The organism is Micromonospora sp. NPDC048063 (genome assembly GCF_043202855.1).
Taxonomy (GTDB): Bacteria; Actinomycetota; Actinomycetes; order Mycobacteriales; family Micromonosporaceae; genus Micromonospora.
The window spans coordinates 56,279-170,883 of sequence record NZ_JBIDBG010000012.1; the positions used below are offsets into that span (position 1 = coordinate 56,279).

A 114,605-nucleotide genomic window follows, 5' to 3' on the forward strand; every position below is an offset into this window, starting at 1 on the left:
GAGCCGGGCGGGCACCCCGGCCAGCCGGTCGTACGCCTCGGCCTCCCGGCCGTCGCCGGTCAGCACCCGCGCCCCGACCTCGGCCGCCAGCGCCAGTTCGTACGTCACCGGCGGCGGCTCGTCCGGCTGCCCGGCCAGCGCCGCCGCCAACCCGTCCAGCACCCCGACGGTGCGCAGGGCCGCCGCCTCGTCACCCGACCAGAACTCCGCGTACGCCTGCCGGCGGCGGGCCCGGAGTTCGTCGAGCGGCAGGTCGGCCTGCCGGTACGCGGTCGCCGCCGCCGCGAACCGCCCCGCCGCCAGCGCGTCCCGGTCGGCGTCGTAGAGGATCCCGCCGGCCTCCTCCAGCACCTGCGCCCGGTGCGGGAGGTTGTCCGGTCCGTCCAGGTTCTCGGCGAGCTGCTCCAGCAGGGCGAGCGCCGGGTCGATCTCGCCCAGCCCCTCGTAGACGCCGGCCAGCAGGTGCCGGCACCGGTCCGCCTCGGCCTGCGCGCCGAGCCGGTCGAGCCCGAGCACCGCCTCCTCCGCGACCTCGGCCGCCTCGCCCAACCGGCCCGCGACCCGGTACGCGTTCGCCAGCTCCCAGCGCAGGAAGGCGTCCCCCTCCGCGCCCCGCTCGACGCAGAGGGTCACCGCCTCGGCGAAGTCGTCCACCGCGTCGGCGGCCCGGCCGGCGGCCATCAGCGCCCGGGCCCGGGTGACCCGCACCGGCAACCACGCCTCGGCCGGCGCCACCCGCAGCGCCTCGTCGCAGGCGGCGACCGCCTCGGCCGGATCGTCGGCCGTCCGGGCGTACGCCAGGCAGGCGGCGGTGACGACGTCGCCGAGACCGAGGTCCCGGCCGAGGTCACGGGCCCGGTGGGCGGCGGCCCGGGCGTCCGCCTCCCGGTCGAGCTGTTCGAGCACGTGGGCCCGGTGCAGTGCGATCCGGGCGGCCAGCCACGGGTCGCCGCCCGCCTCGGCCGGCACCCGGTCGAGGGCGTCGAGCGCCTCCGCCCAGCGCTCCCGGTGCATGAGCGCCAGCGCGACCCGGTCCAGCCCGGCGGCCCGCTGCCGGTCGTCGCCCCGCCGGTCCAGCACGTCGGCGGACGCCCGGACCAGCTCCAGCCCCTCGTCCGCGCTCTCGTCGGCCATGGCCAGCAGCACGCCGAGCCGGCCGGCGACGACCTGCGCCCGAACCTCGTCACCCAGCTCCCGGTAGGCCGCGATCGCCGCCCGGTGGGCCTCGACCGTGGCCGGCGCGTCCTCGTCGCCCAGCTCGGCGGCGCGCAACTCCAACCGGTGGGCCGCCGTCCCTGCCGGGAGTTCCCCGGCGTCGAACCGGTCGTCCCAGGCGGCCAGCGCGGCCCGGAACGCCTCGCGGTCGTGGCGGCGCAGCCGCTCCTCGGCGAAGTCGAGCAGCTCGTCGGCGCCGGCGTCGGCCGGCACCGGGACGCTGGCGGCGCCTGCGGCCCCCGGTGCCGGGGCGCGGTCGGCCGCGCCGGCCGGACCGGCCGGCGCCGTCCGGACGGGCCGACGGCGCAGGCTGGCCGAGAGCGGCAGGTGCGCACCCGTCGGCTCGGCGGCGAGCCGACGGGCCACCCACTCGGACTGGTACGAGGTGCCGTTGCGGGCGTCGAACCGGGCGGCCAGCGCGGTCGCGGTGGCGGTCAGCTCGGCGGCGAGCGCGGACGCCGTGATCTCCCCGGCCGGCCGGTCGCCGGCCGCCCGCCGGTAGACGGTCAGCTCGCCGGCCCGGCGCAGCGCGGCGGCACCGGCCGCGGCGAAGTGCATGGCGGCGGCCGGCGAGGGAGCCCGGTCCAGCCAGTCCAGGTGCCGCTCGACGATCTCCACCGCGCGGGCGTCGTTCCCGGTCAGCGTGCAGAACTCGACGTGGTTGCCGATGTCCCACAGGTCCGAGAGGTTGCCCCGCAGCCGGCGGTACGCCTCCCGGTGGGCGTCGCGCGCCTCCTCCCCGCGCTCCGTGCGCAGGTACGGCACCAGCAGCGCGGTGAGGATGGCCTGCGGCTGCTCGGTGCAGCTCAGCCGGCCGGCGAGGACCGGCTCCGCCAGCGCGACCGCCTCGGCGTGCCGGCCGGTGTCGGCGAGGTACTGCACCTGGGTCGTCGGGTCGCAGCCGGCGCAGTCGGACAGCTCGTCGCGGGGGGTGGTCTGCCAGAGCCGGTACCAGTGCGCGGCCGCGTCGGCGTCGCCCAGGTGGTCCGCCACCAGGAACCGGTGCTTGTGGACGGCCTGGAGGCTGTGGCCGCCTTCCCGGTAGCGGCGCTCCATGTCGTCGAGCACCGCGTAGGTGCGGTCCAGTGGCACCTCGGGGAACCGGAGCAGGCCGGTGACCATGTACTTGACGTGCCAGAGGAGCTGGTGCGCGTAGCGCGGGTGGTAGGGCTGCGGGTCGCGGTCGAACTCGGCCAGGCACCACGAGAAGGTGACGAAGGACTTGGCCGGCTCACCGCCGTAGACGTACGCGGTGGTGGCCTGCATCCGGGTCACGAAGGCCAGCTCCCGGTCGTCGCCGGCGTCCACCCGGCGCAGCAGCTGCTCGATGGCGGCGATCTGCCCCGCGCCGTACGGCATGTTGCCGACCTCGCGGAGCACCCGCCACAGGTCCTCGTCCTCGGTGCTCACAATCACTCCTGTCCCGGCACGGCCCGGCCGAGCAGGCCGAGGAAGGAACTGTTCAGCAGCGCGGCGTCGGCCGCGCGGATCGGATGGTGCCCGAGCAGCAGCGCCTGCCCGTAGAGCGCCTCCACGGCCAGCCCGGCCAGCTCCGGGTCGGTCAACGTGGTGACCCGGCGGACCAGCGGGTTGCGGTGGTTGAGCACCAGCTGTGGCCGGTCCGGCGGCGCGGAGGCGGCGAGCGCGTCGAGCACCCCGCCCCACAGCTCGTCGGCCCGGTCCCGGGTCGCCGCGAGCTGGTCGTTGAACGCCGCCGACCGGCTCACCAGGTAGAGCGCCGGCAGCGAGACCGGGTCGTACGCCCGGACCACCACCTCGCAGCCGAGCCGTTCCAGGGCCCGCTGGGCGCCGGTGAGGAACGGCCGCAGGGCCAGCTCGACCTGCGGGTCGAGGCTGTCGAAGCGGGTGGTCAGGTCGCTGGGCTCCAGCCGCTCGATCAGCACGGAACGGTCCACCGTGGGCAGCCGCTCGACCAGCTCCGTGTCGTAGGTGTATCCGGCGTTCACCACCGCCAGGTCCTGCGCGGCGGCGACGGCGGCGAGCTGGCGGAACTCGTCCAGGCTGGCCGCGTAGCGGACCACCCCGTGCCGCTGCCGGAACTCGGCCAGGGTGAGCGTGCCGACGTTGGTGTCCATCGGCCACCACTGGTCGACCAGGCGGAGCATCTCGTCGTCGTGCAGAGCGAGCGCCTTCACCCCGAGGTGGTGCACCTGGAGGAACTCGGCGAGCCGCCGCGGGTCGTGCTTGGCGAGCCGGACCAGCCACCCGCGCACCTGGTCGCCGAGGGCCTCCCGGGTCGCCGCGAGCAGGCCGTCCTCGTAGAGCGCCTCCCGGCTGGCCGTCGGCCGCAGCTCGCTGGCGTCCACCACGCAGTGCGCGAAGAAGGCCCAGTCCGGCAGCAGCCCGTCGGCGTGCTCGGTGAGGAGCATCCGCTTGAGGTAGACCTTGTGGCCGGCCCGGGACGCCGGGTTCACCGGGTTCGGCAGGATGAAGGCCGCCCCGGTCAGGCCGGCCTCCGGCACCGACAGCGGCAGCACGTCGAAGGGGTCGAAGCCGAGCGTCTCCCGGGCGTGGCGGACCAGCACAGCCCGGTCGACCGGCGCGCCCGGGGTGGCCGGCCAGGGCGGCGGGCCGGCGGTGGTCACCACGTCGCCGACCCGGACGGTGACCGGCAGCAGCGAGCCGAAGAGCCGGGCCAGGTCGACCACCGTCGGGGTGCCGAACCACTGGTCGGCGTCGCGGCGCGGCACCAGCGTCACCGTGGTGCCCGGCTCGGCCCGCCCGGCGCCGGGCGCGGCCAGCTCGACGGCGTACCGGCCGTCGGAGTGACCCGTCCAGTGCACCGTCGGGTGGTCGCCGTGCCGGGTGACCACCCGGATCTCGTCGGCCACCAGGAAGCAGGAGAGCAGGCCGATGCCGAACTGACCGAGGAACTCGTGCCGGGAGAAGCCCAGCTCGTCGCGCTTGGAGCTGCGGCCGATGGTGGCGAGCAGCTCGTGCACCTGCGCCTCGGTGAGGCCGATGCCGGTGTCGTGCACCCGCAGCGTGCCGTCGCCGGTCAGCTCCGGAGGCTCGACGCGCACCAGCGCGGGCGCGTCGGGGTCGGTCGCGCGGCGCGCGGTGATCGCGTCGACGGCGTTCTGCAGGAGCTCGCGGACGTACACCCGCGGGCTGCCGTAGAGGTGGTGACTGAGCAGGTCGACCACGCCACGGAGGTCGACCTGGAAGGTGTGGTCCACGCTGGAGTGCTCCCCGGATCCGATGCCGGCGCCCACCGTACCGATGATCACCGACACGCGCGTCCCCCTTTCCCGGCGACTTGACCCTCGACCCGGTCGACCCCCGAGGCTCGCCGTCATGACCGCATCCCCGCTCGGCCGTGACTACCGGCTGCTCTGGTCCGCCGCCGTGTCCTCGCGCCTCGGCGACGCCCTGCGTACGCCGGCACTGGCGCTGCTGGCCGCGACGCTGACCCGCGACCCCCGGGTGATCGCGGCGGTGACCGTGGCCGGGCAGCTTCCGCCGCTGCTGTTCGGCCTGCTCGGCGGCGTGTACGCGGACCGCTGGGACCGCCGCCGCACGATGGCGGCGGTGGACGGGCTGCGCGCCGCCGTGGTGGGCGGGCTGGCGGTCGCGGTCGCCCTCGACCGGGCCGGCGTCGCGGCGCTGGTGGCGGCGGCGTTCCTGCTCGCCGCGCTCGGCACCCTGTTCGACGCGGCAGCGTTCGCGATGCTGCCGTCGGTGGTGCCGCCGGCCGCCCTGTCCCACGCCAACGGCCGTCTCCAGGCCGGCACGGCGGTGGCCGGGGGCTTCCTCGGCGCCCCCGCCGCCGGCGTGCTCTTCGCCCTCGCCGCGCCCCTGCCGTTCGCCCTCGACGCCCTCACCTTCGCCGCCGCCGCCCTCCTCACCCTCGCCCTGAGCCACCCGCGATCTTGCACGTTGCGCCCCGACAAACCCGCCAATACGCCGCAAAACGAGGACCACAACTGCAAGATCGCGGAGAGCGGGCGGGGGCCGGGGCCTGGCGGGAGGAAGGGGGCGGTGTGGCGGGAGGTCTTCGAGGGTGTGCGGTGGGTGCGCGGGGATGTGATGCTGTGGCGGATCACCGTGCTGACCGCCGGGAGCAACCTGGCGATCAGCGGGTTGCTGGCGGTGCTGGTGCTCTACGCGCTCGACGTGCTGCGGGTGCCGCCCGCCGGGTACGGGCTGTTCGCCGCGGCGGCCGTCCTCGGCGGGCTTGCCGGAGGGCTGGGGGCGGGCAGGCTGGCCGCCCGACTCGGCACAGTGCCCGCGCTCCGCGCCGTGCTCGCCGCCCAGGCCGTCGCGCTGACCGGGCTCGCGCTGGCCCGGCACCCGCTGCCCGGCGGGCTGGCGCTGGCCGTCTTCGCGGCCGGCACCACGGTGTGGAACAGCCTCTGGGCCGCGTACGGGCAGGGCCACGTGCCGGCCCACCTGCTCGGCCGGGTGGGTTCCGCCCAGCGGATGGTCGGCCTGCTCACCGCACCGGTGGGGGCGGCGCTCGCCGGGCTGGGCGGTGCGGCGTACGGGGTCGGGCCCGTGGCGGCGGCGGTGGCCGGCGTCTTCGTGCTGGTCACCCTCGCGGCGTGGCGGGTGCTGCGACCGTCCGCCCCGGTGCCGCCCGCCGCCCCGCCCACCACCGCCGGGACAGCAGGCCGGCCAGGGCGGCCCCCGTCGCGTTGAGCAGCACGTCGTCGACCGAGGAGACCCGGCCGAGGTCGAGCGCGTACTGCAACGACTCGACCAGCACGGAGCCGGCCGAGCCGAGCAGGAACAGCCGCCCGACGCCGGCCAGCGCGGCCAGCCGTACCGGGGCGAAGAAGCCCAGGGCGGCGAAGACCAGCAGGTTGCCGACCACCTGGACCACGGCGGTCACCGGCGGCCCGGCCAGCAGGTCGACCAGGTCCCGCAGCGGCACCACGTCGACCTGGCGGGGCGCGGCGCGCGGGGTGAGGATCATCCACACCCAGGGCAGGGTGCCGGCCATCGCGCCCACCTCGGCGACGCTGCGCCGCCACGCCTCCCGCGCGGTCGCGGCGTCCCGCCGGCCGCGGGCGAGCACGGCGGTGGCCAGGACCAGCAGGGGCAGCCCGGCGAGCACGGCGAGCAGGACGTCGCCCCAGTCCCGCCACACCTGCGCCACCGGCGCAGCCTAGCCGGGCACCGCCTGGCGGTGGTGCGTCGCGATCCGGCGCTGGGACCGCCCAACCTTTTCCGGGGGCCCGTGCGTCTGCCAGGTGACGCCGCACGCGACGGCTGGCCGGAGGGGAGGGCGGATGGGACCGGCGACGACCGACGACGGGCGGGACGGCTACGTCACCTTCGTCGAGTGCCACCAGCACCGGCTGCTGCGCGCGGCCTACCTGGTCTGCGGCAACCGGCACCAGGCCGAGGACCTGCTCCAGGACGCGCTGCTCAAGCTCGCCCTGCGCTGGCCCACCGTGCGGCACGGCGACCCGGCCGCGTACGTGCGGGCCATCCTCTACCGCGACGCCGTCTCCTGGTGGCGGCGACGCCGACGGGAGTGGCTGAGCGCGTACCCGCCGGAACGGGCGACGCAGGAGGGCGACGGGGCGCTGCGGCTCGCGCTGCGCGACGCGCTCGACCACCTGCCGCCCCGGCAGCGGGCGGTGCTGGTGCTGCGCTACTTCGAGGACCTCACCGAGGCGGCCACCGCCGAGGCCCTCGGCGTCACCGTCGGCACCGTGAAGAGCCAGTGCCACGCGGCGCTGCGCCGGCTCCGCGAGGTCGCACCGGAACTGGGCCGCGACGACGGCCTGGCGAGCGGGATGGAGGTGACGTCGTGAAGGAAGAGGAACTGACCCGACTGCTGACCCTGGCCGCCGAGGACGTCCGGCCGGCACAGCCGGCGACGGCGGGCTGGGAACGTGCCCGCCGGGTCCGGCGCACCCGCCGCGCCGCCGGTGCCGCCGCGCTCGCGGTCGCGCTGCTCGCCGGCGGTACGACAATCGCACTGCGCCCCACCGACCCATCGCCACCGGCCACCAGCGCGACACCGAGCCCGACCCGGCACCCCGCGCCCGTGCAGACGCCGCCGGCCGAGCTGAGCTACCCCGGTGATCCGCTGGGCCGGCTCGGTGACCCGGTCGGCGCGACGCTCTCGGCCAAGCCGGTCCGCCGGGCGCTGGCGCTGCACCAGCCGGTCGACCCGCAGACCGGCACCGAGGGGCGGATCCGGGTGCTCGGCGACGACGGCATCGTCCGCGACCTCGACGTGGTCACCCCGGCCCGGACCCGCGACGCCGAGGGCAACGAGGCGGTGCCGCTGAAGGCCGGCAGCCTCTCCCGGGACGGGCGGACGGCCGCCTTCGCCCAGACCGACGAGGTGATCGTGGTCGACCTGACCACCGCGGCGGTCCGCCGGTTCCCGCTCAAGGGCTACCTGGAGCACGTCCTCTGGTCCGGCGACCGGCTGCTCGTCGGCGACGACGCGACGACGTACGAGGTGGACCCGCGCACGGGCACCGCCCGGAAGCTGCCGGTGTCGCCATGGAACGTCGTCACGCCCGACCCGGCCGCCCCCGACCTGCGCGACCCGGCCGACCCCGGTCGGGGCGACCGGCCGAACGTCCTGTTCGAGCTGGGCGGTACGCCGCTGAGCCTGACGCGGATCGAGTGGGGCGGCGGCGGCACGCACCGGGGCAGCCGCGCGGTCGACGTCCGCGCGCTGCCCCCCGGCAACCTGGTCGAGGATTTCTACGGGCGCGGCTGGCAGCGCGGCGACCTGGTGGCCCGGGCCGGCTGGATCACCACCGGCAACACGGGTTCGCTGGAGGGGGTCGCGGTGCTGGACGCCCGGACCGGGGTGGTGACCCACCTGCTCAACCTGGGCCGGGACGTCTGGAAGGGCTGCTGCGAGGTGCTCGGCTGGGACCGCGACGGCTCGGTGCTGCTCCGCCACAGCCCCGGCGGGCTACTGCGCTGGCGGCCGGACACCGTCGAGATCACCGGCGTGACGCGGAACCTGTACGGCGCGGTCTCCCTCGCCGCCGGCTGAGCCCCGCGGGACCGGCCGGCGCGTCAGCTCGGCAGGCCGCCGGGCTGGTCGCCCTTCACGACGGGGGCCCGGACCAGGTTGCCCCACTCGGTCCACGAGCCGTCGTAGTTGCGCACCTGCGGGTAGCCCAGCAGGTGCCGCAGCACGAACCAGGTGTGGCTCGACCGCTCGCCGATTCGGCAGTAGGCCACGATGTCGTCGTCCGGGGCGAGCCCGAGCTGGTCGGCGTAGATCGCCCGCAGCTCGTCGGGCGACTTGAACGTGCCGTCGTCGTTCGCGGCGGACTTCCACGGCTTGTTCACCGCGCCCGGGATGTGCCCGCCGCGCAGCGCGCCCTCCTGCGGATAGTCGGGCATGTGCAGCATCTCGCCGGTGTACTCGCCCGGCGACCGGACGTCGACCAGCGGGCGACCCGCCGCGACGTGCGCCATCACCTGCTCCCGGTACGCCCGCAGCGGCGCGTCGTTGCGCTGCGGCACCGGGTAGTCGGCGCGCGGCCGGGACGGCTTGTCGCGGGTCAGCTCCCGGCCCTCGGCGGCCCACTTCTGCCGCCCGCCGTCGAGCAGCCGCACGTCGGGGTGGCCGAAGAGCGAGAACACCCAGAGGGCGTACGCGGCCCACCAGTTGAAGTTGTCGCCGTAGAAGACGACCGTGTCGTCCCGGCCGATGCCCTTGGCGGCACACAGCTCGGCGAAGCTCCTCGCGTCGAGGTAGTCCCGGGTCACCTGGTCGTTCAGCTCGGTGTGCCAGTCCACCTTGACGGCGCCCGGGAGGTGGCCGGTGTCGTAGAGCAGCACGTCCTCGTCGCACTCGATGACGACGAGGCCCTCGTCGCCCAGGTGATCGGCCAGCCACTGGGTGGTGACGAGCCGCTGCGGGTCCGCGTACGACTGGAGTCGGGGATCGGGATCGCTCGGCACAGGCATGATCCCCAAGGTACGCCGGATCGCGGGCCGGCGGCCCGCCATCGGCAACCGGGTCGCCGGAGACGGGTGCGGGCAGCGATGCCGGGGGCGGCGGTCAGGCGCGGCGGTGGGCGATCCGACCGGCGACCACGGTCACCAGGCAGGCGCCGTCGGCGTCGAACACGGCCAGGTCCGCGCGACCGCCCGGCACCAGCTCCGGCGGCACGGCGGCGGCCAGCACCCGCAGGTCGCCCCGGTCCACGGCGGCCCGCAGCGCGGGATCGGCCACCTGTCGCGCCAGCACCGCGGTCACTCCCCGACGCAGCAGCGCGTGCACCCGCTCGCGCGGGGTGTCGGCGGCCGGCAGCGGGGCGTCGTGCAACAGCCCCGGCCCGAGCGTGCCCGGCCAGCAGCGGACCCGGGCCCCGGCGTACGTCCCGGTCAGCTCGGCCAGCGGCCCGACCGCGACGATCCGGTCGGCCCGGACCACGACGGCGGCCCCGGCGGTCGGCGGGGCGTCGGGAGCGGTCCGCAGCAGCGGCGCGGTGTGCAGGGTGAGCACGGCTCAGTCCGTGACCGGGCCGAGCGACGGCCGCTTCGCGGTCACCGTGTCGCCGGACGAGCGGCCGGTGAGCCGGCGCTTGATCCACGGCGCCAGGTGCTGCCCGGCCCAGCGCAGGTCGGCGGCCCGCGCGGCCAGCCAGGGCGTCGGCGCCGGGTGCGGCGGCACCATCAGCCACTCCTCGTCGCAGCCCACGCCGAGCGCGGTCAGCACCTGCCCGGCCACCCGCCGGTGCCCGGCCGCCGAGAGGTGCAGCCGGTCGGTGCTCCACAGCATCGGGTTCAGGTAGGCGTCGTCGGCGTACAGGTCGACCAGGATCGCGCCGTGCCGCTCGGCCGTCTCGCCGACGGCCCGGTTGAGCAGCTGCACCCGGGGCGCGACGAGCCGCTGACCGGGCAACCGGGCCATCACGTCGGCAAACCGGAAGAGGACCACGTCGGCGCCGCCGGAGCGCAGGTCCCGGACCACGTCGTCGAAGCGGGCCACCAGCGCGTCCGGGTCGAAGGTGCGGCGCAGCACGTCGTTGCCGCCAGCGGCGAAGCTGATCAGGTCGGGCTTCATCGCGAGCGCCGCCGGCACCTGCTCGGCCACCACGTTCGGGAAGAGCCGGCCCCGGATGGCCAGGTTCGCGTACCGGAAGTCGGGGCCGGCCTCGGCGGCGAGCCGGGTGGCCACGAGATCCGCCCAGCCCCGGTACGTGCCGTCCGGGTACGCGTCGTCCATGCCCTCGGTGAAGCTGTCTCCCACCGCCACGAAACTGCGCCAGCGCACCCGCGCCTCCCTCTGTCGCCCCGGTCGACGCCGGCCAGTCTGTCACCGGGCCGCCCGGCCCGTCACCGCGCCGACCGCCCGACGTGGCGGAGGTCCCACCGGACACGCCGGGGCCGTCGCGCCCCGTGTCGCGACGGCCCCGGCGATGGTGGGCGCCGGGTCCGACCGGCGCACGTGTCCGCGCCTCAGGCGCGGTGACCGATCGGGCGGCCCAGCGCCGCCGGCTCCGGGCGGCTGGTCACCTCGCCGGAGGCGCTCACCTCGTGGATCCGGGCGGGCTGGCCGTTCTCGTGCACCCGGATCACCATCGCGCCCCCCGCGCCGAGGAAGAGGGAGAGGTGGCCGCGGGTGGCCTCGACCGGCAGCGACGCGTTCCGGCCGGTGGCGGTGTCGACCAGCGTCCAGCCCGAGACGATCCGCGAGGGATCGGTGGCCTGCGGGCCGACGGCGACGTAGCGGCCGTCGTCGGAGACGCCGGTGACGGTGAAGCCGCCTTCCTCGGTCTCCGCGCCGTGCCGGACCGCACGGACCAGCCGGCCCCGGGCGTCCCGGACCACGATCCGGTCGTCCGCCCGGTACGCCTGGAAGTCGCCGTTCGCCGAGCGGACCGTGTCCCGGGCGAACTGCTCCGGCGTCTGCGCCGTGAAAGCGCCGGTCGCCAGGTCGAGCAGGCCCTTCGTGCCCGAGCCGACCAGGATCACCTTCATGGAGCCGGAGTCGCCGGCCCAGGCGGGGTGGTTGCCGAGGCAGTAGACCCGCTGCGGCAGGGTCTTCCGGTCGGAGCCGTCCAGGTTCGCCACGGTCAGCCGCCCCTCGCCCCGGTCGTTGCCGGTCACCCAGGCGACCCGCCGGCCGTCGGGCGACACCGAGACCGAGTTGCCCACGCAGTACCGCTCGTTCGGCACCTCCGCGTGCCGGGTCACCCTGCCGTCGCGCAGCGAGGTGACGTACTGGCTGCCGCCGTCACGGGTCAGGTAGTAGAGGGTGGCCGGGCCGCCCGCCGCGCCGCCGTTGCCGGTGGTCGACACGGTGGAGGAGCCGGCCGGCTGGGCCGCCGGGGCGACGGCCGGCGGGTCGGCCGGGGCGGCGGGGGCGGCGGGGGCGGCGACCGGCCCCGAGACCGGAGCGGAGCAGGCCGCGCCGCCGAGGAGGGCCAGGGCGGCCACCGAGAGGGCCACGGCCCGCCGGAGGGTCTGGGTGCTGCGGGCGGCGCGGGCGACGGCAACGGTCATGATTCTGTCCTCTGTGGATGGTGGTGCGCGGTGGTGACGCCATCCCAGACGTCACCTCGATCGGACGGGGTTGCCGGTCGCCGGAAGAAATTCCGCGAACTCTTTCGACGCGAAAGGCGGGCCACCCCGGGGAGGGGTGGCCCGCCTTCGACAGGGCAGATCCGGCTCAGTCGGCGACGCCCAGGATCTGCTGCGCCTTCAGGGACGTCGGCTCCGGCGTCTCGCTGATCTTCCGGCCGTCGCCGTCGAGCAGCACGAGCACGTTGCGGTCACCCGCGCCGACCCTGGCGACCAGCGTCCCGTCCGCCTGGAAGTACGCCTGGAGCAGCCTCCGGCCGCCGAGTTCCAGGTCGAGCTTCCTGCCGGTACGCGTGTCGAGCACCGCGTTGACGTCGAGTTCCCGCGCCACGTCGCCCGACTCCTCGCCCGGCCCCCGCAGGCGCAGCGCGATCCGGGAGCCGTCCGGGGAGAGGCTCGCGACGTCGAAGCAACTCCTGTCGGCGTTCCCGCCCAGGTTCGGGACGGACCGGCTCTTCCGCCCGTACTGGTCCGTCAGCGTCACCCGACCCGACGAGGCGTCGGGGAAGGCGAGCACCTTCCCGTCGGCGGACCAGAGCGGGTGGCAGCCCCGCAGGTCGCCGATCCGGGTGAACTTCCCGGTCGACAGCTCGACCACCCCGACCTCGGTGACCAGGCTCGGCTCGGCCGAGACGACCCGCAACACGGTGACTCGCTGCGAGTCGGGCGCCCACGCCGGCGTCCAGCAGTCCGGGTCGACGAGGTTGCCGCGGTAGGTCCGCGCGCCTGTGCCGTCGACGTCGGCGACGTGGAGGTACGAGGAGTCGTCGACCCAGGCCACCCGCTCGCCGTCCGGCGAGACGACCGCGTTGCTGATCGCCGCGTCGGTCGGAACGGAAAGAAGCCGGACGGGCTCGGAGCCCGGTCGGAACGACCAGAGGCGCACCGGGCCCGTGCCCTCCGCACTGCGCTGCGGGCCGTAGAAGACCCGCCCGATGGTCGCGGTCGGCCCCGCCGCCCCGGAGCTCACTGCGGCCTCCGGGGAGGCGGTGGTCGTCGGCGTCGCCTCGCTCGGGGTCGGGGTCGGGGTGAGGGTGGTCGAAGGGGTGGTGGCCGGCACGGGCGCGGGGCCGTCGTCGCGGGGCATCAGCGCGAACGCGGTGCCGGTGGCCGCGCCCAGCATCACCACTGCGGCGGCGGAGGTGGCGACGGCGCGCTGGACGCCGAGCCGACGGGAGGTACGCAGGGCCCGGTCGCGCAGGTCGACCGGGCTGACCTCGTCGGCGAGCGCGGCCAGGTCGAGCCGGAGGCGGTCGTCGTTCATCGGGCGCTTCCTTCCAGGACGTACAGCTCGGCGAGTTCCGGGGCGACGGTGCGCAGCTTGGCCAGGGCCTTGGAGGTCTGGCTCTTGACGGTGCCGACGGTGACGCCGAGCAGGTCGGCGGCCTCGGCCTCGGTGCGGTCCTCGAAGAACCGCAGGACCAGCACGGCGCGCTGCTTGGCGGAGAGCTTCTGCAACGCGGCCCGCAGGGTGAGCCGGAGCGTGGTCTGCTGGGCGTGGTCGGGGGCCGAGTCGCCTCCGCGCGGCTCGGGCATCTCGCCCGGCATCGACTCGGCGACCCGGCGGCGCCGCCACCAGGAGACCTGCAGGTGGTACATGGTCTTGCGGGTGTACGCCTCGGCGTTTCCGCTGTGGTGCAGCCGGTTCCACGAGCGGTGGGTCCGGGCCAGCGCCGACTGGACGAGGTCCTCGGCGAGGTGCTGGTCGCCGGTGAGCAGGTAGGCCGACCGCAGCAGCGCCGGGGTGCGGGTCCGGACGAACGAGTCGAACTCACTCAGGAGAGGGTCCACACGAGCCGATCCTTGGGGGTAGGTGGTGCAGGGTCGTGACGCCATCCCAGACGCCACCCCGATCCGACGGGGTTGCCGCCGGCCGCGAAAATCTTCCCCGCGCGCGACAAATCGGATCGCCGACCCGTTGGCGCCCGCCGTACGCTGCGCCAATGCTGCTACGCATGTCGGCCCTGCTGCTCCGGACCCTGCGCGAGGACCCGGCCGACGCGGAGGTGCCGAGCCACCGGCTCCTGCTGCGGGCCGGCTACATCCGTCGCGCCGCACCGGGCGGCTACACGTGGCTGCCGCTGGGCAAGCTGGTGCTGGACCGGGTCACCGAGGTGGTCCGGCAGGAGATGACGGCGATCGGCGACCAGGAGGTGCACTTCCCGGCGCTGCTGCCGGCCGAGCCGTACCGGACGAGCGGCCGGTGGACGGAGTACGGCGACGACATCTTCACCTTCGCCGACCGGCGCGGCGCCGAGCACCTGCTCGCGCCCACCCACGAGGAGTTGGCCGCGCTGCTGGTCAAGGACCTGTTCACCTCGTACCGGGACTTCCCGGTGACGATCTTCCAGATCCAGACGAAGTTCCGGGACGAGGCCCGGCCCCGGGCCGGCCTGCTGCGCGGGCGCGAGTTCCTGATGAAGGACGCCTACTCGTTCGACCTCGACGACGCGGGCCTGGCGGCGGCGTACGACCGGCACCGGGGCGCGTACCGGCGGATCTTCGACCGGCTCGGGCTGGAGCACACGATCGTGCGGGCGATGTCGGGGGCGATGGGCGGTTCGGCGTCGGAGGAGTTCCTGGCGGCGACGCCGGTCGGCGAGGACACCTTCGTCGGCTGCACCGCCTGCGACTACGCCGCGAACACCGAGGCGGTGACCACGCCCGCCCCGCCGGCCGGCGACCCGGACGCGCAGCCTGCGGCCCAGGTGCACGACACTCCCGAGACCCCGACCATCGCCAGCCTGGTCGAGTTGGCCAACGCCCGCCGGCTGGGCGGCCGGGACGACTGGACCGCCGCGGACACCCTGAAGAACGTGGTGCTCCGCCTGCGCCGGCCCGGCGCGGAGGAGGCCGAACTGCTGGTGGTGGGGCTGCCCGGCGACCGCGAGGTGGACCTGAAGCGGCTCGGCGCGACGGTCGCGCCGGCCACCGTGGACGTCTTCGACGGCTGGGACGCCCACCCTGAGCTGGTCCGCGGCTACATCGGCCCGCAGGTGATGGCGAAGCTCGGCATCCGCTACCTGGTCGACCCGCGGGTGGTGCCCGGCACCGCCTGGCTGACCGGCGCGAACGAGCCGGGCCGGCACGCCACCGGCGTGGTCTGCGGCCGGGACTTCGTCCCGGACGGCACGATCGAGGCGGCCGAGGTGCGGGTCGGCGACCCCTGCCCGGCCTGCCGCACCGGTGAGCTGACCATGCGGCGGGGCATCGAGATCGGGCACATCTTCCAGCTCGGCCGCCGCTACACCGACGTCTTCGCCGTCGACGTGCTCGGCCCGGCCGGCAAGCCGGTCCGGCCGACCATGGGCTGCTACGGCATCGGGGTGTCCCGGGCGGTGGCCGCGATCGCCGAGCAGCACCACGACGAGCGGGGGCTGGTCTGGCCGGCGACGGTCGCGCCGTGCGACGTACACCTGATCGCCGCCGGGAAGGGACCGCAGCTGGAGGCGGCGCTGGAGCTCGGCGGGCGGCTCGCCGCCGACGGCCTGCGGGTGCTGGTCGACGACCGGACGCACGTCTCGGCCGGGGTGAAGTTCACCGACGCCGAGCTGGTCGGCATCCCCCGCGCCGTCGTGGTCGGCCGCCGCCTCGCCGAGGGGTACGTCGAGCTGCGCGACCGGGCCTCCGGCGAGCGCGTCGAACTGCCGGTGGACGGACTGGCGGAGCGACTCGTCGCGGAGGTGCGCCGGGAGCGCGGCGACGTGTAGCGGGCGCGCCACGGGGTACCGCAGTCGGATCGGCCGGATGTTCTCTGGAGGCTCTCATGACCGGTTACCGGGTCAGCGACGTGATGACGAAGCAGGTCATCTACCTGCCCGCCGAGACCACCCTGGACGAGGCGGCCCGGGTGATGAAGGAGGCGGACATCGGCGACGTGGTGGTCACCGACGGTGCCACCCTCGCCGGCATGCTCACCGACCGGGACATCGTGGTGCGGGCGGTGGCGGAACGCAGCGATCCGGCCGCCACCACGATCGGCTCGATCGTCACCCGGGAGGTGGTGATGATCGAGCAGCACTCGACGGCGGCCGAGGCGGCGGCCCTGATGCGGGAGCGGGGCATCCGGCGGGTGCTGGTCTGCGACGCCGATCGCAAGCTGGTCGGCATCGTCTCCCTCGGCGACCTCGCGATGCAGCTCGACCCCCAATCGGCGCTGAGCGAGATCAGCGAGCAGGCCCCGACCGTCTGAGGTGCAAGGAAGGGCCCCTTCCTAACGCCTCCGGTAGAGGAAGGGGCCCTTCCTAACACCGGTAACCTCGGGAGCATGTCTTCCATGCCGGCCAGGCTGGCCGAGATCGTCGACGAGTTCGCCGCCGCGCCCCGCGACGTGGTGCTGGAGATGCTGCTGGAGTACGCCGACGTCGTCCCGCCGCTGCCCGCCGGCGCCACCGACCGGGAGGGCATGGAGCAGGTGCCGGAGTGCCAGACGGCGTTCTTCCTGCGCGCCCGGGTGACGCCGGAGAAGACGGTGGAGACCCTCTTCGACTGCCCGCCCGAGGCACCCACCACGCGGGCGTTCGCCGGCATCCTCGCCGAGGGGCTGGCCGGGGCGAGCCCGGACGAGGTGCTCGCCGTCCCCGACGACCTCTACCAGCGGATGGGGCTGGCGCAGGCGATCAGCCCGCTGCGGGTGCGCGGCGGCACGGCGATCCTGGCCCGGCTGAAGCGGCAGGTCCGGGAACAGATCGGCTGACCTGCGGGTTGTCAACCGGCATGGAGATCGAGATCTACGCCGACGTGGTCTGCCCCTGGTGCTACATCGGCAAGCGTCGGCTGGAGCAGGCCCTGGAGTCGTACGACGGCGAGGTGACCGTCCGCTACCGGCCGTACCAGCTCGACCCGTCGCCGGTGCCCGAGCCGCGCCCGCTGGTCGAGGCGATGGCCGCCAAGTTCGGCGGGCAGGACCGCGCCCGGCAGATGTTCGGGCACGTCACCGAGGTGGCTGCGGGCGCCGGGCTGAAGCTCGACTTCGACCGCGCGGTCGCGGCGAACACCTTCGACGCGCACCGGCTGGTCTCCTGGGCCACCGAACGCGGCCGTGCCGCCGAGACGGTCGACGCGCTCTACCGCGCCCACTTCACCGACGGGGTCGACGTCGGTTCCCGGGACGCGCTGGCCGCGCTCGCGGGCGAGGTCGGCCTGGACGCGGCGGAGGCGCGCCGCTTCCTCGACTCCGACGAGCGGGTGGCCGACGTCTCCGCCGAGCTGGCCGCCGCCCGCCAGATCGGGGTGACCAGCGTGCCGACCTTCGTTCTGGCCGGCAAGTACGCGGTCACCGGCGCCCAGGAACCGGAGACGCTGCTCGCCGCGCTGGCCGAGGTGGGGCGCCGCGAGTCCGCCGGCTGAACCGACGCGCCCGACCGGACGCCGATGTTTCACGTGCAACGGTATCGACGTCGGTCAGCGGCTAGGCCGGTCGGGCCAGGTCCTCCACCACGCGGGCGCCGGGCAGCGCGCCGAGCGCCGGCCCCGGCAGCGCGATCTTGCTGTGCCGTACGCCGGACCCGATGATCACGTGTGGCGTGGCGATCACCCGGGAGTCGACCAGGATCGGCCACTGCTCCGGCAGGCCGATCGGGGTGATGCCGCCGTACTCCATGCCGGTCAGCTCCACCGCGTCGGCCATCGGCGCGAAACTCGCCTTGCGGACGTCGAGCGCCCGGCGGGCCACCCCGTTCACGTCGGCGCGGGTGGTGGCGAGCACGACGCAGGCCGCGTAGCGGACGACCCCCTCGCGCTTGCCGGCCACCACCACGCAGTTCGCCGACACGTCCAACCCCACCTCGTACGCCGCGCAGAAGGCGGCGGTGTCGGCCAGCTCGGCGTCGATCGGCGCCACCAGCACGTCGTCGACGTCCACCGGAGCATCGGCGGGCCACTGCCCGATGGCGGCGGCGACCGGCGGGGCGAGCAGGTCGAGCCGGGTGCGGGCGGGTTCGGTCTTCAGCGTCCCCATCACGCCTGCGATCCTCGCACCGCTCCGCCCGGACCGCCCACCGGAGCCCGGCCCGTCCCGGGGACCGGTCACCCGTCCCGGGGACTACCCGCCCGGCAAGCGGTCACCGGGCGGTCGGACGTCGGTCAACTGCCGGTGAGGAAGCCGTTCTCGCGGAGCAGCGTCCGGTCCCGCGCGGCGGCCAACTCCTCCGCCCGCTCGGCCTGGATCCGGCGCACCTCCATCTCCTCCAGGGCGTGGCGGATGGCGAGTCGGATGACGCCGTACAGGAAGACGAACCCGGCGACGTAGAGGATGACGGTGGCGACCATGGCGAACATGGCGTCACGGTAGGCCGGACGTGAACGCGCGGGCCGTTCATCTTGCGCCGGTTCCCCCGTACGTGTCGGCCAGGTGGTCGGCCCAGGTCCGGGCACCCGTCGGGGTCGCCTCGGTGACCAGGCCGCCGGAGCGCAGGGCGCGGCCGACCCTCCCCGGGATCCGCACCGGCAGCAGCGGGCGGCGGGACCGCCGGGCGGCGTTCCAGGCCCGGACCGCCTCGTCGAAGCGGATCACCTCCGGCCCGCCGTACTCCTCGACGCCGTGCAGCGGACCGGCCGTGAGCCGCTGGACCAGCCGGCCCGCGACCTCGCCGGGGTCGACCGGCTGGGCGAGCACCGCCGGGTCGCCGATCACCGGGCCGAGCCGGCTCGCGCCGCGCAGCATGCCGTCGAGGAACTCGGGGAACTGGGTGGCCCGCAGCACCGACCAGGGCACCGGCCCGGCCGCCACGACCTGCTCGGCGGCGAGTTTGTGCCGGTAGTAGGGGATCGGGACCCGGTCCACCCCGACGATCGAGACGTAGCCGAGGTGCCGTACGCCCGCCCGACCGGCGGCGACGACCAGCCGGCGGGTGCCGAGCACGTCGACCCGGTGGGTCTGCCGCCCCCGGTTCGGCGACGAGGCCAGGTGCAGCACGGCGTCCACGCCGGCCACCGCCTCGGGCAGCCCTTCCCCGGTGGCCAGGTCGACCACCACCCACTCCGCCGACGGATCGGTACGCGGCCGCCGGCTCGTCGCCCGCACGCTCCAGCCCTCGTCGCGCAGCCGCGGCAGCACCACCCGCCCGAGCCGACCGCCCGCCCCGGTGACCAGCACCCGCATGGTTTCCTCCTTCTCCGGCGTCCCGCGCCCGCCGCGCGGCCACAGGGCTGACGGCGCCGCCCCGACGGGCGTGACGGGCTGTGCGCCGGCTCACCGGAGCAGGTCGGCCGCCGTCAGCAGCACGAAGAACCCGATCACGATCTCGCTGACCACCCAGGAGTGCTGCCGGGCCCAGTCCCGGATCCGGGGCAGCACCGTCGCGGCCCGGTGCCCGAGCAGCAGCAGCGCCAGCAGGGGCAGGGCCAGCAACGCGAGGGTCAGCAGGACGAACGGCAGCAGGTGCCACCAGGGCAGGTCGTGCCGGGCGGCGCTCGCCCCCACGGTGACCATCGTGAGGTCGTCCGACGGCATGGCCAGGAAGAGCAGCACGCCGAGCCGCAGCGCGTAGCCGGGGCCGGCCCGCTGGAGCCCGCCCATCCACTTCGGCGTGCCCGCGGTGTGCCGGCGCAGGAAGACGACCACCGCCAGGACGACCAGCAGCGCCAGCACCACCACGTCGATCCGGCTCTCGACCGCGCGGCGTCCGCCCCCACCGGCCCCGACGTTGACCTTCACGGCCCGGGTGACCAGCCAGCTCGCCGTCACCCCGCCCGAGACCACGAGCCCCGCGCCGGCCAGGTAGCCCAGCGAGGCGGCACGCGGCCGGTCGGCCGAGGCGAGGAAGACCGCCGCGACCAGCTGGGTCCCGGCGACCATCACCACGGCCATCGGCAGGATGGTCAGGAAGTTCATCGCCCGCCCATCCTCCCGGTCGCGCCGTCCGCCCCGGGTCGATTCGCACATCCCCGGTGCCGGCCGGGGGCGGACGGCGGCAAGCCCGGAGCCGGCCCACCGCGCATCCGGCGGGCACGGGGCCCGGCCGGCCGGATGCGCGGTCAGCAGGACGCGGTTCAGCCGGACGCGCGAACTCCGGACGCCCCGGGTGCCACCCGGCCGGCGAGCAGGACCCCCACCAGGGCCAGCCCGCTCGCCACCGCGAGCGTGCCGGCGTAGCTGCCCGGTCCCGGGGCCGCGCCGGCGGCGAGCACCGCGCCGGTGAGCGCCAGCACGGTCGCCGCGAAGAGCGAGTCGCCCAGTTGCAGGGACGAGCTGTTGCGGCCCTGCTCGCCGGGGGCGGACAGCTCCAGGGTGAGCACCGACAGCGAGGGGTAGAGCAGCCCCATGCCGAGCCCCGCGCCGGCCCAGCCGACCACTCCGACCCACACCGGCACCGCCGGCGCGACGGCGACCGCCACCACGGCGATGCCGGCCGTGATGCAGGCCAGCCCCGCTCTCGGCAGGGTGGCCCGGGAGCGCGGCGCGGGCATCCGCCCCTGCGCCCAGGAGCCCACCGACCAGGCGAGCGCGCCGGTGGTGAGGACCAGGCCGGCCGCCGTCGGCGACAGGCCACGCTCCCGGGAGAGCATCAGCGGGATCACCACCTCGGCGCCGACGAACGCCGCCGAGGCCAGCCCACGCAGCCCGATCACCGTCGGCAGGCCCCGGCCGGCCCGCAGGAACCCGGCCGGCAGCAGCCGCGGCGCGCAGACCAGCAGACCGACCAGCGCCAGGGCCACCAGGCCGACGGCGGTGGCACCGCGCTGCTGGCCCCCGATGTGCAGCAGTGCGGCGCTCACCCCCGCCCCGCAGGCCCAGCCGATCCGGGCCGCCGCGCCGGCCGGCGGTCCCGTCGTCGTCGTGGCCGCGCCGATCGCGCGCAGCCCGGGGTGGATCAGCAGCACCGCCGGCACCGCCACCGCCGGCACCGCCAGGAAGACCCACCGCCAGCCGAGGTGCTCCACGATCAGGCCGGCCAGCGCCGGCCCGACCAGCGACGGTACGACCCACGCGGCGGCGAACGCCGCGAAGATCCGCCGGTGCAGCGTCTCCGGGTACGCCTGCCCGACGATGACGTAGAGCGCCACCGAGAGCAGGCCGGAACCGAAGCCCTGCACGATCCGGCCGGCCACCAGGGCGCCCATGGCCGTGGCACTGCCGGCGACGACCAGCCCCACCACGAACCAGACGAGCCCGTGCCACATCGGCGCCCTGGGGCCCCGGGCGTCGCACCAGATGCCGGAGGCCACCATCGCGAGCACGCCGGCCGCGAACGGGCCCCCGAAGGCGATCCCGTAGAGGGCCAGCCCGTCGAGGCTGCGGGCGACGGTCGGCATCGCGGTGCCCACCGCGAGCGCCTCGAACGCGAGCAGCGAGACCAGCGCGACGCTGCCGACCGTCATCGCCCGCAGCCGGGGCGCGAAGAGGCCGGCCGCGGGCGGAACCAGGACGGTCGGCGCCGCCGTGGCGGTCATCGTCGGCCCGCCGGACGGGGCAACCGGAGCAGCCGGTGGCGGGCGCGGACCCGGGGGTCGGCCGGGCCCACCAACCCGGAGCGGAGAAGTTCGATCAGCATGGGGTCAGCCTCCGACCTCAACCCGCATTGAGGTCAAGGGTGACCCACCTCTCTCAGGCCGCCTCCAGCGCCTCCCCGAGCCCCTTCGCCAGCCCGGACAGGTGCTGGTCGGCCAGCAGGTGGCCGGCGGTGATCACCAGCGCCAGCGGCCACTCGATGACCTGGAGCGCGGCGAGCACCCCGAGGCCCGCGTAGTAGGCGAGCTTGTCCGGCGGCGGGACGGCGACCTCCCCCAGGCCCGGGATCTCCACCCGCCGGGTGAACGCCCGGATCGTCTCGTGCGCCCCGCTGAGCGGTCGCGTCAGTGTGCTCATCCCGGCCTCCCCGATGACGGTGACAGTGGATCCGGGATTCCACCGGCGCGGCCGTCCATGCACCGCCGGTGGGGAGAAACTTCCCCTGCTCGGAGGGCATAACGGACGGTCCGCCGGGAAGCCAGGGCGCCGGAGCGGAGGCGTGGGAGGCGAGATGGCGTACGGCGGGAGCAGCAGCAGCGGGGGGCCTGGCCGGCGCCTGTCCGGTCGTACGCCTCGATGACCTCGCTGGGCCGCGCCGCCGGCCGGCTCCTGCCGTCCGTCGCCGTGCCACAGGTCGTCGGCGAGGCGTCCCGGACCGTCGGCGCCGCCGCCACCCGGCTGGCCCGGGTGGCCGGGCTGACCAAGCGTCGGGTCTGGTCCCGGCCCGGGCGGCACCACATCGAGGTGCACGGCGTCTGTCAGGACGGCGGCGACACCCTCGCCCGGCAGGTCGAGGCGGCGCTGGAGCGGCTGCCGGGGGTGGAATGGGCCCGGGTCAACGCCCCGTCGGGCCGGGTGGTCGTGGCCGTCGGTACGCCGGAGCCGAGCCTGCGCGACCTCGTCGCGACCGTCGCCCGCGCGGAACGCACCTGCCCGCACGAACCGGACCCGGAGATCCCGCCGCCGCACCCTCCCGAGGAGGGGCCGCGCACGCCGCGCACCCTCGGCGGGCTGGCCTCCGACGCCCTCGGCCTGACCATCTCCGCCGCCACGAGGATCCTGCCGTTCACGCCGGTGCCCGGGGAGGTCGCCGGGCTGCTCGGCGCGGTCGACCTGCACCCGAGGCTGCACGCGCTGGCCGACCGGGGCCTGCGCGCCGATCCGCGCGCCGACCTGCTGTTCCCGCTGGCCGAGGCGGTCGTGCAGGGCCTGACCGGCGGCTGGGCCGGGATCGTGCTCGACGGCGCGCAGCGGGTGGTGCAGTGGGGTGAGGCGCGGGCCCAGCTCCGGGCCTGGGCGCAGGCGGAGCCACGGCTGACCGGGGACCCGGAGCGGGCCGTCGCCCGGACGCCGAAGGTCGAGCGTCCCCGCCCGAAGCCGGACGGCCCGGCCGAGAAGTACGTCGTCCGGATGCTCACCGCCGGCGCCGCCGCCGCGGCCGCCGCCGCGCCCGTGGTGGGCCGGAAGCGGGCCGCCGCGCTGGGGCTCTCCGCGCTGCCGAAGGCTCCCGGCAGCGGCCGCGAGGGCTACGCCGCGCAGCTCGGCCGGATCCTCGCCCGGCGCGGGGTGATCGCGATGGACCGCAGCGTGCTGCGCGAGCTCGACCGGATCGACACGCTGGTGCTGGACGCGGCGGTGCTCGGCTCCGACCGGGGCGTACTGGCGGACCTGGCGCCGCTGGACGGGGCGGACGTCGGACAGGTGGCGACCCGAGCGTTCACGCTGTTCGACCCGGCCGCACCGTGGGAGCTGCGGCGCGCCGACGGCTGGCGGCTCGGGCCGCTGGACGCGCTGGACGCCGAGGACCCGGGTGACACCGCCGACAGCCGCCGGCTGCGCGAGGGCGGCGGATCCCTGCTCGGCCTGGCCGACGGCGACACCCTCGCCGCCGTGCTGCGGGTCGACCCGGAGCCCGCGCCGGGCGTGGACGCCCTGCCCACCGCCGCCCGCCAGGCCGGCCTGCGGGTGGTCGTGGCCGGCGACGACGACCGGCGGTACGGCTTCGCCGACGCCCACCTGCCCGGCGGCGACCGGTTGGCCGAGTCGGTGCGGACGCTGCAGTTCGCCGGGGCGGTGGTGATGGTTGCCTCCGGCGACCGGGCCGCGCTCGGCGTCGCCGACTGCGGCCTGGGGATCTCCGCCCCGGAGGACCTGCCGCCCTGGGGTGCGCACCTGCTGGTCGGCACCGACCTGCGGGTGGTGGCGCTGCTGATCGAGGCGACCGGGGTGGCCCGCCGGATGACCCGGCAGAACCTCGGCCTGGCCCTGGCCGGGACGGGCCTCGGCGCGCTGGGGGCGTTCACCGCCGCACCCGAGCTGCTGCCCGGCCGCACCCTCGCCACCGTGAACGGCGCGGCCGCGCTGGCCTTCGCGCACGGCGTCGTACGGGCGCGCCGCCTGCCCGACCGGGCGGACACCCCGGCGCCGGCGGTCACCGCCTGGCACCTGATGCCGGCCTCGGCCGTCCTCGACCAGCTCGGCACCGCGCCGGGCGGGCTGGCCACGGCCGAGGCCGAGCGCCGCCGGAACGGCGGGACCGGGCAGCCCGCCGGGCCGACCGGGCTGCTGCGCGCCTTCGTCGACGAGCTGGCCAACCCGCTGACGCCGGTGCTCGCCGCCGGGGCGGTGCTCTCCGCCACCTTCGGCTCGCTGGTCGACGCCGCCCTGGTCGGCGGGGTGGTCGGCGGGTCCGCGCTGCTCGGCGCGGTGCACCAGCGCAACACCGAGCGGTCGCTTGCCGAGCTGCTGTCCCGCTCGGCGGTGACCGCCCGGGTGCGCCGGGACGGCGCGGAACGGGTACTGCCCGCCGAAGACCTGGTGCCGGGGGACGTCGTCCTCCTCGAATCGGGGGACGCCGTCCCGGCCGACTGCCGGGTGCTGGAGTCGGCCGGCCTGGAGACCGACGAGTCCTCGCTCACCGGCGAGTCGCTGCCGGTCGGCAAGACCGACCAGCCGGTCGTCGCCGCGGCGGTCGCCGACCGGCGGTCGATGCTCTACGAGGGCACCACCGTCGCCGCCGGCAACGGCACGGCGGTGGTGGTGGCGACGGGCGCGGACACCGAGGCCGGGCGGAGCCTGGCGATGGCCCGGCAGGCCCCTCCGGCGAGCGGCGTCGAGGCCCGGCTGGGCAGGCTGACCCGGGCGGCGATCCCGCTGGCCGCCAGCTCGGCGGTGGCGGTGGCCGGCGCGGGCCTGCTGCGGGGCGTGCCGCTGGCGGAGACCGCCGCGACCGCCGCGAACCTGGCCGTCGCCTCGGTGCCGGAGGGGCTGCCGTTCCTGGTCAGCGCCGCCCAGTTGGCCGCCGCGCGGCGGCTGGCGGAGCACGGCGCGCTGGTCCGCAACCCACGCACCATCGAGGCGCTCGGCCGGGTGGACGTGCTCTGCTTCGACAAGACCGGCACGCTCACCGAGGGGCAGCTGATGCTCGCCGGGGTCGGCGACGACAGCCGGTACGCCCCGGTCGACCGACTCGACGACGATCAGCACGCCACCCTCGCCACCGCCCTGCGGGCCACCCCGGCCGCCGCCGACCCGCACGAGCTGGCTCAGCAGACCGACCGCGCCGTCCGCTACGGCGCCCAGGCGGCGGGGGTCGTCGAGCAGACCGGCGCGGACGGGTGGGAGGCGGTCGGCGGCCTGCCGTTCGAGCCGTCCCGCGGCTACCACGCCACGGTGGGGCGCAGCGGGCGCCTGCTGCTGCTCAGCGTGAAGGGGGCGCCGGAGTCGGTGCTGCCCCGATGCTCCGCCTGGCGTACCCCGGGGGGACGCGACGAGCCGCTCGACGACGAGGGGCGCGCCGGGCTGCACGCGACGCTCGCCGACCGGGCCGGGGCGGGGCACCGGATCCTCGCCGTGGCGGAGTGCCGGGTCTCGTCGCCCGGCGTCACCGACGAGCAGGTGCGCGACCTGACCTTCCTCGGCTACCTGGCCCTCGCCGACGGGGTGCGGGAGAGCGCCGCCCCGGCCGTACGCCGGATCCGCCAGGCCGGCGTGCACACCATCATGATCACCGGAGACCACCCGGCGACCGCCGAGGCGATCGCGGCCACCATCAGCGACCACGACGAGCAGCGGGTGGTCACCGCGACGGAACTCGACCAGCTCGACGACGAGGCCCTCGCGGCCCGGCTGGCCGCCACGGACGTGGTGGCCCGGTGCACCCCCGCGCACAAGGTACGCATCATCCAGGCGTTGCAGAAGTGCGGGCGTACGGTCGCGATGACCGGGGACGGTGCCAACGACGCGCCGGCGATCCGGCTGGCCGACGTGGGCATCGCGCTCGGCCAGCGGGGCACCCCGGCGGCCCGGGCGGCCGCCGACCTGGTGGTCACCGACGACCGGTTGGAGACCATCATCGCCACCCTGGTCGAGGGCCGGGCGATGTGGTCCTCGGTACGCCACGCACTCAGCATCCTGGTCGGCGGCAACCTCGGCGAGATCGCGTTCAGCGTGCTCACCGCCGCCGCCACCGGCCGGTCGGCGCTCACCGGGCGGCAGCTCCTCCTGGTCAACCTGCTCACCGACCTCGCTCCGGCGCTGGCGATCGCGATCCGGCCCCCGGCCGCGGACCGCACCGACGGCCTGCTGCGGGAGGGGCCGGACACCTCCCTCGGCGAGACGATGACCCGGGAGATCGGGCTGCGCGCGGCCGCCACCACGCTGGGCGCCACCACCGGCTGGACGCTGGCCCGCTACACCGGGCGGCCCCGGCGGGCGGGCACGGTCGCGCTGGTGTCGCTGGTCGGCACCCAGCTCGGGCAGACCGTGCTGGCCGGCGGCACCAGCCCGGCCGTGCTCGCCTCCACCGCCGCGTCGCTCGGGGCGCTGGCGGTGGTCGTGCAGACGCCGGGGGTCAGCCAGTTCTTCGGCTGCACGCCGCTCGGCCCGGTCGGCTGGACCATCGCCACGGGCTCGGCGCTCGGCGCGACCTTCGCCAACGGCGCGCTCACCCGCCTGGTGGAACGCCTGCCGCAGTCCGGCCCGCACGGCGCGGAACGATCCGACGGCGGCGCGGAACGATCCGACGGCGATACGGGCGAATCCGACGGCGGCGCGGGCGAAGCGGCGTCGCAGCGGTGACCGCCGCTTGAGCCGTCGGCCCTTCCGTGTCGACGCTGTCGAGCTGCCCCCACAGACGGGGCAGGCCCGTCCGCCTCACGCCCGTCGGCGTCAGCCGTGGGCCTCACCGTGAGCTTCACCTGGGCCCGGCCGCCCGGCCCGTGGCCTTCACCTGGCCGCCACGCCCATCGGTCTCATGGATGGGGCAGCTCGACAGGACCCCGGCCGGGCCGGTCGGAGCCGTCCGGGCGCGTCGGGCAACAACCTGCAAGGGGCCGATCCCCCAGCGGCCGATCGCCGCCTCGCGGCCGGGGCCGGAGGGCGGCGACCGGTCGTGCCGTGCGGTCAACCGCGCTCGGAGATGGCCTCGATGAGGTCACCCACGGGGCGCTCGGGCAGGGAGCGGGCCACGTCGGCGACGGCCACGATGCCGACGAGTTCGTGCCCGTCGATCACCGGCAGCCGGCGCACCTGGTGCTGGCTCATGGTCCGCAGGATCTCGGTCGCGTCGTCGTCGGCGCCGATGGTCACCGCCTCGCCCTGGGCCAGCTCACCGGCGGTGACGCTGCCCGGGTCGCGGCCCTCGGCGAGCACCTTCACCACGATGTCGCGGTCGGTCAGCATCCCCTTGAGCCGGTTGTCGTCCCCGCAGATCGGCAGCGACCCCACGCCCAACTGGGCCATCTGCCTGGCGGCAGTCCTGAGGTCGTCCTGCGCACGGATGCAGGTCACGTCGTCCGTCATGATCTCGCGTGCGGTCGGCATTGGCATGACACCTCACTTCCGGGGGTTGTTGCCGTTTCTCCTACCCCCGCCGCCCCGGCCCATGCACCGGGCCGGGTGCGCGGGCCACTCGCCCGCGAGGCGTCGAGCCCCGCCCGCCCCCGGTCGGGCGTCAGTCCGCCGGCTGCCAGGTGGCGGCGGCGCGGCGCAGCCGGTCGTTGATCGCGCGGCCGACGCCGACCTCCGGAACCGGCTCGACCACGATCTCGCCGACCCCGGTGGCGTCCAGTTCGTGCAGCGCGTCGAACAGCCGCGCGGCGGCCTCGGTCAGGTCACCGGCGGCGGAGAGCACCTCGACCGCCGCCCAGTCGCCCGCCGCCGGCTCGCGGAAGGCCAGGAAGCCGCGCCGGACCCCGTCGGCCGCCGGCGGCTCCCCGCCCGACGCCAACCGCAACGGCGTACGCGGGGCGTAGTGCGCCGCCAGCGTGCCGGGCGCGACCGGCTGCCCCGAACTGCCTGGGCGTACGGTCACCGGGCCGATGGCCTCCTCCAGCGCCTCCAGCGGCAGCGCGCCGAGCCGCAGCACCACCGGCCGCTCGCCCCGGGCGTCCACGATGGTCGACTCGATCCCGCACCGCGTCGGCCCGCCGTCGAGCACCACGTCCACGGCCGCGCCCAGACCCCGCACCACGTGCTCGGCCCGGGTCGGGCTGAGCTGACCGAACCGGTTCGCGCTCGGCGCCGCCACCGGCACCCCGGCCTCGGCGATCAGCGCCCGCGCGTACGTGTTGTCCGGCACCCGGACCGCCATCGTCGCCAGCCCGGAGGTGACGATCGGCGGGATCGCCGCCGGCCGGTCCACGATCAGCGTGAGCGGCCCCGGCCAGAACTGCTCGGCCAGCGTCGCCACCGCCGGCGGCACCGCCCCGACCAGCTTCTCCAGCTCGGCCGCGTCGGCGAGGTGCGTGATCAGCGGGTCGAAGCTGGGCCGCGCCTTGGCCTCGAAGATCCGGGCGGCCGCACGGGGGTCCAGCGCGTTCGCGCCGAGCCCGTAGACGGTCTCGGTGGGAAAGGCCACCAGCCCGCCGGTACGCAGGACGGAGGCGGCCTCGGCGATGCCGCTGTCGGCCGCGAGCACGCGCGGGGATCCGGTCACGCTCCGACGCTAACGTGCCGGGCCGGGCGGAGCGCAGGCGGCCACCGATGTCACCGCGCTGTCCCACGGCGGCACGTGCCGGTGAGGGGCTCCGGCTCGTGGGCCGCGCGTCGCAACTCCGCACGTCTGCTTATCACGGCCGTGGGGCCCGTGGGGGAAGACCCCCAATCAGCCGGTACGCAGGGGTCGACCGTGGTTACCTGACGGCGGGTCGCGCCCCACTTTCACGAAGTGTTCATGGAAATACCACATCGGGGTGATTTTGTTGACAATAAGGACATTGGCCCGCCTGGGAGCAGCGACCATCCTGGCCGCCGCGATCGGCCTCGGACCGGCTGCACCAGCCTGGGCCGACACCACCATCAACATCGATCCAGCGGACGTCGGCACGACAGCGGCCGCGTTCGGCACTCAGAGATGCGATCCGAACCTCGGCGGCGGCCCCTTCCAGGGCGAGGACGTCTGGGTCTTCGCCCTGCCGTCTCCCAAGCAGCAGGGCACCTTCACCTCACTGACCATCGAGTTCGCCACGGAGGGTGGCCCCGTCACGGAGACCATCACGACCACGCCCGCCGGCGACCGGGCGATCGTCGGCGACAAGGCGTGGATCAGGACGCCCGCCGGCCTGTCCTCGACCGGGGAGTTGGTGAATCCGTTCGCGCTCACCAACGCGACGGCGGTGATCACGGGCACCGACGGCACCTTCGACCTGGCGCAGACCTGCCCGGCGACCGGCGGGACAGCCCGTCCGAGCCTGCCCGTGACCGACACGGGGATCTCCGGCCCGGCGCTCGGCAGGCTCGCCGCGATGGGCGGCAGCCTCATCGCTGCCGGGCTCGTACTGCTGCTGCTCATGCGGGTGCGTCGCCGCTACGAGACATGAGTTGAGCTTGGAACAGACCTGACCCGCGGGACCGGAACCAGGGGCATGGCCCACGACGCGATGTCGTGGGCCATGCCGCCGACGCATCCGCCTTGGGGTACGCCACCGGGCACCTCGGCGGGGGAGAGCCGTTCTCGCGATCAACGATCAGCCGGTCAGAACGCGAGCTTCTCGGCGGCTGTACCGAGCGATGGTCCGACATGCACCCGCTGCGCGGTGTCCGATCCCTCCGCGAGCTGTACCGTCTGTGTCACCTTGCCGGCCAGGTCGACAACCTTCAGGCTCGGCCGTTCGGTGAGGCCCCGATCGCCGTAGTCCTTCACGATCAGGTGCGTGCTGTCGTACCAGCCCACCACGGTTCCGGCGGTCGGTACGGAGAACTCCTGTCCGACGGTGCCGGTGGCAACGTCCACGATCTGGATCCGGTCGCTCACGAACCGGTTGTCCAGCGCGATCCGGCTGCCATCGGGTGAGAACCCGCTGCCCTCGTTGAGCGAGCCGCCGGTGACGCGGAGGGTACGGGTCGGCTTGCCGGAGAGGTCATAGAAGCCGATACCAGTCACCCGGCCCGGCTCGCTCTCGCTGTCGGAAACCGAGTGGGTCAGGGCAACCTCTGTTCCGTCGGGTGTCCAGACAAAGGCCGATCCGTTGGTGTTCTGCGTGCTGACGTCGGGCACCTCGACCTGGCGGGCGGCCAGCGTCGCGGCGTCGACGAGCAGGAAGCCAGCACCGGGGCCGTCTTTCGGCCGACTGGTGATCAGGATCTGCCGACCGTCCGGCGACCAGCTGGCACCCGAGGTGTAGCCGGCGCTGCCCGGCAACCACCGAACCTCCCCGCTCTCCCGGTTCAGCACCCCTCTCCTCGACGGATGCGCCAGGCTGTTGTCGCCCTCGTGCACCAGCACCTGGCTGCCGTCCGGGGATGGCACCACCTCGTTGAACGGGACCTTGTCGTACTCACCGGTGTCCGGGTCGAGCAACAGCGAATAGTCGTCCGCCGGCCCCGGATCTCCCGGGTTGTTGACCCCGCTGTACGCCGTCACGACGAACGGCTTGACGGCCGGTCCCGGGCCCATCCCGGCGGGCGACAGATCGTCGCCGGGGACGGTCAGGACGCCGATAGCCAGCGGCACAGCGGCCAGTGCCACGGCAAACGCGGCCACGCTGGCCACCACCAGGCGCGCGGTTCGCTGCCGGCCGGCCGTACGAATCGCGGCCTGAGCCAGGTCCGCCGGCGGGGGCGCGTCGGCGAGCTGGTCGAACGCTTCCCGAACGGCGTTCTCAAGCTGGGTGGTCACTGGTGAACCTCCTGCGCTAGACGATGGTCAAGTTCAGGGCAGAGTGAGCGGATCCGGTCGAGGGCGCGGGAAGCCTGGCTGCGTACCGTCGCCGGCTTGCAGCGCAGAATGTCGGCGATCTCCTCGTCGGGCAGGTCCTCGAGATATCGCAGCACGAGTACCGCCCGCTGCTTCGGCGCCAGGCGATCCAGGGACGCCCGCAACGCCAGGCTCAGGTCGACTCGGCCGGTGAGGTCCGTGTCGGCCAGGTCCGGAAGCTGATCGGTAGAGACTTCTCGGCCCCGCATCGGCCGACGCCACCAGCTCACCTGCTCCCGGTACAGCGCTCGACGCAGATACGCCTCGGGCTGACCATGGCGGACCTTCCCCCAGTGCCGGTACGCCTTGGCCAGCACCGTCTGCAACAGATCCTCGGCCTGCTGCCGATGACCGGTCAACGCCAGCGCGGTCCGGAACAGCGCATGCGACCGTGCTGCGACAAAGGCGGTGAAGTCCTGCCGCGTCTCAGGATCCATGAAAGCTCCCGCATCTCATGCTCTTAGAAACGCGAGATCAGCATGGCCTGCTGCTTCACCGCACCCGCAATCCTGGCCCGCTCCCTGACAGCACACGGTCGGCACGCGCCAGAGACCCCACCGTCCGTGGACCTCTTGCGAACTGTCCCCGCTACGCGGACGGGGACGGGGTTTCCGGTGGGCGGCCGGCCGCGTGTAGAGCGTCCGCGACGGCGACACCGAGCAGCACGACGGCAGCGGCGCTGGCGGCGAGCAGTGGCGGGCCGAAGACCAGCGGCGGAGCCAGCAGAGCAAGAGCGGCGATGCCGACGACCCGGCGCAGGGCGAGCCGGTTGAAGACGATCCGTTCCAGCCGAATGCGGCCCAACAGGAAGACCGCCGGCCCACCGAGGATGATCGCCAGCCAGGCCAACTGGGACCGCCCACCAGGATGCGCCAGCACGATTTCCGAGCCAGTCGCGGCGGCGACGATGCCGAGCACCATGAGCACATGGGCAGCGCCAGCCGTCCGGCCGGCAATCTCCCGGTTCGTCGACATCGCGACGGCCTCGGCCAGCACCTGGCCGGCGCGGTAGAAGTAGATCCGCCAGATCAGCACGGACGAGACGAATGTGATCACCAGGGCCGCCGTCGTCGCGAGCGTGGCGGGGTGGTTGGCGTAGGTGACGCCTATTGACACCACCGTCTCGCCGAGTGCGATCAGCAGCAGTTGCTGGTAGCGCTCGGGGAGGTGTCGGGTGCTGGCCATCCCCCAGCCGCTGATGGCTGGTCGGCGCAGGCCGGGTATCGGCCAGCTGAACTGCGCCACGACCAGGTCCACCGTGATGGCGATCAACCACAGGGCCACCCGGTGGTTCCCGTGCATCACCGCCCCGGAGAGCCAGATTGGGCCGGAGACGCTCGCCCAGATGGCCAGGCGGGTGTAGAGCGCCCGTACCTCCTCGTGCTCCCGCAACAGCGGCCGGAGCAGCAAGGGGCGTCCAACATGCAGCAACACGTACACGACGGCGAACGAGGCCCCGCGTGCCTCGAACTCGTACGGCAGGGACGTCGCCATGATCAGCAGGCCGAACGCGCTGGCCAGGACCAGCAGCTGGATCCAGCGGTTGCGGCAGTCGAACCGGCTCGTGATGTACGCGGTGGTCGTCCACAACCAGAGCAGCGGCAGGGCAAGAACTATCGTGTACGGCAACGACAGCCACTGCTGGCGCACGTTGTTCGAGAGAAGGTCCGGCACCATCCGACTGACGACCCCGAGCAGGGCGAAGACCAGCACCAGGTCGAAGAACAGTTCCAGGAAGTTGGCCTGCCGAGCGTCCTCCTCGCCACGCAGGATGTTCCCGGACTGCGCCGGCTCCGATGCCTGCCCCATCCGGCCATGATCGCCGAAGGATTGTCTTGCGCGCCGATTTCGGCCGCTTCATCACCCGGTCGACCTCACGGCGCAGCCGCGGGCCCTCGAAGCCTGGCCGACCGAATGCCTACTAACCCGGATGACGGCCGACACCTACGGGCACGTCCTGCCGGCGCGGCCTCGCCATCGACCGAGTCCTGAGCGAGGAGGGGACGGCGTGACCGCGTTGGCTGCACTCGGGACCGAGATCAACCAAGGAAAGTGCTGGTGGAGCCCAGGGGACTCGAACCCCTAACCCCTGCCTTGCAAAGGCAGTGCTCTGCCAGTTGAGCTAGGGCCCCGGGGCGGACGTGCCGCCGGTGCTGGCAGTGGTCGGTGCGGTCAGCGCAGGTCGGGCGCGGTGGTCGCCTCGTGCCAGAGGGCGCGCTCGTCGCTGGAAGCCTTGATCTTCTTGGCGACCACGGCAGCCACCCCGACGACGCCGGCCAGGATCAGAAGCTTCTTGAACATTGGGGCCTACCCCTCGCGCTCGACTGCCGTCGGACGAATGTGCGGTGGGGCTAGCTGGAATCGAACCAGCGACCTCAGAGTTATCAGCTCTGCGCTCTAACCGACTGAGCTATAGCCCCGCGTAGCGACGAGCAACATTAACCCATCCGCCCGCCCGGCCCCAAATCGGGGGCCGCCCGGACATCGGGTGTCGCCGTCGCCCCTGAACCTACCGGAGGCGCCGCGCCCGGCCCAGGCGATTTCGCCCGGCCACGCGGCACGACGCGCCCGGCGCCTGCTCCCCGACGCACGGAAGCCGGGGCTCCGCGCATCGGCGGTGCCCCGGCTACCCGAGGTGAATCAGTCGCGCTCGGCGAGGGTCAGCTCGATGCCCCCGACTAGGTCGGCGCAGACGTTGTAGACGAACGCCCCGAGCGTGGCGAGCGCCGTGAACAGCACGACGTTGACCAGGCCGATCAGCGCCGAGCTGAGGATCACGCCCTTGGCGGTGATCTGGAAGCCGCTGGTGCTCTGGCCGCCGCCCGCGCTGACCAGGTCGGTCAGGCTGTCGTTGACGCTGGTGAACACGCCCATCGCGTCGAGGGCCAGGTAGAGCACCGAGGTGGCCACCACCACGACGATGAAGAGCACCACCGAGACGGCGAAGGCGAACTTCATCACGGACCAGGGGTCGATCCGCTTGAGGTTCAGCCTGGCCCGGCGCGGTCCGCGCGACGCGGCCGAGCTGACCGACGTACGCGCTGCGCGTACCGCCTCGCCCACGCGCGCGGCCCCGACGGCGGCCGCGCCGCTGATGCCCGGCGGCAGGCCGCCGCCGTTGGCCGGTCGGCCGGCACCGGTCGGCCGGCCACCGTCCGGCTGCGGCTTGGCCGTGCCGGTGACACGGGGCTGGGTGCCGGTGGCAGTGCCCGTGACCCTCGGCTGTGTGCCGGTGGCGCCGGTCGGCTGGCCGGCGCCGACTGTGAGCGGCTGGGTCGTCGTCGGGTTGGCGGCGGTCGGCTTGGCGGCGGGGGCCGGCTTGTCGACCCCCACCGTCTCGGTCCTGTCCGCCGCGTCCGCGTCCTCGGAGGGCTTGTCCGGCGGCGGTGTCATGCCGGGGGCCCGGGTGAATTTCGGGGCAGGCGCATCGGCGGGGACAGTCGCCCGGCCCACGGCCGCGCGGCCGGTCGCTGGTGTGCCGCTCTTGGCGGCCTCCTCGTCGACCGGGTTGGCCGAGGTCCCCGTGTTCCCCGACTTCGCCTGTGTCTCCGTCATTCAACTAGTCCTGTTCGTCAGGCTCGTCGGCATTGCGAGCAATCGCCACGATAGTCACGCCGTCCGGAAGGTCCATCAGCTTGACCCCCATTGTGTTCCGATCACGCGTACGGCGTACAGGCTTCACCGGAGTCCGAATGACACCACCGTTGCTGGTGATCGCGAACAGCTCGTCGTCCGGGTCGATCACCACCGCGCCGACCAGACCACCACGGCGCTCCGTGATCTTCGCAGTCAGCACGCCCTTACCTCCCCGGCCCTGGACCGGGTATTCCTCGATCGGGGTACGTTTCGCGTAACCCCCGTTCGTGGCCACCAGGACGTCCAGCCCCTCGCGGACCACCTCCATGGCCAGCAGGACGTCGTCCTCGCTGAAGCGCATGCCGATCACGCCCGAGGTGGCCCGACCCATCGGGCGGAGCGCCTCGTCGCTCGCGTTGAACCGGATCGCCTGCGCGTTCTTGGAGACCAGCAGCAGGTCCTCCTCCGGGGCGACCAGCGCCGCCCCGACCAGCTCGTCCTCGTCGCGCAGGTTGATCGCGATGATGCCGCCGGACCGGGGGGAGTCGAACTCCTCGAGCCTCGTCTTCTTCACCAGGCCGTTCTTCGTGGCGAGCACCAGGTAGGGAGCCACCTGGTAGTTCGGGATCTCGATGATCTGCGCGATCTGCTCGTCGGCCTGGAACGCGAGCAGGTTCGCCACGTGCTGGCCCTTGGCCACCCTACTGGCCTCGGGCAGCTCGTACGCCTTGGCCCGGTAGACCCGACCCTTGTTGGTGAAGAACAGGATCCAGTCGTGGGTCGAGCAGACGAAGAAGTGGCTGACGATGTCGTCCTGCCGCAGCGTCGCCCCGCTGACGCCCTTGCCGCCGCGCCGCTGGGAGCGGTAGAGGTCGACCTTGGTCCGCTTGGCGTAGCCGGTGCGGGTGATGGTGACGACCACGTCCTCGCGGGCGATAAGGTCCTCCATCGAGACCTCGCCCTCGAACGGCACGATCTTCGTCCGCCGGTCGTCGCCCCACTTGGCGACGATCTCGCCGAGCTCCTCGGAGACGATCTTCCGCTGCCGCTCGGGCTTGGCGAGGATGTCCTTGAGGTCGGCGATCTCCAGCTCCAGCTTGGCCAGGTCGTCCAGGATCCGCTGGCGTTCCAGCGCGGCGAGCCGGCGCAGCTGCATGTCCAAGATCGCGGTCGCCTGGATCTCGTCGATCTCCAGCAGCCGGATCAGGCCCTGTCGGGCGTCCTCCACCGTGGGCGAGCGCCGGATCAGGGCGATCACCTCGTCGAGGGCGTCCAGCGCCTTGGACAGGCCGCGCAGGATGTGCGCCCGCTCCTCGGCCTTACGCAGCCGGAACGCCGTCCGCCGGCGGATCACGTCGATCTGGTGGTCGACGTAGTAGCGGATGAACTGGGCGAGGTTGAGCGTGCGCGGCACACCGTCGACCAGCGCCAGCATGTTGGCGCCGAAGGTCTCCTGGAGCTGGGTGTGCTTGTAGAGGTTGTTCAGCACCACCTTGGCGACGGCGTCGCGCTTGAGCACGAGCACGATCCGCATGCCCGTACGCCCGGAGGACTCGTCGCGGATGTCGGCGATGCCGGCGAGCTTGCCCTCCTTGATCAGCTCGGCGATCCGCTCGGCGAGGTTGTCCGGGTTGACCTGGTAGGGCAGCTCGCTGACCACCAGGCAGGGGCGGCCACGCTTGTCCTCCTCGACCTCCACCACGGCGCGCATCCGGATCGACCCGCGCCCGGTGCGGTAGGCGTCCTGGATCGCCTGGGTGCCGACGATCAGGCCGTGGGTGGGGAAGTCGGGGCCCTTGACGATGTCCAGCAGCGCGTCGAGGGTGGTGGCCTCGTCCTCGTCCGGGTGCTCCAGGCACCACTGCACCGCCGCGCCGATCTCACGCAGGTTGTGCGGCGGGATCTTGGTGGCCATGCCGACCGCGATGCCCTCGGAGCCGTTGACCAGCAGGTTGGGGATCCGCGACGGCAGGATGGTGGGCTCCTTGGCCCGGCCGTCGTAGTTGTCCTGCAGGTCGACGGTGTCCTCGTCGATGTCCCGCAGCATCTCCATCGCCAGCGGGTCGAGCTTGCACTCCGTGTACCGCATCGCGGCGGCCGGGTCGTTGCCGGGCGAGCCGAAGTTGCCGTTGCCGTCGACCAGCGGGTAGCGCAGCGACCAGGGCTGCGCCATCCGGACCAGGGCGTCGTAGATCGCCGAGTCGCCGTGCGGGTGGAACTGACCCATCACGTCGCCGACGACGCGGGAGCACTTCACGTAGCCGCGGTCCGGGCGGTAGCCGGAGTCGAACATGGCGTAGAGGATCTTGCGGTGGACCGGCTTGAGCCCGTCCCGGACGTCCGGCAACGCCCGCCCGACGATGACGCTCATCGCGTAGTCGAGGTAGGAGCGCTGCATCTCCACCTCGAGCCCGACCGGTTCGATGCGGTCGTGCGCGACGACGGCGCCGACCGTCTCGGGAACCTCGGGCTCGTTCGGTGTGGACTCGGGGATATCGGTCACTGTTAACCCTTATCAGACTCAGAGTCGTTTTCGTGCTGTGGATAACGGCTGTGGAAACCGGCCATGCTGTGGATAACTCTGTGGATCGCCGGGCCGCCCGGTGGATGACCGGTCGGCCCGGCGAGCCCCGTCAGATGTCCAGGAACCGGACGTCCTTGGCGTTGCGCTGGATGAACGAGCGGCGCGCCTCGACGTCCTCACCCATCAGCACGCTGAACAACTCGTCGGCGGTTGCCGCGTCGTCGAGCGTGACCTGACGCAGCGTACGCGTCGCCGGGTTCATCGTGGTCTCCCACAGCTCCGGGTAGTTCATCTCGCCGAGACCCTTGAACCGCTGGATGTCGTCCGGTTTCGCGTTCGGCTTCTTCTGCTGGCGCAGCGCGATCAGCCCGTCCCGCTCCCGGTCCGAGTACGCGTACTGCGCGTCGTCGCCCCGCTTGTTCCACTTGATCTTGTAGAGCGGCGGGGCGGCCAGGTAGACGTGCCCCAGCTCGACCAGCGGGCGCATGAAACGGAAGAGCAGGGTGAGCAGCAGCGTCTGGATGTGCTGGCCGTCGACGTCCGCGTCGGCCATCAGCACGATCTTGTGGTAGCGCAGCTTCTCGATGTCGAAGTCGTCGTGGATGCCGGTGCCCAGCGCGGTGATCAGCGCCTGGACCTCGTTGTTCTTGAGCACCCGGTCGATCCGGGCCTTCTCCACGTTGAGGATCTTGCCGCGGATCGGCAGGATCGCCTGGGTGCGCGGGTCGCGGCCCTGCTTGGCCGAGCCGCCGGCCGAGTCACCCTCGACGATGAAGACCTCGGACTCGCGCGGATCGGTCGACTGGCAGTCGGCCAGCTTGCCGGGCATCGAGCCGGACTCCAGCAGCGACTTGCGCCGGGCCAGCTTGCGCGCCTGCTGAGCGGCGATCCGGGCCCGGGCGGCCTGGGACGCCTTCTGGATGATGATCTTCGCCTCGGCCGGATTCCGGTCGAACCAGTCCACCAGCCACTCGTTGCAGACCCGCTGCACGAAGCTCTTCACCGGGGTGTTGCCGAGCTTGGTCTTGGTCTGGCCCTCGAACTGCGGGTTGGTGAGCTTGACCGAGATGATCGCGGCCAGGCCCTCGCGGATGTCCTCGCCGGAAAGCTTCTCGTCGCCCTTGAGCAGCTTCTTCTCCGCGCCGTACCGGTTAACGACGCTGGTCAGCGCGGCCCGGAAGCCCTCCTCGTGGGTGCCGCCCTCGTGGGTGTTGATGTTGTTGGCGAAGGTGTAGACCGACTCGCCGTACGACTCGTTCCACTGCATGGCGATCTCGACCGACATGCCCTCCTCCTCGGCGCCGAACTCGACCACCGTCCGGTGGATCGGGTTCTTCGAGGCGTTGAGGTGCCGGACGAAGTCCGCGATGCCGCCCTCGTAGCGGAAGGTGACCTCGCGGATCTTGCCTTCCTCGCCCTCCGGAACCCGCTCGTCGAGCAGGTGGATGGTGAGGCCGCGGGTGAGGAAGGCCATCTCCTGGAGCCGCCGGTAGATGGTCTGGAAGTCGAAGTCGACCGTCTCGAACACGTCCGCGTCGGGCCAGAAGGCGACCGCGGAGCCCGTCCGGTCCGTCGTCTCGCCCTTCTCCAGCGGCGTCGGCTTGGAGTTGTGGTACTGCTGCCGCCAGACGAAGCCGGACTTGTGGATCTCCACCGCCATCTTCGTGGAGAGGGCGTTCACCACGGAGACGCCCACGCCGTGCAGACCGCCGGAGACCGCGTACGCCTTGCCGTCGAACTTGCCGCCCGCGTGCAGCACCGTCAGCGCCACCTCGACACCCGGCTTCTTCAGCTTCGGGTGCAGGTCCACCGGGAAGCCCCGGCCGTTGTCGGTGACCCGGACCCCGCCGTCGGCGAGCAGCACCACGTCGATGGTGTCGCAGTGCCCGGCCAGCGCCTCGTCCACCGCGTTGTCGACGACCTCCCACACCAGGTGGTGCAGACCACGCTCGCCGGTCGACCCGATGTACATACCGGGCCGCTTGCGGACCGCCTCCAGACCCTCGAGAACGGTGATCGACTCTGCGCCGTACTCCTGCTTGTCCTGCGCTGCCACCCTCGGCCACTTTCTCGCGCCGTCCGCGCCTGGTGGCGCGTCGGGCGCGGGTTCGGCGGACAGGACGCGACGTCGGCACGCGGACCGGCACCGGGGACAATTCCGGGGTACGGGTCGAACGCGCCGGTCGCCGCGGTTGCCCGCGGATCGCGATCGGCTCGAACCGGCATGGAGAATGATCGCGGGCCCCGCACCGGGCCCGTGTCTCGTCGCTCCGCACCGGGTCTTCGTCTCGGGGTCAATCTTACTGTGCGGCAGCGACAGAACCACCACTCGGCACCCCTGCGAGGCGTCTCAGACCGACGTAGCCGGCCGAACCGCGCCGCCCGCGACTCCCCCTACACGCCAGGGCCCGATCGGGGGCGCGACCGGCCGACGATCGGTGTCGGCCGGTGGCCAGGAGAGACCCGCCCCGCCGCGCCGACGGCCCGGCCTTGATCTTTTCCTGCCGGAACCGGACGATCGACCCGATCGAACCGACACACGCTCATTAAGAGGTGACACCAGATGGGGCTGGACAACGTCGCGGTGCAGTGGCCGCGGACCGGCCGCTTCTACGACCCGGTCGCGCCGGCGGAGTTCGTCGACTTCGGCGACATCGTCGACATGCCGCGCATCTCCGCGCCGACGGCGGCGCTCGCCGAGCTGATCGCCAAGACCGGCACCGTCCGGGCCACCGCGTACACCGAGCTGGTGGACCTGTTGCTCGGGCTCGAAGGTGTGCTCTACGCCACCGACGCCGCCGCCGAGGACGAGGACCCGGTGATCGACCCGGACGGCTGCGCCTGGATCGCCGGCGGCATCGAGCGGTTCGTGGCGGGCCACCGCCCGCACGGCGAGGCGGTGACCTTCGACTCGGTGAGCCAGGTGCTGCGGTCGCTGCTCGCCGACGGGCGGCTGGCCGAGCAGCAGTTGCGCTGGCTCGACAGCCGGCTGGACGCGCTGCGCGACGAGAGCGGCGCGCCGCCGCAGTGGAACTTCACCTGTGCCGAGCTGAGCGTGCTGGCCGCCTTCTACCGGCGCTGCGCCGACCGCGGCTTCGCCGTCTACGCCGACGCCTGACCCGGCGCCCCACCCGACCCACCCGACCCACGCGGGTCGGGCGGGGCCGCGGCGCCGGCGCGGTTGGCGGCGGTGATGACCCGGGTCAGCACGGTGTGCAGGTGACGCAGGTCCGCGATCGGCAGGCCCAGCCGCTCGACGATCGCGGGCGGGATCTGCTCCGCGCGCTCCCGCAGGGCCTCGCCGGTCGGGGTCAGCGTCACCGCGAGGCTGCGCTCGTCGGCGGGGTCGCGCTCCCGCCGGACGTAGCCATTCGCCTCCAGGCGCTTGAGCAGGGGCGACAGCGTGCCCGGGTCGAGCTGCAACAGGCGGCTGAGGTCGCGTACGGACAGTGGCGCGTACTGCCACAGGGCAAGCATCACCAGGTATTGCGGATGGGTCAGCCCCATCGGCTCCAGCAGCGGCCGGTAGACCGCGACCACGCCGCGCGCGGCGACGGAGAGCGCGAAGCACACCTGCTGCTCCAGTGCCAGGGGATTCCCGTCGAAATCGTCGGGCACGGGCTGGACCTCCTCGTCGTCGTTGGTATCGTACCAATGGTTGGGGTACTAATTATTTGCGCGCTAACGGAAGGGTCAGTCGATGAGCGACGAGAAGCCGGCTCCGAAGGGCTCTGGCGAGGGTGGCTGGCTGATGGCGTGGGCCTTCCGGCGCTGGGCCGGCCCGCCGGAGGTGCAGGGCGCCGTGCAGGGTGGCTCCAACGAGGCCCGCGAGGCCTGGAAGCAGGACCTGGAGCGCCGCAAGCAGTGGAGCCGCGAGCAGCGGGAGCGCAAGCGCGCCGAGCGGGAGGCCCGGCGCGGCGGTCACTGACCGTCAGCCGTGGCGGTCCCCCGACCGTCAGCCGTAGGTGTCCCGGGGGCCGCGTCCGCGTACCCGGCGGGGGCCCTTCGACCAGGAGGGCGCGGCGGGGCCGTGGATGTGCAGCTTGCGCACCACGTTGTGACCGACCTCGCGGGCGATCTGCTGGAGCAGTGAGCCGGCCAGCAGCCGAAGCTGGGTGGCCCAGGCGGTCGACCGGGCCTCCACGGTCAGCTCGCCGTCCTCCAGCTTGACCGGCCGGCTGTGCTGGGCCACCTCCGGGCCCACCACCCGCTCCCAGGCGCCGAACACGGTCGCCTCCGCCGCCGGCTGCTGCCAGCCGCGCGCCTTCACCAGCCGGTTGAGCACCGCGCCGAGGGGCTGCGGGTCCCGCGGGTCCGGCCCCGGGCCCGAGTAGCCGCGCAGGCGACGCTGCGGGCCGCCGTCGCCGTCGCCACCCGCGCCACCGCCGGGGGCACGCCGGCGCGTGCGCGCCGCCGCCTCCCGCCGGGCCCTGGCCGCGTCGAGCACCGCCCGGGCCAGCTCCGGCCCGCTGGCGCCGGCCGACGCGTCCCCGCCGCCCGCCGCGCCGCCGGGATCACCCGTCGTCCTGCCGGAGTCGCCGCCGGCCGGCCCGCCACGCCCCGGGCCCAGGCGGGCGGGGGGCAGCTGCTCATCCGACACGGCGCACCGTCCCGTCGCCGACGGCGTACCGGGTGCCGCGCAGGGACGCCGGCACGTCGTCGTCGACCGCGCAGGTCACCAACAGCTGGCTCGCCCCGCCGACCAGCCCGGCCAGCCGCTCCCGCCGCCCGGCGTCCAGCTCGGCGAAGACGTCGTCGAGCACCAGCACCGGCTCGATGCCGTCGGAGCGGAGCAGGTCGTACCCGGCCAGCCGCAGCGCCAGCGCGTACGACCACGACTCGCCATGGCTGGCGTACCCCTTGGCGGGCAACGGGCCAAGGGTCAGCGCCAGCTCGTCGCGGTGCGGGCCGACCAGCGTGGTGCCTCGGTCGACCTCGGCGGTGCGGGCCTCGGCGAGCGCGGCGGTCAGCGCCGCCGCCAGCGTCTCCCGGTCGGTGGTCGGCTCCGCCAGTTCCACGGAGGGCCGGTACGCGATCCCGGCCGCCCCCCGGCCCGCCGCCACCGCGTCGTACGCCTTGGCCACGTGCGGGGTGAGCGCGGCGACCAGCTCCAGCCGGCCGGCGAGCAGCTCCGCGCCGTGCCGGGCCAGATGGGTGTCCCAGACCGCCAGGGTCGACAGGTCCCCGCCCCGCGACCCGCCCGTCTTGCGGGCGAGGTACGCCGTGCGCAGCAGGGCGTTGCGCTGCTTGACCACCCGCTCGTAGTCGGCGCGCACCCCGGCGTAGCGGGGCTGGCGGCTGACCAGCAGGTCGTCGAGGTAGCGGCGGCGCTCCGCCGGGTCGCCCCGGACGAGCTCCAGGTCCTCCGGGGCGAACAGCACGAGCCGCAGCGCGCCGAGCACGTCCCGCGCCCGGCGGGCCGGGGAGCGGCCCAGCCGCGCCCGGTTGGCCTTGCCCGGCACGATCTCCAGCTCGACCAGCAGCTCGCGTCCCTCGTGCACCACGGCGCAGCGGATCACCGCCGAGGCGGCGCCCATCCGGACGAGGGGGGCGTCCGTGGCGACCCGGTGCGAATCCAGGGTCGCCACGTAGCCCAGCGCCTCGACGAGGTTCGTCTTGCCGACGCCGTTGGCGCCGATCAGGACGTTCGCCCCCGGCTCCAGGTCCACGCCGACCCGCTCGTACGAGCGGAAGTCGACCAGTTCGAGCCGGCGGACGTACACAGCCTGTGGATACCGGTCAGCGCTTGCGGACGGCGTGCCCGCCGAACTGCTGGCGCAGCGCGGCGACGGCCTTCATGGCCGGCGAGTCGTCCTGCCGGGAGGCGAACCGGGCGAAGAGCGAGGCGGTGATCACGTTCAGCGGCACGGCGAGCCGGACCGCCTCGTCGACCGTCCACCGGCCCTCGCCGGTGTCCTCCGTGTAGCCGCTCAGCTCGGCCAGCTCCGGGTCCTCGTCGAGGGCCCGGTCGAGCAGGTCGAGCAGCCAGGAGCGCACCACGGTGCCCTCGCGCCAGGACTTGAACACCCCCGGCACGTTGGTGACCAGCTCGGACTTCGCCAGCAGCTCGTAGCCCTCGGCGTAGGCGTGCATCAGGCCGTACTCGATGCCGTTGTGCACCATCTTGGCGTAGTGCCCGGCGCCGACCGGCCCGGCGTGCACGAAGCCGAACTCGCCCTCCGGCTTCAGCGACTCGAAGATCGGCATGAGCCGGTCGACGTGCTCCCGGGCGCCGCCGACCATCAGCGCATAGCCGTTCTGCCGGCCCCAGACGCCGCCGGAGACGCCGGCGTCGAGGTAACCGATGCCCTGCTCGTTGAGCCGCTCGGCGCGCGGCGCGTCGTCGCTGAACCGCGAGTTGCCGCCGTCGATGATGATGTCGCCCTCGCCGAGGACGCCGGCGAGCTCGTCGATGGTCGCGTCGGTGACACCGGCGGGGACCATGACCCAGACCGCGCGCGGCGACTCCAGCTTCTCCGCCAGCTCCGCCAGGGTCGCGACGTCGCTCAGCTCCGCGTTGTGGTCGAAGCCGACCACCTCGTGCCCGGCGGCGCGCAACCGCTCGCGCATGTTGCCGCCCATCCGGCCGAGCCCTACCAGGCCGAGCTGCATGTGTTCCTACCTCCGTGCGTCGGGGTCTTCTCGGGCGCGATCAGCGGGAGACGCGGATCGGCATGATGAGGTAGCGGTACCCCGGGACGACCTCGCCATCCTCGCCGGCGGGCGAAATCACCGCGGGCTTGAAGGCGTCGACGAACGAGAGCACGGCGAACTGGGCCCCCAGGTTGGCGAGGCCGTCGATCAGGTACTGCGGGTTGAAACCGATGGTGAGCGGGTCGCCGGTGAAGGTGGCCTCCATGGCCTCGCTGGCCCGCGCCTCCTCGGTGCCGCCGGCCTCGACCACCAGGCCGTCGGCGCTGAAGCTGAGCAGCACTGGGGTCGTCCGCTCGGCCACCAGGGCGACCCGCTTGACGACCTCGATCAGGGTGCTGACGGGCACCCGGGCCTCGGCGTTGTGGGCGGCCGGGAAGAGCGAGCGCACCGGCGGGTAGTTCGCGCCGTCGAGCAACCGGCTGGTGGTGCGCCGGGTGCCGCCGGCGAAGCCGATCATCCCCTCGCCGGCCGCGCCCTGGGAGAGCGCCATGGTGACCTGGCCGCCGAGCGGGCCGAGGGCCTTGGCGGTGTCGTGCAGCGTCCGGGCCGGCACGAGGGCGTTGATGCTGACCTCGGGGTCGTCCGGGTTCCACTCCATCTCGCGCAGGGCCAGCCGGTAGCGGTCGGTGGCGAGCATGGCCAGCGTGCCGCCGGAGAGTTCGATGCGTACGCCGGTCATCATCGGCAGCGTCTCGTCGCGGCCGGCGGCGACGGCGACCTGGGCGACGGCGGCGGCGAAGGCGGCCGCGTCGACGGTGCCGGCGCTCTCCGGCATCTCCGGCAGGGACGGGTAGTCCTCGACCGGCATGGTGGGCAGGGTGAACCGGGCGCTGCCGCAGACCAGTTCGAGGTGTGCCCCGACGGCGGCGATGTCCACCGGCTTGGCCGGCAGCGCCTTGGTGATCTCGGCAAGCAGCCGGCCGGAAACCAGGGCGGCCCCGTCGGCGTCCCCCTGGACCTCGACGGTCACCTGGCTGGAGACCTCGTAGTCGAAGCCGGAGACCTGCAGGTTCCCGTCGGTGACGCGCAGCATCACGCCCGCGAGCACCGGCACGGACGGCCGGTTGGGCAGGCTCTTCGCGGTCCAGGCCACGGCCTCGGCGAGCGCGTCGCGCTCCACTCGGAACTTCATCAATGCCTCCGCGTCGACGTCAGCGACAACTCTCTCATGCCGACCGCTGCCTACCGACCCGCCTGTCCGTGCGGGTACCCATCGCACCTTAGGGCGCGCGGGCATCGGCTGTGCGCCCGACCCCGTGGACTTCCCGGTGCCGGAGGCCCGCCCACGGCGGGTCCGGCCAATCCACAGGAAGTCCAACGGTGGTGATTGGTTTTTGTTGTCTTAGAAGAGATAACCCGTCATCTTCATCGCACCTGTGCAAACTGTGGAGAACCGCCGTCTGCGCAGGTCAGACACGTTATCCACCGGTGGGTTGGCTGTGGAGAACCAGGGGTACAACCCGTGTCGCGATCCACAGGCGGCGACTGCCCCCAGGTTTTCCACCGTTGTCCACCGGTTGTCCACCGGTAATCCACGGACTTTCTCCCCAGTCCTGTGGACAGACGGAACCGGCTCGACGGGCGTCATCCCCAGAACCTTCAACAGCTTGCCCACAGGCGGACCGTCGTCGGTGGACAACGACGACGTTGTCCCCAGGCGTCCACAGCGTCGTCCCCAGGGTTTCTCCACAACCTGTGGGTAACCGAGGATTGTGCGGACGGTAGTTATCCACAGGCGGTGGACAACGAGCTGTGGACAACGATCCGGGCGGTGGACGGACACGGCTTCGATGGTGTGGTCTCCACCATGTCGAGGGTCAAGCCCGGGCCGGCTGTGGAGAGACGGAAACGCCCGGCCGGTGGTCCGGCCGGGCGTTTCCGTCACTTCTCGCCCACCGCGCGTGACGGTTGGGCGTACGCGTCAGGTGTTCTGCTTGATCCGGTTCGTCAGCTCGGCGATCTGGTTGTAGAGCGAGCGGCGCTCGGCCATCTGCTGGCGGATCTTGCGGTCGGCGTGCATGACGGTGGTGTGGTCCCGTCCGCCGAACGCCTGCCCGATCCGGGGCAGCGACAGGTCGGTCAGTTCCCGGCACAGGTACATGGCCACCTGGCGGGCGTTCACCAGCACCCGGGAGCGGGAGTGCCCGCGCAGGTCCTCCAGGCTGACGCCGAAGTACTCGGAGGTGGAGACCATGATCTGGTCGGCGGTGATCTCCGGCCCGGCGCCGTCGGGGATGAAGTCCCGCAGCACCTCCTCGGCCAGCGACAGCTCGACCGTGGACCGGGTCAGGCTGGCGAACGCCGTCACCCGGATCAGCGCGCCCTCCAGCTCCCGGATCGAGTTCGACACCCGCGAGGCGATGAACTCCAGCACGTCCGGCGGGGCGTAGAGGCGCTCCTGCGCCGCCTTCTTCTGCAGGATCGCGATCCGGGTCTCCAGGTCCGGCGGCTGGATGTCGGCGAGCAGCCCCCACTCGAACCGGGTACGCAGCCGGTCCTCCAGGGTGGCGAGCTGCTTCGGCGACCGGTCGGAGGTGATCACGATCTGCTTGTTGGCGTTGTGCAGGGTGTTGAAGGTGTGGAAGAACTCCTCCTGGGTGCGCTCGCGGGTCTCCAGGAACTGGATGTCGTCGATCAGCAGGATGTCGACGTCGCGGTAGCGCCGCTGGAACGCGCTGGTCTTGTCGTCCCGGAGCGAGTTGATGAAGTCGTTGGTGAACTCCTCGGTCGAGACGTACCGGACCGAGCGGGCGTTGCCCAGCGTCGTGGCGTAGTGCCCGATGGCGTGCAGCAGGTGCGTCTTGCCCAGCCCCGAGCTGCCGTAGATGAACAGCGGGTTGTACGCCTTCGCCGGCGACTCCGCCACCGCGACGCTCGCCGCGTGGGCGAAGCGGTTGGACGAGCCGATGACGAACGTCTCGAACATGTACTTCGGGTTGAGCCGGTTGCCGCCGCCCTCGACCCCGCCGGGCAGCCGCCGGTCGTCCCGGCCGCCGGGACGGTGATCCACGCCACCCCGACCCGGCCCGCTGTCGGTGCCGGTGTCCCGGGGCAGCGCCCGGATCACGTGCTGGTCCCGGGGGGAGACGGCGTCCTCGCGGTAACGCGGCTCGAACCCCCGGGTGTCCGCGGTCGGCGGGTCCAGCCGGGCGGCCTGCTCGTCGAAGCCGCGTCGGTCGGGCGCGCGCCGGGCCGGTGCCGTCCGGTCGGGCCGCGGCGGCTCGGCGAACGCCGTGCTGAACAGGGCCTCCTGGCCGTCCCGGTCGTCCAAGCCGGGCCGGAGCCCGTCGTCGACCGGCCGGGCGGCCGGGACCGGGCCGTCCGGCCGCCGCTCCGGGTGCGCCTGCTCGGGGATGAGCGGCGGTTGCTGCCCGGGGTCGAGGGCCGCGCCGTCCAGCAGGCCCACCGCCGCGCCGTCGAACGCCACCGGCCCGTCGCCGAAGTCGCGCGGCCCACCGCCGTCGTGGTCCAGCGGCTCGGGGGCGCTGCGGTAGACGGTGCCCGCCGGGCGGCCGGAGCTGTCGTCGGGCACGCGTACGGTCACCGCGACCTGGATCGGCCGGCCCAGCCGGCGGGTGAGCGCCTCGGTGATCGCCGGGCGCAGCCGGGACTCGATCACGTCCCGGGTGAAGGCGTCCGGGACGGAGAGCAGCGCGGTGTCCTCGACGATGGCCCGCAGCCGGGTCAGCCGCAGATACGCCCGCTGCTGCGCGGAGATGATCTCATCGGCGAGCTCGTCGGTCGTCGCCGTCCACACCGCGGCAAGGTCGGTCGTGCCGGTCACCGTCGTGCCACCCCCTCGCCTCTGCTCCGCCGACGCCGCCGTCTTCTCCGGTCGGTCGCCCCGGGCCCGCCGCGTTCACGGGCGGAACGACACCCACCCGGACGGCCGACCGGTCCTCGTCCACAAGTTATCCACAGCCTGTGTACGTACCGATTGTGGCCGCCCGCCGGATGCGGGTCGGACCTGCCCCCTGCCTGAACGGGCGCTTGAAGCGGGTTCACCGTGCCGAACGATTCACTGCCTTGTCCGGTCTTGCCCGCCAGCGACGACCGGACCTTTCGACGCTGACCGCAATCGGGCACGGTAACAGCGTTGTCCGCGCGCCATCAACCGCCGACGCGCGGCGACCCTTGGCAACATCAGCGAAAACCGCCGCTTCGGTCGTGGGCGGAGCGCCGGTGTCCGCCCTGGTGAGCGTGTTTGACGGTGGTTGCCCGCCTGCGTAGGCTGGATCGGCTGCTCTCTCGCCCTCTGCTAGGGTGATGGGTGCTTGCTGTCCGCGGTCGCTTCCCCGCATCGCCGAGGTCCCGCATCGCCGGGCAGCACCGATCGGGGGCCACCGCCGAGGTGGCCTGGACCACCACACGACCCCGGCGACCCCTCGCCCGGGCGTACGAAAACGGAGAGCCTGACGTGAGCAAGCGCACCTACCAGCCGAACACCCGCCGGCGCGCGAAGACCCACGGCTTCCGGCTGCGCATGCGCACCCGTGCCGGCCGCGCCATCATCTCGACCCGTCGCTCCAAGGGCCGCGCCCGCCTGTCGGCCTGAGGCCGACCGGGTCAGGTCCGGGGGACGTGGGCAGTCGTGCTGGCGGCCGCACAGCGACTGCGGCGCAGCACTGACTTCGCCGCAGCGGTCCGGGGTGGCCGCCGCGCCGGCCGTGGCGCGATCGTCGTCCACCTGAGCCTGCCGGCGACCCCTGACGCCGCGACAGCAACCTCGCCGGAGCCGGCGCGGAGCAGCGGTGCGGAGCAACCCTCCGCGCCGGCCCGCGCCGGCTTCGTCGTGTCCAAGGCAGTGGGCAACGCGGTCGTCCGCAACCGGGTCCGCCGTCGCCTGCGGCACCTGGTCCGCGAGCGGCTGACGGAACTGCCCCCTGGGAGCACCCTGGTCGTCCGCGCGCTGCCGGCCGCAGCCGAGGCGGCGTACCCGAGACTGGGCGCCGACCTGGACGCGGCGATCGCCGCCGCGCGGGCGCCCCGCGGACGGCGGTCGCGGTGACCGCCGGGCCGGCCGCGCCACGGCCTGCGACGATCGGTGCCCGGGTGCTGAGCGGGCCGATCGTCGCGTACCGTCGGTGGATAAGTCCGGCTCTGCCGGCCCGCTGTCGGTTCTACCCGTCGTGCAGCGCCTACGCCCTGGAGGCGGTGGCCCGGCACGGCGCTGTCCGGGGAGCTGGCCTGACGGTCCGGCGGCTGTTGCGCTGCCACCCCTTCCACCCAGGTGGACACGACCCGGTGCCGGAGCCGGGCGGACGCCGCCGTGCCGATGTGACTGGAGCCTGAGAATTGAGTCTCGACTGGATCTACTACGCGATTTCGTGGATCCTGCTGGCCTGGCATGGGGCCTGGGAGGCCATCGGGGTGCCGGACACGGCGGCGCTCGGCACGAACTGGGCCTGGATCCTCGCCATCGTCTTCCTGGTGGTCACCGTTCGGGTGATCCTCTTCCCGGTCTTCGTCAAGCAGATCAAGTCGCAGCGGGCGATGCAGGCGCTCCAGCCGCAGGTGAAGGCGCTGCAGGAGAAGCACAAGGGTGACCGGGAGACGCTCCAGAAGGAGATGATGGAGCTCTACCGGAAGGAAAAGGCCAACCCGCTCATGGGCTGCCTTCCGATGGTCCTCCAGATCCCGGTCTTCCTCGGCCTGTTCCACGTGCTCCGCCGACTCGATCCGGGGAAGAGTGAGAGCGGCAAGACCCTCTACGGCTGGACGGTCGGCCAGTTCGAGAGCGCCTCGGCCGCGAAGCTCTTCACCGCACCGATCGCCGGCAAGTTCGGCTCGACGGCCGACGAGCTGGCGGCGCTGAACGCCAACGGCACCACCGTCAAGGTCATCGCCGGCATCCTGGTCTTGTTGATGATGGGCACGACCTACCTCACCAGCCGCCAGATGATCCTCAAGACCGGCTGGGCCGAGGATCCGCAGCAGCGGATGATCCAGAAGCTGATGCTCTACGGCATCCCGGCGTCGCTGCTCGTCTCCGGTGCCATCTTCCCCATCGGCGTGATCATCTACTGGGTCACCAACAACCTCTCCACCCTGGCGCAGCAGCAGTGGGTGCTGCGCAAGTTCCCGCCGCCGCCGAGCGCCACCACCGGCAAGCCGGGCACCTCGACCCGCAACCCGGTGCAGCCGGCCAAGACCGGCCTGCTGGGCCGCGCCAAGCCGGCCCCCCAGGCCCCGGCCAAGCCGGCCGCGCCGAAGGTCGCCGGCCCCAAGCCGGGCGCCAAGCCGGCCAACCCCAAGAAGGGCCGCCCCGCCAAGCGGCAGGGCTGAGGACCTCCGGGCCGCCGTCGGGAGACCGGCGGCGGCCCGTTCCGCACCGTGCAGCCGCCGTACGGCCGGCGCCGGGCGGAACCCGCCGCGCGCGGCGCGGTCACGGGCGACACTGCCCGTACGACAGACGTGCCCGTGGGCACCGGCGACCTCCCGTCGGCCCCGGGAAACCAGCGGACCCGACGGTCCGGCCGAGCGAGTACGGAGATGAGACCGTGACCGAGACCAGCACCCCCCGCGCCGACCAGTCCCTGGACGAGGAGGGAACCGAGCCGACCGCGGTGAACGGCGAGACCGAGGAGGCCGACGAGGAGCCGGCCACCAAGGAGAAGAAGCCCGCCGGCGAGAGCGAACTGTTCCGGCAGAGCGAGATCGCGGCCGACTACGTCGAGGGCCTGCTCGACATCCTCGACTACGACGGCGACATCGACGAGCTGGTCTCCGGCGGCCGTCCGGTCGTCGAGGTGGTCGGCGGTCGGCTGCAGAACCTGGTCGGCCAGCGCGGTGCCACCCTGGAGGCGCTCCAGGAGCTCGCCCGGCTTGCCGTCTTCCGGCAGACCGGCACGCCGAGCCGACTGCTGCTCGACGTCGGCGGCTACCGGGCGAACCGCCGCAAGGAGCTAGCCGCAGTCGCCAAGAACGCCGTCGAGAAGGTCAAGGAGCACGGCGAGCCCGTGCGCCTGGAGCCGATGTCCGCATTCGAGCGCAAGTGCGTGCACGACGTGGTCAACGCGATGAGCGGCGTGGAGAGCGAGTCCGAGGGTGTCGAGCCGAACCGGCGCATCATCGTCCGGCCGGCGGACTGACCGGGTGGCTCACGACGACACCGCGGCCGGTGCCGCGGCCGGCCCGGGTGGCACGCCGCCCGGGCCGTCGCCTGTCCGGCCCGACTCGCCCGTGCCTTCCGACGCCGCCGCGTCGGCGGCCGATGGCGGTGCCCCGTCGGCGGCCGATGGCGGTGCCCCGTCGCCGGCCGACGGCCGTGCCCCGTCGCCGACCGACGGCCGTGCCCCGTCGCCGGCCGACGGCCGTGCCCCGTCGCCGGCCGACGCGGTGCTGCCGCCCGAGCTGGCCGGTGCGGCACGCACCCTTTTCGGCGACCGGATCGACCTGGCCGCCGCGTACGCCGAGCTGCTGGTCACCGACGGCGTGGTCCGCGGCCTGATCGGGCCGCGCGAGGCCCCCCGGATCTGGGACCGGCACCTACTCAACTGCGCGGCGGTGGCCGAGCGGATCCCGGAGGGCTCGGCGGTGCTCGATGTCGGCTCCGGGGCGGGACTGCCCGGTCTGGTGCTCGCGATCGCGCGGCCGGACCTGACGGTGACCCTGATCGAGCCCCTCGCCCGGCGCACCTCCTTCCTCATCGAGGCGGTGCAGCAACTCGGCTTGGCGAAGACGGTCCGGGTGTTCCGGGGCCGGGCCGACGAGGCGGCGACCGGGTCGACCGGGGTGGGCCCGCTGAGCGGGGACGTGGTCACCGCGCGCGCCGTCGCCCCGCTGGACCGGCTGTCGACGTGGTGCCTGCCGCTTGCCGTTCCCGGCGGTCGGCTCATCGCTCTCAAGGGCGCGTCGGCGGCCGACGAGATCGCCGAGCACGCGGAGACGGTGGCGCGGCTGGGCGGCGGGGAGCCCGAGATGCACCGCTGCGGCGAAGGAATCATCGACCCGCCGACGACCGTGGTGGAGATCGTGCGGGAGCGGGTGGTGAGGCCGGTCCGGCCCAAGGCGCCGAAGAGGTCGCGCGGCGGGCGGTCCCGTCGACGCTGACTCCACGTGGGAGGCGACGCCCGAGCGGGTGCCCCACCGGCGTCCCGGGCGGCGGTTGCTTCGTTGAACCGGTACGGGTGGACGGAAGGGATGAGAACCCGACGTGGACCGGCTGCGCCCGTGAGCCGTAGGCTGGCCGCGCGTCGATAGTGTGGAGCGGGCGGCAACGGACGTTCACCGGATCCCGACCGCTCCCGCCGGCCGCACGCTCCGCGGTGCGAGCACCACGTGCGGCCGGTTGACGGGGTGCGGACCGACCATCCGAAGCGGGCAGGGATGACAGGTGCATGACGACGGCAGGTACGACGATCCACGCGTGACCGGATCAGCGGGCGATCCGGTTTCACGTGAAACCGACTACCCGAGCTGGTCGCCCGACGGGCCGTTCCACGGTTCGTCGACCCGACCGCCGGACTGCGATCCGATCGTCCAACGGGACACCGCCGACCCGGCCGGGCCGGAGCTGCCGGCCGCCCGCCCGGCCTCCGACGGGCTGCCGCGCCCGGGCAACTCCGCCGGCGGTCGGGTGATCCCCATCCGCCGCAACCCCTCGGCCTCGGCGCGGTTCGAGGCGGCCGTGCCACAGCAGCCGACCCCGGATGCGGTGCCGGACGCCGCCCCCGAACCCGTACCCGTCACGGACACGCCCGCGTCCCCGGCCGCCGCCTACGGGCCCGCCGCGACCGAGGCCGCGTACGTTTCACGTGAAACCCCGACGCGCGAAGAGGATGACCCACCGTTGGCTATGGAGGCGATGCGCGCCGTGCAGATCCTGAATCCTAGTGGCGAGGTGACGATGCCTCGGCCGGAGCGGACCCGGGTCATGTGCGTCGCGAACCAGAAGGGCGGCGTGGGGAAGACCACGACCACGGTCAACCTGGCGGTGGCGCTCGCCCTGCACGGTAACCGGGTGCTGGTGGTCGACCTGGACCCGCAGGGCAACGCCTCCACCGGGCTCAACGTCCCGCACCACACCGGGGTGCCGGACGTCTACGACTGCCTCATCAACAGCGTGCCGCTGGAGGAGGTCGCCCAGGGGGTCGAGGGCATCCCCAACCTCTGGTGCGTACCGGCCACGATCGACCTGGCCGGCGCGGAGATCGAGCTGGTGTCGGTGGTCGCCCGCGAGTCCCGGCTGGCCCGGGCCATCGCGGCCTACCCGGGCCACTTCGACTACGTCTTCATCGACTGCCCGCCGTCGCTCGGCCTGCTCACGGTCAACGCGCTCGTCGCCGCGCAGGAGGTACTCATCCCGATCCAGTGCGAGTACTACGCGCTGGAGGGGCTGAACCAGCTGATCAACAACATCAACCTGGTTCGGCAGCACCTCAATCCGAAGCTCGAGGTCTCCACGATCCTGCTCACCATGTACGACCGGCGTACGCGGCTGGCCGACGCGGTCGAGCAGGACGTCCGGAACCACTTCGGCGACAAGGTGCTCCAGGCGGTCATCCCGCGCAACGTCCGCGTCTCCGAGGCACCGAGCTACGGCCAGTCCGTGATGACCTACGATCCGGGATCGCGGGGGGCGACGAGCTACTTCGAGGCCGCCCAGGAGATCGCCGAGCGTGGCGTCAGGGAGTCGGTGAGCCGGAATGCGTAGTGCGGAACAGTCGCTGGGAGGCGTGGCATGAAGAACCGTCCTCGGGGCGGTCTGGGGCGGGGCCTGGGGGCCCTCATCCCGACCGGACCGGCGCCGACCGCCGACCCCGCCACGGCTGAGCCGGCGGCACCCGCCAGCGATGCTGTCGGCACGCCTGCCGAGACGACGCCATCGCCGGTCAGTCCGCCCGTCGCGGCGCAGCCCGAGCCCGCGCTCAGCCCGGTCCCGGGCGCCCGGTTCGCCGAGATCCCGGTCGACATGATCGTGCCGAACCCGAAGCAGCCCCGGCACATTTTCGACGAGGCAGCTCTGGAGGAACTGAAGACCTCGATCCAGGAGGTCGGCTTCCTCCAGCCGATCGTCGTACGTCAGCTCGACGACGAGAAGTACGAACTCGTCATGGGCGAGCGGCGCTGGCGGGCCGCGCAGGCGGTCGGGCGGGAGAGTATCCCCGCCATCGTCCGGGACACCCGGGACGACGCCATGCTCCGGGACGCGCTGCTGGAGAACATCCATCGGGCCAACCTGAACCCGCTGGAGGAGGCCGCCGCGTACCAGCAGTTGCTGGAGGAGTTCGGCGCCACCCACGAGGAACTCGCCCAGCGGATCGGCCGGAGCCGCCCACAGATCTCGAACACCATCCGGCTGCTCAACCTCCCGGCGCCGGTGCAGAATCGGGTCGCCGCCGGCGTGCTCTCCGCCGGCCACGCCCGGGCGCTGCTGAGCCTCGACGACCCGACGGCGCAGGAGCAGTTGGCCAAACGGATCGTCGCCGAAGGGCTCTCGGTCCGCGCGACCGAGGAGATCGTGATGCTGGCGGTGAGCGACGACAGCGCCGGCAAGAAGGAGACGGCCAAGCGCCGGCCCAAGCCGCACGCGCCCGCGTTGACGGATCTGGCCGACCGGCTCTCCGACCGGTTCGACACCCGCGTCAAGGTGGACATCGGCCGGAGCAAGGGCAAGATCACAATCGAGTTCGCGACGGTCGACGACCTGGAGCGGATCGTCGGCCTCATCGGCGTCGGCCAGGAGGAGGAGCCGGAGGGCTGACCCTCCGACCGCCGGCCGCGTGACCCCACCGGGCCACGCGGCCGTTCCATGTCCGACGGTGGCGTCCACCCGCGGCGGTACGCCTACCCTGCCGGCGCCTCCGGCGGCGCGGCGTAACCAACGCCACCGACCGTGCCGGGGTGCCCCCTCATTCGAGCGCCAGGAGCCTGAGGTGGGCCCGCCCTACCCGGACCCTGCTCGCTCGCGCTTCCGGCGCTGTGGGGCAGCAGGAGGCGTTTCCGTCCGCCCCCCAAATGGCCCCTGCCTGGATCAGGGGTGTGGACGTTGGTGGTAGCGGTGGCTCCCCGGTTTCACGTGAAACCGGGGAAGCCCGCCAGGCGGTTGCGGTCGTGGACGCTGGTGGCGGGGCGGCGGTCTCCCTTCGGTCACCGACACCTGCGTTGCTGGTGGGTGTGGTTCGTGAACCTGCGCGCACCGGCTCCACGAACCTTGAACCTGGAGGCGGGAGTTGCGCTGCCACCAAGGTTGCCGAATCTCGGGCTGTGCGGTTTCACGTGAAACGGTGCAGCGAACAGGTGGCGCGCCCGCGCCGCCTTTCAAGGGAGGTGGGCCGGTGAGGCTAGGCCACGCCCGTCCTCCGCCACCCTTCGGAAGCTGCCTCATGGCACCGCCGCCCCCTCCCGGTCCGGGTCTCGGCACTTGGCCCCGGCTCCCGGCCGTCGGTTCCGCCCACGCCTTGTCCCCGCCGCCGCCGGGCCCCTTGATTTCCGACCAGTGCCTGGCTGCCATATTTCGGCACCTGACCCCGGCCTGTGCAGCCCGGCCTGTCCAGCCTTGCCTTCGGCGTATGGCCCCTGCCTATGGTGCCCGGCATCGGCCTTTGCGGCCCCCAAGCTCCGTTGCCTGGCATCGTCCTGTGCGGTCCCCGCCTCCGCGCCTGGCCCGCCTCTGGAGCCCGCGACACCTGCTTCCCGGGCCGGCTCCGGCAGCGATTGGAGGAGTCCAGCTTCCCCACCCGGACCCCGACCCCGGCTCCCGGCTCCCGGAGCGTGGCCCCATCCAGCCTGCGGCTCCGACGCTGGCCGCCCGGCTTCCCGCTCCGGCCCGGCGCACTGGCCCCGCCGACGAGCTGATGAAGCCGAGCGGGACGGCGTCGGGCGGGACGTCGACCCGTACGGGGTCGACCGGAACGGGGTCGACCGGAACGGCGTCGACCGGAACGGCGTCGACCGGAACGGCGTCGACCGGAACGGCGTCGACCGGAACGGCGTCGACCGGAACGGCGTCGACCCGAACGGCGTCGACCCGAACGGCGTCGACCCGAACGGCGGATGGCGTTGACGGCGCGGAGAGGGTCGACGACCGAGTGCGCGAAGGCTCGCGCGACGTCCCCGGGGCAGCCGGCGTTTCACGTGAAACGGCTGCCCTCTCGTGGCGCCCGGACGGTGCGGATCGGGGCCGAAAGTTATCCACACCAGTTATCCACAGCCGGGCCTCGTTTCACGTGAAACCCCGCGTGAAACCCGTTGCTGGCCTGTGGATGACGGGGTGTGTTCCGGGTCTCAGCACCCTGTGGATAGCTGTGGACAAGCCCCTTGGGCGGCCACCTCGGGACGGTCGGCACAGAGCCGCCGTCGGCTCTTTCGGGTAGGGACACCGGTGCCGGAAGCGGTTAGTGTCAGCGTCGTGCGCGACACCCCTCCCTCAGTCCCGGACTTCGCCCAGTGGCCGTCCTTCCCCTTCGAGGGCGACCTCCGCGTCAAGCAACTCGATGATCCGGTCCCGGTCGAACCGCCCCGCAAGGGCGAGGGGCACCGGGAATGCACGGCCTGCAACGCCCCCGACGACGCCTACATCTGGGTGGGCGAGCGCTGGCGGGTGCGCGCCATGGACCGCCCCACGGGGCTGCCGATGGTGCTGATCCTGGAATCCCGCTCGCATCTGGACCTCGGCGACCTGCCGAACCTGCTCGCCGCCGAGCTGGGAGTGATGACCGTACGCCTGGAACGGGCGATCCGGTCCCTGGACGGGGTCGCGAGGGTGCACGTCAACCGCTGGGGCGACGGCTCGGCGCACCTGCACATGTGGTTCCTCGCCCGGCCCTACGGTCGACTCCAGCTCCGCGGGACCTTTCTCTCCCTGTGGGACTCGATCCTGCCGCCCATCTCCGAGGCACAGTGGCGAGAGAATCTCGCCCTGGTCGCGGCCTGGCTCGCGGAGTTCGGGGGGCGGACCCTGGCCGAGCCGTCGCGCATCCAGTGGCAGGCCCCGTCCAGCTTCACCGGGCAGCTCTCGCCTGGGGACGACGCCCCCACCGGCGAGGCGGTGTCCGTGATCGAGTCCGCCGAGGAGGCGTACGTCCCGGCGGCCGACAGCCGGGAGGCCGACGACGCCGCTCCGGAGGGCAGGCAGTCCGACGACTGACGCGGCACGGGCGGCCACCCGAGGTCGCGGGGTGGCCGCCCGTGCCGGCGGAAGGAACGGAGGGTCAGGCCCGGCGCTTCGCGGCGCGCGCCACCAGCGTCCCGATCATCTTGCCGAAGTCCAGACCGGCGGCCTGCACGGCGAGCGGCAGCAGGGAGGTCTCGGTCATCCCCGGCGAGACGTTGACCTCCAGCACGTGCGGCTGCCCCGCCGCGTCCACGATCAGGTCGACGCGGCTGAGGTCGCGCAGGCCGAGCGCGGTGTGGGCGGCCAGCGCGACGTCGGCGACCGCACCGGCCACCTCCGGCGCCAGTCGCGCCGGCGTGTGCCACGTCGTCCGGCCGGCGGTGTAGCGGGCGGCGTAGTCGTACACCCCGTTGCGGGGCACGATCTCCACCGCCGGCAGGGCCTGTGGCCCGTCGCCCAGGTCGACCACGGAGACCGCCACGTCCATGCCGGGCACGTACCGCTCGACCAGCGCCGTCTGGTCGTACGCGAAGCAGCCGACCATCGCGGCCGGGAGGGACGCGGCGTCCCGGACGACGGCGGCGCCCAGCCCCGAACCGCCCTGGGCGGGCTTCACCATGAGCGGCAGCCCCAGCCGGTCGACGATGCGGTCCAGCACCGCCACCGCGCCCAGCTCCGAGAAGCGGTCGTGCGGGAGGGCGACCCAGTCCGGGGTGGGGATGCCCGCCTCGCGGAGCACCGCCTTGGCCGACGGCTTGTCCCAGGCGAGCCGGGACGCGCGGGCGTCGCACCCCACGTACGGGACACCGCAGAGGTCGAGCACGCCGCGCAGCGAGCCGTCCTCGCCGGTCGCGCCGTGCAGGGCGATGACGACGGCGTCCGGCGGGTCGACGGTCAGGGCCGGCAACAGGGTCACGTCGGCGTCCCGCAGCTCGGCCTCCATCCCGACGGCGCGCAGCGCGTCGAGCACCCGGCGGCCGGACCGGAGCGAGACGTCACGTTCGTAGGAGAGCCCGCCGGCGAGCACCAGCACCCGCAGGTCGGCGGTGACGGCGGAGTCGGTCACGACGGAACGGTCGGCAGCGGTGGGAGCCATGCCGGAATCATGCCAAGTCGGGACCCGGCGTGTCCGAGCCGGCCTGCCCCCGCCGCGATCCGGGGCGGCCGACCGCGCCGAACACCCGCCGCATGGCGATGTCCTGCTCCATGACGCCGGCCAGCCGGCGCACACCCTCGCGGATCCGCTCCGGGGGCGGGAAGGAGAAGTTGAGCCGCATGTTGCCGCTACCCGTGCCGTCGGCGTAGAAGCCGGTGCCCGGCACGTACGCCACACGCGCGGCGATGGCCCGCGGCATCATCGCCTTCGAGTCGAGGCCGTCGGGGAGGGTCGCCCAGACGAAGAGGCCGCCGCCCGGCGTCGTCCAGGTGGTGCCCGCCGGCATCAGGTCCTCCAGCGCGGCGAGCATCGCGTCGCGCCGTTCCCGGTAGACCTCGCGGTAGACCTTGAGCTGCTCCCGCCAGGGCATGGTGCCGAGGTAGGTGGAGACGGCGGCCTGTGCGTAACCGCTGGGGCAGAGGATCTGCGCCTCGCTGGCGATCACCAGCTTGTCGCGGACGGCGTGCGGCGCCAGGATCCAGCCCACCCGCAGGCCCGGGGCGAAGGTCTTGGAGAAGGTGCTGAGGTAGAAGACCCCGTCGCGGCGCCGCGCGCGCAGCGGCGCGGGCGCGTCCCCCTCGAAGCCCAGCTGACCGTACGGGTCGTCCTCGACCACCAGGAGGCCGGCGCGCTCGCAGATGTCGAGCACCCGTTCCCGCCGCTCCTCGGTGAGCGTCACGCCGGTCGGGTTCTGGTAGGTGGGGATGGTGTAGAGGAACTTCACCCGGCGGCCGGCGCGCGCCTGCTCGGCGATGGCCGCCTCCAGCGCCTCCGGGACCAGCCCGTCGTCGTCCATCGGCACGTGCACCACCTGCGCCTGGGCGGCCTGGAACACCCCGAGCGCGCCGACGTAGGTCGGGCCCTCGGCGAGCACCACGTCACCCGGGTCGAGGAAGAGCCGGGCCACCAGGTCGAGCGCCTGCTGCCCACCGACGGTGACGACCACGTCCTCCGGGGAGGCGCCGCAGGCGGCGTCGATGCCGGAGAGCGCCATCACCTCGCAGATCCGCTCGCGCAGCTCCAGGGTGCCCTGACCGATGCCGTACTGGAGGGTGGTGACACCGTGCTCGGCGCCGAGCCGGCCGAGCATCTCACCGACGGCGTCGAGTGGCAGCGCCGCGATGTAGGGAGCGCCGCCGGCGAGCGAGACCACCTCCGGCCGGCTGGCCACCGCGAAGAGCGCGCGGATCTCCGAGGCGGTCATGCCCCGCACACGGCGGGCGTACCGGTCGGTGTAGTCGTCGAGCGTCGTGCCGGTCATGACATCACCTCGATGGCTGCTCGGGTGGATCCCGCCCCGGCGTACCCGGGACACCGGCGACCATGGCGACGCGGGACGCCGGGTGTCGATCCTAGTCGCCCCTGCCAGGAAGGCCGCTACGACGTGACCAGCGTCCACATCGCGGACCACCGGTGGCCCTCCCGGAGGCGGTCATTCGTGCGTCCCCTCCCGTGGCGTCCGGAACCGGCGTACGATCGCTCGTCGGGGGCAGGAAGGCGGCGTTGTCGTTCCGTGCCGGTCTCACCTCCGAGCCTAATGTGGGGATGCGCCAATGTCGCGACGTCTGGTCAGCTTGACCCTCGACACCCTGGAGGACGTGCCCCGTCCGTGCCGGCAGTGCGTCTACTGGGAGCTTGACCCGGTTTCGGCGGACCGGGCCTGCGCCGCGGGCGACCCGGGGCTGGAGAAGGAGGCATGGGTCTCGCAGACGCTGCTGGAGTGGGGGTCCTGCGGCAAGCTCGTCTACGTCGACGGCATGCCGGCCGGCTACGTCCTGTACGCCCCGCCGGCCTACGTGCCCCGCTCGATGGCGTTCCCCACCTCCCCGGTCTCGGCCGACGCGGCGCTGCTGATGACGGCCAACGTGGTGCCCGCCTTCGCCGGTGGCGGGCTGGGCCGGATGCTGGTCCAGGGGGTCGCCCGGGATCTCACCAAGCGCGGCATCAAGGCGATCGAGGCGTTCGGCGACGCGAAGTTCGGTGACGCGGCGGACCCGGCCGGCACCTGCGTCGCCCCGGCCGACTTCTTCCTCTCCGTGGGCTTCAAGACGGTCCGCCCGCACCCGCGCTTCCCCCGCCTCCGGCTGGAGCTGCGCACGGCCCTGAGCTGGAAGTCCGACGTCGAGTACGCGCTGGAGAAGCTGCTCGGCTCGATGAGCCCCGAGACGCTGCTCCGCCCGGTCCGCCCGGCCCCCGCCACCCGCTCCACCGCCGGCTGACCACGCCGACCGCCCACCCGGTCCACGACAGCATGGGCCGCTGCCCGGCCCATGACCGTCCGGCGTACGCCCGTCCGGCCGCCGTTCAGTCCACCACCGTGCCGGCGGCCACGACCGCCCGCAGCTCGCTCACGTCGATCGAGCCGGTGGGCACGTCCCGCTCCACGGGGAAGAACATCCGCTGCACCGCGGCCACGACGGCCTCGGCCACCAGGTCCCGGAACCGGGGGTCGACCAGCCGGGCCCGGTCGCCGGGCGAGGTGAGGTAGCCGACCTCGACGCGTACGGCCGGCATCCGGGTCAGCCGGAGCAGGTCCCACGCCTTCGCGTGCGTACGACAGTCGCGCAGCCCGGTACGGGCGACGATCTCCCGCTGCACGAGCCCGGCGAGCCGTTCCCCGGTCGCCGAGGTGACCCCGTTGTCGGTGCCGTAGTGGTAGGTCGCGACGCCCTCGGCCGCCGGGTTGGCGTGCCCGTCGAGGTGCAGCGAGATGAACACGTCGGCCCCGAGCGAGTTGGCCAGCCCGGCCCGGTCGACGTCCGGCAGGCAGTCCTCCGGGGCCGGCCCGCGGGTGAGCTGCACCCGGACGCCGGAGGCGGCGAGCCGGCCCTCCAGCCGGCTGGCCAGGTCGTGCACCAGGTCCGCCTCGGTCCACCGCAGCCGCCCGTCCGGCACCACCACGCCCGGGTCGGTGCCCCCGTGACCGGGGTCGACGACCACGGTCCGCCCCACCAGCGTCGGGCCGGACTGCCGGATGGCGTCGGACTCGCGCAGCCACTGCGGCCGCCCGCCGACGACCTTGCGCCCGAGCCGGCGCAGCGCGTTCATGGTGTGCGGCCCGCACGAGCCGTCGGGCGTCAGCCCGACCTCGCGCTGGAACTGGGCGACCGCCCGCGAGGTCCGTACGCCGTAGATCGCGTCCGCGCGACCCACGTCGTACCCCATCTCCAGCAGTCGTTCCTGGAGCGACCGGACGTCCTCGCCGGTGAGCGGCTCGGGGACCGAGTGGTAGAGGGTGCGGGCGCCGAGCCGCCAGCGGGCGGCGTCCAGGGCCCGCCAGGTCTCCGCGCCGACCCGGCCGTCCACGCTGAGCCCCCGGGACTGCTGGAAGGCCCGGACGGCCCGTTCGGTGTGGGCGTCGAACTCGTCGACGTCGGGTGCCATCGGCGCGAGCAGGTCGAGGCCGGTCAGCACCGTACGGATCTCGGTGACCGCGGGTCCACGGTCACCGGGTCGGATCGGACGCACGCACGACCCCCTCTGCACGGACGCTGGCTGGCCGGGCGGCCCCGGGGTTGAGGTTATGCGTTCCGGGGACCTCAGGTGGGCGCGCCGGGAAAAGACGTCGACCCCGTCCCCCGGGCGGACCGGGTACGGGGTCGACGTGCGTACGTGCAGATCAGAGCGCCGATTCGATGAGCCTGACCAGCTCACCCTTCGGCTTGGCGCCGGCGATCGACTGCACCGGCTCGCCGTTCTTGAACACGGTGAGGGTCGGGACGGACATCACCCGGTACGCGCGGGCGGTCTCCGGGTTCTCGTCGATGTTGAGCTTGACGATGGTGACCTGGTCGCCCATCTCGCCGGCGATCTCCTCCAGCAGCGGCGACACCTTGCGGCACGGCCCGCACCACTCGGCCCAGAAGTCCACCAGAACCGGCTTGTCGGACTTCAGCACGTCGGCGGCGAAACTCGCGTCGGTGACCGACTTCGTTGCTCCCACTATGACCCTCCTCCGGAGTTTTCGGTTGTTCAGCCCTGCAGCGTGGCGATGAAGCGCTCGGCGTCCAGCGCGGCGGCGCAGCCCGTACCGGCGGCGGTGATGGCCTGCCGGTAGGTGTGGTCCACCAGGTCACCGGCGGCGAAGACACCGGGCACGCTGGTCCGGGTGCTCGGCGACTGGACCTTCACGTAGCCCTCGTCGTCCAGCTCCACCTGACCCCGGAAGAGCTCGCTGCGCGGGTCGTGGCCGATGGCCACGAAGACGCCGGTGACGTCGAGGACCTTGGACTCGCCGGTGTGCGTGTTGCGCACCCGTACGCCCGAGACCTTGCCGTCGTCGCCGAGGATCTCCTCGACCACGGTGTTCCACTCGACCTTGATCTTTTCGTTGCCCAGCGCCCGCTCGGCCATGATCTTGCTGGCCCGGAAGGAGTCCCGGCGGTGGATGATGGTGACCGACTCGGCGAACCGGGTGAGGAAGCTGGCCTCCTCCATCGCCGAGTCACCGCCGCCGACGACCACGATGTGCTGGTTGCGGAAGAAGAAGCCGTCGCAGGTGGCGCAGGACGAGACACCGTGGCCCAGGTACTCCTGCTCGCCGGGGACGCCCAGCGGACGCCACGCCGAGCCGGTGCTGAGGATGACGGCCCTCGCCCGGTAGGCGGTCTGACCCACCCAGACGGTGCTGACCGCGTCGGAGCCGACGCTGCCGGTGTCCTTCAGCTCCACCCGCGTCACGTCGTCGGTGAGGAACTCCGCGCCGAACCGCTCGGCCTGCTTGCGCATGTTGTCCATCAGCTCGGGGCCGAGGATGCCGTCGGCGAAACCGGGGAAGTTCTCCACCTCGGTCGTCGTCATCAGCGCGCCGCCGGACTGCACGCCCTCGATGATGAGCGGCTTGAGGTTGGCGCGCGCCGCGTAGACCGCCGCCGTGTAACCGGCCGGCCCGGAGCCGATGATGATCAGGTTGCGGACCTCGTCCACTGCCGTCTCCCGATAGGTGTTGTTCGCCATCGGCGCGCGCACCGATGCCGATCCGATGCCGACGCCCCTCGCGGTGCCGGCAGTCTGATGTGCAGAACGTCATCGTAGGAACCGGGGATTCCCGAGCCGGTCATCCGGTGGGTCAGGTCACGTGGACGGTCAAACGTCCGGTGGCCGCGAATTCACCCTACCCGCGTGCGGTAGCGGCTGTCCGAGCCGGATCCGGGCACCCCGCAATCCGGTCCGCTCACCCAGGCCCAGTGGGCGCCGCTGTTGTCGGTGAACCGGACGACCAGCGCTGGGCGGCCCTGGAACCGGGCGTAGTCGACCACCTCGACCACCAGCGGCCCGCCGCCGTGCTCGGCGCCGATCTCGTCGATGCAGTCGCTCAGCGAGGCCGGGTCGGTGAGCCGGTCGAGGCCGACCACGTCGCCGGGCAGCCGCCCACCCTCCGCCTGGGCATCGGGCCGGGGGCCGGCGCTGAACTGCTGTGCCCTCATCGTCGGCGAGACGTCGGCCAGGGACTCGGGTTTGTAGTCCCTCCCACTGCGGAGTGTGGGCTCGCCCGCCCGGAACGGCGTGCCGGCGGGGCCGGCGACCTCCGGTCTGGTCGGCCGGGACAACGCCGTGTCCGCGGCGCCGTCCCCCTGCTCCCCGGTGAACTGGCCGATGCCCAGCCCGACCGCCGCGATCGACGCCGCGGCGAGCGCGACCGGGCCAGCCAGCCGGGACCAGCGGCGGCGCCGCCGGCCCGGCCCCGTGGTCGCGCCCCGGCCGGGCTCCGAGCGGGGTACGCCGGCAGGGCGCCGCGCGGACCCGCCGAGCGGCTGCGCCGGCACAACCCCGCCCGACCTGCCCGTTCCCGGTTCGTCGGCCGGCACCGCGTCGCCGCCCCCGGAGGGGGAGCCGACGGCCTCGGAGCGGGCCGGCTCGGAGTCGTGCGGCTCGGGATGCACCAGATCGGAGCGGGCCGGCGTCGGGTCGAGCGGGCCGGAGTCGGGCGCGGGGGCGTTGGCCAGGGCCGCGACGAGCCGGTCGGTGACGTCCGTGGGCATCTCGGGGGCGGGGCCGGCCCAGGCGGCGGCCAGGTCGGCCCGGACGCTTGCCAGGGCCGGGGCGAGCAGCGCGTACGCCTCCGCCCAGGCCGCGTCCTCGTCGACCAGGCGGGCGACGCGTGCTTCGTCCGGGGTGCCGTCCAGCGCCCCGCCGACGTAGTCGGCGAGCAGGTCGTGGTCGACCTCTCCGAACCCCCCGGCCGTCACGCGTCCTCCTGGTGGGCATCCCGCCGGGACCGTCCCGACCCCGATCGGACGCCCTCGGGCGGTCGCGGGTTCCCTCCGGTGACGGCCGGCACGTTGGGGCCCGCCGCCGGGGCGGACTGCGGCGACTCCTGCCGCTGCGGAGCGGGGCCCGGCGGCTCGGACTGCTGCGGGGCGGGCCGGGGGCGCAGGTGCCCGAGCTGCGCCGCGAGGCGGGCCCGGCCCCGGGCGCACCGGCTCTTGACCGTGCCCTCGGCGACGCCGAGGATCCTGGCCACCTCGGCCACCGGGTAGCCCTGCACATCCACCAGGATCAGCGCCGATCGTTGCTCGGCCGGCAGCCCGGCGAGTGCCTGACGGACCACCAGCGCCGTGTCGTGGTCGTGGACGGGAGCCGCCGGCTCGACGCCGCCCGTGGCGGATTCGGAGCCGCCGTCCCGGACACCGTCCGGCAGCGGGACCGTGGGATGCGCCTGCCGGCGCCGGATCCGGTCCAGGCAGGCGTTCACGACGATCCGGTGCAGCCAGGTGGTGACCGCCGAGTCGCCCCGGAACCGGCCGGCGGCGCGGTGGGCGGACAGCAGCGCGTCCTGGAGGGCGTCGGCGGCCTCCTCGCGGTCGCCGAGCGTCCGCAGCGCCACCGCCCAGAGGCGGTCGCGGTGCCGGTGGAACAGCTCGGCGAAGGCGTCCCGGTCGCCCGCCACGTGGGCGTGCAGGAGTTCCAGGTCCGTCGGCCCGGCCGGCGGCACCGACGACGCGACCGGTGGGCCGCTCGCTCCGCCCACCGGTCCACCGCCCGTCCGCTCCCCGCGTACGCCCATCACCACGTCCGGCGGGTGCGGTGCCCTGGGCGCGGCGGCCGGCTCACGATCCCTGGACCGTGATCTCCTGGACGCCGACCTTGTAGCCGCGCTCGCTCGGCGGCAGCTCGGTGATCCAGAGCAGCAGGTAGCGGTACTTCTTGTCGGCGTCGAAGCCGTTGAAGGTCATCTTGGTGCCGTCGTGCTCCTCGAACGGCTGCCCGATCGGCGTCTTGTACTCCGCGACGAGCTGGGCGTCGCCGGAGGCCGACGAGGGGGGGTTGGAGGTCCCCGTGAGAAGCCGGGCGGAGGCGCCTCGGGCGGAGAGCAACACCTGCACCGACTTGACGGTGTGCTCCTCGCCCAGGTCGACCCAGACGCCCATGCCCTTCTTCAGATTGCCGAAGTTGGGGCGGTTCTCGTAGGTCTGGGTCTCCCAGCCCTTGTCCTCGTCGCCGTCGTACACCCGGTCGGCGTTGCGGAGTTCCGTGCGGTCGCCGTCCGGATCGATGATCCGGGCACCGCTGATCTTCAGCTCCCGCACCGTGGTGGCGGCCGGGGTGGCGTCGGCGCCGGGCGCGTTCGACGAGGGCGCGGCCACCGGGGTCTGTGGGCTCTCGTCGCCCCCGCCCAGCGCGCTGATGCCGATCAGCAGGCCCACCAGGGCGACTGCCAGCAGGCCGGCGATGCCGATGGCGACCTTGCGACCGCCGGCTGCGGCCAGCGGGGACGGCTCGTCGGCGGTGTCGGCGGCGAAGCGCAGCGGGCCGGTGTTGTCCAGGAACTGCTCGTCGGCCGGCACGTCCAGGCGGGCCAGCTCGGCGGCGAGCACGTCCGACGAGGGCGGCGCGATCTCGGCGTCGAGCAGGTCCATGGTGAGGTCGTCGAGGTACGCCGGCACGCCCGCCCGGACCTGCCGGGGGGCGGCGATCGCGCCGGCGGCGTCGCGGACGGCGTCGGGGATGGCGGCCCGGCCGTGGCCGGCGGTGGCGCCGCGCAGCGGGGCCTCGGCGTGCGGCCAGTGCCCGGTCAGGGCGAAGTAGAGGATCCCGCCGATCGCGCGCACGTCGCTCTGCTGGCTGTCGTCGCCGTCGGTACGCGCGTCGGCCAGCACCACCCGGCCGTCGTCACTGATCATCACCGTGCCGGGGTGGACGTTGCCGTGCACCATGTCGGTGGCGTGCACGGCGGCGAGGGCGCTCGCGACGGCGTTGCCGATGGTGGTGGCCCGGGCCGGGTCCAGCGGGCCGTCGGCGACCAGCTCGCGCAGGGACCGCCCGTCGACCCACTCGCGCACCACGTACGCCCGCTCGGCCTCGTCGATCGCGTCGTAGACGCCGACCAGGTTGGGGTGGATGACCCGGCTCGCCGCGACGGCGCCCTGGAGCATCTCGGTGGCGGAGTCGCCACCCGGGTAGCGCAGCACGACCGCGACGGGACGGCGCAGGATGACGTCGACGCCCCGCCAGACCAGCCGACCCGCGCTGTCGTTGTTGATGTGCTCGACCAGCTCGTAACGCTCGGCGAGGATCTCACCGGCCGTGGGAGCACCGAAGGTCATGACGTGCGGAGCGCTCTCCTCCGCCTCCTGACCCTCGCCGACCTGGGTCACCCGTCCTCCCTCGGTGATCGTGTCGATCGATGGACCCGCGCTGCTGGGCATGTGGCTTCCCGCTCTGCCTTCGAAGGAACCGGCCGACCGGTGTCGACGCGGAGCGTCGGCGCCTGCCGTACCCGTCGAGAGCGACCTTACCCGGGTTGGCGGTCTCCCCGACATGTCATCTTCGCGCCGCTCCCGGGTCGGGCTGCCAGCCGGCGATCAACTTGTCCGGTTGCGACCGTTGTCAGCCACGTTGCTGGCACATGTACTAACCAATCTAGACGTTGACCGCAAGTGCTCGCCGGAGGGGTTGACCTGTGTGGCGGCGACGCCGACGCCCCCGGTTCCCTCCGACCGTGCCGCCATGCTCATCCGTACGGCTGGTTATCCACAGGCCCGTCCGGCGTCTGAGCCGTGATTCGTGGAGTTATCCACAGGCGCATCCCCAGGCTGGTGATCCTCGTTCACAGAGCGTGCAGACCATCCGCGGGTCGTCGGCCGGCGCCCGAGCGCGGCGCGTCAGCGGCCCAGCCGGCGGCGGACCATGCCGACGACCTCGGTGATCTCACCGATCCGCAGCGCCATCGCGAGCCCGAGGTAGGCCCCGCCGATCACCGCGCCGCCGACCACGAGCTGGATGATCGCCTCCAGGCGGGTTGGCGTGTCGTCGCCCGGCAGCAGCGCGACCACCAGTAGACCGGCCAGCGCCGCGCCGAGCGCGGCGACCGCGACCCGGCCGAGAGTGCGCATGATCCCGCCGAGCCCGATCCGGCCGACCCGGGGACGGAGCAGCCAGGCGGAGGCGATCGCGGCGGCCAGGTAGGAGACGGCGTTGCCGATCATCATCCCGGCGGCCGCGAAGTGGGCGGCGAAGGCGGCGAAGAGGACGATCTGGACGCCGATCCGAAGCGCCACCACCGGGATGTTGATCAGCGCCGGGGTCCGGGTGTCGGGGAGCGCGTAGAAGGCGAAGGTGAACAGTTGGCTGACCGCGAACGGCACCAGCGCGAGCGCGGCCACCAGCAACACCACCGAGGTGTCGGCCGCGTTGTCGTCGCTGAACGCGCCGTAGCGGAACAGCACCACCGACAGCGGCGTGGCGAGCACGGCGTAGCAGACGGCAATCGGGGCCAGCACCGCCGAGACGGTCCGGGTGCCCCGGGACAGGTCGGCGGCGAGGTCGGCGTAGCGGCCGTCGGCGGCGGCCGCGCTCATCCGGGGCATCAGCGCCGTGATGATCGAGACGGCGATGATGCCGTGCGCCATCATCAACAGCAGGAAGACGTTGTTGTAGATCAGTGCGCCGGCGTCGCCGTCGCCCGCCCGGTTCAGCAGGTTGAACAGCACGATCAGGCCGACCTGGCTGACCGCGACGTAGCAGAACATCCACCCGCCCAGGCGGCCCAGCTCGGCCAGCCCCAGGGCGCGGAAGTCGAAGCGCAGCTTCCACCGGAAGCCGACCTTGCGCAGCGCCGGCAGCAGACCGGCGGCCTGGATGGCCACGCCGAGCAGCGTGCCGCCGCTGATCAGCACGATCCGCCCGGGGGTCATCTGCTCCGGCCGGATGATGTCCGCGCCGAAGATCGCGATGTAGAGCCCGGCGGTGCCGATCACCACCAGGTTGTTCAGGATCGGCGCCCACATCGGCGCGGCGAAGTGCCCCCGGGTGTTGAGCACCGCGCTGATCAGCGCGCTGAGGCCGGTGAAGAAGATCATCGGCAGCATCAGGTACGACAGGTTGGTGACCAGGTCCTGGTAGTCGGTGCCGCGGTTGTCGCTGGTGTACAGCTCAGTCAGCCAGGAGGCGGCGAGCACCGCGAGCAGCGCGGCCCCGGCCAGAGTGACCACCGCGAGGGTGAGCAGCCGCTGGGCGTACGCCTGACCGCCGTCCGCGTCCGCCTTGCGCCGGCGTACCAGCACGGGGATCAGGACGCTGGTGAGGATGCCGCCGAGCAGGAACTCGTAGACCATCCCGGGCAGGATCTGCGCGGTGGTGTACGCGTCACCGACCAGCGCGCCGCCGAGCGCGGCCGTCAGCACCAGGGTGCGCAGGAAGCCCGTACCCCGGCTGACGAGGCTGCCGATCGCCATCACCGCGCTGTTGGTCGCGGCGCTGGCCTCGGCCACCTGCTCCTGCGGCGGCGCGGTCGACTCCATGGCCGGCTGGTTGAGCGGCTCGGCGGAGATGAACGTCGCGCCGTCCGACGGCCGGCCGGGCGCGGCGCCGCCCTGGGCGGCGTTCGCGCTGCGGTAGAGACCGCCGCTCATCTTGTCGCCTCCAAGGCAGAGGGGGTACGTCCGAGCCGGGCACGGGCCCGCACGTCACAGACGATAGTCAACGGTTGCCCGATACCCGCGCCCGGCGGACCGCATCCCCGCCGGGACCGATAGTCTGGCGCTCCCATGTCCGAAGCCTCCGCTCCCCACGCCGCCGACCGCCGCGAACTCACCGCCGCGCAGCGCAACGCCGTCGCCGAACTGCTCCGGGTCTCCCCGGTCGCCGACGAGCTGGGCCGCCGGTTCGCGCGGGCCGGCCACGAGCTGCACCTGGTGGGCGGCTCGGTCCGCGACGCCCTGCTCGGCCGCCTCGGCGACGACCTCGACTTCTGCACCGACGCGCACCCGGACGAGACCCTGCGCATCGTGCGCGGCTGGGCCGAGTCGATCTGGGAGACCGGCCGGGAGTTCGGCACCATCGGCTGCCAGCGCGACGGGCTGCGGCTGGAGATCACTACCTTCCGGGCCGAGGCGTACGACCAGGTCAGCCGCAACCCGATCGTCGAGTACGGCACCGACCTCGCCGAGGACCTGCGGCGGCGCGACTTCACCATCAACGCGATGGCGGTCAGCCTGCCCGAGCACCGCTTCACCGACCCGCACGGCGGGCTGGACGACCTCGCCGCCAAGGTGATCCGCACCCCGGGCACGCCCGGGGAGTCCTTCGGCGACGACCCGCTGCGGATGCTGCGCGCCGCCCGGTTCGCGGCCCAGCTGCGCTTCGCGGTGCACCCCGACGTCCACGCGGCGATGACCCTGATGGCCGCCGACCTGGACCGGATCACCGCCGAGCGGATCCGCGACGAGTTCACCAAGCTGCTCTGCGGCGCCGACCCGATCACCGGGCTGCGGCTGCTGGTCGACACCGGGCTCGCCGAGCGCTTCCTGCCCGAGCTGACCGGGCTGAAGCTCACGATCGACGAGCACGCCCAGCACAAGGACGTCTACGAGCACACCCTCACGGTGGTGAGCAACGCCGTCTCGTACGAGACCGACGGGCCGGACTTCGTCCTGCGGATGGCCGCGCTGATGCACGACGTCGGCAAGCCGGCCACCAAGGCGGTGGGCCCGGACGGCCGGGTCAGCTTCCACCACCACGAGGTGGTCGGGGCCCGGCTGACGAAGGCCCGGATGAAGGCGCTGCGCTACCCCAAGGAGATCACCTCCAAGGTCACCGCGCTGGTCGCGCTGCACCTGCGGTTCTACGGCTACGGCCGGGGCGAGTGGACCGACTCGGCGGTGCGCCGCTACGTCGCCGACGCCGGCGACCTGCTGCCGCGCCTGCACAAGCTGACCCGGTCGGACTGCACCACCCGCAACCGGCGCAAGGCCGCCCAGCTCGCCGCGGACTATGACGCGCTGGAGGAGCGGATCGCCCGGATCGCCGCCGAGGAGGACCTGGCGAGGGTCCGGCCCGACCTGGACGGCAACGCGATCATGGAGCTGCTGGGCGTGCCGCCGGGGCCGGTCGTCGGGCGGGCCTGGAAACACCTCAAGGAGCAGCGCCTGGAGCGCGGCCCGCTGGACCGCGACGAGGCCGAGGCGGAGCTGCTGCGCTGGGCCCGCGACGAGGGCATCGTCGAGTAGTCGGCCACACGACCAGGGCGCCGCCCCCGGCCGGGGACGGCGCCCTGTCGCGACAGCGGCCACACCGCTGCCCCGGTGGCGTCAGCGGGTCTCGACCGCCGTGGCGTCGACCGACGGCTTGCCGTTGCCGGACGCGGACGACGCCGAGCCGAGCTTCGCCAGCAGGCCCGCCAGGTCGATCCCGGTCAGGTCGCTGCCGAGCTGGAGCCCCTGGGCCACGTTGCCCGCCACCGACTTGGTCAGCGACGAGGCGCCGTCGGTGGAGATGACGGTCATCTTGTCGATCGCGCCGATCGGGGCGCTCGCCGCCTCGACCACCTGCGGCAGCACCTTGACCAGCAGGTCCAACACCGCCGCCTCGCCGTACGCCGCGAACGCCTCGGCCTTGCGTGCCATGGCGTCGGCCTCGGCCTGGCCCTTGGCCAGGATGGCCGCGGCCTCGGCCTGGCCCTCCCGCTCGACCGCCTCGGCGATGGCGGAGCGGCGGCGCTGCTCGGCCTCGCCCTCCTTGGCGCCCTCGATCGCGTTTGCCTCGGCCAGCGCGGCCCGGCGGGCCCGCTCGCCCTCACCGGTGAGCCGGGCCTGCTCGGCGGAGGCCTGGGCGGCGGCGATGACGGCCTGCCGCTGCGCGTCGGCGTTTAGCACGGCCGCGTTGCGGGCCGCCTCGGCCTCCTGCTCCACCTTGTACCGGGCCGCGTCGGCCGGCTTGCGCACCTCGGTGTCGAGCTGGCGCTGCTTGAGCTCGGCGTTGCGCTCGGCGACCTTCTGCTGCTCGGAGAGGATCGCCTGGTCCCGCTCGGCCTGGGCGAGCGGCCCGGCCGCGGCCGACTTCGCCTTGGCCGCGTCGATCTCCGCCTGGATGGCGGCCTGCTTCAGCGCCAGGTTCCGGTTGGCCTCGGCGATCACCTCCTCGGCGAGCAGCCGCTCCTGCTCGGCCTGCTGCCGGGCCCGGGCCTCGGCGATGGACGCGTCCTTGAGCACCCGGGCGGCCTCCGGCCGGCCCAGGTCCTGAAGGTAGGAGCCCTCGGCCAGGATGTCCTGGAGCTGGAAGGTGTCCAGCACCAGGCCCTGGTTGGTCATCGAGTGCTCGGCCTCCTCGGCGACCGCGCTGGCGAACGCCGCCCGGTCCCGGATGACCTCCTCGATGGTGAGCCGGCCGACGATCGAGCGCAGCGCGCCGGCGAGCACCTCCCGCGTGAAGTCCTCGATCTCGTCCTGCTGGTGCAGGAAGCGCTGGGCGGCGGCACGGATGGCGTCCTCGGTGCCGCCGACCTTGACGATCGCGACGCCGTGCAGGTCGGCGCGGATGCCCTGCTTGCTGACCGCGCCCTTGATGCCGACGTCGATCCGCCGGCTGGACAGGTCGAGCGACTGGAGCTTCTGCACCACCGGCAGGACGAAGACGGACGCGCCGAGCACGACCTTCTGCCCGGACATGTCGGTGGACCGGCCGCCGTCGGCGGTCTGCGTGGTGCGGCCCTTGCGGCCGGTGACGATGAAGGCCTCGTTCGGCCCGGCGACCTTGATCCGGGAGAGGACGAAGAGCACGAGCACGATGACGAGGAGGACCGCGCCGCCGATGGCGATGAGAAGGGGCATGTGACCGTCCTGATCTGCTATGAGGGGGTTCAGTAGGTTTCGACGTGCACGCTGGTCTCGCTGAGCGCCTCGACCACGAAGATCTGGGCGCCGACCGGGATCGGTCGGTCGGCCCGGGCGTTCAGCTTGACCGGCTGGCCGGCCACCCGGACCCGGACCTCGCCGTAGCCGTCGGCGGGCACCGGGGTGACCACCAGGCCGAGCGCCCCGACCAGGTGGTGGCGGGTGGGGGTGGGGTCGGTGCGCATGTCGCGGGCAGCCCGGCTCAGCCGGGACGCGGCCCACGCGGTGGGCACGGCCGCGACGAGGCCGCCGGCCAGCGCCACCGCGATCATCCCGGGGGTACGCCCGCCGAGCAACTCGTTGGCGATCGCGGCGCCGAAGCCGAGCGCCCCGGTGAACCCGGCGACCGCCTCGACCGACACGGGACCGTCGAAGTCCGGGTTGCCGAAGTGCAGCAGCTCGGCGCCGAGCAGGGCGAGCGCCAGCACCGCGACGCCCGCGCCGCCGATGATGAGGAAGATCAGTGTCCCCGTGGCCACGACCCGCACCGTACCGATCTGGCGCAACGTGCCGCCGAACTCGCCGGACACGAATCTAGCTGTTGACAAGATTCCGGCGAGCGGTCAATCTTGACATTGACAAGACGGAGGTTTCCATGTCCTCGGCAACCCTGACCACCGCCGGCATCCTGCTGATCACCGTCGTCACGGTGGCGTACGGCGGGCTGACCCTGCTCATGCACCTGACCCGGCGCAAGGCCGGCTACCTCGACAACCCGGTCCGCCGGGGCCTGTGGACCGCCGGCCACGCGCACGCCGGGGTGCTGGTCCTCTTCGCGCTGGCCGTGCTGCCCTACGTCGACCAGGCCGACGCGTCCGACGGCACCCGCACGCTCATCCGCGCCCTGCTCGTGGCCGCGCCGATCCTGATGCCGCTCGGCTTCTTCCTCTCGGTGGCCCGGCCGCAGGACACGAAGCCCAACAAGCTGATCTGGCTGACCGTCGCGGGCGGCGCCAGCCTCAGCGCCGGTGCCCTGCTGCTCGGCTTCACCCTGCTCTGAGCCCCGACGGAGGCGGCTCGGGACCGGAGCCGCGCCGCCCGCCCGTCCTCCGGGCGGGCGGCGACCGACTCAGCTACGAGTGACCAGGCCGGTGTCGACCACGTACTCGCCGCCGTGCACGGCGAAGAACTCGGCGCTCGAGGTGAGCAGGTACGGGTCGGACTGGTACGTGGTGACCATGTCCGAGTCGGTGGCGTCGTCACCCACGTCGGCGGCGGTGCGGCCGTACGTGCCGGCAGCCTCGACCCAGACCAGGTAGAGCAGTTCGGTACGGGTGGTCAGCGACCACGTGCCGTCGGGGTTGACGGTGGCCGTGCCTCCGCCGGTGGTCTGGTTCTGCCGGGCCCCGACCCGGACGCTGAGCACGCCGTCCGGGCCGGCGCCGATGCCCGGCTCACCCTCGTCGCGCTGCCCGTCCCGGTCAAGGTCGTGCCAGACCACGCCCCGGACGACGCAGGTCCCGGAGATCGCCACGGTGACCGAGCTGGTGTTGTTGGTGGTGTCGGACTCCTGGCGCTGCGGTGCGATCGTCGCGGTGATCGGCACCCGGGAGCCGGGCTGGGCGCCGGCCACCACGAACGGCAGCGAGAGCCGCTGGGCCCGTCCGGCGGCGGGCAGGGCCGGGTGGGCGCAGGTGTAGCTCGCCTCATCCACCACCGCGCAGTTCCATCCGTCGGTGGCCGTGAGCGCCGTCGTACGCAGCCCCGCCGGCACCGACACAGTGACGCTGAGCGGGTCGGACTCACCGGTGCCGCCGTTGCGCACGTCGATCTGCGCGCGGAAGGTCTCGCCCTCCGCCGGGTTGTAGTGGTCGGTCATCAGCAGATCGACGAACAGGTCGGGCTGGGTGCGTCCGGCCGCCACCGCGTCGGCCGGAGCGAGCGCCGCCGTGGCCCCGAGCAGGGCGAGGGTGGCGGTCGAGGTGGCGAAGATACGTCGGATCGAGCGGGACAGGGGATGGGATCGCATGGCGTCCTCACGTCGCAGGGCCGGCCCTCCCGGATGGTGAGGACCGGAGCGGAGATCAACTCCACTTATCCGGCGTCGTCGATGTCCGTGGCGTTACGCGGTTGTCGGAACCGCTTCGCCGTCACGGCGCTGTCCGGCCGTCGACCGTGTCGGGCCGCCGGGGACAATGGGTGGATGCGCTGGACCGTGCTCGACTCCCCGATCGGCGAGTTCTCCATCGCCACCGACGGAACACACGTGTGCCGGGCCCACTTCGGCCGGGTCGACACGGCCGACGAGGAGCCGGGCGACGAGACGGCCCGGCAGGCCGTGGCGGAGCTGCGGGCGTACTTCGCCGGCGAGCTGACCGAGTTCGCGGTGCCGCTGGCGGTGCCGGGCGGTTCCGACTTCGAGCGTGGCGTCTGGCGGGAGATGACCCGCATCCCGTACGGGGAGACGCTCACCTACGGCGAGGTGGCCCGGCGGCTCGGCGACCAGGGCGCCGCCCGCGCGGTCGGGGTGGCCTGCAACCGCAACCCGATCCCGGTGCTCGTGCCGTGCCACCGGATCGTCGGGGCGGGCGGCAAGCTGGTCGGCTTCGGCGGCGGCCTGGACCGCAAGGTGAAGCTGCTCGAACTGGAGGCCGGGGTCGCCCTGCAACGCGCCTGGTCCTGACGCGGGGCTGCCCCGCGCCCGGCTGGTGCTGATCTGGGGCGGAGCCGGCCCGCCGGCACCCCCGCGAGGTCAGCCCGGGGCGGGCAGGCAGCCGCCGTCGGCGATGCGGGTGCCGATCTCCACGGCGACGTCGCCCGCCCGGACGCTGCCGAACACGCACGCCCGGCCGGTCCATCCCGCGAAGAGCAGGCCGTCACCGGGGCCGAGGTCGAGCCGACCCGGCGGCCGGACGGTGACGCCGGCCAGCCCGGTCGCGGCGACGGCCCGCCGGACGGATTCCTCCCCGGGGTCGTCCCGGCCACCGACGGTCAGCAGGTTGAGGCGCCTCAGCACCTCCGCCGCGCAGGCTCGGGCACCGCTGGCCGCCTTTGCGTCGAGCGTGCCGCGCTGCCGGAAGGCGTCGTTGGCCGCCTGCTGACGGCGGAACTCCTCGCGCCGCTGCTCGTCGGTCAGCGGCTGTCCGCTGCCCGGTCGGCTCGGCGTGGCGGTCGCGGTACCGGGCCGGGCGACCTCGCCGGGGCGGGCGACGGGGGTTGCCGCGCGGACGCAGCGGGCTTCGGTGATCGCCGCAGAGGTGGCCGGGAGGGCCGACGCCGCGCTGTTGCTTGAGGCTGGACCGGTGCCTGGACCGGTGCCCGGAGCCGCGCAGCCGGCGAGGACCGGAAGGAGCACGGTGCCGGTGACCGCGCCGATCGCCCATCGTGCCGCTCGGCGGCGGCCGGGGCGTGGGACGGACGTCACGGCGGTCAGCCTAACCGCGCGTCGCCGATCGCTCGACCCCGTGTGACACCGGTGGTCGTCGCGCGTACGGCGGTGGGAGAGCCGGACGCGGCGAAGGCCGGGTCCGTGCGGACCCGGCCTTCGGTGGTGCTGGTGGTCGGCGCGTCAGCGCTCGACGTCACCGGCGATGAACGCCTCGACGGCGGCGTGCGCGTCGTGGTCGGCGTACTGCACCGGCGGGGACTTCATGAAGTACGACGAGGCCGACAGGATCGGGCCGCCGATCTTCCGGTCCAGCGCGATCTTCGCGGCGCGGACGGCGTCGATGATCACGCCGGCCGAGTTCGGCGAGTCCCACACCTCGAGCTTGAGCTCGGCGTTGAGCGGGGTGTCGCCGAAGGAGCGGCCCTCCAGGCGGATGTACGCCCACTTGCGGTCGTCGAGCCACGGCACGTGGTCCGACGGGCCGATGTGCACGTCGCTCTTGCTCATCTCGTGCGGGATCTGGGACGTGACCGACTGGGTCTTCGAGATCTTCTTCGAGACCAGCCGGTTGCGCTCCAGCATGTTCATGAAGTCCATGTTGCCGCCGAAGTTGAGCTGGTACGTGCGCAGCAGCTCGACCCCGCGGTCCTCGAAGAGCTTCGCCAGCGCGCGGTGCACGATGGTGGCGCCGACCTGGCTCTTGATGTCGTCACCGACGATCGGCAGGCCCGCGTCCTCGAACTTCTTCGCCCACTCGGGGTCGGAGGCGATGAAGACCGGCAGGGCGTTCACGAACGCACAGCCGGCGTCGATCGCGGCCTGCGCGTAGAACTTGTCGGCCTGCTCGGAGCCGACCGGCAGGTAGGAGACGACGACGTCGACCTGCGCGTCGCGCAGCGCCTGCGCCACGTCGACCGGCTCGGCGTCGGACTCCTCGACGATCTCGCGGTAGTACTGGCCCAGACCGTCGAAGGTCGGGCCGCGCTGCACGGTCACGCCGGTCGGCGGCACGTCGCAGAGCTTGATGGTGTTGTTCTCGCTGGCGACGATCGCCTCGGCGAGGTCCATGCCCACCTTCTTGGCGTCCACGTCGAACGCCGCGACGAACTGCACGTCCGAGACGTGGTAGTCGCCGAAGGTGACGTGCATGAGACCCGGGACGCGGTCGTTCGGGTCGGCGTTCCGGTAGTACTCCACGCCCTGCACGAGGGACGAGGCGCAGTTACCCACACCGACGATGGCGACGCGGACGGAGCCCATAGCGTCTGCCTCCTTCTTCTTCATCACGGCCGCTCTTTCCTGGACTCTCCAGGCGGAGGCGGGCTGTTGTCTTCTCGTCGGCCGCCGGCCGTCCCGGTTTCCAGGACCGTCGGGGCACGGCCGGAGCGCTCGTTGGCGATGAGCTCCTCCAGCCAGCGGACCTCGCGCTCACAGGCGTCCAAGCCATGGCGCTGCAGTTCCAGCGTGTACGCGTCGAGGCGCTCGGCCGCCCGGCCGAGCACGTCGCGAAGCCCCTCGCGACGCTCCTCGATCTTTCGCCGGCGACCCTCCAGGATGCGGAGTCGGGTCGCCTGGTCGGTCCGGGCGAAGAACGCGAAGTGCACGCCGAAGCCCGTGTCGTCGTACGTCTCGGGCCCGGCCTGTGCGATCAGTTGGGCGAAGCGTTCCTTGCCCTCCGCGGTGATTTTGTAGACCACCCGACCTCGTCGGCTGGTCAGCGCGGGAACCTCCTCGGCGGTGGCGGGTGTCTCGGCGGCCTCGGTGATCCACCCCGCCGCCTGCAACCGACGCAGGGTCGGGTAGAGCGAGCCGTAGCTGATCGCCGCCCGGATCGCTCCGAGCTTGGCGGTCAGCTCCTTGCGCAGCTCGTAGCCGTGCATCGGAGACTCCTGCAGGAGGCCGAGGATGGCGAGCTCGAGCACGGGCCATCCTCTCTGTACCCTCTACGCGGAGTGGTAACCGCCGCGATGTATCGGACCGATACATCGCACGCTAGCGGATCACCGTGATCAGGGCAAACCCCCGTTTCCGCGGTTCTCTGGTCACGCATCGTCACCGTGGTCGCCCCGTCCGGCGAGACCGCGTACCCTCTTCCGCATGCGTACGCAGCGCCAGGTGGTGGACTACTCGCTCCGGAAGCGAGCGGTGCTGCGTGAGCTCCTCGCCGGTCGGGTCGGCACGTACGACGTCTGCGACGCGTCGCCGTACCTGAAGAACGCTGCCCGCTACCACGGCGAGCCGACCGACGACCGGTGCCCGATCTGCCGGAGCGAGAACCTGACGCGCGTCCACTACATTTACGGCGACGAACTCAAGCAGTCCGCCGGCCAGGCCCGGACGCTGGCCGAGTTGCCCGTGCTGGCGATGACGCTGCGTGAGTTCCAGGTCTTCGTGGTGGAGGTGTGCCTCGGCTGTGACTGGAACCATCTCGTCGAGCAGTACCTGCTCGGCCGGGACGGGCTGGCCGGGGACCCGGAGGGCGGGCCGGAGCAGGACGCGGTGGGCGGCGCGGCCGCCTCGGGCACCGGTGCGGTCGGTCGACGGAGGCGAGAGGCGCAACGGTGATCCTGGCTCGATCGGCCGACCCCGGCCAGCATGCGCGCGCCCGGGGTGACCGACGACTCGTTGGTCTGATTGGCCCGATTGATTCACAACTGACACCGGTCGACTGCGGCGCACCTGTGCCGCGCCCGGCGGGTGTCCCATCTCACGGCAAACCGGTGGCGGCGCGATCGCGCCACACCGCGACGGCAGGGTGTGAGGAATGAACTCGTACGGCGATCCCAGTTCCCCGCGCGGGCGGGCCCAGATTCCGGGCCGGCACGGCGACTCCGGCGGTGACGCCCGCGGGGGCGGTTGGTCGGCTGCACAGGAGGGTACGGCACCCGGCCGTGCCTCGGTCACGCCCCGGGGTGCCGCCGGTGGGCGGGCCTCGGTCGGCGGCTCGGCGTCCGTGCCGCCGCGCGGCGGTCCGGCCGCCGGATCGGCTTCGGTGGGCTCCGCCTCCGCCGGCCGTGCCGGCGCCGGCCGGGCCTCCGTCCCGGTCTCCCCGGCACCGGGCGCGGGCCGGGCGGGCGCGGGCCGCGCATCGGTGCCGGTCTCCCCGGCGGCCGGCGGATCGGCCGGCCGCGCCACGGTGGGCGCCGCGGCCGTCGGTGCCGCCTCGGCCGGGCGGGCCAGCGTCGGGTCGGCGGCCGTCGGCGGCGTCGCGGGCCGGGCGTCGGCGCGGGCGAGCGTCTCGGGCGGCCCGGGTGGGCCCGGGGGGCCGACCGGCCCCGGCCGCGGCGGTCGTGGCGCGGGCGACCCGGCACGGGCGAAGAAGCGCAAGCGGGTGAACATGCTGATCGCCGCCTTCGCGGTCTTCATCATGCTCGCCGGCCTCGGCGTGGTCGGCTTCACCTACTACTCGACCAGCGTCGTGCTTCCCGAGGACACCACGCCGCCGCAGGCGACCACCCTTTACGCGTTCGACAACAAGACGCCCATCGCCAAGGTCGGCACACAGAACCGGACCCTGGTCACCATCGACCAGATCCCGAAGCACGTGCAGGACGCGGTCGCCGCGGCCGAGGACCGGAACTTCTACGAGCACTCCGGTGTGGACTACAAGGGCATCGCCCGCGCCGCGTGGAACAACCTCACCGGCGGCGACAAGCAGGGTGCCTCGACCATCACCCAGCAGTACGCCCGCAACGCCTACGACAACCTGAAGGACGACACCTACGCCCGGAAGGTGAAGGAGGCGATCCTCGCCTCGAAGCTGAACGACCAGAAGAGCAAGCCCGAGATCATGCAGCACTACCTGAACATCATCTACTTCGGGCGGGGCGCGCACGGCATCGAGGCGGCGGCGCAGACCTACTTCGGCAAGCCGGCGAAGAGCCTCAGCGTCGCCGAGGGCGCGGTCCTCGCCGCGCTGATCAAGCAGCCGGAGGCCGGCGCGGGCCACAAGGGCTACGACCCGGCGGTCAACCCCACCGAGGCCAAGTCCCGGTGGGACTACGTGATCAGCGGCATGGTCGAGAAGGGCTGGCTGAACGCCGCGGGCAAGCCGGCGGCGCCGACCGAGTACCCAACGAAGACCCTGAAGAAGCCGAACCAGGGCGGCGCCGGCCTCGACTACGGCGTCAACACCCCGTACGGCAACGTGATCAACTACGTCAAGCAGGAGATGCGGGACCAGGGCCTCTGCGTCGACGACGAATCCAAGGTCACCGAGCAGAAGAAGCTCTGCTCGCAGGCGCTGATGTCCGGCGGCTACCGGATCCGCACCACCATCGACACGAAGATCCAGAAGGCGGCGGTCGAGACGGCCCAGCGCAAGACCAAGGGCTCTGAGCTCGCCGGCCAGCCGAAGAACCTGATGGCGGCGGTGGTGGCCATCAACCCGGACAACGGCCGGGTGCTCGCCTACTACGGCGGCGACAACGGCACCGGCACCGACTACGCCGGCAAGAACACCGACGCCAATGGGAACGTCACCGGCGGCCACTCGCCGGGCTCCAGTTTCAAGATCTACACGCTGGCGGCGGCCCTGAGGGAGGGCAAGGCCCTGGAGTCGCGCTGGAAGGGCCGGGCGTTCACTCCGGAGGGCACCGAGTTCAAGGTCAGCAACGCGGGCAACGACAACCCGAGGTGCGGCGACTCCTGCACCCTGAAGGAATCCACGTTGCAGTCGCTGAACGTGCCCTTCTACCACGTGACCCAGGAGATCGGGCCGGACAAGGTCATCAAGATGGCCGCCGACGCCGGTGTCACCACCATGTGGCGGACGGATACCGACCCGGCGAAGGCGTACGACCTGACCAAGACCGATCCGAAGAAGATCGCGCCGAGCCCGTTCTTCCACGTGGTCGGCTACGGCCAGTACCCGGTCACCGTCCTCGACCACGCCAACGGCGTCGCCACCTTTGCCAACGAGGGGGTCTACAACAAGGCCCACTTCCTCTACTCGGTGGAGGAGCGGGACGAGATCACCGGCAAGTGGAAGAAGATCGGCGGGGAGAAGCTCACCCCGAAGCAGCGCATCGAGAAGGACGTCGTGGCCGACGTGACCTCGGTGCTGGAGCAGTACCCGGCGCAGGTCAACCACCGGCTGGAGGAGGGCCGTAAGGCGGCCTCCAAGACCGGCACCTGGGAGCAGAAGCCGGACAGCCCGGAGAACGGCGACGCCTGGATGATCGGTTACACGCCACAGATCGCCACCGCAGTCTGGGTCGGCAACCTGCAGAACCGACTGCCGCTCAAGCTGAAGGACGGCCGTCGGGTCAGTGGTTCGAACCTCCCGGGTGACATCTGGGAGCGGTTCATGGAAGAGGCGCACAAGACCTCAGACGACTATCGGGAGAAGAAGGACTTCCCGCCGGCGGCGAACATCGGCGACCCCAACTCCGGCAACGGCGAGACGCCCCCGCCGTCCCCGCCCCCGACCCCGCCGAACTGCCCGGACCCGTTGAACCCGTTCTGCCCGCCGACCGGCAACAACGGCGGTGGCAACAACGGCGGCGGCAACAACCCGGGCGGTCCCACCGGGCCCACCGACCCGACTGACCCGCGGCCGGGTGGCGGGGGTGGCGGTGACGGGCTACTCCCGAGCCTCACACCCCGACCCGACGACGATTGAGCCACGAACGCCGCCGGCGGCCGGAGCACCTTTCCGGCCGCCGGCGGCGTTTCCGCGTACCGACGTGTCGGGTGCTGCAGGGGACGCGGAGGCCGGTCGTACGGCAGGATGCACCCTCATGAGCACGCAGCCGACGCGAGGCATCGACGACGCCGGTGCCGCCGACCACCCGTCCCGGTCCGACGGCTTCGTCCGGGGCGTCTCCGGCGTCATCGGCGGCCCGTTGGGCGACCACGCCGTCGCGCTCGACCGACCCGCCGGGCGGGAGAGCCGGTTCTGGACGGCGGCGAGGATCGTCCTGGCCCTGGTCTGCCTGACCCTGGCGCTGCACTGGGTGCAGAAGTCGCCCTGCCAGGACGGTGCCTGGCAGAACAACGTGCAGTACACCCGGTTCTGCTACACCGACGTGCTGGCGCTCTACTACGCCGAGCGGCTCAACGAGGGCGCGGTCCCCTACCGGGACCACCCCGTCGAGTACCCGGTGCTCACCGGCTACTTCATGGGCGCGCTCGGCCTGCCCGTGCACGCCCTCGGCGAGAACGACCCGGGGATCAACCAGGGCCAGTGGTTCTACAACCTGAACGCGCTGGTGCTCGGCGCACTGGCGGTCGCCACGGTGGCGGTGATCCTCGCCCTGCGCCGCCGACGACCCTGGGACGCCGCGCTCTTCGCGCTCGCCCCCGCGCTGATGGTCACCGCCACGGTCAACTGGGACCTGCTCGCCATCGGGCTGGCCGCGTTCGGCCTGTTCGCCTGGGCCCGCAGTCGGCCCCTGCTCGCTGGCGTCCTGCTCGGCCTCGCCGGGGCGGCCAAGATGTGGCCGCTGTTCATCTTCTGGCCGATCCTGTTGCTGGCGCTGCGCGCCGGGCGGCTCCGCGCCGCCCTCACCGCCATCGGCGCGGCCCTGGTGTCCCTGGTCGCCGTGAACCTGCCGGTCGCCGTCCCGTACCGGGAGAACTGGGACCGGTTCTTCGAGCTGAACTCGACCCGGCCGATCGACTGGGGCACCCTCTGGTACATCGGGCGCTACCTGGACGGCAAGGTCGGCAGCGCCAACCCCGCCGATCTCGGGCCCTTCGAGTGGCTGAACGTCAACATTCCGGCGCTGAACACCCTGTCGTACGCCCTCTTCGGGATGGCCTGCCTCGGGGTGGCCGCGCTGGGGCTGCTGGCGCCGCGCCGCCCCCGGCTCGCGCAGCTCGCGTTCCTGGTGGTCGCCGCGTTCCTGATCTTCAGCAAGGTGTGGTCGCAGCAGTTCGTGCTCTGGCTGCTGCCGCTGGTGGTGCTGGCCCGCCCCAGGTGGGGCGCCTTCCTGGCCTGGCAGGTGGCCGAGGTCTGCTACTTCGCGGCCTTCTACGGGGAACTGCTCGGCGCGTCGACCAGTAAGCCGGTCTTCCCGGAGGGCGTCTTCGTGCTGGCGGCCACCCTGCGCCTGACCACCGTGGTGGTGCTCTGCGTGCTGGTCGTGCGGGAGATCCTGCGGCCGGAACACGACCCGGTACGGGCCACGTACGCCGACGACCCGGACGGCGGTCCCCTCGACGGCGCGCCGGACGCACCCTGGCTCGACCGCTGGCGACGCCGGCCCACCGCCCCCGCCGAGCCGGCACCCCTGCCGGCGTGACCCGTCTCGCCGGCCACCCGAGGTGAGACACACCCGGGTGGCCGGCGGCACGCGGGTCAGAGCCGGTAGACCACCACCTGGCCGATCTCCTCGCGGGTGATGCCCAGGCCGTCGACCGGCGCGTCGACCGTGACCTCCCACGGCGTGCCGGCGATCTGGTCGCGCATCAGCAGCACGTTGCGGACGCCGAGGATGCGCAGGTAGTCGACGCTGGTCTGATCCGGGAAGGAGAGCGTCACCCGGCGCACCTCGTCGAGCTGGTGCGGGGTGAAGCCGCTGCCTCCGTTGACCACGTCCTGGAACCTGGTCGTGGACCAGAGCATCACCGGCTGGTCGAGGTTCTGGCTGCTCGGCAGCACCAGCAGCGGGCCGGCCACGGTCCGCATCGCGGCGGGCTGCTGCGGCACGACCGGGTGCGGCGTGACGTTCAGGCCCTCGGTGATCACCAGCACCAGCGGCAGCAGGGTGGCCAGGCGCAGCCACGGGCCCGGCCAGGAGGGGATCCGCTCGGCGCAGATCTCCCGCACCCGCGTGGCGAACGCGCTGACCGCGCCCGCCGCGAGCAGCCCGAGCAGCAGCGTGGTCCAGAGCATCAGCCGGCCGGGGGTGCGCAGGCCGCTCCACCCGGGCAGGTGCTCGAAGAGCGGCACGTAGGTGTACGTGCCGTCGAACAACCGGGTGCCCATGGCGAGCACCATGGTCACCACCACGCCGGCGAGCAGCAGCAGTCGGTGGCGCAGCTTCCAGACGGAGAAGAAGAGCCCGCCGGCGGCGAGGGCGTAGAGCACGAACCCGGGCAGCAGGGTCATCTCCGGGTGCCAGGGCAGCGCCGCCCGCGCGCCCTCGTGCAACTCGCCCCAGATGCGCGACTCGGCGGGCGCGGTGAAGAAGCCGCTCGCCGGCGGGGAGAAGATGCCGATGTCGGCGACCGTCCGCTCCGCCTGCGGGTGCTGCTCCTTCACGGTGAAGTACGGAACCGCCAGCAGCGCGCCGACACCGGCGAAGAGCAGCCCGCCGACCAGGTCCGCGGCGAGCAGCCGGCGCCCGAACGGGCGCTTCACGGCCCAGAACCAGGTTCGCCGGACGTACCAGGTCACGGCGGCGACGACCACCGCGCCGCCGAGGAAGTACGCGAACGGCAGCCCGATGCCGAAGCCCAGGCTGAGCTGCCAGGCGGCCACCAGCCAGCCGGTGTAGACCCAGCCGTCGTGCCGGCGCTCCGGGCGGTAGCCGTGGCGGAGCGAGTAGCCGTGCCCCCGCGCCAGCATGGCCAGCGCCAGCGGGATGCCGCCGTTGGAGATCACGTGCAGGTGCCCGGCCTGCGCGAGCAGCCAGGGCGCGTAGGCGTAGCCGACCCCGGCCACCGCCCCGCCGATCCGGCCCGCGCCGAGCTGGCGGGCCAGCGCGTACGCCCCGAGCGTGGCGAGCGCGTGGGCCAGCACGAACATGATGTTGTAGCGCAGCACGGCGGCTTCGGGGCCGGTGCCGATCATGCCCGCCGGGGCGTAGCCGAGCAGCGTGTCGGAGAAGGCGAAGCTCCAGTCCTCCGGGAAGAAGGTGTTCGACTGCCAGAGCTGCGCCGGGTTGGTCAGCAGGATGTGCCCGGACCAGGCCATCTGCCACGCCTGCAGGCTCGGGTCCCAGTAGTCCTGCGGGAGGGTGTGCAACGGGTAGCGCATGGTCGGCCAGGTCATCAGGACGGCCAGCGCCAGCGAGCCGAGCGTCGCGAGCGTCCACTCGTGGATCAGCACGCGACCGACCGCCCGGGCGGCACGCCGTACCCAGCTCGGCCGGGGCTCCGGGGCGGACGCGAAGGCGGCCCACCGGTCCGGCTTCCCCGCCTCCTTGCCGCCCTCCTCGCTCTTGCCGCTCTCCTTGCCGTCGCCGTTCTTGTCCGTGTCGTCCTTGGCGGCACCCTCCTTGGCGGCACCGGCCTTGTCCGTGCCGGCCTTGGCCGCACCGGCCTCGGCGGCACCGTCCTCGCGGTCCTTGCCGTCGGCGTCCTTGGCCCTGCCGTCGCCGGTGGTGCCGGCGTCACCGGCGACGGCCTTGACGTCGCCGTCGGTGGTGACATCGTCGCTGGTTCCGGCGGCACCGGGCTTGGCTCCGGCATCGCCGAGCCTGGTCCTGGCGTCTCCGCTGTTCGTGGCGTCGCCGGCCTTGGCGTCGCCGGTGCCGCTGGCGGTGCCCGGCCGGTCGTTGTCTCGGCCGCTCGTGCCGCGGGCGTCGCTGGTGACCGGGTCCTTGTCGGTGGAGCGGGTCCCGGCGGGAGCACCGGCCGTCGGCGCGGTGCCGCCACCCGTGCCGCTGGCCGGGTCGGCCCCGTCGGGAACGCCCGCGCGCGCGGCTTCGGTGGAGGTGGTCGGGCCGGGGGGTGGGCCGGCCGGCGAGTCGTCGCCGGAAGCCGCCGACGGGCCGGCGGCGGGGCGGGGGCCACCGGTGGCGGACTGGTCGGTCGTCATGCGGCGGGGCTCTCCGCGCCGAGCCGGTCACGCAGGAAGGCGATGTCGGCACCCTGGCCCTCGACGCCGCCCGGGGTTTCGACGACCACCGGCGCGCCGGCCGCGCGGATCACCGCCACCAGCAGTTCGGGGTCGATCGTCCCGCCGTCGAGGTTGTCGTGCCGGTCCTGCCCGGAGTTGAACGCTCCCTTGGAGTTGTTGGCGTGCACCAGGTCGATCCGTCCGGTGATCGCCTTGACCCGGTCGACCAGGCCGAGCAGCTCCTCGCCGCCGGCGTGCGCGTGGCAGGTGTCCAGGCAGAAGCCCACCTCGTAGTCGCCCACGGCGTCCCAGAGCCGGGCCAGCGCGTCGAGCCGCCGGGCGCACGCGTTGTCGCCGCCGGCGGTGTTCTCGATCAGGACCGGCAGCTCGAAGCCGCCGGAGTCCGCCGCGTACGCGAAGGTCTTGCGCCAGTTGTCGAAACCGACGGTGAGGTCGTCCCCGGCGTTGACGTGCCCGCCGTGCACGATCAGCCCCTTCGCGCCGACGGCGGCGGCCGCCTGGGCGTGCCCGAGCAGCAGCTTCCGGCTGGGAATCCGGATCCGGTTGTTCAGGGTCGCGACGTTGATGACGTACGGCGCGTGGACGTAGAGGTCGACGTCCGCCGCCCGCAGCCGCTCCGCGTCCTCCCGGGGCTTCGGGGCTTTCCACCCCTGCGGGTCGGAGAGGAAGAACTGCACGGCCCCGGCCTCTCGGGCCGTCGCCTCCGCCAGCGGGTCGGTCGAATCGACGTGGGCTCCGATACGCATGCACGGGAGCCTACGTCGCCGCGCCGACAGCCGGGGCGACGGCGGTGGGGAGTGGGAGGTGTGCCGGCGTCACCTCCCGGCGTCGGCGGTCGTTGATGTGAGTGGGATCCACGGTTGGTGCTCCCGGGCGAGGCGGCCGCAGGTCGCCCGCCGGGTGGCCGAGCCGCCCGGGAAGCGGGGGCACCCCCGTCGCGCGGCCCGGCGCGACGGGGGCCGGCCCCGGAACCAGTACCCGGGTCGGCCAAAAAATTTCGGAGAAATCCGCCATTTACGCCGACAAGGGTCAAGAGCCGTTGTAACGTCGGGTAACAACACGATAAAGCTCCGCGGGGCGTCCCCGGTCCAACCTCATCGGTGTGGTCGTTCCTCCCCAGGTCCCACCCAAGGAATGCGGACGGGACGCCCCGCGGCCTCGTGCACGGGGGCTCGCATCGACAGCGACGTCGAGGCGGGCCCCCGTCGCCTCTGCCCGGGGCGGGTGGACCGACCACCCCGGGCATGATCGTCCGGACCGGGTATCCTGGTCCGGTTGTCCGCGTCCGGCCGGGTTCCCCCGGGACCGGCGTGGGCCACGACGCACGACCTCCTGCCACGGAAGGACCGTGGCCGCTTAGCCCACAGGAGGTGAGCACGTCTTGCGTCATTACGAGATCATGGTGATCCTCGACCCCAGCCTCGAGGAGCGCACCGTCGCCCCGTCGCTCGACACGTACCTGAACGTGATCCGGACCGCGGGTGGCTCGGTGGAGAAGACCGACGTGTGGGGCCGCCGGCGCCTCGCGTACGAGATCAACAAGAAGGCCGAGGGCATCTACGCCGTCATCGACCTGCAGGCGACGCCTGCGGCGGTGGCCGAGCTGGACCGTCAGCTGCGGCTCAACGAGTCCGTGCTGCGCACCAAGGTCATCCGGCCGGAGATGCGCTAAGCATTCAACCCCGGTTCACCCGGACCAGCCTCATCGGTGCTGTCGGAGGGCTCTGAGAGCCTGTACGGCAGAACAGATTGAGTGCGCGAGGAGATGGTCATGGCAGGAGACACCACCATCACGGTCATCGGCAACCTGACCGATGACCCCGAGTTGCGGTTCACCCCCTCCGGTGCGGCGGTCGCCAAGTTCCGGGTCGCCTCGACGCCCCGGTTCATGGACAAGGCCTCCGGCGAGTGGAAGGACGGCGAGCCGCTCTTCCTGGCGTGCACCGTGTGGCGGCAGGCGGCGGAGCACGTCGCCGAGTCGCTCCAGCGGGGCGCCCGCGTGATCGTCTCGGGCCGGCTGCGTCAGCGGTCGTACGAGACCCGCGAGGGCGAGAAGCGCACCGTCATCGAGCTCGAGGTCGACGAGATCGGCCCGTCGCTGCGCTACGCCACGGCGAAGGTGCAGAAGATGTCCCGCTCCGGCGGCGGTGGCGGCGGCTTCGGCGGCGGTGGTGGAGGTGGCCAGGGCGGCGGCGGAGGCAACTTCGACGACCCCTGGGCCTCGGCCGCTCCGGCACCCTCGCGCGGTGGTTCGGGTGGCGGAAACTTCGACGAGGAGCCCCCGTTCTAATGGCGCCGAGCGCCCGCGATCGCAAACCAGGAGCACGAGCAATGGCCAAGGCCGCTGCACTTCGCAAGCCGAAGAAGAAGGTGAACCCGCTCGACAAGGACGGGATCACCTACATCGATTACAAGGACACCGCGCTGCTGCGCAAGTTCATCTCCGACCGCGGCAAGATCCGCGCTCGGCGGGTGACCGGCGTGACCTCGCAGCAGCAGCGGCAGATCGCCCGTGCGGTCAAGAACGCCCGCGAGATGGCGCTCCTGCCGTACACCGCCACGGCCCGCTGAGAGGAGGCACCGATATGAAGATCATCCTGACTCAGGAGGTGTCCGGCCTCGGTGCCCCGGGCGACATCGTCGAGGTCAAGAACGGCTACGGCCGTAACTACCTGCTGCCGCAGGGCTTCGCGATCGCCTGGACCAAGGGTGCGGAGAAGCAGGTCACGGTCATCAAGCGGGCCCGCTCGGCCCGGGAGATCCGCGACCTCGGCCACGCCAACGAGGTCAAGGACCAGCTCGAGGGCCTCAAGGTCAGCCTGAAGGCCCGCGCCGGTGACGGTGGCCGGCTCTTCGGCTCGGTCACCCCGGCCGAGATCGTCGACGCCGTCAAGGCCGCCGGCGGCCCGGTCCTCGACCGTCGTCGGCTGGAGCTGCCCGGTCACATCAAGTCGACCGGCTCCTACCCGGTGCGGATCAAGCTGCACCCCGAGGTGACCGCCAAGTTCGACCTCAACGTCGTCCAGGGCTGACGCCTCACCACAGCACCACGACAGGGCCCGCACCGACCGGTGCGGGCCCTGTTCGCGTTCGACAACCGGCCCGGCCGGATGGGGCGCGTCAGCCGATCGGCTGCCCGGTGACCGCGCTGATCATGACCGTCGAGAGGCCACCGCCGACCACCGCCGCAGCCAGCGCCACCGTGGCCGAACGCCAAGTGGTGCCGACCCGGCGCAGCAGCAGCGCCACGACCAGGCTGCTGGCCAGCGCCAACCCGAATCGCGGCAGGCCTGACGCCAGGGAACCCAACGCCCGTGACCGCGGATCGTCGCCCGCCAGGCGGCTGCCCGACTAGGACCCCTCGTCCCGGTCGTCCTGCCCAGGCCAGGGCCACCCCTCCGCGGTGCCCCGCCGGAGCGCGCCGGCACCGTCCGGTCCCACCCACCGCCGCCGGAGTATCGCTCCCACCGCCCGGTGCTGTCCGGCTGGTGCCACTGGCCGGTGTCGTCGCTCTGATCCCAGCGAACGGCGGCGACGGAGTGCTCCCAGCGGTCCACCTTGCCGGCCGGGTGCCACGCGCGTACGCCCGACGCGTCCCACGGTCCAACGGCGGTGGGTAGGAGGGCGCCGCCGATCCGCATGCCTCCCGGTCCTCGGCCCGGCGGCGCCCCGAGTAGCCCCGCTCCTGCGGTCGGTCGAACGTCCACTCCCCGGTATGCTCCGACTCCGGCGTCGCGCCGCCCGCCGGGGCCTCCCGCCAGCTCGGCTCGCTGACCCGGTGCCAACTGCTCGTGGTCTCCGTGGTCCGCCAGCCGCCACCGGCCCGGCGGCGGTCGAGGTCGTCCTCGTCGTCCGGGGCGGCGTGCCGGCCGCCGCCGTCCGCGCGGCGGACGCCGGACTCGAGCGCCCATCGCGGCAGGTAGGGACCGACGGACTCCTGCTGGCCGGCTGTGATGCCGCGACGTCGCCTCCGGGCGCGGGGCCGGGCGGTGTCCCCGTCGTAGGGGTCGGCCGGCGACGGGTCTGGGGGACCTTCCCAGGCAACGGCCGGGGGGCGCTCGCGCGGGCCATCGTCTCGTCCCCAGTCCCGGTAACTCACGGCCGGAGCGTGACCCTCCCCAACCGATGGCGCGATCCGCTGCCAAGGTGTAGCCGTTCGCTGGAGACGGTACGGGACGTTCGACCGGGCAGTTCGACCGAAAACTTTCATCCACAGGGTGGGGACTGAGTTTTCCCAGCTCAGCGGCTTGCCTGGGGGAATTCCCCAACCGTTGTCCACAGCCTGTGCACACCCTGCGCACATGGTCGTCCACCGGAATCCACAGGTTGTCCCGAGGCTCGTCCACCGCCACGGTTGAGGGGCTGACCTCGGGTTCCGTAAGGTGGGCCCCCGACCGGCCGTGCGATGACCCCCGATCGACCGGCAGGTCGAGGTTGTCGTACCCCGGCGGTAGAGCTGGCCTTGGATCCGACGCAGTGGAGGGGGGACCCGTGTCGGTCACCGACGACATGCGGGCGGACCAGCGTACCGGCGGCGGCCAGGCGTCCCCGCCGCCCCAGCGCGACGGTCAGTTCGACAAGACCCCACCCCAGGACGTCGCCGCCGAGCAGTGCGTCCTCGGCGGCATGCTGCTCTCCAAGGACGCCATCGCCGACGTCGTCGAGATCCTCAAGACCAACGACTTCTACCGGCCGGTGCACGCCACCATCTTCGACACCATCCTGGAGATCTACGGTCGGGGCGAGCCGGCCGACTCGATCACCGTGGCGGCGGCGCTGGCCGACTCCGGCGACCTCGTCCGGATCGGTGGCGCCCCCTACCTGCACACGCTGATCGCCAGCGTGCCGACCGCCGCGAACGCCGCCTACTACGCGCGGATCGTCAGCGAGCGGGCGGTCCTGCGGCGGCTGGTGGAGGCCGGCACCAAGATCGTGCAGCTGGGCTACGGCACCGGTCAGGGCGGCAGCCGCGACGTCGACGACATCGTCGACCTCGCCCAGCAGGCGGTCTACGACGTCACCGAGCGCCGCGTCAGCGAGGACTTCGCGGTGCTCGCCGACATGCTTCAGCCGACGCTCGACGAGATCGAGGCGGTGGGTGCCCAAGGCGGCGTGATGACCGGCGTCCCCACCGGCTTCACCGACCTGGACCGGCTGCTCAACGGCCTGCACGCCGGGCAGCTCATCATCGTCGCCGGCCGGCCGGGTTTGGGTAAGGCGCTCGCCCTCGACACGCCGCTGCCAACCCCGGACGGATGGACCACGATGGGCGAGGTCGCCGTGGGCGACCGCCTGCTGGCCGCCGATGGCAGCCCGACCACCGTTACCGCCGCCTTCGAGGTGATGTACGACCGGCCGTGCTACGAGGTTGAATTTTCCGACGGCACGGTGATCGTCGCGGACGCGGAGCACCTATGGAAGACCACGACCCGGGCGAGCCGACGCCAGCCTGAGCAGCGAACGCGTCAGTACTGGCCGGAGTCGTCGTTGTCCAGGGTGCGGGCCGCCCAGGCGACGGTCGGTGCCGAATCCCGACGCCTCGTCACCGTGGCGCAGGCCCTGGAACAGGTCGGCCCTGAGTTCCGCAACGTCCTGCACACCGTCGCGCGGGAGGTCGGCGCCGAGGGGCGGGTGAGCCGGCTGGTGACGCGCGCGGGGAAGGCGCGGAACTGGAGCGCACCGGGGTACCCGGCAGGGCCACTGCTGACTGGGCTGCGCGAGCGGGCCGAGCGGCACGTCAATGCCGGTGCCCGGGTCCGGCACGGCGGTGTGGTGACCACTGCCCAGATCGCGGCGACGTTGCGTACCGACACGGCCGACCGGCGGTTGAACCACGCCGTCGAGAACTGCGGTCCCCTGCGACTGCCGGAGCGCGACCTGCTGATCCCGCCCTACACCCTGGGCGTGTGGCTCGGTGACGGGCACACCGGCGCCAGCCGGTTCACCACCGCTGACGACGAGATGGTGGACCTTGTCGAGCGGGACGGATTCGTGGTGCGGCCCAGCGGCCCGATGCTCTACAGCATCTCTCTGCCAGCGGCGACGCCATCGACCGAGCGGACGTGTGTCAACTGCGGCCGGTCCACCCGGGCACTTCGGGAGAACCCTGCCGTCAAGCGCTGCGCGGACTGCAGGGTCGTGCACGGTTCGTTTCTGGCGCTGCTCCGCCGGCTGGGGGTGGCGACGGACAAGCACATCCCGCAGGAGTACCTTCGGGCCTCCGAGCCCCAGCGCCGCGCGTTGCTGGCGGGCCTGATGGACACCGACGGCACGGTCGCTCCCGCCGGTAACCTCCAGTACACCTCCACCTCCAAGCGGCTCGCCGAGGACGTGTGGGAGCTCGTGGTGAGTCTGGGCTACCGCTGCACTGTCACGGAAAAGGCGGTGCCCGGGCGCAGCCCCGATTCGTCGACCGCGTACACGCTGAACTTCTCCACCCCGGATCCAATCTTCCGGTTGGAGCGGAAGCGCTCGGCTCACGCCGCGAGGCGTCGTACCAGTTCGGACGTGCGGACGAATTCCCGCTTCATCGTGGACGTCCGACCGGTGCCGAGCGTCCCGGTTCGGTGCGTGACGGTGGACAATCCCGAGCACCTCTACCTCGCGGGTCGGGCGATGGTGCCGACGCACAACAGCACCGCAAGCATGGACTTTGCTCGAAATGCTGCTATTCGCGCCAACCAGGCATCGGCGATCTTCTCACTGGAAATGAGCAAGGTCGAGATCGTCATGCGGCTGCTCTCGGCCGAGGCGCGGGTGCCGCTGCACGTCCTGCGCAGCGGTCAGCTCTCCGACGACGACTGGACCAAGCTCGCCCGGTGCATGGGCGAGATCAGCGAGGCGCCGCTCTTCGTCGACGACACGCCGAGCATGAACCTGATGGAGATCCGGGCCAAGGCGCGGCGGCTCAAGCAGCGGCACGACCTCAAGCTGATCGTCGTCGACTACCTCCAACTGATGACCTCGCCGAAGCGCACCGAGAGCCGACAGCAGGAGGTCGCGGACCTGTCCCGTGGCCTGAAGCTGCTCGCCAAGGAGGTCGAGTGCCCGGTGATCGCGGTGAGTCAGCTGAACCGTGGCCCGGAGCAGCGCACCGACAAGCGACCCCAATTGTCCGACTTGCGCGAAAGTGGCTCAATTGAGCAAGATGCCGATGTTGTCATCCTGCTGCACCGCGACGACTACTACGACAAGGAATCGCCGCGGGCCGGGGAGGCGGATTTCATAGTTGCCAAGCACAGGAATGGCCCAACCGACACGGTGACGGTTGCGGCGCAGCTCCATCTGTCGCGGTTTGTGGACATGGCCATCGTGTGATGCATTTAGGGGCACGAATGCCGGAGACCGCGCAGGACGCGGCCGTCACGCGTGCTCTGGCCGGCGAGAGTCTGACGAGCATCGCCTACCAAGCGGGAGTGACACTGGGGCAACTAGCCACGGCGTACGGCATCACAGAGCCCTCCGTACGCGGGCTTGTCCTCCGGCGCGGTGTTCCGCTTCGACGCGTTGTCCACACGCTGCGGCACGATGCCTTCGACGAGTTGACACCTGATGCCTGCTACTGGATCGGCTTCCTGTTCGCCGATGGTTCGATCAGCTACCGCCGGAACCACATCCCGCAGATCTCGGTCGGGCTCGCCGAACGGGATCGAGCGCACCTGCTCAAGCTCCGTACCTTCCTCGGTTCGACGAGCGTCATTTCGGCACCCAGCCCGACACATCACTCGTGCCAGTTCTCGGTTCGGTCCCAGCGGCTGGCTGACCGGCTTGTTGCGCTCGGCCGGTACCAGGGACCGATCAACGCTCGGTTGGTGGAGTCGCGTGACTTCTGGCGTGGTGTGGTCGACGGGGATGGATCAGTCGGCGTCTACCGCAGATCGCGATCGGCTCCGGCCACCATGCCTCAGTTCCGGACGCCACCACTGCTCTTTCGGGTAAGGCCGAGACCGCCCAACGGATAATGGCGGCTGCCATCTTCCGCGCGTCCGGCCCGACGGACCTGAGCTGACCGCCGCTCCGGCGATGCCGGAACTGGTCAGCCCAGGAGCGGGAACCAGCCGGCGACCTCACCGAGTTCGAGCTGGTCGCGGTCGGTGAGCGGCAGCCGGCCGGTCGCCTTGAGCAGGTATTCCGCGTCGCTCCACCCGGCCGGGCGGACGGCGTCGTCGCTGAGCAGGCCGTCCATCGTGGCCACGGCGACCCGCGTGGCGAGCACCCCGGGCAGGGGCGCGTCGGGCAGGTCGAGGACCAGGTCCAGGTGGTGCACGACGGCCTCGGTGGTCAGGGTGGCGAGCAAGTCCGGTACGCGCAGCACGTGCCCCTGCGTGGTGACGCGGCCGTCGGGGTCTGCCGCGCCAGCAGCGCGTACGGCGGCGGGGGCCGTGTCGGTCCAGAGCCGGACGATCCCGCTCGGACGGTCGAAGGCGGCGGCGGAGCGGCGCACCCACCAGGCATGTCGGGCGGCGGCTCCGTCCACGTCGGCCGGGAACGCGCGCCAGTAGCTCACGTCGTCCACGTCGGGCGGGCCCTCGGCGGGGCTGGCCAGCGCAACCAGCGCCCGCTGGGCGTCGCAGAGCACGTGGAACAGCAGGTCCGCGACGAGCCAACCCCGGCACCGGGTGGGCCGTTGCAGGTCGGCGTCGTCGAGGTCGGCCACGACCCGGATGATCCCGTCGTACGCCTGCGCCAGCGCGAAGTGCTGCCCCTGGTGCGTCATGGGATGCAGCGTCGCACGCCGGTCGCCGGCCGGCACGGCTAGCAGTGGCCCGGCGAGTGGCGGTGCGGGGCGCGGGCGTGGCCGCGGGTGACCGGGCCGGTCGAGGCACCGGCCCGGTCGACGGAGGGCTCAGCCGAACATCTCGTCCAGGAAGCTCTTGTGCTTCTTGCGCTTGTAGTGCCCGTGGTAGCCGTGGTGCTGGTGGCCGTGCCCGTACGCGGGGGCCGGCGGGTAGCCGTGGGCCGGCGGGGGCGGCGGGACAGCGCCGTAGCCCGGCTGGTGCGGGGCGGGGGCGGGCGGCGGGGGCGGCGGAGGCGCGTAGCCGCCCTGCTGGTGGCCGGGCTGGCCGGCGTAGCCGCCCTGCTGGTGGGCGGGCTGCGGCGGGGTCGGGGCGCCCTGCTGGCGGTTCCAGTTGGCCTCCGCCTCGAACAGCTTCTCCAGCTCGCCGCGGTCGAGGAAGATCCCCCGGCACTCGCCGCACTGGTCGATGACGACGCCGCTGCGCTCGTATTGGCGCATTTCTCCGTGGCACTTGGGACAGGTCAGGCTCATTCTCCGACCGTACCCGGTCCGGTCACGCGGTTGCTGTCAGCGCTTCCGTTACTTCGGAGTCGGGGACCTCGTGGAAGTCCTCGTAGTAGGCGCTCACCGCCATGAACTCCGGCGGGTGCTGCGCGCAGATGACCTGGTCGGCCTCGGCGGCCAGCATCTCGTACGCCTCCTGCGAGCCGACCGGGACGGCGACCACGACCCGGCGGGCGCCGAGGTGGCGGGCGACCTGGACGGCGGCGCGGGCGGTGGCCCCGGTGGCCAGGCCGTCGTCGACGATGACGGCGGTGCGCCCGGAGAGGTCGAGCGGCGGCCGGCCGGCGCGGTAGAGCTGCTCCCGCCGCTCCAGTTCGGCCTGCTCGCGTTGGCGCACCTCGGCGATGTCGTCGGCGCCGAGCCGGCTGGCCACGACGTCGTTGAGCACCTGCACGCCGCCGGGGCCGAGCGCGCCGAAGGCGACCTCGGGCGCCCACGGCATGCCGAGCTTCCGGACGACCAGCACGTCCAGCGGCGCGCCGAGGCGCTCGGCGACCACCCGGGCCACCGGCACGCCGCCGCGCACCAGCCCGAGCACGATGACGTCCGGTTCGCCGATCAGGGCGGTGAGCCGGTCGGCGAGCATCCGGCCCGCCTCTTCGCGGTCGCGATAGGTGGTGGTCATGCCTCAGGTCTACGCCGTGTCGCCGCCCTTCGCCCGCCAGTTCGGCGAACCGGGGTGCCGCAGCGCGGCGGCCCAGACCAGGAGGGCGAGCGGGTAGAGCAGGTAGCCGAAGCGGGTCGACGGCATCAGCAGGATCGCGGCCAGCAGCCCGTACCCGCAGGTCAGCGTCGCGGCGACGGCGGTGTGGGGCGGGCGGCGGGCGAGCCGGACGGCGATCGCCAGCCCGGCCGCGAGCAGCAGGGCGGCGGCGACCGCGCGGCCGGCGGGCAGCGCGGTGGCGATCAGGTGGCCGGGGAACGGCGACTGTGCCGGGCTGGTCACCAGGCCATGGCCGAGCGGGAAGCGGAGCACGTTCTCGACCAGCGCGTCGCGGTCGACGAGCAGGGCGGGGAGCAGCGCGGCGACGGGCAGGCCGAGCGCTCCCGCCGCGACCCGCAGGCCGGCCCGCCGGGTCATCCCCCAGATGATCAGCACGAGGGCGACCGGCCAGGCGAAGAGCTTCAGCGCCCCGGCCAGGCCGACGGCGATGCCGGCCCGGCCGGGTCGTCCGGCGGCGGCGAGGGCCAGCGCGAGCAGGCAGAGCGCGAGGACGGGCAGGTCGTCGCCGCCGGTGGCGAGGGTGAGCGCGCAGACCGGCAGCACGGTTGCGGCCTGTACGCCCCGGAGCACGGCGGCGCCGGCCGCGTGGTGGCCGGCGGGGCGGTCGACGCGCGCCAGGGCGCGGATCGCGAGGGCCAGCGCCAGCGCGGTGCCGACCGCGAACCAGACGCGCGCGTCGGTCCACCAGGCGTCGACGGCCGCCCTGGGCAGCCCGAACAGGGCCATTCCCGGCTGGTAGGGGGTGTAGCCGAGCAGCTGCTCGCCGGGCGGCAGGGCGGCGATCGCGTCGTGCCCGAGGTACGGCGTGCCGGTGTCGACCAGCCGCCTGCCGGACTCCTCGACGACCAGCACCTCCTCCTGCGCCCGGTCGCCGCGCCCGCCGGCCCGTTCGACGCTCTGCCAGGCCAGCGGCAGCAGGGCGGTGGTGAACCAGGCGAAACCGGTGACCGCCCAGCGGGCCGGCAGGCCGGCCAGCGGCGACCGCGGGTCGCGCCGGCGCAGCACGAGCTGGGCGGTCGCCGCGAGGGCGGCGAGGAGATACCCGGCGGCGGCGATGCCGCCCCAGGCCCGGTGCGGGACCAGTGTGGACGTGGCGGCGGTGGTCGCGGCGAACGCCGCCGACACGGCGTACAGGCCGAGGTCGAGGGCGAGGCCACCGGCGGCGGAGTCGAGGGCCCGCCAGCCGCGGCGGGTGGTCGGGGCGGCGGTCACGCGCGCCAGTCTGGCAGACCGGGCCCACGCCACCGCCACGCGTCGATGCTGGGCTGGCGGCCGTTCCCGGTCAGGCCGGCAGGTGGCGGTCGGCGCGGCCGCGCCCGCCCTGTCGGCGGCCGGGGGCGAGACGGATGACCGCGCCGGCGTCGTGCAGCGGCGGCGCGAGAGCGCCCGGACTGCCCCCGGAGCCTCGCCGGAACGCGGCGAGAAGCGTGTTGGCGGGCATCGGCCGGGCGAAGAGGTGGCCCTGCCCGGCGGTGCAGCCCAGCTCCCAGAGCGCCCGGCGTTGCGGCTCGCTCTCCACCCCCTCTGCCACCACGTCGAGGCCGAGGCTGCGGCCCAGGTCGAGGGTGGAGCGGATGACGGCGGCGGCCTCGGCGGAGCCCTCCATGGCGGTCACGAAGCTGCGGTCGATCTTCAGCTCGTGCACCGGGATCCGGGAGAGCAGGGAGAGGGAGGAGTAACCGGTGCCGAAGTCGTCCAGCGCCAGCCGCACCCCCTCGTCCCGCAGCCGGCTGAGCACCCGGTCCACCACGTCGAGCTGGCTGAGCGTGAGCGTCTCGGTCAACTCCAGCACCAGCCGGTCGGGGGGCAGGTCGTGGGCCCGCAGCCGGGCCAGCACCGAGCCGGGGAAGCGGGCGTCGAGCAGGCTGCGCGGCGACACGTTGACCGCGACCGGCACGTCGAAGCCGGCCTCCCGCCAGGCGCTCGCCGCGAGCAGCGCCTCGTCGAGGATCGCCTCGGCGAAGGCCGGCAGCAGCCCGGACCGTTCCACCGCCTCCAGGAAGCGCAGCGGGTCGATCACCCCGTGGACGGGGTGGCGCCAGCGGGCCAGCGCCTCCGCGCCGGTGACCTGGCCGGAGCCCAGGTCGACGATGGGCTGGAAGTTGACGGTGAACTCGTGGTCGGCGACGGCGCGGGGCAGCTCCCCGCCGAGGGTCAGCCGGCCGAGGTCGGCGGTGTCCCGGGTCGGGGCGTACGTCGAGGTGCGCTGCCCGGCCCGCTTCGCCTGGTACATCGCCACGTCCGCGCGGCGCAGCAGCTCCGGCATGCCGCCGGTGGCGGGCGCGGCGGCGATTCCGCCGCTCGCTTCGACGCTGATCCGCATGCCGTCCAGGTCGAACGGCTCGTGCAGCGTGGCGAGCAGGGTCTCCGCGCGGTGCGCGGCCACCGCCGGGGCCGGCAGACCCCGCAGGAGTACGGCGAACTCGTCGCCGCCCAGCCGGGCCACCAGGTCGCCCTCCTGGGCGGCGGTGCGCAGCCGCTCGGCGACCTGCACGAGGACCTGGTCCCCGGCGGCGTGCCCGAGGGTGTCGTTGACTTCCTTGAAGTGGTTGAGGTCGATCAGCACCAGCGCGGTCACCCCGTCGGCGTGCCGGGTGTTGAGGTGCTCGGTGCCCTGGTCGAGCAGGTGGCGGCGGTTGGCCAGCCCGGTCAGCGCGTCGTGCGTGGCGGCGTACGCGTGCTCGTCGGCGACCCGGGCCAGCTCGGCGTACGCCTGGGCGTTGCGGACCGCGGTGCAGAGCGCCGAGGCGAAGGTGCGCAGCGTGTACTGCTCCCGCTCGGAGAGCTGCACGGGGCCGCGGAAACGCAGTCGCAGCACGCCCACGTCGGCCGTCCGGTCGTGCCCCTCCAGCGCGGCCGGGACCACGGTGCCGTCGGTGGCGGTCGGCTCGCCGGCCGGCCCGTCGTACGTGATGGAGCCCGCTCCGCCGCGCACGGTGCGGCCGCCGTCGCGCAGCTCGACCTCCACCTCGTCGGCGGAGAACAGCTCGGCGGCCTGGGTGACCGCCGTGGTGAGGACCTTGTCCAGGTCGACCACGTTGAGCGCGTCGGTGGTGCGGGCGAGCCGCTGCCACGCCTGCTGCTCCGTGCGGGCCTTGACCCGGTTGGAGTAGAGCAGGTGGAGGCTGAGCACCAGGGGCGGCACGGCAAGCAGGAGGCGGGGGTCGGCGCGCAGGATGAGCAGCGTGGTGACGATGAGGACGAAGCGTGCCGCCGCGCTCGTCAGGCGCATCCCGAGGTCCTCCCGGAAGAGGTGCCCGAGCCTGGTGCCGGTGGCGAGCGCGATGACCGGGAGGGTCAGTAGCTCGTCGAGGACCACGGCGACTGCGTAGGCGAGCCCGATCAGCCCGACCACATGTGGGAACTCGGTGGGCGATGGCGGCCATCCGAGCGCGTGGAGTGTCGCCCCCGCGCCCGCCGCCAGCAACATGCTCTTGGCTACTCCGAAGGCGGCCTTCAGCGGCGGGAGCTTGATGAGCAGCAGGGCGATCGCCACCCCGAGCCCGGTGGTCAGGACGACCAGCGACGTCGGTGCGACCGCCAGACTCAGGATGATCGCCGTCTCGCTCCAGGAGATCGCGTGAACCGTCGCGCGGATCCGGATGCGCCACTTGATCGTCACGCCGAGTGCGGCCATGAAGATCAAGCTGAGGCTGAGCGCCAGATCCTCGCCCGACAGGTCGAGTTCCGTCAGCGCGTGCAGGGAAACGACCACCGCGACCGTGGCCACAACGCAGACGAGGCCGACGTGCAGCGTCAGCCGCCGCTCGGCCTCTGTCTTGCCCGTGTTCGGTCGTGTCACCGCATCCCCGACTTGCCACCCGCCCCCGATGAGCAGATGTCGAGGCTACCTACGGTCACTCGCCGAACACAATCCTTCTTACTGCCACTCGTGTGCCGACATGGCTTTGTCCCTCCTGCTTAACTGCCCGACCTCATCTGCGGCTGTTGTCTGCGACGGGAACAGCCTAAGGGTGGTTAAGGCAATTTTGGAGGGATATATGTAACTATGGGCAATGGATGAGAATCGCGCTACTTTTCGTGACTTTCCGTTCCCGCGTCGGAACGGAGTGCTGTACTTCTATCCGCTTGTGGTTAACGCAAGATAATGGCCCAGTGTCCGCCTCTGCGCATCGGACGTGAAGGCGCCCTTGAACGCCGATCATGATTGTGGCGCGACGGGCGCGGTGCGCCCCGTGGCGGCGCGATTGTCCATGCGCCGGCCCGGAAGCAGCCCGTTCGGGCCGTATCCGGTTGCGGACCGTCGTGGCGCCACTGCCGGCTGTCGACCAGAGCCGCTGCACCGACCTGTCGGAACCACCGAACCCGCACCCGGCAGGGTGGGCACCGCACCATTCATCTGAGGGCTGATCAGGCGTGACCCTCAGCAACCGCGAGCCTTTCGTTCATATGTTCGTGAAACCCTGCCCGTCCATTCGGGACGTCCGACCCGGCGCTCCGTACAACGAACCGAAGGTCGAGGTTCCGATCGGCCATGAAGTGATCGCCTTACAGTGAGAGTCGCCTCACCGATTCGTTATTGCCGAGGCTGGTCGTCGGCCCGAAGGCGGATGAGTTCCTGCTCGGGCCGGAAGCCGGTCGGCCAGGGACGGCAGGTCCCCACGCAGCGGTGCGGGATCGGGGCGGGACACCGACGCCAGGGCCGTGGCCGACGATCGCGCCGTACGACGGATAGGCTCGCGGCCGTGACCGATCCCGCGCAGCTCACCCACGTCGATCCGGCGGGCGCGGCCCGCATGGTCGACGTCTCCGCCAAGACCGTCACCGGCCGCCTGGCCGTCGCCGCCGGCCGGCTCCGCACCACTGCGGAGGTGGTCGAGTTGCTGCGCCGCGACGGGCTGCCCAAGGGCGACGCGTTGGCGGTCGGCCGGCTCGCCGGCATCATGGGCGCGAAGCGGACCCCGGACCTGATCCCGCTCTGCCACCCCATCGCCCTGCACGGCGTCACGGTCGACCTGACGCTGACCCGCGACACCGTCGAGATCACCGCCACGGCCCGGACGGCGGACCGCACCGGGGTGGAGATGGAGGCCCTGACCGCGGTGGCCGTCGCCGGGCTGGCGCTGGTCGACATGGTCAAGGCGGTCGACCCGGCGGCCAGCGTCGACGCGGTCCGGGTGCTGCGCAAGGAGGGCGGCAAGACCGGCCTGTGGGTCCGCCCGGAGGACCGGCCGTGATCCGGGCACGGGTGGTCGTGGCGTCCAACCGGGCCGCCGCGGGGGTGTACGCCGACACCAGCGGGCCGCTGCTCGTGGCCGGGCTGCGCGAGCTGGGTTGCGAGGTGGACGACCCGGTGGTGGTGCCCGACGGCGAGCCGGTGGGCGAGGCGCTGCGCGCCGCCCTGGCCGACGGGGTCGACGTCGTGCTGACCAGTGGCGGCACCGGGATCAACCCGACCGACCGCACCCCCGACGTGACCCGGGCGCTGCTCGACTACGAGGTCCCCGGCATCGCCGAGGCGATCCGGGCGCACAGCCGCGACAAGGTGCCCGCCGCCGCGCTCTCCCGCGGGCTCGCCGGCGTGGCCGGCCGGATGCTGGTGGTCAACCTGCCCGGCTCCACCGGCGGGGCCCGGGACGGTCTGGCCGTGCTCGGGCCGATCCTCGCCCACGCCGTCGACCAGCTCCGCGGCGGCGACCACTGACACCCCGCCACGTCGACCCCGGCCGCCCGCTCGACGGGGCACCGGGAGTGGTGCAGGTGACGGGGCGACCGACACTCCGCACCGGCTAGGCTCGGCCGGTGAGCACGGAAACCGCACCGGCCGCCGATCCAGTCGCCGCGCCCCCGCCGGCCGACTGGGAGGAGGCCCGATCCCGGGTGTACGCGGTCGGCCTGGCCGCCGCGCTCGCCACCGTGAGCCGGCCGCTCGCCGAGATCGACGGGCACACCCTCGCCGAGCCGTTGACCACGCGTACGGACCTGCCCGCCTTTCCGACCTCCAGCGTCGACGGCTGGGCGGTGCGCGGGGCGGGCCCGTGGCGCCCGGTCGGGCGGGCGCTGGCCGGCAGCACCCCGGCGCCGCTGACCGACGACGGGACGACCGTCGAGATCGCCACCGGCGCGATGGTGCCCGCGGGCGCCACCGCCGTGCTGCGGGTCGAGGAGTCCCGCCGTACGCCGGAGGGCCTGGTCGACGGCACGCCGCGGCCCGCGCCGGAGTGGCGCGAGCCCGGCGAGGAGGCGTACGCCGGGGAGGAACTGGTCCCCGCCGGCACGCCGGTGGACCCGGCGCTGGTCGGCCTGGCCGCCTCCTGCGGGCACGACAGCCTGCTGGTGCGGCGGCAGCCGCGCGCCGCGCTGCTGGTCTTCGGCGACGAGTTGCTGACCGCCGGTCCGCCCGCCGCCGGCCGGGTCCGGGACGCGCTCGGGCCGGCGGTGCCGGCGTGGCTGCGCCGGTACGGCTGCGTGGTGCGTCCGTCGGACGTGGTGGGACCGGTGGCGGACACCCTGTCCGCGCACGTGGCGGCCCTGCGCGCCGCGCTGGCCACCGCCGACCTGGTCTGCACCACCGGTGGCACGATGCACGGCCCGGTCGACCACCTGCACCCCGCGCTGGAGGCGCTCGGCGCCGACTACGTGGTCAACACGGTCGCGGTGCGGCCCGGCTTCCCGATGCTGCTGGCCCGGCTGACCGACGCCGACGGGCGGGTCCGGTTCGTCGCCGGGCTGCCCGGCAACCCGCAGTCCGCCATCATCGCCCTGGTCTCGCTGGTCGCCCCGCTCCTGGCCGGCCTGTCGGGCCGCCCGATGCCGGTGCTGCCGCACGCCGCGCTCGCCGAGCCGGTGCCCGGCCGGGGGCGGTACACCCACCTGGCACTGGTCCGGCTGGACCGGGCCGCCGGCACCGCCCACCCGGTCCGGCACGTCGGCTCGGCGATGCTGCGCGGGCTGGCCGGCGCGGACGGCTTCGCCGTCATCCGCCCCGGCACCTCGGGCGAGCCCGGTGACCGGGTGCCGGTCGTGCCACTGCCGCTGCTGCCCGGGGAGCGTGCGTGGTGACCGCGCCGACCACCGACGCGTCAGGCCGGCTCGCGGACCACCGGCCCACGACGTTCGGCGAGGTCACCGACCGGCCGCTCGACCTGGCCGCGCACGAGGCGGCGGTCGCGGACCGCCGGGCCGGCGCGGTGGTGTCGTTCCAGGGCGTGGTCCGCGACCACGACCACGGCCGCGCGGTGACCAGCCTGGAGTACGAGGGCCACCCGAGCGCCGAGCGGGTGCTGCGCGAGGTGGCGGCCGAGATCGCCAGCGAACCGGACGTGTACGCCGTCGCGGTGTCGCACCGGATCGGCCCGCTCGCCATCGGCGACGTGGCCCTGGTCGCGGCGGTCAGCACCGCCCACCGGGCCGCCGCGTTCGCGGCCTGTGCCCGGCTGGTCGACGAGGTCAAGGCGCGGCTGCCGATCTGGAAGCGGCAGGTGTTCGCCGACGGCACCGAGGAGTGGGTGAACTGCCCCTGACGGGCGGCCCACCCCTCAGCGGCGGACGCCGAGCGCGGCCTGGCGGCCCATCCGGTCGCCGTAGAAGGCCGGCTCGGCGCCGGGGCGCCACGGCAGCGCGGCGACGAGCACGATCAGGGCCAGCGCCAGCGAGTTCTCCATCAGGGCGCCGAAGAGGCCGTCCTGGTAGTGCGACACCTCGGGGAGCTGGTGTTCGTACGGCCAGATCGGGGAGACCAGGAAGAGCAGGTAGAGCCCGATCGCCGCGACGCCGTGCCGGAGCCCGGTCAGCCCCGGGTACCAGATCGGCGGGCGCAGCCCGTTGACCCCCGGCAGCCCGCCGTACGCGCCCTGGCCGGCCCGCTGGGCCAGCCCGCGGCTGGCGTCCCGGCGGCGTACGGCGGCGTCGGCCAGCACGATGATCGCGGGGATCACCCAGACCAGGTGGTGCGTCCAGGAGATCGGGCTGATCACGTTGGCGGTGAGGCCGACCAGCGTGAACGCGGTCAGCTCGTCGCCGTCGGCGCGCGCGTTGGCGGCGCGGGACAGGCCGAGCGCCAGCATCAGCACCGCGAACGCCAGCCAGAGCAGGCCGGGCGTCTCGATCGAGTCGTAGAGCCGGGCCAGCAGCCCGGCCAGCGACTGGTTGGGCGTCATGTCGGCGGCGCCGACCCGCTCGGTCTGCCAGAGCACGCCGCCGAAGTAGGCCCGGGACTCGGTGCCGACGACGGCGAAGGAGCCGAGGGTCACGGCGATCACCGTGCCGACCGCGGTGGCCGCCGCCCGCCACTGTCGGGTGATCATCAGGTAGGCGATGAACAGGGCCGGGGTCAGCTTGACCGCGGTGGCCAGACCGATGCCGACGCCGGCCCACGCGCCGCTGTAGACGAAGCGCAGCAGCGGGCCGTCGGTCTCGGCGACGTGGGTGCCCCGGCGGGACCGCCAGCGCAGGCCGATCAGGTCGGCCATGATCAGTGCGAAGAGGAGCAGGTTCACCTGGCCGTAGCCGAGGGTTTCCCGGGCCGGCTCGATGGCGACCGCCAGCGGCGTCGCGATCGCCACGGTGAACGGGAGCGGCCAGCCGAGCCGGTCGACGATGGGGCGGAGCAGACCGGCGAGCACGACCGCCAGGGCGGCGATGCTGGCGAGCGCGTTGACCATCCCGGCCAACTCGACCGGCAGGTGCGCCATCGGCAGCATGACCAGGCCGCCGAACGGCGGGTAGGTGAAACCCAGGGTGGTGCCGGGTGCGATGAACTCGTAGAGCTCGTGACCGCTCGCCCACCACACCACCGCGCCGTGGTAGATCTTCATGTCGAAGAAGTTGTACGGCCGCCCGAAAGCGCCGATGGCGAGCCATGCGGCATAGGCGACGGCGGCCACGAAGCCGGTCCGTACGACTGTCCTACGATCGATCCCACGCGTTACGCGACGGACTGGGGCGAGGCGGTCCACCCTCCTACCGACGGTCGCCGGCATGGCGTGGCCACCCCCGTACCAAGGTCGTCCTACCCGTCCAGGTCCGGTACGGAGCCTAGAACGGCGCCTCACGTTAATGCCTCCCGCGTTATGCGACCGTGTCCGATCCCACACATGTTTTTGACATTTCCACCGCGTTAACGCCTACCGGGTGGTTCAGGTAATTCGTGGCGTTGGCGGGTGGTGGACCGGCGGAGGGGAGGTATCGACGCAGGTCAGCCGGGGATTCGTCGGGCCGTCGCTGCCGATCGTACGGCGATCCGGGCCTCTCTGCGGGCGGTACGGACGGCTCGCTGCACCGAACGTCGGGAGTGGCCGATCCGGTGGCCGGTCCGCCACCGCAGGCCGGGCTTGCCGCCGGTGTCGGCGGCGGCGAGCAGCAGCCCGCCGAAGAGGCCGATGTTCTTCAGGAAGTGGATCTGGTTGTTGTTCCGCGCTCCCGGGTCGTCGTTGTTCCAGAAGGGATGCCCGGCGATGGTCACCGGGACCAGCGTGCCGGCGAGGACCAGCGCGGCCGGCCGGGCGAACCTGCCGGTGGCGAGCATCAGCCCGGCACCGACCTGCACCACCGCGTTGACCCGGATCAGCGTCTCCGTGTCGGTGGGGATGCGCGGGCCGGCCTTCTCCAGTAGCGGGGTCACCCGGTCGGTCAGGGGCTTCGCGGCCGAGACCAGCCGCCCCGGGTTCTGGAAGTTGTGCAACCCGCTGACCACGAAGATGCCGCTCAACATGGCGCGGGCGAGGGAGCGTACGGGTTTCATGGGTCAGTCATACCCCGTCACCGGCCCGGTTACCCCCGCAACCGCCGATCCGGATCGGCCCACGTGGACCTTCCCGGGCTGGTCGCCACGCCGACCCGGCGAGGTCGCGCCACGCCGATTCGAGCGACCGTCGCTGATGGACCGCCGACGAGGGGTAACGTCCCCCGCGTGACGACGCTGCGGCTGCGACCCGAGGACCCGGCCGACACCGGCGCGGTCCGTCGCGTGCTGGCCGCCGCCTTCGCCCGGCCCGACGTGGCCACGCCGCCCGAGGTGGGGCTGGTCGACGAGCTGCGCGGCAGCGACGCCTGGCTGCCGGAGCTGGCGATGGTCGCCGAGTACGGCGGCGAGGTCGTGGGGTACGCCCTGCTCACCCGGGTCCGGGTGAGGTCCGACGACGCCACCGCCCCGGCACTGGCCCTCGGCCCGGTGGCGGTCGCGCCGCACCGGCGGCGGATCGGGCTCGGCGCGGCGGTGGTCCAGGCCGGCCTCGACGCGGCCACCGAGCTGGGCGAGCGGCTGGTGGTGGTGCTCGGCGACCCGTCCTACTACCACCGCTTCGGCTTCGGCCGGGCCGACCGGATGGGGCTGACCAGCCCCTGGTCCGGCCTCGGCGACCCCTGGCAGGCGCTGGTGCTCCCGCCGACCACCGGCGGCGAAGGGCCGTCGCCGCGCGGCGAGGTCCTCTTCCCCCCGCCCTGGTCGAAGGTCTGACCCGCGCCCACCCCGCCCGTCAGGCCGGCTGGGTGCGCAGGTAACGGCCGAAGTGGGGGACGGTGAAGGCCACCGTGCCGCGCTCGCCGGAGTAGATGAGGCCCTTCTTGATCAGCGCGTCCCGGGCCGGGGAGAGGCTGGCCGGCTTGCGCCCGAGGGTGCGGGCGATCTCCGCCGTCGGCACGGCGGCGTCCATGTCGTCCCGCCCGCCGCCGTCGACCTCGCCCTCCACCAGGGACAGGGTGGCCATCGCCCGCATGTACTCGCGCTCGGCCGGAGTGGCCCGCTCGAACCGGGAGCCGAAGAAGCCGACCGCCAGTTCGGCCTCGGCCTCGGGCGCGGCGACCCGCACGTCGGCGGCGGTGATCGGCGAGCGCGGCGCGTGGTCCCAGGTCGCCTTCCCGTACGCCTGGACGAAGTACGGGTAGCCGCCGGACTTCTCGTAGAGCAGGTCGAGCGCCTTCTGCTCGTACTCGACCTCCTCGCGTTCGGCGGGCGCGCAGAGCGCCTGGTCGGCGGCGATCCGGTCGAGCCGGTCGATGCGCTGGTAGCGGAAGAGCCGCTCGGAGTACGACTTGGCGGCGCTGAGCACGGCCGGCAGGTGCGGCAGCCCGGCACCGACCACGATCAGCGGCGCGCCCAGTTGGGACAGCTCGTGGCAGGCGGCGCAGAGCGCGGAGACGTCCTCCGCGCCGAGGTCCTGCATCTCGTCGATGAAGACGGCGATGCCGGTGCCGACGTCGGCGGCCACCGCGGCGGCGTCGGTGAGCAGCTCGACGAGGTCGATCTCGATGTCGCCGGAGTCGGCCCGGCCGCTGGCGGCGGGCACGTCGATGCCGGGCTGCCACCGGTCGCGCAGCTTCGGGGCGGCGCCGCCGCGACCGGTCGGCGCGGACCGTTGGGCGAACGCCTTCAGCACGCCGAGGAAGGCGTCGATCCGGTCCGGCGCGCGGTGCCGGGGCGCGAGTTCACGGACGGCCATGTGCAGCGCGGCGGCGACGGGGCGGCGCAGTGACTGGTCCGGCCGCGCCTCGATCTTGCCGCTGCCCCAGAGGTGGTTGATCGCCTGGGACCGGAGGGTGTTGAGCAGCACCGTCTTGCCGACCCCGCGCAGGCCGGTGAGCATCAGGCTGCGTTCCGGCCGCCCGCGGGCGATGCGCTCCAGCACGACGTCGAAGACGTCCAGCTCGCGCCCCCGCCCGGCCAGCTCGGGCGGACGCTGGCCGGCGCCCGGTGCGTACGGGTTGCGGACCGGATCCACGCATCGCACAGTATCGGGCCGTCTAGCTGCGGGGCTAGACATCCGTAGATGGGGCTACCGGCGTGTCGGGTCGCGGCGGCGGCCGGATCCGGGGTCGAGACAAAACTAGGGCTGTCTAGCGTCGATGCTAGACAGCCCTAGTTTTGGTAATCAGCGCTTCTTCAGGCAGAGCACGTAGTCGAGGAAGTCCACCGAGTTGTCGTGCACGTAGTTCGCCGTCGACTTCGGTGCCCGGGTCTTGCACTTGTCACCGTCGCTCGTGCCCGGGATCCGCAGCAGCACCTCGTACGTGTTGGGGCCGCAGGGCACCTTCCGCAGCTCGGCGTCGGTGGACGTGCCGTCGTTGACCACGCAGTCGCCCTTGGCGAAATCGTCGTCGTCGTCCTCGGTCGGGCTCGGCTCCGCCGAACTCGGCGCCGCGCTGGGCTCGTCGGTCGGCTCGCCCGTCGGACTTGCGGGGGCACTCGTCGCCGGTGCCGAGATCGACGGGTCGTCGTCCTCGCCGGCCTGCCAGACCGCCCAGCCGGCGATCCCGAGGCACGGGCAGAGCAGGAGCACCACCACCAGGCCGATGATCAGGGCGATCTTCCCGCCGCCCTTCTTCGCCGGCGGAGCGGGCGGCGGCGTCCCGTACCCGCCGGGGGTCGGCGCCGGGGCGCCCCACTGGGCGCCGGGCGCCGGCGCGGGCGTCGGGCCGGCCGGCGGGAACGGCCCGGCTGGCGGATAGCCACCCTGCTCCGCCGACGGCTGACCCCCCGGCGGGGGCGGATACCCGGCCCCGGAGGTGGGCGGCGGCGGGTAGCCCGACCCGGAGGACGGGGGCTGCGGGGGGTAGGCCGGTCCGGGGGCCGGAGGCTGGCTCCACATCGGCGTGGTCGGCGGCTCGGCGGCCGGGCCGGGCTGGCCCCACTGCGGGGCGGCGGGCGGTTCGCCACCCGGCTGCGGCTGGCCCCACTGCGGGGCGGACGGCGGTTCCCCGCCGGGCTGCGGCTGGCCCCACTGCGGGGCGGACGGCGGCTCCGCGGCGGCCGACGGCGGCTGCCCCCACTGGGGCAGCGTCGGGTCGATGGGCGGCAGGCCCCCGGGATTGTCGGCCGGGCGCTGGTAGGGGTCGTCCGGCTGGCCGGGTGATCCGTAGGTTGTCATCTCTTCCCCAGGGGTGCGGTGGTTCAGCGCTGCTTCAGGCACAGCACGAAGTCGAGGGTGTCCAGCTCGCTGTCGAAGAAATACCAGTTGGTGTAGCCGTCGACCTTGGCGCACTTGGCCGCGGCGTCCTTCTCGCCGCTGGTCGCGCCGTCGATCCGGCGTAGCACCTCGTACGTCTGCGGGCCGCAGTCACTGATCAGCAGCTTGGGCTTGCCGCCGGTCGGACCGTCGTTGCGTACGCACTGCCCCGCCTCGACGAAGCGGGGGTCGGCGGAGGACTCGGGTGCCGCGGCACTGGCCGCCGGGGCGCTCGCCGGTGCCTCCGGCGCCCCGGACCCGGCGGCGGGCGCCGGCCCGCTCGGCGTGGCCACCGGCGCCTCGTCGTCCTGGCCGAGCAGGTAGAACACCGCCGCGCCACCGACGAGGACCAGCATGGCCACCGCCGCCAGCACCGCGGCCACCGGCCCCCGGGCACGCCGGCGTTCCGGCGGCGACGTGGTGCCCGGCGCGTACGGGGAGGGGGGCGCGGAGCCGGGCCAGGAGGCGTACGGCGGCGCGGCGGGACCGTGGTCGTAGGCGGGAGGCGGTGCCCCCTGCTGGTACGGCCCCGGTCCGTGACCCGGGTCGCCCCGCCGGTACGGCTGACCGCCGTACCCGGGCTCCGGCGGTGGGTACGTGGCGTGCGGATCGTCCCACCCGCCGCGCCCGGGCGAGGCGGCCGACGGGCCGTACGCCTCGTCCGGCTGCCGCCCACGCCACGGTGCCGGGTCCCCCCGACCCGGTGGTGGTCCGTAGTTCGCCATGCACGTCTCCCGCGTGAGTGGTGAGAGGCCGGCCACCAACGAGGGACGCCGACGCCCAGGCCACCGTAGCGTGTCCACCGATGAGACCACGCCCACCGATTCCGCCACCGGTCGCCGAGCCGCCCACCGGGACCGACCCGGGCACTGGGGCACGCCGGGCGGTCGCCGCCACGCCGGCCCTGGTCTGGACCGCCCTGCTGCTGGTCTACGTCGTCTGGGGCTCCACCTACCTCGGCATCAGGATCGTCGTGGAGTCGATGCCGCCGCTCGGCTCGGCGGCCGCCCGGTTCGCCGCCGCCGGTCTGGTGCTGGCGATCGTGCTGCGGCTGCGCCGGGGCCCGGGCGCGCTGCGGGTCGACCGGCGGCAGCTCGGCTCGGCCGCGCTGGTCGGGGTGCTGCTGTTGGCCGGCGGCAACGGGCTGGTGGCGCTCGCCGAGTCCGGCCCGCCGGGCGTCGCGGTGCCCTCCGGGATCGCCGCGCTGCTCGTGGCCACCGTCCCGCTGCTGGTGGTGCTGCTGCGTACGGTCACGGGCGACCGGCCCCGGTTCTGGACGTTGGCCGGGGTGACGCTGGGCTTCGTCGGCCTGGTGCTGCTCGTGCTGCCGACCGGCGGGGCGGACGCCGTACCGCTCGCCGGGGCGCTGACCATCGTCGCAGGCGCCGCCAGCTGGTCGATCGGCTCGTTTCTCTCCGGACGGATCCGGATGCCCGCCGACCCGTTCGTCGCCACCGTCTACGAGATGTTCGCCGGGGCGGCGGCACTCGCCGTCCTCGCCGTGGGGCGCGGCGAGCTGCACGGCTTCGACCCGGGCCAGGTCACCGGCCGGTCGTGGCTCGCGCTCGCGTACCTGATGGTGGCCGGCTCGCTGGTCGCCTTCACCGCGTACGTCTGGCTGCTGCACCACGCCCCGATCTCGCTGGTCGCGACGTACGCCTACGTCAACCCGGCGGTCGCGGTGGCGCTCGGCGCGCTGTTCGTCGCGGAGCCGGTCACCGCGCAGGTGCTGCTCGGCGGCGCGGTCATCGTCGCCGGGGTCGCCCTCGTCGTGAGCACCGAGAGACCCCGACGTCCTGTCCAGGGGGCCGCGCCGGAGCCGTCCCGCCGGTAGCGTCCGGCCCGTGTCGGGCGGGCTGGTGGCGTGCGCGGCGCTGCTCGGCGGCGTCGCCGGCCTCGCCGCGCTCCGGGTCGCCCGCCACTGGACGGGCCGACCGGCGTCGACCCGGCCGGGGCCCGCCGTCGGGGCGGTGGCGTCCGCCGTGACGGGCCGACCGGCGTCGACCCGGCCGGGGCCCGCCGTCGGGGCGGTGGCGTCCGCCGCGACGGGCCAGCCGGGTCGGCCGGCCGACCGCGGTGGGCCGGCGGCCCCCGCCCGGGCCGCTGGCGTCGGCCCGTCCACCGGGTTCGGCGCGGTCGCCGGGGCGGTGGTGGGCGCGGTCGTGTTCGCCGGGCTCGCGGCGGCCCTCGGCGGCGACCCCGTCCTGCCGGCCTTCCTCGGGCTGGCGGCGGTGGGGCTGGTGCTGGCCGTGGTCGACCTGGCCTGCCTGCGGCTGCCCGACCCGCTGGTGGGCGCGGCCGCGCTGGTCGTCGCCGTCGGCCTGACCGGCGCGGCGCTGCTGGCGGGGGCCCCGGAGCGGCTGCTCGGCGCGGTGGCGGGGGCCGGGCTCTGCTTCGCCGGGCACGCGCTGCTGGCCCTGTTGCCCGGCTCGCGGCTGGGCTTCGGCGACGTGAAGCTCGCCGCCGTGCTGGGCCTGCCGCTCGGCTGGCTGGGCTGGTCGCCGCTGGCGCTCGGGCTGCTCCTGCCGCACCTGCTCAACGGCGTGGTGGTGCTCGCCCTGCTGGCCGCCGGCAGGGTGCGCCGGGACACCCCTCTCCCACTCGGCCCGGCCCTCCTCACCGGCGCCTGGCTCGCCACCCTCACCCCCTGACCCGCGCGTTCCCTCAGATGAGGCGGAGTTGGTGGTCTCGGGGGCGGCGGGGTTGGGCTTCGCCGAAGCGTTCGAAGAGGCCCGGGTCGATGGCGTCGAGGAACGGCGACGGGGAGCACTCGCGCTCGTTGCCCTGCCGGCTGCGGCGGGCGGCGTGGGTGACGTACAGGCGGTCCTGGGCCCGGGTCAGCCCCACGAAGAAGAGCCGCCGCTCCTCGGCGATCGCGTCGTCGTCGGGCGTGCTGCCGGGCCAGCGCAGCGGGAGCAGCCCGTCCTCGGCGCCGACCAGGAAGACGACCGGGAACTCCAGCCCCTTCGCGGCGTGCAGGGTGAGCAGGGTGACCGCCTCGGCGCGCGGGTCGAGGGCGTCCACCTCCGCGCCGGTGGCGAGCTGGGACAGGAACAGCGGCAGGTCGTCGCCGCAGCGGCGGGCCAGCGGGGTGAGCAGGTCGACCGCCGCCCGGACGTCCTCCGGGCGTACCGCGCCGGCGCCGTCCAGCGTCGGCACGGCGAAGCGCTCCGCCAGCACCTGACCGGCCAGCCGGACGCGGGCGGCCAGCGAGCCGTCGAGCCCGTCGGCGTGCCGCAGCTCGCGGGCGATGGCCGCCACCCCCGGCCGGTCCCGCAGCCGGTCGTGCGAGCGCTTCTGCACCGGGATGTTGGCCCGCGCCAGCGCGTCCACGATCGGTGCGGCCTGCGCGTCCGTGCGGTAGAGCACGGCGATGTCGGAGAAGGAGAGCGAGGTCGACCGGCCGTCGATCCGCCCCGAGTCGAGCGACCGGTGGGAGAGCCCGCCGACCAGCTCGTCGACGGTGCGTACGACGAAGTCGGCCTCGTCGGCGACGGAGGCCGCGGGGTAGCGGCCGACCAGCGGGGCCTCCGGGTCGAGCCGGGCCGGGTCGAGCCGGCGGCCCCGGACCAGCGACGACGGCGCGATTGCCTGCACCGCGGCGGCCAGGATGGGGGCGGAGGAGCGGTAGTTGCGGTTCAGCCGCACCAGCCGGGCGTCGGTGAAGTCCTGCGAGAAGCGCAGGAAGTAGCCGACGTCGGCGCCCCGGAAGGAGTAGATGGCCTGGTCCGGGTCGCCGATCGCGCAGAGGTTGCCGTCGGCGGGGCTGAGCAGGCGCAGCAGCTCGTACTGCACCTCGTCGACGTCCTGGTACTCGTCGACGAAGATCCACCGCCAGCGCTCCCGGTAGCGCTGCACCAGCTTCCGGTCGGCCCGCAGCAGCGCGACCGGCAGGGTGAGCAGCTCGTCCAGGTCGACCAGGTCCTGCTTGCGCAGCAGCGCCGCGTAGCCGGCGTCGTCGGCACCGGCCTCGGCACGGGCCTCCGCCCGCTGGGCGTCGTCGGCGATCCGGAAGTCCGCCGGCAGGCCGACGGCGTCGGCGTTCTCCCGCAGGATGGTCAGCCCCAGCGAGTGGAAGGTGCCGACCGTGACGTCCTCGGCGACCGGCCCGAGCAGGCCGTCGAGGCGGTGCCGCAGCTCCTCGGCGGCGCGCCGGGTGAACGTGATCGCCAGGCACTGCTCCGGGAAGACGTTCAGCTCGGCGCAGAGGTAGGCGATCCGGTGGGTCAGCGTCCGGGTCTTGCCGGTGCCGGGCCCGGCGACGATGAGCAGCGGCCCGCCGGGCGCGGAGGCGGCCACCCGCTGCATCGCGTCGAGCCGGTCCAACAGGCCGGTGCCGACCTCCTCCATGCCCGCGAGCATCGGCTCGAACGGCTCGTGCGGCGAGGGCGCCGGCGCGATCGGGGGCGGCGGCGTGGCCGGCGCGGCCTTGCGCTTCGGCTCGGCCTTGGCTGCCGCCGGGCGCTTGGCCCGCGGCTTCGGCGCCGGCTCCGCGGGGGTGCGCTGCGCCGGCACGGGTACGTCGAAGAGGGTCTCCTGCGCCGTCGCCGCGCCGCCACCCAGCTCGGCCGGGTCGAACAGGGTGATGACGCCGTACTCGCCGTCGTAGCCGGGGACCCGGCGGACGTCGCCCCGGCGCAGCCGGCCGATGCCCTCGGCGAGCAGTTCCCCGCCGACCCGGGCGATCTCGGCGAGCGGGGTGGTGGTGAGGATCTCCAGCTCCGGGCCGAGCGCGGCGAGCAGGTCGTTGAGCTTCCCCTCGACCTTCTTCGAGCGGGCGCCCACCTTGTTGATCTCGCCGAGGACCTCGGCCAGCGGCACGAGGTGGGTGACGTCCCTGGCGTGCGGGGGCCGGTGCCCCGCCGGACGGTCGGCCAGCTCCTCCACCCGGCTCAGCACGCCGACGGTCAGCGGCTTGTCGCACTCCGGGCAGCGCCCGCCGGCGGCCCGGGTCCGCTCCGGGGACCAGTTGACCCCGCAGAGCCGGTGCCCGTCCGCGTGGTACTTGCCCTCCTCGGGGAAGAACTCGATGGTCCCGGCCAGCCCGTCGCCGGTGCGCAGCGCGTCCCGGACGGCGAAGTAGTCCCGGGCGGTGGCGAAGACGGTGGCCTCCCGGGCCAGGGCGGGCGGCGAGTGCGCGTCCGAGTTCGACACGAGCTGGTAGCGGTCCAGGCTGCCGACCCGCCAGTTCATCTCGGGGTCGGAGGAGAGGCCGGTCTCCACCGCGAAGACGTGGTCGGCGAGGTCGGCGTAGCAGTCGGCGATCGCGTCGAAGCCGGATTTCGAGCCCAGCGCGGAGAACCACGGCGTCCAGATGTGCGCGGGCACCAGGTAGCCGTCGGCGCTGGCCTCCAGGGTGATCTCCAGCAGGTCCCGCGAGTCCAGGCCGAGGATCGGCCGGCCGTCCGAGCCGAGGTTGCCGATCCGCCCGAGCGCCGTGTTGAACCGCGCCACCGCGTCCAGGTCGGGCAGGTAGATCAGGTGGTGCACCTTGCGGGTGCGGTCGTCCCGCTTGTAGATCGTGGAGATCTCCACGCTGAGCATGAAGCGGACCGGGTCCGTCTCCGCCTCACTGGCCAGCCGGGGCGGCAGCCGGCGGGCGACGTCCCGCTCCGCCTCCGGGCTGAGCCGGTACAGGCCGGGCTCGGCGGGGTGCAGCGTCTCGCGCAGGTGGTCGTACCAGGCGGGGTGGGTGAAGTCGCCGGTGCCGAGCACGCCGATGCCCTTGCGCCGCGCCCACCAGGCGAGGTTGGGCAGGGTGAGGTCGCGGCTGCACGCGCGCGAGTACTTCGAGTGGATGTGCAGATCCGCGACGAACGGCGGGAGGCCACCGGAGGGTGCGGCGCTGAACGGAGGCACGCCGCATCCTGTCACGCCCGCTCGATTACCCGCCGGTCGCCACGCAGACCCGTGACCTGAGCGTCCGGTGCTGGACAAGCCGCCTGCCCCGCGCTATGGGTCAGCGGGCGCGGAGCTCGACCAGGGTGACCTGCGGCTCCGCGCCGACGCGCACCGGCGGGCCCCAGAAGCCGGCGCCGTTGGTGACGTACACCTTGGTGCCGTCGACCTCGCCGAGGCCGGAGACCACCGGCTGCTGGAGCTTCACCAGGAGGTTGAACGGGACCATCTGGCCGCCGTGGGTGTGCCCCGAGAGCTGGAGGTCGACGCCGAACTTCGCCGCCTCCACCGCGGCCACCGGCTGGTGGGCGAGCAGCACCACCGGGCGGCTCGGGTCGCGGTCGCCGAGCGCCGCCGCGTAGTCCGCCGGGGCGGCCAGCCCGGTGCCGGCGGCGGTCACGTCGTTGACCCCGGCCAGGTCGAGCACACCGCCCCGGGCCTGGATCTCCGTCCGCTCGTTCTGCATCACCCGCAGCCCGAGCCGGTCCACCTCCTGGACCCACTCCTCGACGCCCGAGTAGTACTCGTGGTTGCCGGTGACGAAGTAGCTGCCGTGCCGGGAGCGCAGGCCGCGCAGCGGCTCGGCCGCCTCGCCCAGCTCGGCCACCGAGCCGTCGACCAGGTCGCCGACGACCGCGACGATGTCGGCGTCCAGGCGGTTGATCGCGGCGACGATCCGCTCGGTGTGGGCCCGGCCACGCAGCGGGCCGAGGTGGATGTCGGAGACGGTGGCGATCCGCAGGCCGTCCATGCTCCGGGGGAGCTTGGCGAGCGGGATCTGCACCCGGTCGAGCCGCGGCGGGCCGAGCGCGGTGCGGATGCCGTACCCGGTGAGGCCCGTCGCGGTGAGCCCGGCGAAGATCGCCGCCCCGCGGGCGAGCAGCAACCGGCGGGCCGGGTCGTGGTCCGGCTGCGCGACCGCGCCGGCGGCCGGCGGATCGGCCGGCCCCGCCGCGCCGACCAGGGCGGGCTCGGGCGCGGCGGCGGTGGGCTCCGCGGCGACGGCCTGGCGGCGCAGCACCAGCCGGGCCACCAGCATCGGCACCTCCAGCGCCACGAGCAGCACCAGCAGGTAGAACATGACGGCGAGCCAGAGGTAGCCCGGCCACGCGAGCCAGTAGAGGCCCGCCTGGGTGCCGGCCATGGTCGCCGGTACGAGCAGCGCCAGCACCAGGGCGGTGATCCCGCCGATCCGCCGCCAACGCCCCGGGGTGGT

At 73.4% G+C, this 114,605-nt stretch carries 98 protein-coding genes, 2 tRNA genes and 2 pseudogenes (2 of these 102 running past the window's edge); 40 read left to right on the forward strand and 62 right to left on the reverse strand.

What is annotated here, in order from left to right:
* Positions 1-2,625, reverse strand: partial view of a hypothetical protein gene (locus tag ACGFZ2_RS25405; RefSeq protein WP_393457558.1) — the 5' portion only. It extends 243 nt beyond the left edge of the window; only the first 2,625 of its 2,868 coding nucleotides appear in the window; its start codon is at positions 2,623-2,625; its stop codon lies off the left edge, out of view.
* 2 nt (positions 2,626-2,627) lie between these two features.
* Positions 2,628-4,415, reverse strand: a complete 1,788-nt coding sequence (locus ACGFZ2_RS25410) for an HSP90 family protein (RefSeq protein ID WP_393457780.1) — start codon at positions 4,413-4,415, stop codon at positions 2,628-2,630.
* Positions 4,416-4,533: 118 nt separating this feature from the next.
* Here ACGFZ2_RS25410 and ACGFZ2_RS25415 point away from each other — a divergent pair, with 118 nt between their 5' ends.
* Positions 4,534-5,877, forward strand: coding sequence for an MFS transporter (locus ACGFZ2_RS25415; RefSeq protein WP_393457561.1), 1,344 nt, complete (start codon positions 4,534-4,536; stop codon positions 5,875-5,877).
* Here ACGFZ2_RS25415 and ACGFZ2_RS25420 read toward each other — a convergent pair.
* A complete protein-coding gene (locus ACGFZ2_RS25420) occupies positions 5,768-6,337 on the reverse strand; it encodes a VanZ family protein (protein ID WP_393457564.1) in 570 nt (189 codons plus the stop codon). The two genes, ACGFZ2_RS25415 and ACGFZ2_RS25420, sit on opposite strands and share 110 nt — an antisense overlap.
* 133 nt (positions 6,338-6,470) lie before the next feature.
* On the opposite strand from ACGFZ2_RS25420, the gene ACGFZ2_RS25425 reads away from it, so the two are divergent.
* Positions 6,471-7,001, forward strand: a complete 531-nt coding sequence (locus ACGFZ2_RS25425) for a SigE family RNA polymerase sigma factor (protein ID WP_393457567.1) — start codon at positions 6,471-6,473, stop codon at positions 6,999-7,001.
* Complete coding sequence (locus ACGFZ2_RS25430) at positions 6,998-8,212, forward strand: hypothetical protein (protein ID WP_393457570.1); 1,215 nt, start codon at positions 6,998-7,000, stop codon at positions 8,210-8,212. Before ACGFZ2_RS25425 ends, ACGFZ2_RS25430 begins: the two co-directional genes overlap by 4 nt.
* A 23-nt stretch (positions 8,213-8,235) precedes the next feature.
* Here ACGFZ2_RS25430 and ACGFZ2_RS25435 read toward each other — a convergent pair whose 3' ends face one another.
* The 6 genes from ACGFZ2_RS25435 to ACGFZ2_RS25460 form a co-directional block, all read right to left on the reverse strand.
* Positions 8,236-9,138: a sulfurtransferase gene (locus ACGFZ2_RS25435; protein WP_393457573.1), complete on the reverse strand. Its 903-nt coding sequence runs from the start codon at positions 9,136-9,138 to the stop codon at positions 8,236-8,238.
* Positions 9,139-9,232: 94 nt separating this feature from the next.
* Positions 9,233-9,679: a hypothetical protein gene (locus ACGFZ2_RS25440; RefSeq protein ID WP_393457576.1), complete on the reverse strand. Its 447-nt coding sequence runs from the start codon at positions 9,677-9,679 to the stop codon at positions 9,233-9,235.
* 3 nt (positions 9,680-9,682) lie between these two features.
* Positions 9,683-10,450, reverse strand: coding sequence for an SGNH/GDSL hydrolase family protein (locus ACGFZ2_RS25445; protein WP_393457579.1), 768 nt, complete (start codon positions 10,448-10,450; stop codon positions 9,683-9,685).
* Positions 10,451-10,635: 185 nt separating this feature from the next.
* Positions 10,636-11,682 (reverse strand): hypothetical protein, encoded by a 1,047-nt coding sequence (locus ACGFZ2_RS25450; protein WP_393457582.1) that lies wholly within the window; start codon positions 11,680-11,682, stop codon positions 10,636-10,638.
* Positions 11,683-11,848: 166 nt separating this feature from the next.
* Positions 11,849-13,024, reverse strand: a complete 1,176-nt coding sequence (locus ACGFZ2_RS25455; RefSeq protein WP_393457585.1) for a hypothetical protein — start codon at positions 13,022-13,024, stop codon at positions 11,849-11,851.
* Entirely contained in the window at positions 13,021-13,551 is a 531-nt protein-coding gene (locus tag ACGFZ2_RS25460; protein WP_393259586.1) for a SigE family RNA polymerase sigma factor, read from the reverse strand. The genes ACGFZ2_RS25455 and ACGFZ2_RS25460 overlap by 4 nt, the downstream gene beginning before the upstream one ends.
* A 152-nt stretch (positions 13,552-13,703) precedes the next feature.
* Here ACGFZ2_RS25460 and ACGFZ2_RS25465 point away from each other — a divergent pair, with 152 nt between their 5' ends.
* From ACGFZ2_RS25465 to ACGFZ2_RS25480, 4 genes are all read left to right on the forward strand, one after another.
* A complete protein-coding gene (locus ACGFZ2_RS25465) occupies positions 13,704-15,470 on the forward strand; it encodes a proline--tRNA ligase (RefSeq protein ID WP_393457588.1) in 1,767 nt (588 codons plus the stop codon).
* A gap of 56 nt (positions 15,471-15,526) precedes the next feature.
* Positions 15,527-15,952, forward strand: a complete 426-nt coding sequence (locus tag ACGFZ2_RS25470; RefSeq protein ID WP_393457591.1) for a CBS domain-containing protein — start codon at positions 15,527-15,529, stop codon at positions 15,950-15,952.
* Between the two features lie 75 nt (positions 15,953-16,027).
* Positions 16,028-16,456 (forward strand): SufE family protein, encoded by a 429-nt coding sequence (locus ACGFZ2_RS25475; RefSeq protein ID WP_357705247.1) that lies wholly within the window; start codon positions 16,028-16,030, stop codon positions 16,454-16,456.
* 20 nt (positions 16,457-16,476) lie between these two features.
* On the forward strand, positions 16,477-17,109 hold the full coding sequence (locus ACGFZ2_RS25480) for a DsbA family protein (RefSeq protein WP_393457594.1): 633 nt from the start codon (positions 16,477-16,479) through the stop codon (positions 17,107-17,109).
* Between the two features lie 61 nt (positions 17,110-17,170).
* On the opposite strand, the gene ACGFZ2_RS25485 is transcribed toward ACGFZ2_RS25480, so the two are convergent.
* From ACGFZ2_RS25485 to ACGFZ2_RS25510, 6 genes are all read right to left on the reverse strand, one after another.
* Complete coding sequence (locus ACGFZ2_RS25485; protein ID WP_350677797.1) at positions 17,171-17,719, reverse strand: YbaK/EbsC family protein; 549 nt, start codon at positions 17,717-17,719, stop codon at positions 17,171-17,173.
* 125 nt (positions 17,720-17,844) lie between these two features.
* A complete protein-coding gene (locus ACGFZ2_RS25490; protein ID WP_350702403.1) occupies positions 17,845-18,039 on the reverse strand; it encodes a hypothetical protein in 195 nt (64 codons plus the stop codon).
* 37 nt (positions 18,040-18,076) lie between these two features.
* Positions 18,077-18,862, reverse strand: a complete 786-nt coding sequence (locus ACGFZ2_RS25495) for an SDR family oxidoreductase (protein ID WP_393259578.1) — start codon at positions 18,860-18,862, stop codon at positions 18,077-18,079.
* A 90-nt stretch (positions 18,863-18,952) separates the two neighbouring features.
* Entirely contained in the window at positions 18,953-19,594 is a 642-nt protein-coding gene (locus ACGFZ2_RS25500) for a GAP family protein (RefSeq protein ID WP_393259577.1), read from the reverse strand.
* Between the two features lie 158 nt (positions 19,595-19,752).
* Entirely contained in the window at positions 19,753-21,153 is a 1,401-nt protein-coding gene (locus ACGFZ2_RS25505; protein ID WP_393457597.1) for an MFS transporter, read from the reverse strand.
* A gap of 154 nt (positions 21,154-21,307) precedes the next feature.
* Positions 21,308-21,568 carry a hypothetical protein gene (locus tag ACGFZ2_RS25510; RefSeq protein ID WP_357450175.1) on the reverse strand — a complete coding sequence of 87 codons (261 nt, stop codon included), beginning with the start codon at positions 21,566-21,568 and terminating at the stop codon, positions 21,308-21,310.
* Between the two features lie 219 nt (positions 21,569-21,787).
* On the opposite strand from ACGFZ2_RS25510, the gene ACGFZ2_RS25515 reads away from it, so the two are divergent.
* Complete coding sequence (locus tag ACGFZ2_RS25515; protein ID WP_393457600.1) at positions 21,788-26,290, forward strand: HAD-IC family P-type ATPase; 4,503 nt, start codon at positions 21,788-21,790, stop codon at positions 26,288-26,290.
* Between the two features lie 324 nt (positions 26,291-26,614).
* On the opposite strand, the gene ACGFZ2_RS25520 is transcribed toward ACGFZ2_RS25515, so the two are convergent.
* Both ACGFZ2_RS25520 and ACGFZ2_RS25525 read right to left on the reverse strand, forming a co-directional pair.
* Positions 26,615-27,034 carry a CBS domain-containing protein gene (locus tag ACGFZ2_RS25520; RefSeq protein ID WP_393457603.1) on the reverse strand — a complete coding sequence of 140 codons (420 nt, stop codon included), beginning with the start codon at positions 27,032-27,034 and terminating at the stop codon, positions 26,615-26,617.
* 130 nt (positions 27,035-27,164) lie between these two features.
* Positions 27,165-28,148, reverse strand: coding sequence for an L-threonylcarbamoyladenylate synthase (locus ACGFZ2_RS25525; protein ID WP_393457606.1), 984 nt, complete (start codon positions 28,146-28,148; stop codon positions 27,165-27,167).
* Positions 28,149-28,404: 256 nt separating this feature from the next.
* On the opposite strand from ACGFZ2_RS25525, the gene ACGFZ2_RS25530 reads away from it, so the two are divergent.
* The gene (locus ACGFZ2_RS25530) at positions 28,405-29,031 is read left to right on the forward strand and encodes a hypothetical protein (RefSeq protein WP_393457609.1); all 627 of its coding nucleotides are present in this window, start codon (positions 28,405-28,407) and stop codon (positions 29,029-29,031) included.
* 155 nt (positions 29,032-29,186) lie between these two features.
* Here the strand turns inward: ACGFZ2_RS25530 and ACGFZ2_RS25535 are convergent, their stop codons facing one another.
* The 9 genes from ACGFZ2_RS25535 to gyrB all read right to left on the reverse strand — a co-directional run bounded on the left by ACGFZ2_RS25535 (position 29,187) and on the right by gyrB (position 38,563).
* A complete protein-coding gene (locus tag ACGFZ2_RS25535; RefSeq protein ID WP_393457612.1) occupies positions 29,187-30,329 on the reverse strand; it encodes a hypothetical protein in 1,143 nt (380 codons plus the stop codon).
* Positions 30,326-30,844, reverse strand: a complete 519-nt coding sequence (locus ACGFZ2_RS25540) for a SigE family RNA polymerase sigma factor (protein ID WP_393457615.1) — start codon at positions 30,842-30,844, stop codon at positions 30,326-30,328. Before ACGFZ2_RS25540 ends, ACGFZ2_RS25535 begins: the two co-directional genes overlap by 4 nt.
* A 151-nt stretch (positions 30,845-30,995) precedes the next feature.
* On the reverse strand, positions 30,996-32,216 hold the full coding sequence (locus ACGFZ2_RS25545) for a low temperature requirement protein A (RefSeq protein WP_393457618.1): 1,221 nt from the start codon (positions 32,214-32,216) through the stop codon (positions 30,996-30,998).
* A 247-nt stretch (positions 32,217-32,463) separates the two neighbouring features.
* Positions 32,464-32,539, reverse strand: a tRNA-Ala gene (locus ACGFZ2_RS25550).
* A 40-nt stretch (positions 32,540-32,579) separates the two neighbouring features.
* On the reverse strand, positions 32,580-32,708 hold the full coding sequence (locus tag ACGFZ2_RS25555) for a DLW-39 family protein (protein ID WP_393457621.1): 129 nt from the start codon (positions 32,706-32,708) through the stop codon (positions 32,580-32,582).
* A 45-nt stretch (positions 32,709-32,753) separates the two neighbouring features.
* Positions 32,754-32,827, reverse strand: a tRNA-Ile gene (locus tag ACGFZ2_RS25560).
* Positions 32,828-33,047: 220 nt separating this feature from the next.
* Entirely contained in the window at positions 33,048-33,962 is a 915-nt protein-coding gene (locus tag ACGFZ2_RS25565) for a DUF3566 domain-containing protein (RefSeq protein ID WP_393259559.1), read from the reverse strand.
* A gap of 4 nt (positions 33,963-33,966) precedes the next feature.
* Complete coding sequence (gyrA, locus tag ACGFZ2_RS25570; protein WP_393259557.1) at positions 33,967-36,486, reverse strand: DNA gyrase subunit A; 2,520 nt, start codon at positions 36,484-36,486, stop codon at positions 33,967-33,969.
* A 130-nt stretch (positions 36,487-36,616) separates the two neighbouring features.
* Positions 36,617-38,563, reverse strand: a complete 1,947-nt coding sequence (gene gyrB, locus ACGFZ2_RS25575; RefSeq protein ID WP_357450208.1) for a DNA topoisomerase (ATP-hydrolyzing) subunit B — start codon at positions 38,561-38,563, stop codon at positions 36,617-36,619.
* Positions 38,564-39,070: 507 nt separating this feature from the next.
* Between gyrB and ACGFZ2_RS25580 the strand changes: the two genes are divergently transcribed.
* Entirely contained in the window at positions 39,071-39,625 is a 555-nt protein-coding gene (locus tag ACGFZ2_RS25580) for a hypothetical protein (protein ID WP_350677718.1), read from the forward strand.
* On the opposite strand, the gene ACGFZ2_RS25585 is transcribed toward ACGFZ2_RS25580, so the two are convergent.
* Positions 39,610-40,125, reverse strand: a complete 516-nt coding sequence (locus ACGFZ2_RS25585; protein WP_393457624.1) for a MarR family winged helix-turn-helix transcriptional regulator — start codon at positions 40,123-40,125, stop codon at positions 39,610-39,612. The genes ACGFZ2_RS25580 and ACGFZ2_RS25585 overlap by 16 nt on opposite strands.
* An 82-nt stretch (positions 40,126-40,207) precedes the next feature.
* On the opposite strand from ACGFZ2_RS25585, the gene ACGFZ2_RS25590 reads away from it, so the two are divergent.
* Entirely contained in the window at positions 40,208-40,435 is a 228-nt protein-coding gene (locus tag ACGFZ2_RS25590; protein WP_357703840.1) for a hypothetical protein, read from the forward strand.
* A 27-nt stretch (positions 40,436-40,462) separates the two neighbouring features.
* Here the strand turns inward: ACGFZ2_RS25590 and ACGFZ2_RS25595 are convergent, their stop codons facing one another.
* The 5 genes from ACGFZ2_RS25595 to dnaA all read right to left on the reverse strand — a co-directional run bounded on the left by ACGFZ2_RS25595 (position 40,463) and on the right by dnaA (position 46,945).
* The gene (locus ACGFZ2_RS25595; protein WP_393259550.1) at positions 40,463-41,107 is read right to left on the reverse strand and encodes a DUF721 domain-containing protein; all 645 of its coding nucleotides are present in this window, start codon (positions 41,105-41,107) and stop codon (positions 40,463-40,465) included.
* Positions 41,097-42,230 (reverse strand): DNA replication/repair protein RecF, encoded by a 1,134-nt coding sequence (gene recF, locus ACGFZ2_RS25600; RefSeq protein WP_393457628.1) that lies wholly within the window; start codon positions 42,228-42,230, stop codon positions 41,097-41,099. Before recF ends, ACGFZ2_RS25595 begins: the two co-directional genes overlap by 11 nt.
* Before the next feature lie 16 nt (positions 42,231-42,246).
* Positions 42,247-43,119 (reverse strand): phosphogluconate dehydrogenase (NAD(+)-dependent, decarboxylating), encoded by an 873-nt coding sequence (gnd, locus tag ACGFZ2_RS25605; RefSeq protein WP_393259547.1) that lies wholly within the window; start codon positions 43,117-43,119, stop codon positions 42,247-42,249.
* Between the two features lie 40 nt (positions 43,120-43,159).
* The gene (gene dnaN, locus ACGFZ2_RS25610; protein ID WP_393457631.1) at positions 43,160-44,293 is read right to left on the reverse strand and encodes a DNA polymerase III subunit beta; all 1,134 of its coding nucleotides are present in this window, start codon (positions 44,291-44,293) and stop codon (positions 43,160-43,162) included.
* Between the two features lie 789 nt (positions 44,294-45,082).
* Positions 45,083-46,945 (reverse strand): chromosomal replication initiator protein DnaA, encoded by a 1,863-nt coding sequence (gene dnaA, locus ACGFZ2_RS25615; protein WP_393259544.1) that lies wholly within the window; start codon positions 46,943-46,945, stop codon positions 45,083-45,085.
* A gap of 633 nt (positions 46,946-47,578) precedes the next feature.
* Between dnaA and rpmH the strand changes: the two genes are divergently transcribed.
* The 9 genes and pseudogenes from rpmH to ACGFZ2_RS25660 all read left to right on the forward strand — a co-directional run.
* Positions 47,579-47,716 carry a 50S ribosomal protein L34 gene (gene rpmH, locus ACGFZ2_RS25620; RefSeq protein ID WP_091100492.1) on the forward strand — a complete coding sequence of 46 codons (138 nt, stop codon included), beginning with the start codon at positions 47,579-47,581 and terminating at the stop codon, positions 47,714-47,716.
* 36 nt (positions 47,717-47,752) lie between these two features.
* Positions 47,753-48,169: a ribonuclease P protein component gene (gene rnpA / locus ACGFZ2_RS25625; RefSeq protein WP_393259542.1), complete on the forward strand. Its 417-nt coding sequence runs from the start codon at positions 47,753-47,755 to the stop codon at positions 48,167-48,169.
* 44 nt (positions 48,170-48,213) lie between these two features.
* A complete protein-coding gene (gene yidD, locus ACGFZ2_RS25630) occupies positions 48,214-48,453 on the forward strand; it encodes a membrane protein insertion efficiency factor YidD (RefSeq protein ID WP_393259541.1) in 240 nt (79 codons plus the stop codon).
* A 3-nt stretch (positions 48,454-48,456) separates the two neighbouring features.
* Positions 48,457-49,446 (forward strand): membrane protein insertase YidC, encoded by a 990-nt coding sequence (gene yidC, locus ACGFZ2_RS25635; RefSeq protein ID WP_393457634.1) that lies wholly within the window; start codon positions 48,457-48,459, stop codon positions 49,444-49,446.
* A 215-nt stretch (positions 49,447-49,661) separates the two neighbouring features.
* Positions 49,662-50,252 carry a protein jag gene (locus ACGFZ2_RS25640; RefSeq protein ID WP_393457637.1) on the forward strand — a complete coding sequence of 197 codons (591 nt, stop codon included), beginning with the start codon at positions 49,662-49,664 and terminating at the stop codon, positions 50,250-50,252.
* Between the two features lie 247 nt (positions 50,253-50,499).
* Positions 50,500-51,213, forward strand: coding sequence for a 16S rRNA (guanine(527)-N(7))-methyltransferase RsmG (gene rsmG / locus ACGFZ2_RS25645; protein WP_393457783.1), 714 nt, complete (start codon positions 50,500-50,502; stop codon positions 51,211-51,213).
* A 283-nt stretch (positions 51,214-51,496) separates the two neighbouring features.
* A complete protein-coding gene (locus ACGFZ2_RS25650) occupies positions 51,497-52,816 on the forward strand; it encodes an AAA family ATPase (protein ID WP_393457640.1) in 1,320 nt (439 codons plus the stop codon).
* 27 nt (positions 52,817-52,843) lie between these two features.
* Complete coding sequence (locus ACGFZ2_RS25655; RefSeq protein ID WP_393457643.1) at positions 52,844-53,866, forward strand: ParB/RepB/Spo0J family partition protein; 1,023 nt, start codon at positions 52,844-52,846, stop codon at positions 53,864-53,866.
* A gap of 1,647 nt (positions 53,867-55,513) precedes the next feature.
* Positions 55,514-56,107, forward strand: a pseudogene (locus ACGFZ2_RS25660) (hypothetical protein); the annotation flags it as partial.
* Positions 56,108-56,315: 208 nt separating this feature from the next.
* On the opposite strand, the gene ACGFZ2_RS25665 reads toward ACGFZ2_RS25660, so the two are convergent.
* Together ACGFZ2_RS25665 and ACGFZ2_RS25670 are read right to left on the reverse strand one after the other, a co-directional pair.
* The gene (locus ACGFZ2_RS25665) at positions 56,316-57,314 is read right to left on the reverse strand and encodes a D-alanine--D-alanine ligase (RefSeq protein ID WP_393457646.1); all 999 of its coding nucleotides are present in this window, start codon (positions 57,312-57,314) and stop codon (positions 56,316-56,318) included.
* Between the two features lie 7 nt (positions 57,315-57,321).
* Complete coding sequence (locus ACGFZ2_RS25670; protein ID WP_393457649.1) at positions 57,322-58,635, reverse strand: PLP-dependent aminotransferase family protein; 1,314 nt, start codon at positions 58,633-58,635, stop codon at positions 57,322-57,324.
* Positions 58,636-58,927: 292 nt separating this feature from the next.
* Between ACGFZ2_RS25670 and ACGFZ2_RS25675 the strand changes: the two genes are divergently transcribed.
* On the forward strand, positions 58,928-59,593 hold the full coding sequence (locus ACGFZ2_RS25675) for a GNAT family N-acetyltransferase (RefSeq protein ID WP_357450258.1): 666 nt from the start codon (positions 58,928-58,930) through the stop codon (positions 59,591-59,593).
* Positions 59,594-59,678: 85 nt separating this feature from the next.
* On the opposite strand, the gene ACGFZ2_RS25680 is transcribed toward ACGFZ2_RS25675, so the two are convergent.
* The 7 genes from ACGFZ2_RS25680 to murJ form a co-directional block, all read right to left on the reverse strand.
* Positions 59,679-60,842, reverse strand: a complete 1,164-nt coding sequence (locus ACGFZ2_RS25680) for an N-acetylmuramoyl-L-alanine amidase (protein ID WP_393457652.1) — start codon at positions 60,840-60,842, stop codon at positions 59,679-59,681.
* A 151-nt stretch (positions 60,843-60,993) separates the two neighbouring features.
* On the reverse strand, positions 60,994-61,317 hold the full coding sequence (gene trxA / locus ACGFZ2_RS25685; protein ID WP_132235478.1) for a thioredoxin: 324 nt from the start codon (positions 61,315-61,317) through the stop codon (positions 60,994-60,996).
* 29 nt (positions 61,318-61,346) lie between these two features.
* Positions 61,347-62,300, reverse strand: a complete 954-nt coding sequence (gene trxB / locus ACGFZ2_RS25690) for a thioredoxin-disulfide reductase (protein ID WP_393260640.1) — start codon at positions 62,298-62,300, stop codon at positions 61,347-61,349.
* Positions 62,301-62,482: 182 nt separating this feature from the next.
* Positions 62,483-63,562, reverse strand: a complete 1,080-nt coding sequence (locus ACGFZ2_RS25695) for a hypothetical protein (protein WP_393259527.1) — start codon at positions 63,560-63,562, stop codon at positions 62,483-62,485.
* Positions 63,559-64,380: an RNA polymerase sigma factor SigM gene (gene sigM / locus ACGFZ2_RS25700; protein ID WP_393457655.1), complete on the reverse strand. Its 822-nt coding sequence runs from the start codon at positions 64,378-64,380 to the stop codon at positions 63,559-63,561. The genes ACGFZ2_RS25695 and sigM overlap by 4 nt, the downstream gene beginning before the upstream one ends.
* A gap of 43 nt (positions 64,381-64,423) precedes the next feature.
* Complete coding sequence (locus ACGFZ2_RS25705) at positions 64,424-66,022, reverse strand: protein kinase family protein (protein ID WP_393457658.1); 1,599 nt, start codon at positions 66,020-66,022, stop codon at positions 64,424-64,426.
* Positions 66,023-66,478: 456 nt separating this feature from the next.
* On the reverse strand, positions 66,479-68,227 hold the full coding sequence (gene murJ / locus ACGFZ2_RS25710; protein WP_393457660.1) for a murein biosynthesis integral membrane protein MurJ: 1,749 nt from the start codon (positions 68,225-68,227) through the stop codon (positions 66,479-66,481).
* A 135-nt stretch (positions 68,228-68,362) separates the two neighbouring features.
* Between murJ and ACGFZ2_RS25715 the strand changes: the two genes are divergently transcribed.
* Complete coding sequence (locus ACGFZ2_RS25715) at positions 68,363-69,823, forward strand: CCA tRNA nucleotidyltransferase (RefSeq protein ID WP_393457662.1); 1,461 nt, start codon at positions 68,363-68,365, stop codon at positions 69,821-69,823.
* Between the two features lie 81 nt (positions 69,824-69,904).
* Here the strand turns inward: ACGFZ2_RS25715 and ACGFZ2_RS25720 are convergent, their stop codons facing one another.
* Both ACGFZ2_RS25720 and ACGFZ2_RS25725 read right to left on the reverse strand, forming a co-directional pair.
* Complete coding sequence (locus ACGFZ2_RS25720; RefSeq protein ID WP_393457665.1) at positions 69,905-71,422, reverse strand: flotillin family protein; 1,518 nt, start codon at positions 71,420-71,422, stop codon at positions 69,905-69,907.
* A gap of 29 nt (positions 71,423-71,451) precedes the next feature.
* Positions 71,452-71,973, reverse strand: coding sequence for a hypothetical protein (locus ACGFZ2_RS25725; RefSeq protein ID WP_393457786.1), 522 nt, complete (start codon positions 71,971-71,973; stop codon positions 71,452-71,454).
* A 107-nt stretch (positions 71,974-72,080) separates the two neighbouring features.
* Here ACGFZ2_RS25725 and ACGFZ2_RS25730 point away from each other — a divergent pair, with 107 nt between their 5' ends.
* A complete protein-coding gene (locus tag ACGFZ2_RS25730; protein ID WP_393457668.1) occupies positions 72,081-72,485 on the forward strand; it encodes a hypothetical protein in 405 nt (134 codons plus the stop codon).
* Positions 72,486-72,554: 69 nt separating this feature from the next.
* Here the strand turns inward: ACGFZ2_RS25730 and ACGFZ2_RS25735 are convergent, their stop codons facing one another.
* Complete coding sequence (locus ACGFZ2_RS25735) at positions 72,555-73,454, reverse strand: SdrD B-like domain-containing protein (RefSeq protein WP_393259515.1); 900 nt, start codon at positions 73,452-73,454, stop codon at positions 72,555-72,557.
* 174 nt (positions 73,455-73,628) lie between these two features.
* On the opposite strand from ACGFZ2_RS25735, the gene ACGFZ2_RS25740 reads away from it, so the two are divergent.
* Positions 73,629-74,108 carry a methylated-DNA--[protein]-cysteine S-methyltransferase gene (locus ACGFZ2_RS25740; protein WP_393259513.1) on the forward strand — a complete coding sequence of 160 codons (480 nt, stop codon included), beginning with the start codon at positions 73,629-73,631 and terminating at the stop codon, positions 74,106-74,108.
* Between the two features lie 69 nt (positions 74,109-74,177).
* Here the strand turns inward: ACGFZ2_RS25740 and ACGFZ2_RS25745 are convergent, their stop codons facing one another.
* The 3 genes from ACGFZ2_RS25745 to ACGFZ2_RS25755 all read right to left on the reverse strand — a co-directional run bounded on the left by ACGFZ2_RS25745 (position 74,178) and on the right by ACGFZ2_RS25755 (position 76,735).
* A complete protein-coding gene (locus ACGFZ2_RS25745) occupies positions 74,178-74,849 on the reverse strand; it encodes a hypothetical protein (protein ID WP_393457670.1) in 672 nt (223 codons plus the stop codon).
* A 144-nt stretch (positions 74,850-74,993) separates the two neighbouring features.
* Positions 74,994-76,073 (reverse strand): inositol-3-phosphate synthase, encoded by a 1,080-nt coding sequence (locus ACGFZ2_RS25750; protein ID WP_393259510.1) that lies wholly within the window; start codon positions 76,071-76,073, stop codon positions 74,994-74,996.
* A gap of 23 nt (positions 76,074-76,096) precedes the next feature.
* The gene (locus ACGFZ2_RS25755) at positions 76,097-76,735 is read right to left on the reverse strand and encodes a PadR family transcriptional regulator (RefSeq protein WP_393457673.1); all 639 of its coding nucleotides are present in this window, start codon (positions 76,733-76,735) and stop codon (positions 76,097-76,099) included.
* 175 nt (positions 76,736-76,910) lie between these two features.
* On the opposite strand from ACGFZ2_RS25755, the gene ACGFZ2_RS25760 reads away from it, so the two are divergent.
* The 3 genes from ACGFZ2_RS25760 (at position 76,911) to ACGFZ2_RS25770 (ending at position 82,060) form a co-directional block, all read left to right on the forward strand.
* Positions 76,911-77,378: a DUF5318 domain-containing protein gene (locus tag ACGFZ2_RS25760; RefSeq protein WP_393259507.1), complete on the forward strand. Its 468-nt coding sequence runs from the start codon at positions 76,911-76,913 to the stop codon at positions 77,376-77,378.
* 199 nt (positions 77,379-77,577) lie between these two features.
* Positions 77,578-80,436 (forward strand): transglycosylase domain-containing protein, encoded by a 2,859-nt coding sequence (locus ACGFZ2_RS25765; protein ID WP_393457676.1) that lies wholly within the window; start codon positions 77,578-77,580, stop codon positions 80,434-80,436.
* 118 nt (positions 80,437-80,554) lie between these two features.
* Entirely contained in the window at positions 80,555-82,060 is a 1,506-nt protein-coding gene (locus ACGFZ2_RS25770) for a glycosyltransferase family 87 protein (protein ID WP_393457679.1), read from the forward strand.
* 56 nt (positions 82,061-82,116) lie between these two features.
* Here the strand turns inward: ACGFZ2_RS25770 and ACGFZ2_RS25775 are convergent, their stop codons facing one another.
* Positions 82,117-84,522, reverse strand: a complete 2,406-nt coding sequence (locus ACGFZ2_RS25775; protein WP_393457681.1) for a hypothetical protein — start codon at positions 84,520-84,522, stop codon at positions 82,117-82,119.
* Positions 84,519-85,310: a deoxyribonuclease IV gene (locus ACGFZ2_RS25780; protein ID WP_393457684.1), complete on the reverse strand. Its 792-nt coding sequence runs from the start codon at positions 85,308-85,310 to the stop codon at positions 84,519-84,521. The genes ACGFZ2_RS25775 and ACGFZ2_RS25780 overlap by 4 nt, the downstream gene beginning before the upstream one ends.
* Before the next feature lie 635 nt (positions 85,311-85,945).
* Between ACGFZ2_RS25780 and rpsF the strand changes: the two genes are divergently transcribed.
* From rpsF to rplI, 4 genes are all read left to right on the forward strand, one after another.
* Complete coding sequence (gene rpsF / locus ACGFZ2_RS25785) at positions 85,946-86,236, forward strand: 30S ribosomal protein S6 (RefSeq protein ID WP_076468436.1); 291 nt, start codon at positions 85,946-85,948, stop codon at positions 86,234-86,236.
* 81 nt (positions 86,237-86,317) lie between these two features.
* Entirely contained in the window at positions 86,318-86,854 is a 537-nt protein-coding gene (locus ACGFZ2_RS25790) for a single-stranded DNA-binding protein (protein WP_172896610.1), read from the forward strand.
* Positions 86,855-86,895: 41 nt separating this feature from the next.
* Entirely contained in the window at positions 86,896-87,135 is a 240-nt protein-coding gene (rpsR, locus tag ACGFZ2_RS25795) for a 30S ribosomal protein S18 (RefSeq protein ID WP_007073789.1), read from the forward strand.
* Between the two features lie 14 nt (positions 87,136-87,149).
* Positions 87,150-87,596, forward strand: coding sequence for a 50S ribosomal protein L9 (rplI, locus tag ACGFZ2_RS25800; RefSeq protein WP_091100601.1), 447 nt, complete (start codon positions 87,150-87,152; stop codon positions 87,594-87,596).
* A gap of 88 nt (positions 87,597-87,684) precedes the next feature.
* Here rplI and ACGFZ2_RS25805 read toward each other — a convergent pair whose 3' ends face one another.
* The gene (locus ACGFZ2_RS25805) at positions 87,685-87,873 is read right to left on the reverse strand and encodes a hypothetical protein (RefSeq protein WP_393457687.1); all 189 of its coding nucleotides are present in this window, start codon (positions 87,871-87,873) and stop codon (positions 87,685-87,687) included.
* A 1,167-nt stretch (positions 87,874-89,040) separates the two neighbouring features.
* On the opposite strand from ACGFZ2_RS25805, the gene dnaB reads away from it, so the two are divergent.
* Both dnaB and ACGFZ2_RS25815 read left to right on the forward strand, forming a co-directional pair.
* Positions 89,041-91,881, forward strand: coding sequence for a replicative DNA helicase (gene dnaB, locus ACGFZ2_RS25810; protein ID WP_393457690.1), 2,841 nt, complete (start codon positions 89,041-89,043; stop codon positions 91,879-91,881).
* Positions 91,882-91,898: 17 nt separating this feature from the next.
* Positions 91,899-92,525, forward strand: a complete 627-nt coding sequence (locus tag ACGFZ2_RS25815) for a hypothetical protein (RefSeq protein WP_393457693.1) — start codon at positions 91,899-91,901, stop codon at positions 92,523-92,525.
* A 74-nt stretch (positions 92,526-92,599) separates the two neighbouring features.
* Here the strand turns inward: ACGFZ2_RS25815 and ACGFZ2_RS25820 are convergent, their stop codons facing one another.
* The 5 genes from ACGFZ2_RS25820 to ACGFZ2_RS25840 form a co-directional block, all read right to left on the reverse strand.
* Complete coding sequence (locus ACGFZ2_RS25820) at positions 92,600-93,280, reverse strand: maleylpyruvate isomerase N-terminal domain-containing protein (RefSeq protein WP_393259493.1); 681 nt, start codon at positions 93,278-93,280, stop codon at positions 92,600-92,602.
* Between the two features lie 129 nt (positions 93,281-93,409).
* On the reverse strand, positions 93,410-93,832 hold the full coding sequence (locus ACGFZ2_RS25825; protein ID WP_393457696.1) for a zf-TFIIB domain-containing protein: 423 nt from the start codon (positions 93,830-93,832) through the stop codon (positions 93,410-93,412).
* A gap of 22 nt (positions 93,833-93,854) precedes the next feature.
* Positions 93,855-94,490 (reverse strand): phosphoribosyltransferase, encoded by a 636-nt coding sequence (locus ACGFZ2_RS25830; RefSeq protein WP_393259490.1) that lies wholly within the window; start codon positions 94,488-94,490, stop codon positions 93,855-93,857.
* Between the two features lie 9 nt (positions 94,491-94,499).
* On the reverse strand, positions 94,500-95,801 hold the full coding sequence (locus ACGFZ2_RS25835; RefSeq protein ID WP_393457699.1) for a glycosyltransferase family 87 protein: 1,302 nt from the start codon (positions 95,799-95,801) through the stop codon (positions 94,500-94,502).
* Between the two features lie 70 nt (positions 95,802-95,871).
* Entirely contained in the window at positions 95,872-98,391 is a 2,520-nt protein-coding gene (locus tag ACGFZ2_RS25840) for a putative bifunctional diguanylate cyclase/phosphodiesterase (protein ID WP_393457702.1), read from the reverse strand.
* Positions 98,392-99,295: 904 nt separating this feature from the next.
* Here ACGFZ2_RS25840 and moaC point away from each other — a divergent pair.
* The 4 genes from moaC (at position 99,296) to ACGFZ2_RS25860 (ending at position 102,073) form a co-directional block, all read left to right on the forward strand.
* Positions 99,296-99,787: a cyclic pyranopterin monophosphate synthase MoaC gene (gene moaC, locus ACGFZ2_RS25845; RefSeq protein ID WP_393259486.1), complete on the forward strand. Its 492-nt coding sequence runs from the start codon at positions 99,296-99,298 to the stop codon at positions 99,785-99,787.
* A complete protein-coding gene (locus tag ACGFZ2_RS25850) occupies positions 99,784-100,254 on the forward strand; it encodes a molybdenum cofactor biosynthesis protein B (RefSeq protein ID WP_393259485.1) in 471 nt (156 codons plus the stop codon). Before moaC ends, ACGFZ2_RS25850 begins: the two co-directional genes overlap by 4 nt.
* Positions 100,255-100,352: 98 nt before the next feature.
* Positions 100,353-101,612 (forward strand): molybdopterin molybdotransferase MoeA, encoded by a 1,260-nt coding sequence (locus ACGFZ2_RS25855; RefSeq protein WP_393457705.1) that lies wholly within the window; start codon positions 100,353-100,355, stop codon positions 101,610-101,612.
* A complete protein-coding gene (locus ACGFZ2_RS25860) occupies positions 101,609-102,073 on the forward strand; it encodes a molybdenum cofactor biosynthesis protein MoaE (protein WP_393259482.1) in 465 nt (154 codons plus the stop codon). Before ACGFZ2_RS25855 ends, ACGFZ2_RS25860 begins: the two co-directional genes overlap by 4 nt.
* Positions 102,074-102,088: 15 nt before the next feature.
* Here ACGFZ2_RS25860 and ACGFZ2_RS25865 read toward each other — a convergent pair whose 3' ends face one another.
* Both ACGFZ2_RS25865 and ACGFZ2_RS25870 read right to left on the reverse strand, forming a co-directional pair.
* Entirely contained in the window at positions 102,089-103,531 is a 1,443-nt protein-coding gene (locus ACGFZ2_RS25865) for a glycosyltransferase 87 family protein (protein WP_393259481.1), read from the reverse strand.
* Positions 103,532-103,746: 215 nt separating this feature from the next.
* Positions 103,747-104,292: a DoxX family protein gene (locus ACGFZ2_RS25870; protein ID WP_393457708.1), complete on the reverse strand. Its 546-nt coding sequence runs from the start codon at positions 104,290-104,292 to the stop codon at positions 103,747-103,749.
* A gap of 168 nt (positions 104,293-104,460) precedes the next feature.
* On the opposite strand from ACGFZ2_RS25870, the gene ACGFZ2_RS25875 reads away from it, so the two are divergent.
* A complete protein-coding gene (locus ACGFZ2_RS25875; protein WP_393457711.1) occupies positions 104,461-105,006 on the forward strand; it encodes a GNAT family N-acetyltransferase in 546 nt (181 codons plus the stop codon).
* A 19-nt stretch (positions 105,007-105,025) separates the two neighbouring features.
* Here ACGFZ2_RS25875 and ACGFZ2_RS25880 read toward each other — a convergent pair whose 3' ends face one another.
* From ACGFZ2_RS25880 to ACGFZ2_RS25890, 3 genes and pseudogenes are all read right to left on the reverse strand, one after another.
* Positions 105,026-106,267: an ATP-binding protein gene (locus tag ACGFZ2_RS25880; RefSeq protein WP_350702516.1), complete on the reverse strand. Its 1,242-nt coding sequence runs from the start codon at positions 106,265-106,267 to the stop codon at positions 105,026-105,028.
* Positions 106,268-106,417: 150 nt separating this feature from the next.
* Positions 106,418-106,846 (reverse strand): hypothetical protein, encoded by a 429-nt coding sequence (locus ACGFZ2_RS25885; RefSeq protein WP_393457789.1) that lies wholly within the window; start codon positions 106,844-106,846, stop codon positions 106,418-106,420.
* Positions 106,847-107,436: 590 nt separating this feature from the next.
* Positions 107,437-107,949 (reverse strand): annotated as a pseudogene (locus tag ACGFZ2_RS25890) (hypothetical protein); the annotation flags it as partial.
* A gap of 347 nt (positions 107,950-108,296) precedes the next feature.
* On the opposite strand from ACGFZ2_RS25890, the gene ACGFZ2_RS25895 reads away from it, so the two are divergent.
* Together ACGFZ2_RS25895 and ACGFZ2_RS25900 are read left to right on the forward strand one after the other, a co-directional pair.
* Positions 108,297-109,325, forward strand: a complete 1,029-nt coding sequence (locus ACGFZ2_RS25895) for an EamA family transporter (RefSeq protein WP_393457714.1) — start codon at positions 108,297-108,299, stop codon at positions 109,323-109,325.
* Positions 109,326-109,335: 10 nt separating this feature from the next.
* Entirely contained in the window at positions 109,336-110,142 is an 807-nt protein-coding gene (locus ACGFZ2_RS25900; protein WP_393259475.1) for a prepilin peptidase, read from the forward strand.
* A 13-nt stretch (positions 110,143-110,155) separates the two neighbouring features.
* Here the strand turns inward: ACGFZ2_RS25900 and ACGFZ2_RS25905 are convergent, their stop codons facing one another.
* Both ACGFZ2_RS25905 and ACGFZ2_RS25910 read right to left on the reverse strand, forming a co-directional pair.
* Positions 110,156-113,350, reverse strand: coding sequence for a UvrD-helicase domain-containing protein (locus ACGFZ2_RS25905; RefSeq protein ID WP_393457717.1), 3,195 nt, complete (start codon positions 113,348-113,350; stop codon positions 110,156-110,158).
* 100 nt (positions 113,351-113,450) lie between these two features.
* Positions 113,451-114,605, reverse strand: the 3' portion of a protein-coding gene (locus ACGFZ2_RS25910) for a metallophosphoesterase (RefSeq protein WP_393457720.1). 90 nt of this gene lie beyond the right edge of the window; the window shows 1,155 of its 1,245 coding nt (coding positions 91-1,245); the start codon falls outside the window, past its right edge; it ends in the stop codon at positions 113,451-113,453.

Excerpts from the sequence above, each read along its gene's own strand:
- ACGFZ2_RS25730 (WP_393457668.1), top strand. The coding sequence starts at position 72,081 with ATGTCCTCGGCAACCCTGACCACCGCCGGCATCCTGCTGATCACCGTC.
- ACGFZ2_RS25780 (WP_393457684.1), bottom strand. The coding sequence starts at position 85,310 with ATGCGTATCGGAGCCCACGTCGATTCGACCGACCCGCTGGCGGAGGCG.
- ACGFZ2_RS25590 (WP_357703840.1), top strand. The coding sequence starts at position 40,208 with ATGAGCGACGAGAAGCCGGCTCCGAAGGGCTCTGGCGAGGGTGGCTGG.
- ACGFZ2_RS25450 (WP_393457582.1), bottom strand. The coding sequence starts at position 11,682 with ATGACCGTTGCCGTCGCCCGCGCCGCCCGCAGCACCCAGACCCTCCGG.
- dnaN (WP_393457631.1), bottom strand. The coding sequence starts at position 44,293 with ATGAAGTTCCGAGTGGAGCGCGACGCGCTCGCCGAGGCCGTGGCCTGG.
- ACGFZ2_RS25765 (WP_393457676.1), top strand. The coding sequence starts at position 77,578 with ATGAACTCGTACGGCGATCCCAGTTCCCCGCGCGGGCGGGCCCAGATT.
- ACGFZ2_RS25720 (WP_393457665.1), bottom strand. The coding sequence starts at position 71,422 with ATGCCCCTTCTCATCGCCATCGGCGGCGCGGTCCTCCTCGTCATCGTG.
- ACGFZ2_RS25770 (WP_393457679.1), top strand. The coding sequence starts at position 80,555 with ATGAGCACGCAGCCGACGCGAGGCATCGACGACGCCGGTGCCGCCGAC.
- ACGFZ2_RS25705 (WP_393457658.1), bottom strand. The coding sequence starts at position 66,022 with ATGCCCAGCAGCGCGGGTCCATCGATCGACACGATCACCGAGGGAGGA.
- sigM (WP_393457655.1), bottom strand. The coding sequence starts at position 64,380 with ATGGGCGTACGCGGGGAGCGGACGGGCGGTGGACCGGTGGGCGGAGCG.
- ACGFZ2_RS25475 (WP_357705247.1), top strand. The coding sequence starts at position 16,028 with ATGTCTTCCATGCCGGCCAGGCTGGCCGAGATCGTCGACGAGTTCGCC.
- ACGFZ2_RS25820 (WP_393259493.1), bottom strand. The coding sequence starts at position 93,280 with ATGACGCACCAGGGGCAGCACTTCGCGCTGGCGCAGGCGTACGACGGG.
- gnd (WP_393259547.1), bottom strand. The coding sequence starts at position 43,119 with ATGCAGCTCGGCCTGGTAGGGCTCGGCCGGATGGGCGGCAACATGCGC.
- ACGFZ2_RS25520 (WP_393457603.1), bottom strand. The coding sequence starts at position 27,034 with ATGCCGACCGCACGCGAGATCATGACGGACGACGTGACCTGCATCCGT.
- ACGFZ2_RS25750 (WP_393259510.1), bottom strand. The coding sequence starts at position 76,073 with ATGGGCTCCGTCCGCGTCGCCATCGTCGGTGTGGGTAACTGCGCCTCG.
- ACGFZ2_RS25545 (WP_393457618.1), bottom strand. The coding sequence starts at position 32,216 with ATGGGGCAGGCATCGGAGCCGGCGCAGTCCGGGAACATCCTGCGTGGC.
- ACGFZ2_RS25825 (WP_393457696.1), bottom strand. The coding sequence starts at position 93,832 with ATGAGCCTGACCTGTCCCAAGTGCCACGGAGAAATGCGCCAATACGAG.
- ACGFZ2_RS25425 (WP_393457567.1), top strand. The coding sequence starts at position 6,471 with ATGGGACCGGCGACGACCGACGACGGGCGGGACGGCTACGTCACCTTC.
- ACGFZ2_RS25735 (WP_393259515.1), bottom strand. The coding sequence starts at position 73,454 with ATGCGATCCCATCCCCTGTCCCGCTCGATCCGACGTATCTTCGCCACC.
- ACGFZ2_RS25465 (WP_393457588.1), top strand. The coding sequence starts at position 13,704 with ATGCTGCTACGCATGTCGGCCCTGCTGCTCCGGACCCTGCGCGAGGAC.
- murJ (WP_393457660.1), bottom strand. The coding sequence starts at position 68,227 with ATGAGCGGCGGTCTCTACCGCAGCGCGAACGCCGCCCAGGGCGGCGCC.
- ACGFZ2_RS25580 (WP_350677718.1), top strand. The coding sequence starts at position 39,071 with ATGGGGCTGGACAACGTCGCGGTGCAGTGGCCGCGGACCGGCCGCTTC.
- ACGFZ2_RS25870 (WP_393457708.1), bottom strand. The coding sequence starts at position 104,292 with ATGAAACCCGTACGCTCCCTCGCCCGCGCCATGTTGAGCGGCATCTTC.
- ACGFZ2_RS25415 (WP_393457561.1), top strand. The coding sequence starts at position 4,534 with ATGACCGCATCCCCGCTCGGCCGTGACTACCGGCTGCTCTGGTCCGCC.
- ACGFZ2_RS25740 (WP_393259513.1), top strand. The coding sequence starts at position 73,629 with ATGCGCTGGACCGTGCTCGACTCCCCGATCGGCGAGTTCTCCATCGCC.
- ACGFZ2_RS25815 (WP_393457693.1), top strand. The coding sequence starts at position 91,899 with ATGCCGGAGACCGCGCAGGACGCGGCCGTCACGCGTGCTCTGGCCGGC.
- ACGFZ2_RS25510 (WP_357450175.1), bottom strand. The coding sequence starts at position 21,568 with ATGAGCACACTGACGCGACCGCTCAGCGGGGCGCACGAGACGATCCGG.
- ACGFZ2_RS25495 (WP_393259578.1), bottom strand. The coding sequence starts at position 18,862 with ATGCGGGTGCTGGTCACCGGGGCGGGCGGTCGGCTCGGGCGGGTGGTG.
- ACGFZ2_RS25515 (WP_393457600.1), top strand. The coding sequence starts at position 21,788 with ATGACCTCGCTGGGCCGCGCCGCCGGCCGGCTCCTGCCGTCCGTCGCC.
- ACGFZ2_RS25565 (WP_393259559.1), bottom strand. The coding sequence starts at position 33,962 with ATGACGGAGACACAGGCGAAGTCGGGGAACACGGGGACCTCGGCCAAC.
- ACGFZ2_RS25655 (WP_393457643.1), top strand. The coding sequence starts at position 52,844 with ATGAAGAACCGTCCTCGGGGCGGTCTGGGGCGGGGCCTGGGGGCCCTC.
- ACGFZ2_RS25895 (WP_393457714.1), top strand. The coding sequence starts at position 108,297 with ATGAGACCACGCCCACCGATTCCGCCACCGGTCGCCGAGCCGCCCACC.
- ACGFZ2_RS25830 (WP_393259490.1), bottom strand. The coding sequence starts at position 94,490 with ATGACCACCACCTATCGCGACCGCGAAGAGGCGGGCCGGATGCTCGCC.
- ACGFZ2_RS25665 (WP_393457646.1), bottom strand. The coding sequence starts at position 57,314 with ATGGCTCCCACCGCTGCCGACCGTTCCGTCGTGACCGACTCCGCCGTC.
- ACGFZ2_RS25470 (WP_393457591.1), top strand. The coding sequence starts at position 15,527 with ATGACCGGTTACCGGGTCAGCGACGTGATGACGAAGCAGGTCATCTAC.
- ACGFZ2_RS25540 (WP_393457615.1), bottom strand. The coding sequence starts at position 30,844 with ATGGATCCTGAGACGCGGCAGGACTTCACCGCCTTTGTCGCAGCACGG.
- rplI (WP_091100601.1), top strand. The coding sequence starts at position 87,150 with ATGAAGATCATCCTGACTCAGGAGGTGTCCGGCCTCGGTGCCCCGGGC.
- ACGFZ2_RS25675 (WP_357450258.1), top strand. The coding sequence starts at position 58,928 with ATGTCGCGACGTCTGGTCAGCTTGACCCTCGACACCCTGGAGGACGTG.
- ACGFZ2_RS25480 (WP_393457594.1), top strand. The coding sequence starts at position 16,477 with ATGGAGATCGAGATCTACGCCGACGTGGTCTGCCCCTGGTGCTACATC.
- ACGFZ2_RS25775 (WP_393457681.1), bottom strand. The coding sequence starts at position 84,522 with ATGACGACCGACCAGTCCGCCACCGGTGGCCCCCGCCCCGCCGCCGGC.
- ACGFZ2_RS25760 (WP_393259507.1), top strand. The coding sequence starts at position 76,911 with ATGCGTACGCAGCGCCAGGTGGTGGACTACTCGCTCCGGAAGCGAGCG.
- ACGFZ2_RS25490 (WP_350702403.1), bottom strand. The coding sequence starts at position 18,039 with ATGTTCGCCATGGTCGCCACCGTCATCCTCTACGTCGCCGGGTTCGTC.
- ACGFZ2_RS25485 (WP_350677797.1), bottom strand. The coding sequence starts at position 17,719 with ATGGGGACGCTGAAGACCGAACCCGCCCGCACCCGGCTCGACCTGCTC.
- ACGFZ2_RS25505 (WP_393457597.1), bottom strand. The coding sequence starts at position 21,153 with ATGACCGCCACGGCGGCGCCGACCGTCCTGGTTCCGCCCGCGGCCGGC.
- ACGFZ2_RS25435 (WP_393457573.1), bottom strand. The coding sequence starts at position 9,138 with ATGCCTGTGCCGAGCGATCCCGATCCCCGACTCCAGTCGTACGCGGAC.
- ACGFZ2_RS25555 (WP_393457621.1), bottom strand. The coding sequence starts at position 32,708 with ATGTTCAAGAAGCTTCTGATCCTGGCCGGCGTCGTCGGGGTGGCTGCC.
- ACGFZ2_RS25670 (WP_393457649.1), bottom strand. The coding sequence starts at position 58,635 with ATGACCGGCACGACGCTCGACGACTACACCGACCGGTACGCCCGCCGT.
- ACGFZ2_RS25865 (WP_393259481.1), bottom strand. The coding sequence starts at position 103,531 with ATGCCGGCGACCGTCGGTAGGAGGGTGGACCGCCTCGCCCCAGTCCGT.
- rpsR (WP_007073789.1), top strand. The coding sequence starts at position 86,896 with ATGGCCAAGGCCGCTGCACTTCGCAAGCCGAAGAAGAAGGTGAACCCG.
- ACGFZ2_RS25455 (WP_393457585.1), bottom strand. The coding sequence starts at position 13,024 with ATGAACGACGACCGCCTCCGGCTCGACCTGGCCGCGCTCGCCGACGAG.
- ACGFZ2_RS25500 (WP_393259577.1), bottom strand. The coding sequence starts at position 19,594 with ATGAACTTCCTGACCATCCTGCCGATGGCCGTGGTGATGGTCGCCGGG.
- ACGFZ2_RS25715 (WP_393457662.1), top strand. The coding sequence starts at position 68,363 with ATGTCCGAAGCCTCCGCTCCCCACGCCGCCGACCGCCGCGAACTCACC.